The sequence below is a fragment of the Burkholderia sp. AU45251 genome, assembly GCF_030482905.1.
Taxonomy (GTDB): Bacteria; Pseudomonadota; Gammaproteobacteria; order Burkholderiales; family Burkholderiaceae; genus Burkholderia; species Burkholderia aenigmatica.
In genome coordinates, this window is sequence record NZ_JAUJQH010000014.1 from 1 (window position 1) to 111227 (window position 111227).

Here is a 111227-nt window from a genome sequence, read left to right on the forward strand (position 1 = left end):
AAACCGGGTCAAGTTTCAGAAAGCACCGGCATATGATGGACGCGCGTAAGTTATTGATAAACCTGCTGTATCTAGCTACGGCGCAGTCCAGCGAACTACCGGGCTGGAGTCATCGTGAAACAAAAAACCCCGCAGACTTGCGTCATGCGGGGTTCGTGCGGCGAACGCGGAATTTGGTGGGGCGGCGTCACTCGAATTTCGTCGGCAATCCCATATCTGGAAAGGGTGTGCCTGCTTTTCGTGGTCAAAAAACCCCCAAAACGACCCCCGCGAATGAGCGCCTGGGGGTGTTTCGCTCCAGTCCCGAACCGTTGTGCGCACGCATCACCTGGATGACCGTGCACGCCCCGTGCGATGTCGCGTCACTCGCTAAAAGCACTGCTACTCATCTCGTGGCGATGATGCATTGATCTTTCATACGATTGATTTAGCATCGCGCGATGCACTCCAGATCGAGTACCGGGCGCCGCGCCCGGCTATCGCTGCCGAGGAATTGCTGCGCTGCCGATACAGGCGCGGGTAACGCGTCCCCGGCTGACTGGGAGGGCCGTTGAGCCGAGCCTTCGCATTCTTCCAGCGCGTCACAAGCCTGATTCGCAAGCAGCTCGAGCGAATCGCCTGGTCTTCGGAAGGGGATCACTCCGTTGACGATCTCACAAGCGAAACCTGGCTGATCGTGGACGAGCTCCACGCGGATCCGGATGCAACTCCTGACCCGGACGACGAAAGCCTGCGCGACATGATTGTCGCCCGGCTGCAGCGCCAGTTCGGGAAATTCGTCAATCGGAAGGAGCGGTTCGCGCTGCGCATCGATCGAGACGATATCGACGACGATGGCGATCTTCTACCCAGTGCTGTCGGCGCGCGACTTTCAGCTCCAGAAAAATACGAGCCGCTGGTTGCGCTCGAGATGCGCGAAGACGCCGCGGTGGCAGCGCACGCGATCAGCGGCCGATTCTCCGAGGCCATCGCATACCTCCGCACATTCGAGCGTTTCGATGGTGACGCGGTGCGTGTGGCGACCTATCTGGCGATCGGAGCGCGAACGCTCAATCGACGAGTGGCGCGCGCGTCGCACATCGAGGAAACACAGCCGTCGATGTTCGATGGCATCGAGGCGATTTCAGCCGATTTCATGCCGTTGGCTGGTCGATGGGCATCACCGCCGTTGCCGCATCAGTATCGACCGACGTGCGCGGCAGCGTGGCCGCTGCAACTGCAGTTCTTCGTCGTATCGGCCAAGCTGTTCTTCTGCCGTCGTCGTCGAGTTCAGTAGCTGGGTTCAATTCCCTCTTGACGTTGCGCGACCGACGGGGATAGCCTGTATGCGCTGCTGAGACAACAGCGGCCGGGTTTGGCGACCTGACGTGTACAAGGCGCAACGAAGCCGCGCCGTCGATCGACCCGCGGCTTTTCTATTTGCGCTGCCTTTGCACGCCTTCAATGGGCGGGCCTGGGCGGGGAGACCTTAGGGTCTGCCGGTTACCTTGTACGCCGGTTCGCCAACCCTGCTCAGTGCCCGCTCACCCCGTTTGGCGACGGGACAGCGGGCCTCAACCGTACAAGGAGGCCACACCATGCGCCAAGCCCTCGCTCGTCCCGAGCAACCGCAATCCCCACTCGAAATTATCCGCGCCGCCCTGCGCGCCGCCGCGCTCGCGCCGACCTATCAGGATGCGCTCGACGCCACCGGCGACGCACTGCGCCGCCTGGCTGAAATCGTCCGCGCGGAGGTGGCGTGATGAGCGGCGAGAACTTCCTCGATTCCCGATTCCCGGTCTTCAGCGAACGTGTGTCCGATGCTGCCGCAGACGATTCGCTCGTCAGGGCCGGCCCGTTGCTGAACCACCTTGAACGCGCCTATGCGGTAGTCCATGGGCTCGAGCATATTTTCGCGATCGCGCGTGCGAATCTGGTTCAGGAAACGTCATATCGCAGTGCTGGGGAGGGTTGCGAAGTGGAGCCGCCCCTGCAGCCGACGACCGTGGAGGCGCTTCTTGCGATGGGCGCGGCCGTGTCGGGGATGCTCGTGCAGGATATCGGGGCACTGTCGGATTGGGCCGACGAATATGCGGTGCGGCCGGCACGCTCCGACACTGCGGCATAATCGTTTCACCGCGCCTAGCTCGACGGGGCGAAAACCGGGCTCCCTTACCCGGCCGGCGCGGCCCCTCTCAAGGGATTGCGTGAGGGCGCAATGAGCGACAGCAAACCGCCGGATCGGCTCGATCGCGTGGCGGCCGAGATCAATAGCCTGACCTGGTCGGGTTTCGCGCCGTGGATCGAAGCGGCACGGGGAAGCGACGCGGAGGTGGCGCGTGATCTACTGGCTGCGCTCGTCGTGCAGTTGCGCACGCTCTCGTTTCCGACGTCTCCAATTTCTGCAGAGCTGGCTCACTTCGCTGCCGACGCCTTCGCGGCGTACTTGAATGGCGAGCAGTCGACGCTCGACGCTGCTTTCGGTGTCAAGGTTGATGGGCGGCGCCGTCGCAGTTCGAATCGGACCGACCGCAATGAGCGTATCGCCATGCGCATCTTTCAGCTGCGCGAGGTCGAACCCGGCAGAACGGGCGGTGCCGTGCCCACCTGGGACGAGATATGCGACGTGATCGCGAGGGAGGAGCAGCTGGAAAAGCCGCTCGATTCGAAGGAATTGCGGCGGCTCTTCAGCGTCTACCGCGGTGAGATAGTCCAGAAAATGGCGGCGCGTTTGACAGCGCGGATGGCCTCTGACGACCGTTGAGGGGTAGTCATTTCGCGAGATGGCTACCCTTAGACCGGGAGAGTCTCGAACAGCATCATCGGCCCATGTTCAATCAACCGCGAGGTTTTGCACATGGGCGCAAACTTCCCCAATACGCCGGCGGCTGCCGGCAATCAACCCGAGCCGCTGGCTCTGCCGCTCGACGGCTTCACGCGCTGGAACGATCTGAAGCAGTTCGTGCCGTTGAGCCACGAGGCCGTGCGTCTTCGCGAGCGTGCCGGGCGATTCCCGAAGCGCGTGCAGCTCGGATCGGCGCGCTGCGTTGCGTGGCCGAATCGCGAGATCCATCGTTGGCTGGCTGATCCGGCCGGCTACCGTGCTCCCGAAAACGCGTGAGGTGCGCCATGACGGCAAACCTTGCGATCCGCACGCGCCGCGTCGGCGCTATCCAGCTGCGAAGCTGGTCGACGCGCGCCGCCATCCGCTCTGCGGCCGCGCTCGGGCGATCTGTCGATGACCACGCGCGCGAGCTGCGTATCGACGCGCTCGGGCGACTGATGTGCGCCGCCGGCACGCGCGTGCTGCGCGCTCGCTGCAGCCATCTCATGCGTCTGGAAATCAGGCACCGCAGCGCGGCGCAGATCCGGCGCATGGAGGATGCGATGGGGCTGCCAGCATGACGCGTCCATCGTTCCAGTTTTACCCAGGCGACTGGCAGGCGAACAGCAACCTGCGACGCTGCACGCACGCTGAGAAGGGCGTGTGGATCGACGTGATGTGCCTGCTGCACGACTCGGAGGAATACGGGGTCCTACGCTGGCCGCTCAAGGAGATCGCGCAGGCGATCGGCGCGCCGCTCGCGGCGCTCAGGGCCATCGTCAGCAAGGGCGTGTTGAAGGGCGCCGACAACGGGCAGTCGTGCGCCGCGTGCATCTACGTGCCGCGCTCCGGCCGTCGCGACGGCGAGCCGGTGACGCTGGTGGCCGAGCAGGATGGCCCGATCTGGTACTCGTCACGCATGGTCAAAGACGAGTATGTGCGCGCGGTTCGTGGCGAGTCGTCGCGCTTCCAGAGCGATGACGACAGTGCGGCGAAGGGTGCACCAAAGCCCCCCTTGGGTGATAGCACCAAAGCTTCACCAAAGCCCCCCTTGGGTGACGGCTCTTCATCTTCATCTTCGTCTTCGTCTTCAAAGAAACAAACACAGCGCGCTTCGCGCTTCGATGCGCACGCGCATCTCGTGTCTCTGGGTGTCGACCAGACGATCGCCGCTGACTGGCTGAAGACCCGGAAGGGCAAGAGGCTCGCACCGACGCAAACCTCGCTCGATCGGGTTGGTGCGGAAGCGGCCAAGGCCGGTCTGTCGATGGCTGCCGCCGTCAAGCTGGCCTGCGAGAACGGCTGGGGCGGCTTCAAGGCGGAGTGGCTGGCTGACTCATCGCCGCGCGCGAATGGGCGCTCCACCGACGATCCTTTCGCGTGACCGCCATGAGCCTTCGCTATCCATCCAACGGTGCCGCGCTCGCGTCGATGCGTCGAGCCGGCCGAGTGCCGGAGCTGCCGGTCCTCGTAACGCTGGCCGGGCCGCTTCGCTTCGACAACGTGACGCTCTCGGCCAGTGCCGGCCAGCCCTACGACTGGCGCCCAGTTGCCGCACTCAACGTCGAGGTATTCGCATCCGCGGACGTGCCTTGGAGCGATCTGCTGCGCGCGCTCGCCGACATCGCGGCCGCGGTACCCGACACGCTGGTGCTTGCGTTCCGCGAGGGGCCGCGCGTGCACTGCGGCGAGCGGCGCGCAGTGCCGGGCGAAGATTTCGCGCTCTTCGACTGGTTCCCGATGCCGATCGCGCCGATGTGCTGGCCGGCATCGCACACGCTGGCGCGCCGCCTGTTCGATGCCTTGGGCGACACGTTGCCGAATCCCTATGACCGCGCGTGCGAGCTCGTCGTGCAGCTCGCCGCCGAACGAAGCAGAAACGCCAAGGAGGTGGCCTGATGGCCCGAACAATTCCCGATTCGATCGACTGGGCAGCCTACGCCAGAGGCGAGGATGACGGCCGCGCGGACGTGCGCCGCGCGAGCGAGTTCATCGAGAGCCTGGTCGAGCACCTGCACAGCCCGAAGGAAGTCGCGCCCGGTACCGAGTCGCCTTGGGCCAGCGTCGGCGATTCGCTCCGCTTTCGCGAGGGCGAGGTGACGCTCTGGGGCGGCGTGAACGGCCACGGCAAGTCCGCTGTCCTCGGCGAAGTGATGCTGCACGCCATGTCAGCCGGCGACCGTGCGTGCATCGCGTCGATGGAGATGCGGCCGATCGCGACCATGGAGCGCCTGACGCGCCAGGCCGCGGCGACTGCGATGCCTGCGCCGGACTTTATCCGTGGCTTCGGACGGTGGACGAACGACCGGCTGTGGCTCTACTCCCATGTCGGCACGGTCGAGCGAGCGCGCATGCTCGCGGTCGCGCGGTACTGCCGCAAGGAGCTCGGCGTGCACCATGTCGTGATCGACAGCCTGTTGAAGTGCGGCATCGCTCCGGACGACTATGCCGGCCAGAAGACATTCGTCGACGCACTGTGCTCTCTGGCGCGAGACACGGGCGTGCACATCCACCTCGTGCACCACGCGCGCAAGGGCGAGAAGGAATCCGTCGTGCCGGACAAGTTCGACATGAAGGGCGCCGGCGAGATCACGGACTTGGTCGACAACGTGCTGATCGTGCATCGGAATAAGGACAAGGAAGCCCAGTTGCGCAGGGATGACCTGTCCGACGTGAGGCGTGCCGAGCTCGAGAACACGGGCGACACACTGCTCATTTGCGCGAAGCAGCGGCATTACGCATGGGAAGGCCGGATCAAGCTCTGGTTCGACGCTGCCAGCCTGCAGTTTCGCGATGCGCGCGCCGGCGGCGCGCGGCATCTGGACCTTCGCTCCGGTACCTGGAAGCAGGGGTGGACGCGATGACGATGAAGCGGAACATGAGCAAGCCGGATCCAGCGTTGATTGCGGGCAAAGATGAGGCATCGCAGCCCGTACCTGCCGGAGAGCCTGTGGTTCCGATTCTCAGTCCGGCCGCGGCGCTCTCACTGTTTCGATATGGAGAGGCGTCGCCGTACTGGGACGCGAACATTGACGAGATGCGACGGAAGCTGCTCGCTTCAGGCTCGGTGGGCACCGTTCCTCGCATGGAGTTCCTGGTCGATGCTGCGCGCGAGGAGATCGGCCGAGCGATGGCGGCGTGCCGGCGGCCGTGTCTGCAGTTTTCCGGCGGCAAGGACTCGCTCGCCTGCCTGTATCTGCTGCGTCCGTACTGGGGTCGGTTGACGGTCATATGGTCGAGCCGTAGCGATGCGTATCCCGAGGCGCGCGAGCTATTCGAGGACGTTCGCAGGAAGGTGCATGACGTCATTGAAGTCGGCGGCGCCGAGCAGTGGCGTGCAGCGTCGGCGAACACGTGGCCGACAGATTGTGTCCCAGCGCGCGCGACCTGGTTCGGCCGAATGGTCGAGCCGACCGATGACGGGTTCGGGCTCGTCAATCGTTACGACTGCTGCCTCGCGAATTTCTGGCAGCCGATGGCTGCCGCCGTCGCTGCGGGCGGCTTCGACCTGGTGATCCGCGGTCAGCGCGATGACGAGGCGAAGCGTGCGCCGTTCGCATCCGGGGCCTGCGACGGTGATGGGCGCGCCTACGTGTTGCCGATCCAGCATTGGACGAAGGGGGACGTGATCGCCTACCTGCAGGCCGAAGGCATTGAGATCCCGCGGCAATACGGGTACGGCATGGCATCGCTCGATTGCCTGCACTGCACGGCGTATCTGGATGAGAACGGCGGGAAGCTGCGCTACCTGCGCGATTTCCACCCGCAGGCCGCTGTCGAGTATGAGCGCCGCCTGCGGCTGATCCACGGAGAGCAAGAGCGGCACATGCGCCTGACGAAGATCGCGCTCGGTGAGCTCGACCCTCTAGAGGGCGAAGGGGAGGGGGATTGAGGGCCCGCAAGAACCCGCCGCCGTTCACCCTCGAGAACGTGCTGCGCGATCTGGTGCCCGGCCGCGTCTACTCCGCGGAGGCGATTTCCCTCAAGTTCGGGGTGCCCGCCGATGCGGTGCGGCCGGTGATGCTCGGCGCGATCGTGCTCGGCAAGGTCAGAGAGCGGCCACGGCGGCGTGGCTTCCGTGTCGGCTACTGGATCCCCGAGTGCGAGCCGCCAAGCATCGCTGGCCGCCGTATCGGGCTGCTGGCGCGCCCGCACGGCATCGGTGAGCTGACGGGCTATACCGACTCGCTCCGGCAGTTCCGCGACGTCTGCATGGCGATTCCGCGGTTTCGATCGTGACCGCTCGGCGGTCGCGCTTCGCCGCGCGCCGCCGGGAACGGGTACCCTGTCGTTCGGCAGTTTGTGATCGCATACTCGACGACAGGAGACCGCGATGAGGGTGTTTCCGCGATACGTCACCGTCCTGAAATTCTGCGAGTTGACCGGCTATACCGAAGAGGCCGTGAAGTCGAAGCGGCGCGACGGTGTCTGGCTGGCGGGCCAGCTCTGGGTCAAAGCGCCTGACGGCCGCATTCTGATGGACCTCGAAGGGTACGAGGCATGGGTGGAATCGGCGCGCGAGCCAGCGCAATCAGCCGCACCCCGCGCACAGTCGCCCCCGCCGTTGAAGGCGCCCGCGACCAGGAGCGGAGCCGCGTTGAGTCCGCTGCCGCTGGCTGTTCGCGCGAGAAAATGAGCACGCATGGAGAGTGAATTGAAACTGGAAGAGCACAGCAACCTGCTTGGGAAATTGCATGGCAATCTCAGCAGCCTGGAGGCCACGCTACGGCTCTTTCTATCGCACGACGCCCGTGCACATGCCGCACCGCATCAAGGCGACTGGAACCGTGGCATTGGTGAAGAGGTAGACGAGACTCCAATGACGGATTGGCGTTCGCTCGGGCAATTGATTGACGACTTCAATACGATCTCTGGACGCCGAGACCTAGGTGTGGTGATTGATCGCGGGATCGTTGCGATTCGAGATGCATTCGCACATGGGCGAATCATGTTGCATGAGGGTGACGCAGACATGCGATTGGTGAAGTTCTCGCGTCCCGTGAGAGGTCGCGTCAAGGTCGAGTTCAACCAGCTACTCACCGCCGACTGGCTGGGCGAGCAAATTCGGCGAGCCCGAGATGCGATGTTTTCGGTACTGAATGCGATCGAAGCGATCGGGGGAACGGTCGGCCGACAATCCGAAGGGGAGTAACGCTTACGCTGCGCCGAATCCCCCGATCACCCAACCGAGCGCCCAGACCCCGGCCGCGGGCACGCCGAAAAATAGCGCACCGGCGAGGCCAGCCGGCCCGAAAATCCATGCGGACGCGGCGAAGGCGAAGAGGATGTATCCGACGATCTTCAGCACTGCGCCGAGGCGCGTGAATCCGTTCGATGCTCTCATGTGTTGCCTCCCCGTGTGGTTTGAATAACTGCGCGTCAGCGCGATGATCGCCACTACCCGCGCGTGCGCGCGCGAGGCGCAGTTCGCGGACGTTGCTCCGGGCTCATCCCCTGCCTCGGCGCGCCGCTTCGCCCTTGCGCCGCAGGCGCCGCATCCGATCTTCCTCGGCGCGTTGCCGATAAACGACTTCCAGTTCGGGATCGCGCGCGACTTCGAGCCAGCGCACCAGGAACCAGAGGACGCCGGCGGTGATGATGCCGGCGAGATACGCCGTGACGATTTCCATGTGGCCTCCGCAGGCGCCCGTCAGCCGGCCGCCGCTCCGATCGGGATGATCTGCGCGCCGGCCTTCAGCCGGTCGAGGTAGTCCGCCCATTTCTGCATCATCTCGCGGCGCTGCTGCAGGTGAGCGGTGCGGTTGTATGCCCGTCCGAGAGGGTCTTTGACGGTGTGCGCGAGCTGGGCCTCGATGATGGGCGCGGGCACGGCGAGCACCTCGTCGAGGATCGTGCGCGCCATCGCGCGGAAGCCGTGCCCGGTCATGGTGTCGCCGTCGTAGCCGAGGCGCCGCAGCGCCGCGTTTACCGTGTTGTCGGACATCGGGCGGTCCTTCGTGCGCACGCTGGGAAACAGCAACCGCCCATTGCCGGTGAGCAACTGCAGCTCGCGCAGGATGGCGACAGCTTGCAGTGGCAGCGGAACGATATGCGCGCCGCCGGCCGCCTTGCCTTGCTTCGTGCGCTTCATCCGGTCGCTGGGGATTTCCCATGTGCTCGCGTCGAGGTCGAATTCGGCCCACTCGGCGGCACGCAGCTCGCCGGGCCGCTGGAACAGCAGCGGTGCAAGACGCAGTGCGCACGAAACGGGGAGGGTGCCTTGATAGCCGTCGATCGCGCGCAGCAGCTCGGCGACCTGTTTCGGGTCCGTGATCGCGGCCATGTGCTCCTGCTGCACCGGCGGCAGCGCACCGCGAAGGTCGGCGGTCACATCGCGCGCGGCACGGCCGGTCGCGACTGCATAGCGGCAGACCTGGCCGATGTTCGCATGGAGGCGATGAGCTGTTTCGAGCGCGCCGCGCTTCTCGACCCGACGCAGCACGTCGAGCACATCGGGCGGCGCGAGTTCGGCAATGGGTTTGCCGCCGATCCACGGGAAGGCGTCGACCTCGAGTCGGCGAAGCAGCCGCGCGCCATGGCTGGCGGACCAGCTCGGTGCGTACTTCGCATGCCACTCGCGCGCGATGGCTTCGAACGAATTCTCGGCGTTGAGGCGCTGGGTGCGCTTCTCTGCTTTCTTCGCCTCGCCGGGGTCGGTGCCTTGTACCAGCATCTCGCGCGCGGCGGCGCGCTTCTGGCGGGCCTCGACGAGCGTTACCTCGGGATAGGTGCCGAGCGCCAGGCTCTTCTCCTTGCCGCCGAATCGATACTTGAGCACCCAGCGCTTGCCGCCGGCCGGGGTCACGAGCAGATGGAGGCCACCCCCGTCGAACAGCTTTTGCTGCTTCTCCGCTGGCTTGGCGTTGCGGATCGCCACGTCGGTCAGGGCCATATGCTTTTCCGTTCGGGGGTTGCCGCCGTGGGATGGTGGGGGTTGTCGATTGGCGGAATTGCGAAACACCCCCAGGACAACCCCCGCCATAGGATTGCACTCAGTGGGGGTTGTTGGTGGAAGATTGCAACAAAAAACCCCGCGGAGCAAGGCTCGGCGGGGTCTTCGTTGCGAAACGTGGTGAACGTTTGGCGGGTATTTGGTGGAGGCGGCGGGAATCGAACCCGCGTCCAGAAGCGCTCCACGACTAGTTCTACATGTTTAGTTCAGTCATTTGATTTAACCGCAGCGACGCGGACGAACACGCTGCACTACGGCGATTCGCTAAGTTTTCGACCCTGGCGTCGCGACGCCGACAGGGCTTAACTGACGTAAATGACCTCTGGCGGTATTGCTACCGGTCTTGCGACACTAGCCCGTCAGTGAACTAGGCAGAGGACGGCGGCCCTTAGGCTGCCAGTGCGAACGTATCGTCGTTTGCAGTTACGATTTTCCCATTGATTAACGAGGTGACGGGTCCTCGACATGCCCTAGCCGCTTCACAACCCCTGTCGAAACCAGGTCGCCCCCGCGGATAAGATCAAACATTATAGCCCAACATCGCGCAGCAGTTCGCGTAGTTGCTGCGTTGTGTCGACGAGATGCTGCGCTTGCCAGTCGGATGGCGCGGCGCCGTCGCCGCAGTAGCCGTACGCGGCCGCGACCGTCGCCATGCCGGCGGCGCTGCCGGCCTGAATGTCGCGCAGGTCGTCGCCGACGTAGACGATGCGCACAGGCGCGAGCGTCAACTGGTCGGCCGCATGCAGCAGCGGGGCCGGGTGCGGCTTCGGGTGCGGCGTTGTGTCGCCCCCGACGACGCAGGCGGCGCGCGGCGCGAGACCGAGCAGGTCGACGAGCGGCGCCGTGAGCCGCATCGCCTTGTTCGTGACGATGCCCCAGCGCACGCCACGCGCGTCGAGCTCGTCGAGCACGTCGCCGATGCCCGGGAACAGCGTCGTATGCACGCACAGATCCGTCGCGTAGTTGGCCAGGAACTCGTCGCGCATCGCTTCGTAGCCGGGCGTGTGCGGATCAATGCCGAACGCGCCGCCGAGCAGGCCGCGTGCGCCGGCTGAGGCCAGCGGCCGCAGCACGTCGAGCGGTGTTTCGGGCAGGTCGCGCACGCGTTGCATCTTGTTGACGGCAGCCGCGAGATCGGGCGCCGTGTCGGCGAGCGTGCCGTCCAGGTCGAACAGCACGGCATCACAGTGCAGCAGGCGCGGTTCGTCGAGTGCAGCCCGCGCGGTCGAGAGAGGAGTCGTCATGCCGGTTGGAAGGTCACGCGCCGCGGCGGCACGCGACGAGGTAGTTGATGTCGGCGTCGTTCGACAGCGCGAAGCGCTTGCCGATCGGGTGATACGTGATGCCCTTGATCTCCACGATGTGCAGATCCGTCGCGCGTATGAAGCCGGCCAGTTCCGACGGGCGGATGAAGCGCGCGTAGTCGTGCGTGCCCTTGGGCAGCATTTGCGCGACGTACTCCGCGCCGATCACGGCGAACAGGTAGGCCTTCAAGTTGCGGTTCAGCGTCGAGAAAAACACCCAGCCACCCGGCTTCACGAGCGTCGCGCACGCGGCGACGATATCGCCGGGCGACGGTACGTGCTCGAGCATCTCCATGCACGTGACGACATCGTAGGAGCCCGGTTCGCGCGCGGCGATCGCTTCGGCGGCGATGGCCTCGTAATCGACCGTGATGCCGCTTTCGAGGCTGTGCAGGTCGGCGACGCCAAGCGCTTCAGTCGACAAGTCGATGCCTTTCACTTGTGCGCCGAGTCCGGCCATCGATTCGGACAGGATGCCGCCGCCGCAACCGATGTCGAGTGCGCGCTTGCCGGCGAGGTGCGCATGCGCATCGATCCATCCGAGCCGGACCGGGTTCAGGTCGTGCAGCGGCTTGAATTCGGCATTCGGATCCCACCACCGATGGGCGAGGTCGCTGAATTTCTGGAGTTCGTGCGGATCGGCGTTGGTCATGTCGGCAAACGGGCTACGGGAGGAGGGCGGTGCTGCGGTTCGTCAGCCCCGAGTATATAAGAAGCGGACGAGCGGCGAAGCGACGAGCGCCTGGGCGGGCGTCAAAGAAAAAGCCCCGCCGGGGCGGGGCTTTGAAGCAGTCGAAAACCGCGGCTTAGTTTGCCGGAACGGTCGTCTTCTGCACTTGCTGCGTACCAACCACTTCGACTTCCACGCGGCGATCCGGTGCGAGGCAGGCGATGAGTTGCTTGCGGTTCTTCTGGTTGCAGCCAGTCGTAACCGGGTTGCGCTTGCCCTTGCCTTCCGTGTAGATCTTGTTGGCCGGCACACCCTTGCTGACCAGGTACGACTTCACGGCTTGCGCACGGCGCAGCGACAGACGGTCGTTGTACTTGTCCGAACCGATGCGGTCCGTGTAGCCCGTTGCGACGACCACTTCCGTGTTCATGCCTTCGATCTTCGAAGCCAGTTCGTCCAGCTTTTGCTTGCCCAGCGGCTTGAGCGTTGCCTTGTCGAAGTCGAACAGTGCGTCAGCTTGATACGTGATCTTCTGGCTCGTGATTGCCGGAGCGACCGGAGCGACCGGCGGCTGCGGTGCCTGGGCGACCAGTGCGCCATCGCACTTCGCGTTGGCGGTGGCCGGCGTCCAGAACGCATCGCGCCAGCAGAGCTCGTTCGTGCCGTTCATCCACACCCATTCGCCCGTGCCGTTGACCCAGTTGTCATTGACGGCTTGACGCGACGCCGGCACCGACTGTGCCGAAGCGGATGCAGCCATAACTGCGGTAGCTGCAATGAACGCGAGCTTTGAAAGTTTATTCATATTTCTCCTCTCGAAATTGAGATTACCGCAGGTTTACTGCGAGCCTGTTGACGGTGACAAGTCATACATTGCTCGAAGTATAACATTGGTGCGGCACAAAAAACGCGGCGCCGCCTCTGTGTAGACTTCGAGCAGCGTCTAACTTTCAGTGCGTTGGCATTTTGCCATATCGTTCCCTTCCTACGAAAAAAAATCCTCCCCACCCCAAGATCGCTTCAACTTTGTGGTGCATGCGCAACACTGACCTGCCGTAACTTTCAGAGATTGTCAAGAGTGTGGCGACGAAATTGCGCCGGTGAATGCAGTTGTTTACTCGTGCGCGAAAAACAAGCGATGTTGCAATCGTCTGTGATGTCGAGTCGGGCGCGATTGCGGTGTGCAATTCCGGCCGATTCGCTGGTGCTGCGATTTTTGCTATTTATATATAGAGGGGGCGGCGAATTGGCGGCTGATGGACGCATGTTAGAATCTCGCGTTGCGTTGCGCATGCAGCGCCCACGCGAAAGGCGTTCGCCGTCTTCGCTCCGAAACGATACGGATACATGGATCAATTCGCCAAAGAGACCCTGCCCACCTCCCTAGAGGAGGAAATGCGCCGTTCGTATCTCGATTACGCGATGAGCGTGATCGTCGGACGTGCCCTCCCGGATGTCCGCGATGGCCTGAAGCCCGTGCACCGGCGCGTGTTGTTCGCGATGCACGAACTGAACAACGACTGGAACCGCGCGTACAAGAAGTCGGCGCGTATCGTCGGTGACGTGATCGGTAAGTACCACCCTCACGGCGACACCGCGGTCTACGACACGATCGTGCGGATGGCGCAGGACTTCTCGCTGCGCTACATGCTGATCGACGGGCAGGGCAACTTCGGCTCGATCGACGGCGACAATGCCGCGGCGATGCGTTACACCGAAATTCGCATGGCGAAGATCGGTCACGAGCTGCTCGCCGACATCGACAAGGAAACGGTCGATTTCGAGCCGAACTACGACGGCAACGAAATGCAGCCGTCGGTCCTGCCGTCGCGCATCCCGAACCTGCTGATCAACGGCTCGTCGGGTATCGCGGTCGGTATGGCGACCAACATTCCGCCGCACAACCTGAACGAAGTCGTCGACGCGTGCCAGCACCTGCTGGGCAACCCGGAAGCGACGATCGACGAACTCATCGAGATCATCCCGGCGCCGGATTTCCCGACGGCCGGCATCATCTACGGCGTCGCCGGCGTGCGCGATGGCTACCGCACCGGGCGAGGTCGCGTCGTGATGCGCGCGGCCACGCACTTCGAGGAGATCGACCGCGGCCAGCGGATGGCGATCATCGTCGACGAGCTGCCGTACCAGGTGAACAAGCGGTCGCTGCTCGAGCGGATCGCCGAGCTCGTCAACGAGAAGAAGCTCGAAGGCATCTCCGACATCCGCGACGAGTCCGACAAGAGCGGCATGCGTGTCGTGATCGAGCTCAAGCGCGGCGAAGTGCCGGAAGTGGTGCTGAACAACCTGTATAAGGCGACCCAGCTCCAGGACACGTTCGGCATGAACATGGTTGCGCTCGTCGACGGCCAGCCGAAGCTGCTGAACCTGAAGGAAATCCTGCAGTGCTTCCTGTCGCATCGACGCGAAGTGCTGACGCGCCGCACGATCTACGAACTGCGCAAGGCCCGTGAACGCGGCCACGTGCTCGAAGGTCTCGCGGTCGCGCTCGCGAACATCGACGAGTTCATCGCGATCATCAAGGCCGCGCCGACGCCGCCGATCGCGAAGGCGGAGTTGATGGCGAAGCCGTGGGATTCGTCGCTCGTGCGAGAGATGCTCACGCGCGCCGAGAGCGAGAACGCGGCGGCCGGCGGCCGTTCCGCGTACCGTCCGGAAGGCCTGAACCCGGCGTTCGGCATGCAGGTCGACGGGCTGTACCGCCTGTCCGACACGCAGGCCCAGGAAATCCTGCAGATGCGTCTGCAGCGCCTGACCGGCCTCGAGCAGGACAAGATCATCGGCGAGTACCGCGAAGTGATGGCGCAGATCGCCGACCTGCTGGACATCCTCGCGCGCCCCGAGCGGATCACGACGATGATCGGCGAGGAGCTGACCTCGGTGAAGGCCGAGTTCGGCGACGCGCGCCGCTCGAAGATCGAGCTGAACGCGACCGAGCTGAACACCGAAGATCTGATCACGCCGCAGGACATGGTCGTCACGATGTCGCATGCGGGCTACGTGAAGTCGCAGCCGCTGTCCGAGTACCGTGCGCAGAAGCGCGGCGGTCGCGGCAAGCAGGCGACGCAGATGAAGGAAGACGACTGGATCGAGACGCTGTTCATCGCGAACACGCACGACTACATCCTGTGTTTCTCGAACCGCGGCCGCGTGTATTGGGTCAAGGTCTATGAAGTGCCGCAGGGCTCGCGCAACTCGCGCGGCCGCCCGATCGTCAACATGTTCCCGCTGCAGGAAGGCGAGAAGATCAACGTCGTGCTGCCGGTCAAGGAATTCTCGGCCGACAAGTTCATCTTCATGGCGACGTCGCTCGGCACCGTGAAGAAGACGCCGCTCGAGGCGTTCAGCCGTCCGATGAAGAAAGGCATCATCGCGGTCGGCCTCGACGAAGGCGACTACCTGATCGGTGCGTCGATCACCGACGGCGCGCACGACGTGATGCTGTTCTCGGACTCCGGCAAGGCCGTGCGCTTCGACGAGAACGACGTGCGTCCGATGGGCCGCGAGGCGCGCGGCGTGCGCGGCATGCAGCTCGAGGACGGGCAGCAGGTCATCGCGCTGCTGGTCGCCGGCAGCGAAGAGCAGACGGTGCTCACCGCGACCGAGAACGGCTACGGCAAGCGCACGCCGATCACCGAGTACACGCGTCACGGCCGCGGCACGAAGGGTATGATCGCGATCCAGACGTCCGAGCGCAACGGCAAGGTCGTGGCCGCAACGCTCGTCGATGCCGAAGATCAGATCATGCTGATCACGACGGCCGGTGTGTTGATTCGCACCCGTGTCTCGGAGATTCGCGAGATGGGGCGTGCCACGCAAGGTGTTACACTCATCAGTCTCGATGAGGGTACCAAGCTCTCTGGCCTGCAGCAGATCGCGGAGGCCGAGGAGGGTGACGGCGAGGCCGACGAGGCGTCGGACGGCGAAGCCTGAAGAACGGATGAGACTCTAGCCGCCGCGGGCGCGAAGCGCCGCGGCCGGCGAGCAACCATTCATATTTCCAAAAGGGAGTGATGATGCAAAAGCAATTCAAGCAACTGGTTCTGCTGGCTGCACTGGTGCCGACGTTCGCGATGGCGCAAGCGCTGTCGAATTCCGCACCGGCAGCTCCGGCAGCAGCTGCGCCGATCGACGCCGACAAGAAGGCAGCGATCAAGGATCTGCTCGACGCGATCGACGCGCCGAAGCTCGTGTCGGCAATCGGCAACAGCGCCGAAATGCAGGCCAAGCAACTCGTCCCGGCGATCCTGTCGGACGCGCTGTCGGAAAACAAGACGCTGAACGACAAGCAGAAGCAGGCTGCCGTTCCGACGCTGCAAAAGAACGCGGTGCCGAAGCTGGTTGACGGCGCAGGCAAGGTGTTCGGCACGCAACAGTTCCAGAACGACGCAATGTCGGCTCAGTACGACGCCTACGCGAAGTACTACAGCACGTCGGAGATCAAGGATCTGACGACGTTCTACAAGAGCCCGACGGGCCGCAAGTTCATCCAGGTTCAGGATCAGGTCGGTCGCGACGTGGTCAATGGCCTGATGCAGAAGTACATGCCGCAAGCTATCCAGGCAACGCGCACGCAGGCTGACAAGGAAGTCGCAGCAGTCAAGCCGGGCAAGTAAAGCCGTCCGGGCACGCCCCCGGCCGTTCGGCCGGGTTTGGCGGGAGCCTGACGACAGTGCGATAATGGCCGTTTGCGCGTGAGCGCAAGCGGCCATTTCTTTTCTGGCGCGTTCTGCCGGCAGCGAGCCGGTCGCGTCCCTCCGAGGTTTTCACGATGCGCGTCTTTAATTTCTCCGCCGGCCCCGCGGCGATGCCCGAGGAAGTGCTGCGGCAAGCTGCCGACGAAATGCTCGACTGGCACGGCAGCGGCATGAGCGTGATGGAGATGAGCCACCGCGGCAAGGAATTCATGTCGATCCACGAGGCCGCGCTGACCGACCTGCGCGACCTGCTCGGCGTGCCAGCCAGCCACCGGATCCTGTTCCTGCAGGGCGGCGGTATCGCGGAAAACGCGATCGTGCCGATGAACCTGCTCGGGTCGCGCAAGACGGCCGACTTCGTCGTCACGGGTTCGTGGTCGCAGAAGTCGTTCAGCGAAGCGAAGAAATACGGTACGCCACATCTCGCCGCGACCGGCAAGACGGAAGACGGCTTCACGCGTGCGCCCGCGCGCGCCGAATGGCGGCTGTCGGACGATCCGGCCTACGTGCATCTGTGCACCAACGAGACGATCGACGGCGTCGAGACGTTCGAGATTCCCGATCTGGGCGACGTGCCGCTGGTCGCGGATGTCTCGTCGCACATCCTGTCGCGTCCGATGGACGTCGCGAAGTACGGCGTGCTGTTCGGCGGCGCGCAGAAGAACATCGGGATGGCCGGCGTGACGCTCGTGATCGTGCGCGAGGATCTGCTCGACCGCGCGCTGTCGATCTGCCCGTCCGCGTTCGAATGGAAGACCATCGCCGCGAACAACTCGCTGTACAACACGCCGCCCACCTACGCGATCTACATCGCGGGTCTGGTATTCCAGTGGTTGAAGCGGCAGGGCGGTCTCGAAGCGATCGAGGCCCGCAATATCGAGAAGGCGAAGCTGCTCTACGACACGATCGATTCGAGCAGTTTCTATCTGAACAAGGTCGAGCCGGCAGCACGTTCGCGGATGAACGTGCCGTTTTTCCTGGCCGACGAAACGCGCAATGAAGACTTCCTCGCCGGCGCAAAGGCGCGCGGGCTGCTGCAGCTGAAGGGCCACAAGTCCGTCGGCGGCATGCGGGCGTCGATCTACAACGCGGTGCCGCTCGAGGGCGTGAAAGCGCTCGTCGAGTACATGAAGGACTTCGAGCAGCGCGGCGCCTGACGGCGGCGCTGTTCAAACAGCACGGCAAAACGCATGGACGACGAACTGAATTCCCGCCTGAAACCGCTGCGCGATCGCATCGACGCGATCGATGCGCAGCTGATCTCGCTCCTGAACCAGCGCGCTGCGGTGGCGCTGGAGGTGGGCGAGGTCAAGAAGCATTTCAACGCACCGGTGTTCCGGCCGGAGCGCGAGCTGCAGGTGATCGCGCGGCTGCAGGACATGAGCGCGGGGCCGCTCGCGAGCGAGCACATCAGCGCCATCTGGCGCGAGATCATGGCTGCGAGCCGAGCGCTCGAGCAGACGATCCACGTCGCGTTCCTCGGGCCGGTCGGCACGTACAGCGAGCAGGCGATGCTCGAGTATTTCGGCCAGTCGATCGAAGGGCTGCCGTGCCCGTCGATCGACGAGGTGTTCCGTTCGGTCGAGGCCGGCGCGTCCGCGTTCGGCATCGCGCCGGTTGAGAATTCGACCGAAGGCGCCGTGTCACGCACACTCGACCTGCTGCTGCAGACGCAACTGTTGATCAGCGGCGAACTCGCGCTGCCGATCCACCACAACCTGCTGACGCAGAGCGGCACGCTCGACGGTGTGAAGCGCGTCTGCGCGCATGCGCAGGCGCTCGCGCAATGCCAGCAGTGGCTCGCGGCAAATGCGCCGCAGCTCGAGCGGCAGGCGGTGGCGAGCAACGCGGAGGCCGCGCGTCTCGCGGCGGCCGATCCGACCGTCGCGGCGATCGCGGGCGACCGCGCGGCCGCACACTACGGCTTGCAGATCGCGTTCTCGCTGATCCAGGACGATCCGCACAACCGCACGCGCTTCGTCATCATCGGCAAGCAGCCGGCCGGCCAAAGCGGTCACGACCAGACGTCGCTGATCGTGTCGGTGAAGAACGAGCCGGGCGCCGTGTTCAAGCTGCTCGAGCCGCTCGCGCGGCACGGCGTGTCGATGACGCGCTTCGAGTCGCGCCCGGCGCGCGTCGGCACGTGGGAGTACTACTTCTACATCGACATCGAAGGGCACCGGGACGATGCGGCGGTGGCGGCCGCGCTCGCGGAACTCGGCCAGAAGGCTGCGTTCCTGAAGGTACTCGGTTCGTATCCGCGCGCACGCTGATGCGCGGCGGCCCGTCGCCTGTTCGAGCAGGCGTTGCGGCCAGGCGGGCAGGGCAGGCCGGTCGGTGCTGCCGAAGGCGGGTTCGGGCGGTGTCTGGCGCAGCTTGCGCCGGATGCGAGCCCGTTGCCCGGAATCTGGAATTCCGCGTGCGGGGTGTCGCCCTGCGCGCGTAACTTGGCTCTTGTCGTGTCAGGCTTTGCATTCAACAAACTGGTCATCTTCGGCGTCGGCCTGATCGGCGGATCGCTGGCCCGCGCGCTGCGCGAGCGCGCGCCGGGCAGCGCGGGCGAGGTCGTCGGCGTGGGCCGTTCGCGTACGTCGGTCGAGCGCGCGCTCGCGCTCGGCGTGATCGACCGCGCGGCAGCGCTCGACGACGACGCGCAATTGCGCGACGCGCTGGCAGGCGCCGATCTCGTGCTGCTGGCGGCACCCGTCGCACAGACGGGCCCGTTGCTCGCGCGCATCGCGCCGTGGCTTGAGGCGGCGACGATCGTCACCGATGCGGGTAGCACCAAGTCCGATGTCGTCGCGGCCGCGCGCGAAGCGCTCGGCGCGCGCATCGCGCAGTTCGTACCGGGGCATCCGATTGCCGGTCGCGAGTCGAGCGGCGTCGAGGCCGCGTTGCCGGATCTGTATGTCGGCCGCAACGTCGTGCTGTGCCCGCTGCCGGAGAACCTGCCCGAATCCGTCGCCCGGATCGACGCGATGTGGCGCGAAACCGGCGCCGACGTGCGCACGATGAGCACCGAGCAGCACGATCGCGTGTTTGCGTCGATCAGCCATCTGCCGCACGTGCTGTCGTTCGCGCTCGTCGAGCAAATCCTCGGTGAGGCCGACGCGGAACTGAAATTCTCGTACGCGGCGGGCGGCTTCCGCGATTTCACGCGCATCGCTGCGTCGAGCCCGGAGATGTGGCGCGACGTGTGTGTCGCGAACCGCGCGGCGCTGCTCGACGAACTCGATGGCTACACGCGCGTGCTCACACGGCTGCGCGCGGCGATCGACGCCGGCGACGGCGCGGCGCTCGAAGCCGTGTTCACGCGCTCGCGTGCCGCGCGCAAGGCATGGCAGGAGCGCGGCGGTACGCCCGCTGCCGAACCGATCAAGAAATAACAGGACGATTCCCATGGACTATCTCGATCTCGGCCCATACTCCAGCGCATCGGGCACCGTGCGCCTGCCCGGCTCGAAGAGCATTTCGAACCGCGTGCTGTTGCTCGCGGCGCTTGCCGAAGGCGAAACGACGATCACCAATCTGCTCGACTCCGACGACACGCGCGTGATGCTCGACGCACTCGGCAAGCTCGGCGTGAAGCTCGCGCGCGATGGCGACACCTGTGTCGTCACGGGCACGCGCGGTGCATTCACCGCGAAGACGGCCGACCTGTTCCTCGGCAACGCGGGCACGGCCGTGCGGCCGCTGACCGCCGCGCTCGCGGTGAACGGCGGCGACTATCGCGTGCATGGCGTGCCGCGCATGCACGAGCGGCCGATCGGCGATCTCGTCGACGGCTTGCGGCAGATCGGCGCGCAGATCGACTACGAGCTGAACGAAGGCTACCCGCCGCTGCGGATCAAGCCCGCGACGGTTTCCGTCGACGCACCGATCCGCGTGCGCGGTGACGTGTCGAGCCAGTTCCTCACGGCGTTGCTGATGACGCTGCCGCTCGTGAAGGCGAAGGACGGCAAGACCGTCGTCGAGGTCGACGGCGAACTGATCTCGAAGCCGTACATCGACATCACGATCCGGTTGATGGAGCGCTTCGGCGTGACCGTCGAGCGCGACGGCTGGCAGCGCTTCGTCGTGCCGGCCGGCGTCCGCTATCGCTCGCCGGGCCGGATCATGGTCGAGGGCGACGCGTCGTCCGCGTCGTACTTCCTCGCGGCCGGCGCGCTTGGCGGCGGCCCGCTGCGCGTCGAAGGCGTGGGGCGTGCGAGCATCCAGGGCGATGTCGGCTTCGCGAATGCGCTGATGCAGATGGGCGCGAACGTGACGATGGGCGACGACTGGATCGACGTGCGCGGCATCGGCCACGACCACGGCAAGCTCGAGCCGATCGACATGGACTTCAACCTGATCCCCGATGCGGCGATGACCATCGCGGTCGCGGCGCTGTTCGCGAACGGCACGAGCACGCTGCGCAACATCGCCAGCTGGCGCGTGAAGGAAACCGACCGCATCGCCGCGATGGCGACCGAGCTGCGCAAGGTCGGTGCGATCGTCGAGGAAGGCCCCGACTATCTCGTCGTCACGCCGCCGGAAAAGCTCACGCCGAACGCGGCGATCGACACGTACGACGACCACCGGATGGCGATGTGCTTCTCGCTCGTCAGCCTGGGCGGCGTGCCTGTGCGGATCAACGACCCGAAGTGCGTCGGCAAGACGTTCCCCGACTATTTCGACCGCTTCGCCGCGCTCGCCAAAGCCTGACCTGATTGTTCCGATGAAATCGACCCGACCCTTTCACCCGACCCCTGTCATCACGATCGACGGCCCGACTGCTTCCGGCAAGGGCACCGTCGCCGCGCTCGTCGCCGCGCATCTCGGCTTCCACCTGCTCGACAGCGGCGCGCTGTACCGTCTCGCGGCGCTGGCGAGCGTGCGCTACGACATCGCGGCCGACGACATCGATGCACTCGTGAAGCTGATCGACGATCTCCACATCACGTTCCGCGAAGGCTGCGCGCAGCTCGACGGCGTCGATGTGTCGAACGACATCCGCGCCGAAGCGGTCGGCAACCGCGCATCGGCGATCGCCGTGCACGGGCCGGTGCGCACCGCGCTCGTCGCGCGCCAGCGCGCGTTTCGCAAGACGCCGGGCCTCGTTGCAGACGGGCGCGACATGGGCACCGTGATCTTCCCGGACGCCGTGCTGAAGGTGTTCCTGACGGCCAGCGCCGAGGCGCGCGCGACCAGACGGCATAAGCAATTGATGCAAAAAGGTTTTTCTGCTAATATAGATGACTTGCTCCGGGATCTTCGTGAACGTGACGCGCGCGACAGCAATCGCGCGGCCGCGCCGCTGAAGCCCGCGGCAGATGCCAAGCTGCTCGATACGTCGGCACTTTCGGTCGATGAAGCCGTCGATCAGGTGCTGCAGTGGTACCGGGCGCTCGGCCAGCCCGCCTGAGAAGGCGGGTAGCGGTAGGTGCTCCGCGCATAAGTGCGGAGCGTGTTTCGAACCCTTAACCCCGTGTGGACCTCGATCTGGCCCTTTCAGCCTGCCATTCCGGCCGGCGTGGCACAGCGATCCATGCACAATCAGATTTTTATGTCCGACCTGCAAACCTCTACCCCGAATACTGAATCTTTCGCGGCTCTGTTCGAAGAGTCGCTGACCCGCCAAGACATGCGCGCCGGCGAAGTGATTTCCGCCGAAGTCGTGCGCGTCGACCACAACTTCGTGGTCGTCAATGCAGGCCTGAAGTCCGAGGCTTACATTCCGATCGAGGAATTCCTGAACGATCAGGGCGAGGTTGAGGTGCAGTCGGGCGATTTCGTGTCCGTCGCGATCGACGCACTCGAAAACGGCTACGGCGACACGATCCTGTCGCGCGACAAGGCGAAGCGCCTTGCATCGTGGCTGTCGCTGGAAAAGGCTCTCGACAACAACGAACTCGTCACCGGCACGATCACCGGCAAGGTGAAGGGCGGCATGACCGTGATGGTCAACGGCATCCGCGCGTTCCTGCCGGGTTCGCTGGTCGACACGCGTCCGGTCAAGGACACGACCCCGTACGAAGGCAAGACGCTCGAGTTCCGCGTGATCAAGCTCGATCGCAAGCGTAACAACGTCGTGCTGTCGCGTCGTGCAGTGATCGAAGCCACCCAAGGCGAAGAGCGCGCGAAGCTGCTCGAGACGCTGAAGGAAGGCGCGATCGTCAACGGCGTGGTCAAGAACATCACCGACTACGGCGCGTTCGTCGACCTCGGCGGCATCGACGGCCTGCTGCACATCACCGACATCGCATGGCGTCGTGTGCGTCACCCGAGCGAAGTCCTGTCGGTTGGCCAGGAAGTCACCGCGAAGATCCTCAAGTTCGACCAAGAGAAGAACCGCGTCTCGCTGGGCATCAAGCAACTGGGCGACGATCCGTGGGAAGGCATCTCGCGCCGTTACCCGTCGGGCACGCGCCTGTTCGGCAAGGTCACGAACATCACCGACTACGGCGCATTCGTCGAAGTGGAATCGGGCATCGAAGGCCTCGTCCACGTGTCGGAAATGGACTGGACCAACAAGAACGTTGCTCCGTCGAAGGTTGTCCAGCTGGGCGACGAAGTCGAAGTCATGGTCCTCGAGATCGACGAAGACCGTCGTCGTATCAGCCTCGGCATGAAGCAGTGCAAGCCGAATCCGTGGGATGACTTCAGCCGCAACTTCAAGAAGGGCGACAAGATCACGGGCGCAATCAAGTCGATCACCGACTTCGGCGTGTTCATCGGTCTGCCGGGCGGCATCGACGGCCTGGTCCACCTGTCGGACCTGTCGTGGAGCGAAACCGGCGAAGAAGCTGTTCGCAAGTACAAGAAGGGCGACGAAGTCGAAGCAATCGTGCTCGGTATCGACGTCGAGAAGGAGCGCATTTCGCTCGGCATCAAGCAACTCGAAGGCGACCCGTTCAGCAACTACGTTGCAATGAACGACAAGGGTTCGATCGTCGACGGCGTCGTGAAGACGGTCGATGCGAAGGGTGCGGTCATCACGCTGACGGGCGACATCGAAGGCTACCTGCGCGCGTCGGAAATCTCGCAGGATCGCGTCGAAGATGCACGCAACGTGCTGAAGGAAGGCGACAAGGTCAACGCGATGGTGATCAACATCGATCGCAAGTCGCGCGGCATCAACCTGTCGATCAAGGCGAAGGATTCGGCTGAGCAACAGGAAGCGATCCGCGGCCTGCAGTCGGACTCCAGCTCGGCTGCGACCGGTACGACCAACCTCGGCGCGCTGCTGAAGGCGAAGCTCGACGGCCAGAACCAGTAAGCCTCACGAGGTCTGCTGAAGTATGACCAAATCCGAGTTGGTCGCGCAGCTGGCATCGCGATTTCCGCAACTTGTCCTCAAGGATGCGGATTTCGCGGTGAAAACGATGCTCGATGCGATGTCTGACGCCCTGGCGAAAGGGCATCGTATCGAAATTCGGGGTTTCGGCAGCTTTGGCCTCAACCGTCGCCCGGCGCGCGTCGGACGCAACCCGAAGTCGGGGGAGAAAGTGCAGGTGCCCGAGAAGTTCGTGCCGCACTTCAAGCCTGGCAAGGAATTGCGTGAACGCGTCGACGGCCGCGCCGGTGAACCGCTGAAGGCTGACGATCCGGACGACGAGCGTTGAGCGTCATCCGGTTTGCCCGGAACCCATCCGGCGAAGGCTGAAAAGAAAAGCGCCCCTTGCGGGCGCTTTTTTCATTTCCGGCGCGGGCGGCGTAACGGGTGAGCGCAGGATGTGCGCAGCCGCGGAAACGCTTCCTTTACAATACGGGTCGATTCGGTGCGACGAAGGGGAGTCGCGCGCCGCGGCAAACCTCAACAAAGAGAGGGCTTCATGAAGTTTATCGTCTGGCTGATCCGGGTATTGGTGTTCGTACTGCTGCTGGTGCTTGCGCTGGCCAATACGCAAACCGCGACGCTGAATTTCGTTGCCGGCTTTTCATGGCAAGCGCCGCTGATCCTGCTCGGCCTGGCGTTCTTCGCCGTGGGGCTGCTGGCCGGCTTGCTGTCCGTGCTGCCTTCGATCTTCCGCCTGCGCCTCGAGAACGGGCGCCTGAAGCGCGATCTGCGCGCGGCGCGCGAAACGCCGGCCGTCATCGACCAGCCGCCGATGCCGCCCGTCATTTAACACGGACGCCGCGCGATCATCGCGCGGTTTTCGTCTCTGCTTCGATATTTCGCATGGATCTGGATTTCTGGTGGTTGCTCGCGATTCCGGTCGCGTTCGCGCTCGGTTGGGCGGCGTCACGCTATGACCTGAAGAATCTCCTGTCGGAGAGTGCCAACCTGCCGCGATCGTATTTTCGCGGCCTGAATTTTCTGTTGAACGAACAACCCGACAAGGCGATCGACGCATTCATCGAGGTCGCCAAGCTCGACCCCGAGACGGTCGAGCTGCACTTCGCGCTCGGCAACCTGTTTCGCCGCCGCGGTGAAACCGACCGCGCGATCCGGGTGCATCAGAACCTGCTGAGCCGCACGGACCTGCCGGTCAACGAGCGCGACCACGCGTTGTACGAGCTTGGCCAGGATTTCCTGAAAGCCGGCCTGCTCGATCGTGCCGAGGAGGCGTTCCACAAGCTCGCCGACGGCGATTACGCGCTCGGCGCGCAGCGGGCGCTGCTGACGATCTACGAGATCGAGAAGGACTGGAACAAGTCGATCGATACGGCGAAGCGCATCGAGTCGATGAGCGACAGGCCGCTTGGCGTCGAAATCGCTCAGTTCCACTGCGAACTCGCGCAGGACGCGCTGCAACGCAAGAACGCGGCAGCGGCCGCCGAACAGCTGCGCCTGGCGCTGGCCGTGAACCCGCAGAACGTTCGCGCGACGGTCCTGTCCGGCGACGCGGCGGAAGCGGAGGGCAACCACGCGGCCGCGATCGAGCACTGGAAGCGCGTCGAAGCGCAGAATCCGGCGTATCTGCCGCTCGTCGCCGACAAGCTGATGAAGGCGTACGTCGCGCTCGGCAAGAACGCCGAAGGCGCCGAGCTGCTGATGGGGTATATCGATCGCTATCCGTCGAACGACCTGCTCGACATCGCGTACCAGCACATCGCGGGGTTGCGTGGCCAGGACGCGGCGCACACGCTCGCGCGCACGCAGATGGAGAAGTCGCCGAACCTGTCAGGGATGCTGCATTTGCTCGATGCGCAAATCGCGGCGGCCGACGAACCGCGTCGTAAGGAACTTGAAATGATGCGTGCGCTGATCAAGCAGCGCACGAAGAATCTGCCACGGTATACGTGCCAGAATTGTGGCTTCCGGGCACGGCTTTTCTATTGGCAGTGTCCCGGATGCAGCGGCTGGGAAACCTATGCGCCGCGCCGCGTCGAACCAGCGATGCCGGGCTGATCCCGGCACGCCGAGCCAACGCGCTGCGGTTGTCGCCGGGCTCGTCCCGGCGGCCAAGTTAGTCAATCACCGGGAAGTACCGGAACATCTATGAAAATCACCATCATCGGCACCGGCTACGTCGGTCTCGTCACGGGCGCCTGCCTGGCGGAGATCGGTCACGACGTCTTCTGTCTCGACGTCGATCCGCGCAAGATCGACATCCTGAACAACGGCGGGATGCCGATTCACGAACCGGGGCTGCTGGACATCATCGCGCGCAACCGCGCGGCCGGGCGCCTGCGCTTCTCGACCGACATCGAGGCGAGCGTCGCGCACGGCGAGATCCAGTTCATCGCGGTCGGCACGCCGCCCGACGAGGACGGTTCGGCCGACCTGCAGTACGTGCTCGAAGCCGCGCGCAACATCGGCCGCCATATGACGGGCTTCAAGGTGATCGTCGACAAGTCGACGGTGCCGGTCGGCACCGCGCAGCGCGTGCGCGGCGTGGTCGACGAGGCGCTTGCCGCCCGCGGGCTGGCGGGTAGCGTCGCGCACCGCTTCTCGGTCGTGTCGAACCCGGAGTTCCTGAAAGAGGGCGCCGCGGTCGAAGACTTCATGCGTCCGGACCGGATCATCATCGGCGTCGACGACGACGAGACGGGCACGATCGCGCGCGAGAAGATGAAGAAGCTCTATGCGCCGTTCAACCGCAACCACGAGCGCACGATCTACATGGACGTGCGTTCGGCCGAATTCGCAAAATACGCGGCGAACGCGATGCTTGCGACGCGTATCTCGTTCATGAACGAGATGTCGAATCTCGCCGACAAGGTCGGCGCCGACATCGAGGCCGTGCGCCGCGGGATCGGCTCCGATCCGCGCATCGGCTATCACTTCCTGTACGCCGGCGTCGGCTACGGCGGCTCGTGCTTCCCGAAGGACGTCCAGGCGCTGATTCGCACGGCCGGCGAGAACGGCCAGCCGCTGCGTATCCTGGAGGCCGTCGAGGCGGCCAACCATGCGCAGAAGGACGTGCTGATCGGCAAGATCGAGCAGCGCTTCGGTGCCGACCTGACCGGCCGCGAGTTCGCAGTGTGGGGTCTGGCGTTCAAGCCGAACACCGACGACATGCGCGAGGCGCCGAGCCGCCGCCTGATCGCCGCGCTGCTCGCACGCGGTGCGACCGTGCGTGCCTACGATCCGGTCGCGATCGAGGAAGCGCGGCGCGTGTTCGCGCTGGATTTCGGCAATGACGCGAGCGCGCTGGCGCGGCTGCATCTCGTCGACACGCAGGACGTCGCCGTGAAGGGCGCGGATGCGCTCGTGATCGTGACCGAGTGGAAAGAATTCCGGAGCCCCGATTTCACGCGCCTGAAGGCTGAACTGAAGGTGCCGGTGATCTTCGACGGGCGCAACCTGTACGAGCCGGACGCGATGGCCGAGCTGGGCATCGACTACTATGCGATCGGCCGGCCGTATGTCGATCCCCAGTCGTCTTCCCGTGGCTGACCGCACGATGAATACTCTCCGCGAAGTCGTTCCGGTGCCGCGTGCGCAGATCGCGCGCTCGCGCGTGCTTGTCGTCGGCGACGTGATGCTCGACCGTTATTGGTTCGGCAACGTCGATCGCATTTCGCCTGAAGCGCCGGTGCCGGTCGTGCATGTGCAGCGTCAGGAAGAGCGGCTCGGCGGTGCGGCCAACGTCGCGCGCAACGCCGTGACGCTCGGCGGCCAGGCCGGCTTGCTGTGCGTCGTCGGTTGCGACGAGCCCGGTGAGCGGATCGTCGAGCTGCTCGCCAGCAGCGGCGTGACGCCGCATCTCGAGCGCGACCCGGCGTTGCCGACCACGATCAAGCTGCGCGTGCTCGCGCGCCAGCAGCAACTGCTGCGCGTCGACTTCGAGGCGATGCCGACGCACGAGGTGCTGCTCGCAGGTCTCGCGCGCTTCGATTCGCTGCTGCCGCAGCACGACGTCGTGCTGATGTCGGATTACGCGAAAGGCGGCCTGACGCACGTCACGACGATGATCGAGAAGGCACGTGCGGCCGGCAAGTCCGTCCTCGTCGATCCGAAGGGCGACGACTGGGCACGCTATCGCGGCGCGTCGCTGATCACGCCGAATCGCGCGGAATTGCGCGAAGTGGTCGGGCAGTGGAAATCGGAAGACGATCTGCGCGCGCGCGTCGCGAAGCTGCGCGCGGAACTCGACATCGACGCGCTGCTGCTCACGCGTTCGGAAGAGGGCATGACGCTCTTTTCCACCACCGGCGAACTGCACGCCCCGGCGCTCGCGCGCGAGGTGTTCGACGTGTCGGGCGCGGGCGATACCGTGATCGCGACGGTCGCGACGATGCTCGGCGCAGGCGTGCCGCTCGTCGACGCTGTCGTGCTCGCGAATCGCGCGGCAGGCATCGTGGTCGGCAAGCTCGGCACGGCCACGGTGGACTACGACGAACTGTTTCACTGAGCGCATGCGGTGGCGCGACAAGCGCGCCCCACGCATCGCTCGCACTTTTCAGGCAGGACGATCATGACCCTCATCGTCACCGGCGCAGCCGGTTTTATCGGCGCGAACATCGTCAACGCGCTCAACGCGCGCGGCGAGACGCGCATCATCGCCGTCGACAACCTGACGCGCGCGGACAAGTTCCGGAATCTCGTCGATTGCGAGATCGACGACTATCTGGACAAGACGGAATTCGTCGAGCGTTTCGCTCGCGGCGATTTCGGCAAGGTACGCGCGGTGTTTCACGAAGGCGCCTGTTCGGACACGATGGAAACTGACGGCCGCTACATGATGGACAACAACTTCCGCTACAGCCGCGCGGTGCTCGACACCTGCCTCGCACAGGGCACGCAGTTCCTGTATGCGTCGTCGGCGGCGATCTACGGCGGCTCGACGCGTTTCGTCGAGGAGCGTGACGTCGAGGCGCCGCTGAACGTCTACGGCTATTCGAAGTTCCTGTTCGACCAGGTGATCCGTCGCGTGCTGCCGAGCGCGAAGAGCCAGATCGCCGGTTTCCGCTATTTCAACGTGTACGGCCCGCGCGAGACGCACAAGGGGCGCATGGCGTCGGTTGCGTTCCACAACTTCAACCAGTTCCGCGCGGAAGGCAAGGTGAAGCTGTTCGGCGAGTACAACGGTTATGCGCCGGGCGAGCAGACGCGCGACTTCGTGTCGGTCGAGGACGTGACGAAGGTGAACCTGTTCTTCTTCGATCATCCGGAGAAGTCGGGCATCTTCAACCTCGGCACCGGCCGCGCGCAGCCGTTCAACGATATCGCGTCGTCGGTCGTGAATACGTTGCGCGCGCTCGACAACCTGCCGCCGCTGACGCTCGCGCAGCAGGTCGAACAGGGGCTGATCGAATACGTGCCGTTCCCCGATGCGTTGCGCGGCAAGTACCAGTGCTTCACGCAGGCCGACCAGACGAAGCTGCGCACGGCCGGTTACGACGCGCCGTTCCTGACCGTGCAGGAAGGTGTCGACCGCTACGTGCGTTGGCTATCCGGCCAGGTTTAAGCGGAAGCGTTGCATCGATAGACTGGGTCTCACGGTCGGCAGCCGCCGGCCGTATTCATCGGAGATCCAGCACATGATCAGGAAATGGTTGGTCGCAGCGGCAATGCTCGGTACGATCGCGTCGGCTTGGGCGGCCGTCGATGTCAACACCGCGAACGAGGATGGGCTCGTCGGCATCAAGGGCATCGGCCCGGCACGGGCAAAGGCGATTCTCGATGAACGCGGCGCACGCGGTCCGTTCAGGAATGCGGACGATCTCGCATCACGCGTGAAAGGCATGGGCGGCCATACCGTCGAGCGGCTTCAGCAGGAAGGCCTGACGATAGGGGCGGCCAGCACCGGTGCCGCGCTGCCGGCCGCGGGCAAGCCGGCGGCCGGCAAGCCCGCGGCTGCGCCCGCCCGCACCGCGCAGAAGTAACACGTCGCGCGAAGTCGACAACGAGCTCCTTCAGTCGCCGTCGTTGCGACGGCTTCCCGCGGCATGCCGCGGGTTTTTTGCGTGGGCACGGTGTACGCGGCGGCCACGCGTCGCGCGGCAGGCGTATTCCATCGTCGCAATGGGGTTGCCGGCGCGGGCAGCGGCGCTGGTGGTTTACAATCGATTGATTGATCGGCCTCGTACTCACGGTATATCCATGGCTTACAAAACTATCGAAGACACGATCGGCAATACGCCGCTCGTCCAACTGGTCCGCTTGCCGGACGACGAGATTCGCGCGCGCAACAACGTGGTGCTCGCGAAGCTCGAAGGCAACAATCCGGCCGGCTCCGTGAAGGATCGTCCGGCACTGTCGATGATCAGCAAGGCCGAGGCGCGCGGGCGCATCAAGCCGGGCGATACGCTGATCGAGGCGACGAGCGGCAACACGGGTATCGCACTCGCGATGGCTGCGGCGATCCGCGGCTACAAGATGGTGCTGATCATGCCGGAGGACCTGTCGGTCGAGCGCCGCCAGAGCATGGCCGCCTACGGTGCCGAAATCATCCTGACGCCGGTGAAGGGCGGGATGGAGCTGGCACGTGATCTCGCGGACCAGATGCAGCGCGAAGGCAAGGGCGTGATCCTCGACCAGTTCGCGAACCCCGACAATCCGATCGCGCACTACGAAGCGACGGGCCCGGAAATCTGGCGCGATACCGAAGGGCGCATCACGCACTTCGTGTCGGCCATGGGCACGACGGGCACGATCATGGGCACGTCGCGCTATCTGAAGGAACAGAATCCGGCGATCGAGATCGTCGGGGCGCAGCCGGAAGACGGTTCGCGCATTCCGGGCATCCGCAAGTGGCCGGAAGCGTACATGCCGACCATTTTCGATCGCAGCCGCGTCGACCGCGTCGAGAACGTGAGCCAGGCCGCGGCGGAAACGATGGCGCGCCGGCTCGCGTCGGTCGAAGGCATCTTCGCGGGCATTTCGTCCGGTGGCGCATGCGAAGTCGCGATGCGCATCGCGCGTCAGGTCGAGAATGCGACGATCGTGTTCATCGTCTGCGATCGCGGCGACCGCTACCTGTCCACGGGCGTGTTTCCCGCCTGACCGCGGGCAAGCGTGCGCAGGGCACGTGCAATAAAAAAGCGCCGCTTGTGCGGCGCTTTTTCTTTGGGCAGGCGGTGCTTACTGCGACTGCGTTTCGGTGGCGCTCGGCTGAAGTGCGCCGCTCGCTTCCATCTGTGCCTTCACGGCCTCGCCAAGCTGGTACACGGTGAGCGCGTAGAAAAAGCTGCGGTTGTAGCGCGTCAGCACGTAGAAGTTCTTGAGCCCGAGCATGTACTCGGTCGCACGGCCCGGCGACGGCAGGTCGACGACCGTCACGGGCGTACCGGCTTCGGTCGTGATGTTGACCGTCGGCTCGTTCAGCGTCATGCCCGCGCGCAGCAGTTGCGACAGCGCCCAGTGCGGTTCGGGCTGGCCGTCGGCGGCGGCCTGTGCGATCCCCAGGCTGCCCGTATCGGGCGTGATCTGCCAGACCACCGGGCGATCGGTTTCCCAGCCGTGCTGCTTCAGGTAGTTCGCGACGCTGCCGATCGCATCGACAGGACTGCTGCGCAGGTCGACATGGCCCGTGCCGTCGAAGTCGACCGCATATTCGCGGATGCTGCTCGGCAGGAACTGCGGAATACCGATCGCGCCCGTATACGAGCCGAGCACGGTGGTCGGGTCGAGCTGGTTGTCGCGCGTCCAGACCAGGAAATCCTCGAGGTTCTTGCGGAACGTCGCCTGGCGGCTGTCGCGGTTCGGCGTGTCCGGATAGTCGAACGTGAGCGTCGTCAGCGCGTCGAGCACACGGAAATTGCCCATGTAGCGGCCGTAGATCGTCTCGACGCCGATGATGCCGACGATCACCTCGGGCGGCACGCCGAATTGCTCGGACGCGCGCTGCAGCGTTGCCTGGTTCGCCTTCCAGAATTTCACGCCCGCATTGATGCGGATCGGCTCGATGAAGCGCGAGCGATAGACGCGCCAGTTCTTGACCGTCGGCGACGGGGCTGGCCTCACGAGCTTGACGGCCGTCGCCGAATAGCTGATGCGCGAGAACAGCGCGTGCAGGCTGGTGGAGTCGAAGCCGTTGCGGCTCACCATCTCGTCGATGAACGCGTCGACCTTCGCGTTGTTCGCGTAACGCTGCGGAACGATTTCCTCTTCGAAGGTCTGGCCTTGCTGCGGCTGGGCCTGTGCGACGAGCTTGCCCGCGGACTTCGCGGGTTGCGTCTGCGCGCCGGCGGGCGCGGCGCCGAGGGCCGCGACCACGGCGGCCGCAACGAGCGGGACGCGAACACGGAACAGCGCGGAGAGAAGGGCGGCAGGCTTGCTGGAATTCATGTCGAAGCGGGCGGACAGGGCGATTGGGTTCGGCGCAGTATACCCGACGGATCCGGCGCGCCGGGGCGTGGCGGGCCCCCGTTGTGGTAAGTTAGCGGCGAATTCGCGGCAGACGATGGACATCATTGATGGAGACCTGCGGCGCATCGTGCGCCGCGGATGACAGCTTATGGCAACCGCTTTCTATACGCACCCCGACTGCATGCTGCACGAGATGGGGGAATGGCATCCGGAATGTCCGGCCCGCCTGTCGGCGATCCAGGATCAGCTGATCGCGAGCCGCATCGACGACCTGATCGTGCACGAAACCGCACCGTTCGCGAGCGAGGTGGCGCTGGGCCGGGTGCATACGCAGGCGCACATCGACTACATCCGGAGCATGACGCCGGTCGATGGCTACGTCGAGGTCGATCCCGATACGCTGATGAACCGCGATACGTGGCGCGCTGCGCTGCGCGCGGCTGGCGCGGCGATCGCGGCGACCGACGCGGTGATCGAAGGCCGCTATGCCAATGCGTTCTGCGGCGTGCGTCCGCCCGGCCACCATGCGGAGCCTGCGCGTGCGATGGGTTTCTGCTTCTTCAACAACGTCGCGATTGCCGCGCGGCATGCGCTCGACGTACACGGTCTCGAGCGTGTTGCGATCATCGATTTCGACGTGCATCACGGCAACGGTACCGAGGCCGCATTCGCGAACGACGAGCGGGTGCTGATGTGCAGCTTCTTCCAGCATCCGCTGTACCCGTTCTCGGGCGTCGATCACCAGGCGCCGAACATGGTCAACCTGCCGATGCCCGCGCGCAGCAACGGGATGGCGATCCGCGAGGCCGTCGACATGTTCTGGCTGCCGCGCCTCGATGCGTTCAAGCCGCAGATGCTGTTCGTGTCGGCGGGTTTCGATGCGCATCGCGAGGATGACATCGGCAACCTCGGCCTCGTCGAAGCCGACTTCGAATGGCTGACCGCGCAGATCGTCGACGTGGCGCGCCGGCATGCACAGGGCCGCATCGTGAGTTGCCTCGAAGGCGGCTACAACCTGTCCGCGCTCGGGCGCAGCGTCGTCGCTCACCTGCGCGTGCTGGCCGGCATCTGATGATCGATCGACCGGCCGGGCGCGCTCAGCGCGCCGGCACGCGCGCGTGAATCCACGCGATCAGCGCGTCGATCACGCGGTCGCGTTCGAGATCATTCATCGTTTCGTGAAAGCCGCCTTCGTATAGCGTCAGCGTCCGATCGGGCGAGCCGACGCGCGCACCGAACGCGCGGCTGCCGTCGGGCTCGGTCAGCTTGTCCTCGGTGCCGTGATAGACGAGCACCGGAACGCGCAGCCCACCGCGGCCGCTTTCGATGCGCGCCATCGCGTCGAGAATTTCCGCGCCGGTGCGCGCGGGTACCGCGCCGTGATGCACGAGCGGATCGGCGCGGTTGGCCGCGACGATGGCCGGGTCGCGCGACAGCAGCGCTGCATCGATCTTGATCGCGGGGAAGGTCGGCCAGACGCGGCTGATGACGCGGCTCACCGCGAGCATCCAGCGTGGCACGTCGCGCCCCGGCGCGAGCGCCGGGCTCGACAGCACGAGGCCCGTCAGTGCTTGACCGCGTGCCGGCGCGCGTTCGATCGCGTACAGCGCCGCGACCGCGCCGCCCATGCTGTGCCCCATCAGGAACAGCGGCGAATTGCCGCGCGCGGCTTCAGCGACCAGCGCATCCGCGTCGTTCAGGTAGCCGTCGAAGCGCTCGACCCACGCGCGCTTGCCGGGCGACTGGCCGTGCCCGCGCAGATCGATCGCGAGCACGTCGATGCCGGCCGTGTTCAACCGACTGGCGAGCGCGGCATAGCGGCCCGCGTGTTCGGCAAGGCCGTGCACGAGCGCGATCGTCGCGCGGGGCGGCGTGGTGCCGTCGCCGGCCGGCCAGCGGTACGACGCCAGTTCGAGCCCGTCAGCGGTACGCAGCCGGCCCATGGTCGGCGCGGGCGACGCCGAAGGCGCCGGTCCGGCGGTGGCGGGTGCGGCGGCCGGCGTGGTGGTGGCGGTCATCTGGCGTGTCCCCTGTTCGTTGGCATGTGTTCCGGGATCATAGTCGCGGCATTCCTGCGGCGGGCCAGCGGCGCTCCTCTAATTTCGTGTAGTTATGAAAAGATCGAAATCGATTATTAAGGGGAATGAGGGGTTTGCGGTAAAATCGACGGTTATTCCAGATGCATCGGCGGCCGACTGGCGGGCCAACTCGCCGGCCGGCCGCCGTTTTGTTTACATGATCGAATTACGCAATCTTTCGCAGCGATTTCCCGGGCCGGGCGGCTGGGTCGAGGCGCTGCGCAACATCAACCTGACGATCCCGCAGGGCGAGGTGTTCGGCATCATCGGCCGAAGCGGCGCAGGCAAGAGCACGCTCGTGCGCACCATCAACCTGCTCACGCGGCCGACCGAAGGCAATGTCGTCGTCGGCGGGCGCGATCTCACGCTGCTGCCGGCTGGCGCACTGCGCGAGGCGCGCCGCGAGATCGGCATGATTTTCCAGCACTTCAACCTGCTGTCATCGCGCACGGTGTTCGACAACGTCGCACTGCCGCTCGAGTTGGCCGGCGCAAGCCGTGCCGAGATCGAGGCCGCCGTGCTGCCGCTGCTCGACCTCGTCGGGCTGTCCGCGCAGAAGGATCGCTATCCGTCGCAGATCAGCGGCGGGCAGAAGCAGCGCGTCGGTATCGCACGCGCGCTCGCGAGCCAGCCGAAGGTGCTGCTGTCGGACGAAGCGACGTCCGCGCTCGATCCCGAGACCACGCGCTCGATCCTCGACCTGCTGAAGCGCATCAACCGTGAGCTTGGCCTGACGATCGTGCTGATCACGCACCAGATGGAAGTGATCAAGCAGGTGTGCGATCGCGTCGCGGTGCTCGATGCGGGGCGCGTGGTCGAGGAAGGCCGTGTGATCGACGTGTTCCTGCAGCCGCATCACGAAGTGACGCGCGCGCTGATTGGCGACGTGATCGCACAGGAGCTGCCGCCCGCGCTGAAGGCGCGTGTGGCCGAGCGGCTGAAGACGGGCAGCGGGCATCTGCTGCGGCTCGCGTTCACGGGCTCGGGGGTCGACCAGCCGATCCTGTCGGAGACGATCCGCCGGTACGAGCTCGATTTCAACATCCTGCACGGCCAGATCGACGAGATCCAGGGGCAGGCATTCGGTTCGCTCGCGGTGCTCGCGGGCGGCGAGCCGGGCAAGGTCGGGCAGGCACTCGCGTTTCTGCGCGAGCAAGGTGTGGTGGTAGAGGAGCTTTCGTATGTTGAGTGAGATGTTCGATATGTTCGTGCAGTCGTTCTGGGAGACGCTGATCATGGTCGGCATCTCCGGGGTGGTTGGCGCGCTCGTCGGCCTGCCGCTCGGCGTGCTGCTCTACCTGACCGACCGTCAGGGCGTGCTGCAGAACCTCGCTGTGAATCGTGTGCTCGGCGGCATCGTGAATGCCGTCCGCTCGACGCCGTTCATCATCCTGCTGGTCGCGGTGATTCCGTTTACGCGGCTCATCACGGGTTCGTCGATCGGCACGGCCGCGGCGGTCGTGCCGCTGACGCTCGCGGCCGCGCCGTTCGTCGCGCGTCTCGTCGAGACGGCGTTGCGCGAAGTCGACCGCGGGCTGATCGAGGCTGCGCAATCGATGGGCGCGACCACGTCGCAGATCGTCTTCAAGGTGCTGCTGCCCGAATCGCTGCCGGGCGTCGTCGCGGGCCTGACGATCACGTTCGTGTCGCTGGTCGGCTATTCGGCGATGGCGGGCGCGATCGGTGGCGGCGGCCTCGGCGATCTCGGGATCCGCTACGGCTACCAGCGCTATCTGCCCGAAGTGATGTGGACGGTGGTCGCGATCCTGATCGTGTTCGTGCAGATCGTGCAGTCGTTCGGCGACTGGCTCGTCCGCCGGCTGAGCCACAAGTAAAACAAGACCGATTGGTCAGGAGACACTCGATGCAACGACGCTTCATGCTGAAATTCGCGGTGGCACTGGGCGCGGCCGCGCTGTTCGCGGGCGCGCACGCACAGGCCGAAACCATCAAGGTGGGGGTGACGGGCGGGCCGCACGCGCAGATCATGGAAGCGGTGAAGAAGGTCGCCGCGAAGAGCGGCCTCGAGATCCGCATCGTCGAATTCTCCGATTACGTGCAGCCGAACGCCGCGCTTGCGTCGGGCGACCTCGATGCGAACAGCTACCAGCACGATCCGTATCTGCAGGCGCAGGTGAAGGACCGCGGCTACAAGCTGATCAAGGTCGCGGATACCGTCACGTTCCCGATGGGCATCTATTCGAAGCGTGTGAAATCGCTGGCCGAACTGAAGCCGGGCGCGCGTATCGCGGTCCCGAACGATCCGACCAACGGCGGCCGTGCGCTGCTGTTGCTGCAAAAGCAGGGCCTGCTGAAGCTGCGCGCGGACGCGGGGCTGAAGGCGACGCCGCTCGATATCGTCGACAATCCGCGCAAGCTGAAGATCGTCGAACTCGATGCGGCGCAGATTCCGCGCTCGCTCGGCGACGTCGACGCGGCCGCGATCAACACCAACTACGCGATGGAAGCGGGGTTGAAACCGAAACAGGACGCGATCGCGATCGAAGGGCCGAACGGCCCGTACGCGAACATCCTGGCGATCCGCGAGGCGGACCGGAACAAGCCGTGGGTCGCGAAACTGGTCGCGGCCTATCATTCGGCCGATGTGAAGCAGTTCATCGAAGGCAAGTTCGGCGGAGCGGTCATTGCCGCCTGGTAACGGGCGAAGCAACGGGCGCCCGGCGAGATTAGAGTCGATGATCGAAAACCCGGGCTTTGCGTCCGGGTTTTTTCTCTTTTAAAATAGAACGACCGTTCGCTATCATTGGCGCGTCGCCAAGAAGCGGTATCCTCGACAACCACGAAGGTTGGGTCCGCTTGGCCGCGCAGTCATGAGGCCTCGCTATAGAATGGCCTCTGGTCGTATTCGTAACTTTGGAGCGTGTGCATGAAAATCCTGGTGCCAGTGAAAAGAGTGGTCGATTACAACGTGAAGGTCCGCGTGAAGTCGGACAACACGGGTGTCGACATTGCGAACGTGAAGATGTCGATGAACCCGTTCGACGAAATCGCGGTTGAAGAAGCGGTGCGCCTGAAGGAAGCGGGCGTGGCGACCGAAGTGATCGCCGTGTCGGTGGGCGTCGCGCAAGCGCAGGAAACGCTGCGTACGGCGCTGGCGATCGGCGCGGATCGCGCGATCCTGGTCGAGTCGACCGACAGCGTCGAGCCGCTGGCCGTCGCGAAGATCCTGAAGGCGCTGGTCGACAAGGAGCAGCCGCAACTGGTGATCCTCGGCAAGCAGGCGATCGACGACGATTCGAACCAGACGGGCCAGATGCTGGCTGCGCTGGCAAGCCTGCCGCAAGCGACGTTTGCGTCGAAGGTCACGGTGGCCGACGGTAAGGCAACGGTCGCACGCGAAGTCGACGGCGGCGCGGAAACGCTGTCGCTGACGCTGCCGGCGGTGATCACCACCGACCTGCGCCTGAACGAGCCGCGCTACGTGACGCTGCCGAACATCATGAAGGCGAAGAAGAAGCCGCTGGAAACCGTGAAGCCGGAAGACCTGGGCGTGGACGTTGCGCCGCGTCTGAAGACGCTGAAGGTGGTCGAGCCGCCGAAGCGCGCAGCCGGCGTGAAGGTGCCGGACGTGAAGACGCTGGTCGAGAAGCTGAAGACCGAAGCCAAGGTGCTGTAAGAGGGAGCGGAAAGAAATGACGATTCTGGTGATTGCAGAACACGACAACGCGTCGATCAAGGCCGCGACGCTGAACACGGTGGCGGCGGCAGCGAAGATTGGCGGCGACATCCACGTGCTGGTCGCGGGACACAACGCGCAAGCGGCAGCGGATGCAGCAGCGAAGATCGCAGGTGTGTCGAAGGTACTCCTGGCCGACGCGCCGCAACTCGAAGCGGGCCTCGCGGAAAACGTCGAAGCGACGGCGCTGAACATCGCGAAGGACTACTCGCACATCCTCGCGCCGGCGACGGCCTACGGCAAGAACATTGCGCCGCGTATCGCCGCGAAGCTGGACGTCGCGCAGATCTCGGACATCACGGCGGTCGATTCGGCCGACACGTTCGAGCGCCCGATCTACGCGGGTAACGCGATCGCGACGGTGCAGTCGAGCGACCCGATCAAGGTGATCACGGTGCGCGCGACGGGTTTCGATCCGGTGGCAGCGGAAGGCGGCAGCGCGACGGTCGAGAAGATCGAAGCGGCAGCCGACGCTGGCAAGTCGCAATTCGTGAGCCGTGAAGTGACGAAGCTGGACCGTCCGGAACTGACGAGCGCGAAGATCATCGTGTCGGGCGGCCGTGGCCTGGGCAGCGGCGAGAACTACACGAAGGTGCTGGAGCCGCTGGCAGACAAGCTGTCGGCAGCCCTGGGCGCATCGCGCGCGGCAGTCGACGCGGGCTACGTGCCGAACGACTACCAGGTCGGCCAGACCGGCAAGATCGTCGCACCGCAGCTGTACATCGCGGTCGGCATCTCGGGTGCGATCCAGCATCTGGCCGGCATGAAGGATTCGAAGGTGATCGTCGCGATCAACAAGGATCCGGAAGCACCGATCTTCAGCGTGGCCGACTACGGCCTCGTCGGCGATCTGTTCGCGCTCGTGCCGGAGCTCGTGGCCGAGCTCGGCTGACGCAGTGTGATGCTTCGGTAAGCACACGAGAAGAGGGGCGCGACGAGCGCCCCTTTTTTTCGCCATCGACAGAAGAGAGAGGCGACGCACCATGAGCTATCACGCCCCCGTCAAGGACATGCTGTTGTCGGCACGAAGGGCAGCGAGGGCGTGCTCGTGTTGACGGAAGATCAGTTCTGATCGGCTGACGGTTCGATGAAATGAAAAAGGCGCTCCCAGGGGCGCCTTTTTTTCGATGCCGGCTAGCCCGCATGGCTGCGGGCGGCGTCGGCTTAGGCGTATGCCGGGCGCGTCTGGCCGGCCACGTCCTTCAGGTAGCGATGCACCGACAGGTCGTCGGCCTGGATCGCGGGCATCTTGCCCGAGATCAGGTCTGCGAGCAGCTGGCCCGAGCCGCACGACATCGTCCAGCCGAGCGTGCCGTGGCCGGTGTTCAGGAACAGGTTCGACACCGGCGTGCGGCCGACGATCGGCGTGCCGTCCGGCGTCATCGGGCGCAGGCCCGTCCAGAACGTTGCCTTCGACGTGTCGCCGCCACCCGGGAACAGGTCGTTCACGCACATCTCGAGCGTTTCGCGGCGCGCGGCGCGCAGATTTTTGTCGAAGCCGACGATTTCCGCCATGCCGCCGACGCGGATGCGCTGGTCGAAACGCGTGATCGCGATCTTGTAGGTCTCGTCGAGCACGGTCGACACGGGCGCGGCTGCTGCGTTGACGATCGGCGCGGTGATCGAATAGCCCTTCAGCGGATAGACGGGGATCTTCATCAGGTTCGAGATGAAGCTGGTCGAGTACGACCCGAGCGCGACGACGTACGCGTCCGCGCGCACCGTCTCGCTGCCGCACTGCACGCCGGCGATCTTGCCGCCCGCGATCGCGAGCGCATCGATCGGCGTGTTGTAGCGGAACTTCACGCCGAGCGATTCCGCGAGCGCTGCGAGGCGCGTCGTGAACAGCTGGCAGTCGCCCGTTTCGTCACCCGGCAGGCGCAGGCCGCCCGTCAGCTTGTGCGAGACGGCGGCGAGTGCCGGTTCGGCTTGCTTCAGATCGGCCGGCGACAACAGTTCGAACGGCACGTTCGCTTCCTGCAGGACGGCGATGTCCTTCGCCGCGCCGTCGAGTTGCTGCTGCGTGCGGAACAGCTGCAGCGTGCCGCCCGTGCGGCCTTCGTACTGGATGCCGGTATCGGCGCGCAGTGCCTGCAGGCAGTCGCGGCTGTATTCGGCGAGGCGGACCATGCGGCCCTTGTTGACTGCATAGCGCTCGGCCGTGCAGTTGCGCAGCATCTGGTACATCCATTGGAGCTGGAAGCGCGTGCCGTCGAGGCGGATTGCGAGCGGCGCGTGCTTTTCGAACATCCACTTGACGGCCTTCAGCGGCACGCCGGGCGCGGCCCACGGCGCGGCATAGCCAGGGGAGATCTGGCCTGCGTTCGCGAAGCTCGTCTCGAGTGCCGGGCCGGCCTCCCGGTCGATCACCGTGACTTCATGACCGGCGCGCGCGAGGTAATACGCGCTTGCCACGCCCACCACACCGCTGCCCAGAATGACGACTCGCATAGCTGCTCCAGATGGAAGGGACCAGATCGAGGCCGGGCGCACCTGCGTCTCCGTGTAACCTCTAGCTGATCTAGTTTTTTGCGCTATGGTATTGTCGAATGTGTAGGTTTTGTTATCGTATTTTTCAGGTTTTCAGCATAAACAAATGAGAACGCAACGTCAGCCAGTACGCTCGCTCGACAAGCTCGACCGGCGCATCCTGAAACTGCTCCAGGACGACGGCCGGATGGCGATGAAAGACCTCGCGGAACAGGTCGGACTGACCGTCACGCCGTGCATCGAGCGTGTGCGACGCATGGAGCGCGACGGCGTGATCACCGGCTATCACGCCCGTGTCGATCCGCACCAGCTCGATGCCGCGCTGCTGGTGTTCGTCGAGATCACGCTCGGCCACAAGGGCGGCAACATGTTCGAACAATTCCGCCGGGAAGTGATGAAGATCGACGAGGTGCTGGAATGCCATCTCGTGTCCGGCGACTTCGACTACCTGATCAAGGCACGGATCGGCGAGATGGCCGACTACCGGAAGCTGCTCGGCGACATCCTGCTGCAGTTGCCCGGCGCCGTGCAGTCGAAGAGCTATGTCGTGATGGAAGAAATCAAGGAGACGCTGACGATCGCGGTGGGCGACTGACGCGCCTGCCGCAGGCCGTCGAGCCCTTTATCCCACCCTTGGCATGCTGCGCCCAATACTGTATAAATGTACAGTATTGGGCGCAGGTAAATGAGTGGGCACATGGACGATCGATCCGACAACGAATTTCCGGTAGCGCCGCCCGTGCCCCGCAAGGGGCGCGGCGCGGTCGACAACCTGCAGGGGCGATACGAGATCGCGCAGCGCGAAGCGGTCGATGACGGCTGGACGCACGAGTCGGACGATACCGATTTTCCCGCGCCGTTGCGCACGCAGGTATTCGAGGAGCGCGCGAAGAGCATCCTGACGCACAACCAGTCGCCCGACATCCCATTCAGCGTATCGCTCAATCCATATCGCGGCTGCGAGCACGGCTGCATCTACTGCTTCGCGCGGCCGACGCACAGTTATCTCGGCCTGTCGCCGGGGCTCGATTTCGAAAGCCGTATCTATGCGAAGGTCAATGCGGCCGAACTGCTCGAGCGCGAGATTTCGCGCAAGCGCTACGTGCCGGAGCCGATCGCGCTCGGCGTCAACACCGACGCCTATCAGCCGGTCGAGCGCGACCTGCGCATCACGCGCAGCGTGATCCAGGTGATGCACGATCGCGGGTTGCCGTTCGCTGCGATCACGAAGTCGTCGCTGATCGAGCGCGATCTCGACCTGCTCGCGCCGATGGCCGAACGCGGGCAGGTGATGGCGGCGGTCACGATCACGACGCTCGATGCCGATCTCGCGCGCACGCTCGAGCCGCGCGCCGCGACGCCGGCGCGACGGTTACGTACGATCCGTGCGCTGAGCGAGGCGGGCGTGCCGGTCGGCGTGAGCATTGCCCCGATGATTCCGTTCGTCACCGAGCCCGACATGGAGCGCGTGCTCGAGGCGTGCGCGGAAGCCGGCGCAACGTATGCGAGCTACATCATCCTGAGGCTGCCGTGGGAAGTCGCGCCGCTGTTCAAGAACTGGCTTGCCGCGCATTTTCCCGACCGTGCGGAGCGCGTGATGAACCGCGTGCGCGACATGCGCGGCGGGAAAGACTACGACTCGGATTTCTCGAAACGGATGAAGGGCGAGGGGATCTGGGCCGACCTGCTGCGGCAGCGCTTCCGCCAGGCCGTCAAGCGGCTCGGGCTGAACGAGCGCACGAACGGCATTCTCGATCTGTCGCAGTTTCGCGGTGCGCCGGTTGCCGCGGCGCCGGTGCCGCACGTTGCGGTTCGTTCGGCCGGCACGCGGTCGAACCAGTCGCGCGACGACATGCAATTGAACCTGTTCTGACCGGCGCGCCAAGCCGACGCGGGGTGCCGGTGGAGCGCGTTCGTTGCGCTTACTGCGAAATCTGCTTGGCCGCTTCGACCTGCGACTCGAAATACGTCTGGAACGACAGCGCGAGGGCGGTCATCAGCAGGAACGCGCCAATCAGCAGCGAGAAGATCACCACGAAGATCACGGTCCATCCCGACTTGCTGTGCTTGCCCGTCTCCGCGTTGAATTGCGCGTCCCATTTTTCGTCGGGGCGCAGCCCATAGACGAGCGCGGCGAGGAACGCCGCCAGCAGCGAGATTGCGCCGGGTACCGCGAGCCACCAGCCGAGGCTGGCGCTGCGCTGGGTCGCGGCGAGCAAGAGGAAGCCCGGAATGCCGACGATCGTCGCGAGCAGGTGCGCCCAGCCGTATACGTCGCGAAAGCCATATAGATAGAAGCGGTGCGCGCCGAGCGAGCCGAACAGGAACGCGAGGGCGGCGGTGAGCGTCTTGGAGCGAAAGCGGCGGGACGATGCGGTGCTGCTGGACATGGATGGCGGCGTATTGTCGTTGGCATGGGCGGCCGGCGGGCCGGCGCGGGCGCGCGGCCCGGCACGCATTCTACGATGCCCGGTCGGGCCCGGTCACCCCTGTCCTGCGTCAAGGTGCCGCATAGGTCACGCGGTAGATTGCGCCCGCATAGTCGTCGCTGACGAGCAGCGAGCCGTCCGGCAGCGGCAGCACGTCGGCCGGGCGTCCCCATACCGTGCCGTCGGACCGCAGCCAGCCCGTGACGAACGGGGTCTGGCGCGCCTGGCTGCCGTCCGCCGAGACGACGACGCGCATCACGCGGTAGCCAACCTTCGCGCTGCGATTCCACGAGCCGTGTTCGGCGATGAACACGTTATTGCGATACGACGCTGGAAACATCGGCCCCGTATAGAAGCGCATACCGAGTGCCGCGACGTGCGCACCGAGTTTCAATACGGGCGGCACATAGCGGCGGCATACGTCGGCGCTGCCGAATTCGGGGTCGGGCGTGTCGCCGCCATGACAGTATGGGAAGCCGAAGTCGAGGCCGGCCCGCGGGGCGCGGTTCAGCTTGTCGTCGGGCACGTCGTCGCCCATCATGTCGCGCCCGTTGTCGGTAAACCACAGCTCGCCCGAATCGGGGTGCCACGCAAAGCCGACCGTATTGCGTACGCCGCGGGCGACGACCTCGCTCCCGCTGCCGTCCGTCTTCATGCGTGCGATGATCGCGTAGCGGCTGCGATCGGCGAGACAGACGTTGCACGGTGCGCCGGTTGGCACGTACAGCTTGCCGTCGGGCCCGAACGCGATGAATTTCCAGCCGTGATGGTGCTCGGACGGCAGCGCGTCGGTGACGACGGTGGGGGCGGGTGGTGCGGCGAGCCGGTCGTCGATATGATCGAGACGCAGGATGCGCGATACGGCGGATATATAGAGTGCGCCGCCACGGTAGGCGACGCCGACGGGCATGTCGAGCCCGGACGCGATCACGTAGCGGGCGCTGATCCGGCCCTCGTGCATCACGAACGCATGCACGCGGCCTTCCCGCGTGCCGACATACAGGATGCCGCGCGGCGACCATGCCATTTCGCGGGCGGTCGGTACCGCGTCGGTCAGCACTTCTATGTGGAAGCCGGGCGGGACGACGAGTTGGTCCACCGGCAACGGCGCGGCAAACGCCAGTGCGGACGCGAGGCAGGCAAGGCCGGCAAGCAGCGCCGCGAAACGGTGCTGCGCGCGGCGCGTCGAGGCGGCGCGAAGGGGCGGCATGACGGTGTGGAACGTCCCGGACACGACGATTGTATGCCCGGCGGACAGGCCTCCCACGGATTTTTTACGCGTAAGTGTTTGTTGTACCTCTGATTTCCGGCTATAATCGCGTGTTTCAGTAGTTTCGAACCCGGTTTTCCCGAAGGACATCATATGGTTATCATCCGTCTGGCTCGTGGCGGCTCGAAGAAGCGCCCGTTCTACAACATCGTTGCTACCGATTCGCGTAACCGTCGTGACGGCCGCTTCATCGAGCGCGTCGGCTTCTACAACCCGGTCGCTACGAAGGGCGAATCGCTGCGTATCGCTCAGGATCGCCTGACGTACTGGCAAGGCGTTGGCGCACAACTGTCGCCGACCGTTCAGCGTCTCGTGAAGGAAGCGCAAAAGGCGCAACCGGCTGCCTAACGTGGCACGGTGTGCCGGTCGTGCCGGCTGTAAGGAGCATTGATGGCGGGTCACGATTCCGGTAATGCAAGGCGCGGGCGTGCGTCGTTTGGCGCATTCGTCCGCAAGCCGGTCGAGCGCGACGCTGTCGCGAACGCCGGTCAGGCTGCCGAGCAGGGCAGTCTCGAAGTGGCACAAGCCTGGCCCGACGATGCCGTCGAGGTCGGGGCGGTGGTCGACGCCTATGGCCTGAAGGGTTGGGTCAAGGTGGCGACGCATGCCGACGCCGGTCGCGGCGGCGATGCGCTGCTCAACGCGCGCCGCTGGTGGCTGGAACGCGGTGCGGAGCGGCTTTCCGTCCGCATCATGCAGTCGAAGACGCACAGCGACACCGTCGTTGCGCAACCCGCGGGCGTCTGCGACCGCGATGCCGCGCTGGCTATGCGTGGCTTTCGCGTGTTCGTGCGCCGGGAAGATTTCCCGGCATTGGCCGCGGACGAATTCTATTGGGTCGACCTGATCGGTCTCGACGTCGTCAACGAGCAATCGGTGGCACTCGGGAAGGTGAGCGGGATGATCGACAATGGCGTGCATTCGATCATGCGTGTCGAATATCCGGCGACCGGCAAAGACGGTCAGCCGACCACCGATGAGCGGTTGATTCCGTTCGTCGGCGTATACGTCAAAACGGTGGATCAGGCGGCGCGTCGCATCGTCGTCGACTGGGAAGCCGATTACTGAAATGAACCAGGTTACCGAGAGCGCGGTGCAGTTCGACGTCGTCACGCTCTTCCCCGAGATGTTTCGTGCACTGACCGACTGGGGGATCACCAGCCGGGCCGTCAAGCAAGGGCGCTTCGGGCTGCGCACCTGGAACCCGCGTGATTTCACGACGGACAACTACCGCACGGTCGACGATCGTCCGTACGGCGGTGGTCCGGGCATGGTGATGCTGGCCAGGCCGCTCGAAGCTGCGATCGATGCCGCGAAAGCGGCGCAGGCAGAACAGGGCATCGCGAGCACGCGTGTCGTGATGATGTCGCCGCAAGGGGCACCGCTCACGCACGATCGCGCGGTGCGGATGGCGCAGGAACCCGGTGTCGTCGTGCTGTGCGGCCGCTATGAAGCGATCGACCAGCGCCTGCTCGATCGTTGCGTCGACGAGGAAATCAGCCTCGGCGATTTCGTGCTGTCCGGCGGGGAATTGCCGGCGATGGCGATGATGGATGCCGTCGTGCGGTTGCTGCCCGGCGTGCTGAACGATTCACTGTCGGCCGTGCAGGACAGTTTTGCCGATGGCCTGCTCGATTGTCCGCATTACACGCGCCCCGAGGAATACGACGGCGTGCGTGTACCGGACGTGCTGCTCGGCGGGCATCATGCCGAGATCGAGCGGTGGCGGCGTCAGGAAGCATTGAGGAATACGCTGCGGAAGCGGCCGGACCTGATCGTCCGGGCGCGCCGCGAAAAGTTGTTGAGCCGGGCCGACGAGGCATGGCTTGCGAACCTCGCACGCGAAGCGAAAAACGCCTCCTGAGGCGGCTGCGCGAGCGGGAATTGGCGGTGCCGCGCATGCGTGTGCGGCGCCTGATGTGAATCCATCCTCTATCGGGGCCAGGCCTGGAAGCAGGCGGGTGCCAACGCCGACACGATGGCATAAGGAGTCAGTAATGAATCTGATCGCAAAACTTGAGCAGGAAGAAATCGAGCGCGCGCTCGCCGGCAAGACGATCCCCGACTTCGCCCCGGGCGATACGGTGATCGTGAACGTGAACGTGGTTGAAGGTAACCGCAAGCGCGTTCAGGCTTACGAAGGCGTCGTGATCGCGATTCGCAGCCGTGGTCTGAACTCGAACTTCATCGTCCGCAAGATCTCGTCGGGCGAAGGCGTCGAGCGTACGTTCCAGACGTACTCGCCGCTGCTGGCAAGCATCGTCGTGAAGCGTCGCGGTGATGTGCGTCGTGCGAAGCTGTACTACCTGCGCGAGCGTTCGGGCAAGTCGGCTCGTATCAAGGAAAAGCTGGTGTCGAAGGATCGCGCCGCAGCAGCTTCCCAAGAGTAAGAGCTGTAAGGAAAAAGCACCCACCCGGGTGCTTTTTTCATTCTGGCGCGACAATATGCTCGATACGACACGACCCCGAGAGCCCCATTGAATCGCCGCCCCATCATCGATCCCGAAGTCCTGCCGGTCGAAGGCACCGGTGCCGGCCTGCCGGCCATTGATTCCCGTCTGATGACGCCATCCGGCCTGCGTGACCGTTTCGCGCGCACGCTCGAATGGAGCGTCGAGCCCGACGAGGCGAGGCTGCAGGAGGGCGTCGATCCACGCAGCGCGGCCGTTCTCGTGCCGCTCGTCGTCCGCGAGTCCGGCCTTACCATGCTGCTGACCCAGCGCGCCGACCACCTGAACGACCACGCCGGACAGATCAGCTTCCCCGGCGGTCGTCGCGAACCGTTCGATCGCGATGCAACTGCCACCGCGTTGCGCGAGGCGAAGGAAGAGATCGGGCTGGCAGACGAGCGTGTCGAGATCCTCGGCGCGCTGCCCGACTACCTGACCGGCACGGGCTTCTGCGTGGCGCCGGTGGTCGGCCTCGTGCATCCACCGTTCACCGTGCAGGCCGACACGTTCGAAGTGGCCGAGATTTTCGAGGTGCCGCTCGCGTTCCTGATGAATCCCGCGAACCATCAGGTCCGTGTGTTCCGCTGGGAAGGCGGCGAGCGTCGTTTTTTTGCGATGCCCTATCCAAATGGCGAACCCGGCGGGCATTACTTCATCTGGGGCGCAACTGCCGGCATGTTGCGCAATCTGTACCGCTTCTTGGCCGCCGGCTGATGCCGCGCGCCGGCTGGCGCGCGCGGCCGGCAGCCGGGCGACCGCGCCGGCAATCATGCCAGGCTGACGCTGTGCTATCGTTATGCAAAAAATGACATAACTCCGAAGACGGCACACGCATGACTTTCTTCTCGGTTCTCCTCGCTCTCATCATCGAACAGGTCCGCGCGTTGTCGCCGAACAATCCGGTGTTCGCGCTGTTCCAGTTTCACGCGGAAACCGTCGCGCATGGTCTCGACGCAGGCAAGCAGAAGCATGGCATCCTCGCATGGCTCGCGGTCGTGCTGCCGTGGGTGCTGATCGTCGCGCTGATCTATTTCCTGCTGTACAAGGTGAGCTTCGTGCTCGCATTCATCTGGAACGTCGTCGTCGTGTACTTCACGCTCGGCTTCCGCCAGTTCAGCCACTACTTCACCGATATCCACCTCGCGCTCAACAACGACGACGTGCCGCGTGCGCGCGAAATCCTGCACGAGTGGACCGGCATCGACACGGTCGACATGCCGGTCGGCGAAATCGTCCGCCATACGCTGATTCATGCGGTCGTCGCGTCCCATCGCCACGTGTTCGGCGTGTTCTTCTGGTATGTGCTGCCGATCGGCCCGGCCGGTGCCGTGCTGTACCGGATCTCCGAATACCTCGCGCGCAGCTGGTCGACGCCGGGCGACGACCGCACGGCGGCCTTCTCGACGTTCGCGCAACGTGCGTTCTTCGTGATCGACTGGATTCCCGCGCGATTGACCGCGCTCGGCTTCGCGATCGTCGGCAATTTCGAGGACGCGATCTACGCGTGGCGCAACCACACGCGCCAGTGGCCCGATCCGAACGACGGCGTCCTGCTGGCCGCCGGCAGCGGAGCGCTCGGCGCACGCCTCGCGGGCCCGCTCGCGGAACCGTCGAGCCTCGATGCGCTGGCGGTCGGCGACAGCGGCCCGTTGACGGTCGGTGACGATTGCACGCCGCGTACGCTGCAATCCGCGGTTGGCCTTGTCTGGCGCGCAGTGATCCTGTGGATGATTCTGCTGCTGATGCTGACACTCGCCGTCTGGGTGTCGTGACGGGGCAGTGCGGTACCCGATGAAAGGCAAAAGGCCGGCTGATGCCGGCCTTTTTGCTGTGGGTCAGTCGTCGCGCGGGTCGCGTACGGCGCCGCATTGCCAGCATGCGGTGAACTGGGCTTCGAGCGCCTCGCCGCACTGCCGGCAGCGCCACGGCGCGGCATCGGCCGACGGACCGTGCGACGCGGCATCGAGGAGCCGGCGCGCGAGCGCGTCGTCGCGTTCGTCGTCGAGCCACAGCTCGGGCGTGCATGCGTCGGCGGGCAGGCCGCCGAGCGCGCCGGTCGCGTAGCAGTTATGCAGCTCGCAACCGATGCCGGCCACCTGAAGCACGTTGGCCCAATGCTGCGCCGTCGCGAGATCGGGTGCCTTGAAACGCATCGCGGCTCCTGTCGATGAAAGCCGGCCCGCATGGCACCGGCTGGCCGCCGCGCGCGTGCCGCGCGATCAGCGGACGATCTGGCTCGCCTCGTGCACGAGCTGCGCATAGAGCGCATGCCGCGACGGTGCGATGCGGCCGTCGGCGACGGCTTCGAGAATCGCGCAGCCGGGTTCGTGCAGGTGATGACAATTATAGAAACGGCAGTCGGCGAGCAGTGGCCGGAACTCCGGAAAGGCGCGCTCGAGACGGCCTTCCGTCAGATGGTAGAGACCGAATTCCTGGAAGCCCGGCGAATCGATCAGCGCGCCGCCGCCCTCCAATGGGTAGAGGCGCGTGAACGTCGTCGTGTGACGGCCGCTGTTGAGCGCGGCCGAAATCTCGCGCGTGGCGGCTTCGGCATCGGGAACGAGCAGGTTCACGAGCGTCGACTTGCCCATCCCGGACTGGCCGAGCAGGATCGTCGAATGCCCGGCGAGGTGCGGCATCAGCTGCGCGCGCGCGTCGTCGGGCGCGCCTTTCACCGACAGCTCGAGCACGTCGTAGCCGAGCGCGCGGTAGGGCGCGAGGCGCTCGCGCGCGACCGGCAGCGCGGCTTCGACGTCGATCTTGTTCAGCACGACGAGCGGCTTCAGCTGGTTCGCGTCGGCCGCGATCAGCGCGCGGCCGAGCAGGTCCTCGCTGAAATAGGGCTCGGTCGCGAGCACGATCAGCAACTGGTCGAGGTTGGCCGCGAACAGCTTCGACTTGAACTGGTCGGAGCGGTACAGCAGGTTGCGCCGTTCGCCGATCTCGACGATCACGCCCTGGTCGGCCGATGCGAGTTCGTACACGACGCGGTCGCCGACCGCGATATCGCTCTTCTTGCCGCGCGGGAAGCACTGCAGCATCGGGCCGCCGTCGTCGGGCGCGACGATGTAGTGGCGCCCGTGCGCCGCGATCACGCGGCCTTCGACCCGTTGCGCGTTCGACGCGCGCGGGGTCGGCTTGCGGGAAGTCGGGCGGCTCATGCGTGTTGCAGCAGGCGGTCGATCCGCTGCGACGCAGGCGGATGCGAGTAGTAGAAGGCCGTGTAGACGGGGTCGGGCGTCAACGTCGACGCGTTGTCCTCATAGAGCTTCACGAGTGCGCTGACGAGGTCCTGCGCGTCGGTCTGGCTGGCCGCGAAGGCATCGGCCTCGAATTCGTGCTTGCGCGACGTGAGGCTGCCGAACGGCGTCGCGAAGAACAGGAACACGGGAATCGCGAGGAAGAACAGCACGAGCGCGGCGCCCGCGTTGCTCGTGTCGAGCGACGGCGTGACGCCGAGCCCCGTGTAGAACCACGTGCGTTGCGCGAGCCAGCCGAGCAGCGCGAGCAGCACGAGGCTCAGCACGAACGACACGAGCATCCGCTTCATCACGTGGCGGCGCTTGAAATGGCCGAGTTCGTGTGCGAGCACGGCCTCGATTTCCTGGCCGGACAGGCGCGCGAGCAGCGTGTCGAAGAACACGATCCGCTTCGACGCGCCGAAGCCCGTGAAGTACGCGTTGCCGTGCGCGGAGCGGCGGCTGCCGTCCATCACGAACAGCCCCTTGGCCGCAAAGCCGCAGCGCTTCATCAGCGACTCGATGCGTGCGCGGAGCGCGTCGTCCTTCAGCGGCTCGAACTTGTTGAAGATCGGTGCGATGAAGGTCGGGTAGATCAGCAGCACGAGCATCTGGAACGCGACCCAGACGATCCAGGTCCACAGCCACCACAGGCTGCCGGCCTGGTTCATCAGCCACAGCACGACGAACAGCAGCGGCAGGCCGAGCGTGGCGCCGAGCAGCGAGTTTTTCAGCATGTCGGTGAAGAACAGCCGCTTCGTCATCCGGTTGAAGCCGAAGCGCTGTTCGATCCCGAACTGGCGGTAATACTCGAACGGGACGTCGATGACGCCCGTGATCGCGAGCACCGCAGCGACGAGCGCGACCTGCTGCCCGTAGCCGCGGCCGAGCCAGCCGGTGAGCAGCGTGTCGAGCGCGCCGACGCCGCCGAGCAGCGTGAGACCGATCAGCACGGCCGCGCTGACGACGATCTCGAGCATCGTCAGCCGGGTGCGCTCGACCGTGTAATCGGCCGCGCGCTGGTGGGCGGTCAGCGGGATGGTTGCGCTGAACTGCGCGGGCACGCCATTGCGGTGCGCCGCGACGAAGCGGATCTGCCGCGACGCGAGCCACAGCTTGGTGACGACCATCGCGAGCACGGCGAGCGCGAACAGCAGGGTGAACGAAAAGGGTGACATCGAAGGGGCCAAAGGGTTCTATGCGAGAATTATATGTTCTTGCGGACCGGGCCCGCTGTTGCGATGCCGGCCGCTCGGGCGGCGCCGCGCGCCGTCCGCCATTTTCCAGGATGACTCATGACCGATACCGCCGCTTCCACCAGCCAGCCCGCGCTCGTGCGCAACGAGTTGAATCTCGTCTGGCTCGACATGGAGATGACGGGCCTCGACCCGGATAACGACCGCATCATCGAGATCGCGGTCGTCGTGACCAATTCCACGCTCGACATCGCCGTCGAAGGCCCCGTGTTCGCGATCCACCAGAGCGACGAAACGCTCGCGAAGATGGACGACTGGAACAAGTCGACGCACGGCCGCTCGGGCCTGATCGATCGCGTGCGCGCGTCGACCGTGACCGAGGCGGAAGCCGCTGCGCAGTTGCAGGCATTCCTCGCGCAGTACGTATCGCCCGGCAAGTCGCCGATGTGCGGCAACTCGATCTGCCAGGACCGCCGCTTCATGGCGCGCTGGATGCCCGAATTCGAGCGGTTCTTCCACTACCGCAACCTCGACGTCAGCACGCTCAAGGAGCTGTGCCGTCGCTGGCAGCCCGCGATCTACAAGGGCTTCCAGAAGCGTGCGATGCACACGGCGCTCGCGGACATCCACGAGTCGATCGACGAGCTGAAGTATTACCGCGAGCATTTCCTGATTCCGGCCGCGTCGGCTTCGGCAGGCGAGTCCGCGCCGGCTGCCTGAGCAGGCCGGCACGCGCTCAGCGCGGTGCGCGTTGAGCGCTTTTCGGCCGGAACGCCGCGACCACCGCGGTGTCGGTCTCGATGTACGGGCCGCCGATCAGGTCGATGCAGTAGGGCACCGCGGCGAAGATGCCGGGCACGGTCGACTTGCCGTCGGCATCGCGCAGCCCTTCGAGCGTTTCCCGGATCGATTTCGGCTGGCCGGGCAGGTTGATGATCAGCGCCGCATGGTCGGCCGTCTCGCGGATCACCGCGACCTGCCGCGACAGGATCGCGGTCGGCACGAAATTCAGGCTGATCTGCCGCATCTGTTCGCCGAATCCCGGCATTTCCTTCGTCGCCACCGCCAGCGTGGCCTCGGGCGTCACGTCGCGGCGCGCGGGGCCCGTGCCGCCCGTCGTCAGCACGAGGTCGCACCCGGCGACGTCGACGAGCTCGGCGAGCGTGGCGGAGATCGTGGGCGCATCGTCCTGGATCAGGCGCGTTTCGGCGCGCCACGGCGACACCAGCGCGCCGGCGAGCCACTCCTGCAGTGCGGGAATGCCTTTGTCCTCGTAGACACCCGTGCTCGCGCGGTCGCTGATCGACACGAGGCCGACGACGAGCTCGTCCGGGTGGTTACGCTTCGTCGTCGTCATGGTCGTCTCCGGCGTCGTCCGCCGCTTCGTCGTCCGCATTGGACGTGCCGCCAGCGGTCTTGATCCACTGGAACAGCTCGCGGAAATAGCGCGGCGGCTTGCCTTGCTGCGCTTCCTTGCGTGCGTTGCGGATCAGCGTGCGGCCTTCCTGGATATCGGCTTCCGGGTGCTGGCGCAGGAATTCGGTCAGCGCGTCGTCGTTCGCGAGCAACTGTTCGCGCGTGCGTTCGATCCAGTGCAGGCGGGCCGTCGCGGCCTTGTTCACGCCGCGTTGCGCGTCGAGCGCGGTGCGCAGCGCGGCCGTCTCGTCTTCGGTCAGCGAGCGCATCACGCGGCCGACGTACTGGAGCTGGCGGCGCTTGCCTTCGTGATCGGTGATCCGGCGGGCCTCACGAACGGCGTCCGCGAGACTTTCGGGCATCGGCATGCGTTTCAGCGCGTCTTTCGGCAGATCGACAAGGGCCTGGCCGAGCACCTGCAACTCGTGCATCTCGCGCTTCAACTGGGATTTGCTGGGACGATCGTAGCCATTGTCGTCGTCTTCGACGGCATGCTCGATCGGCTGGATTCGGGTTTTGCGTGTCATGGACGGCATTGTATCGCGCCGCGGACACCCCAAGCTTGTCGGTGTCCGGCCCCGGACCTTGCTATGATCGCGGGATACGCAACATTTTGAACATGCGGGCGCCCGCCCGCCACCGGATATCACGACGATGGCAGCCAATCTCGACGTACAAGCGCGCTATTTCCCGCACACGCAGGACCAGCTCAAAGAAATCGCCTCGGACATCCTTCGCCATGCGAAGGCGCTCGGCGCGACGGACGCCGCGACCGAAATCTCCGAGGGCGACGGCCTGTCGGTGTCGGTGCGCCGCGGCGAAGTCGAAACGATCGAGCACAACCGCGACAAGATGGTCGGCGTGACCGTGTTCATCGGCAAGAAGCGCGGCAATGCGAGCACGTCGGATTTTTCGCCGGGCGCGATCAAGGATACCGTCGCCGCCGCCTACAACATCGCGCGCTTCACGGCCGAAGACGAGGCGGCCGGTCTCGCCGAGGCCGAGCTGCTCGAAACCGACCCGCGCGACCTCGATCTGTACCACCCGTGGGCGCTGACGGCCGACGAGGCCGTCGAGCTTGCCCGCCGCGCGGAAGACGCCGCATTCGCGGTCAGCCCGCAGATCCGCAATTCGGAAGGCGCGAGCGTGTCGGCCCAGCATTCGCAGTTCGTGCTCGCGACGTCGCGCGGCTTCCTGTCCGGCTACCCGTATTCGCGCCACTACATCGCCTGCGCGCCGATCGCGGGCAGCGGCCGTCATATGCAGCGCGACGACTGGTATTCGTCGAAGCGCAGCGCGAGCGATCTCGCGGCGCCCGAAGCGGTGGGCCGTTACGCGGCCGAGCGTGCGCTTGCGCGAATGGGTGCGCGCCGTCTCGACACCCGCAAGGTGCCCGTGCTGTTCGAAGCACCGCTCGCGGCCGGCCTGCTCGGCGCGTTCGTGCAGGCGGTGAGCGGCGGCGCGCTGTACCGCAAGACGTCGTTCCTCGTCGACAGCCTCGGCAAGCCGGTGTTCGCACCGCACATCCAGGTCGTCGAGGATCCGCACGTGCCGCGCGCGATGGGCAGCGCACCGTTCGACGAGGAAGGCGTGCGCACGCGTGCGCGCAGCGTCGTCAAGGACGGTGTCGTCGAAGGCTACTTCCTGTCGACCTATTCGGCGCGCAAGCTCGGTACGCAGACCACCGGTAATGCAGGCGGCTCGCACAACCTCGCGCTGCGCAGCTCGAACACGCAGGCGGGCGACGATTTCGACGCAATGCTGAAGAAGCTCGGCACCGGCCTGTTGCTGACCGAACTGATGGGGCAGGGCGTGAACTACGTGACGGGCGACTATTCGCGCGGCGCGGCGGGCTTCTGGGTCGAGAACGGCGTGATCCAGTATCCGGTCGAGGAAATCACGGTCGCGAGCACGCTGCAGGAAATGTTCCGCCATATCGTCGCGATCGGCGCCGATTCGATCGTGCGCGGCACGAAGGAAACGGGCTCGGTGCTGATCGAGCAGATGACGATCGCCGGGCAGTAAGCGGCGCGCGGCATTGGCCGCCATCAAACGAAAAAGCCCGACCGGCGTGAGCCGGTCGGGCTTTTTTCATTGTGCGCGACGCGTCAGCCGCGCTTGCGCGCGTAGACGACGAACGCATAGCCGAACGTGTTCGGCGCGGCCGCCTGGTGCGCATCGCGCGACACTTCCTGCCAGTGCGCGGCGTCCGGCGCCGGGAACGACGCGTCACCGTCGAAGTCGGCATCGATCTCGGTGACGACCAGCTTGTCGGCGAGGGCGAGGCCTTCCGTGTAGAGTTGCGCGCCGCCGATCAGGAACGCTTCGGGCACCCCGTCGCGTGCGGCGAGCGCGAGCGCGTCGGCGAGCGACGTGACCGTATCGCAGCCGTCGAAGCGGCGCGTCGCGTCGCGCGTGACGACGATATTGCGGCGGCCCGGCAGCGGCCGGCCGATCGACTCGTGGGTCTTGCGGCCCATCACGATCGGTGCGCCCATCGTCGTGCGCTTGAAGAAGGCGAGATCCTCGGGAAGTTTCCAGGGCAACTGGTTGTCGCGGCCGATGATGCCGTTGCGGGCACGCGCGACGATCAGGGTCAACGTCGTCATGAAGGTCGGGGAGAGGAAAACCGGAATGGCGCCGATTCTACCGGAACGGCGGCGGGTGCCGGTTCCGGACGCGCGCGTCCGTCTTTCTGCGCTGCGCGCCGCGACGCTCGAAGCAATGCGTCGCGGCGATGGAATGAATAAAAAGAGTGCCCGCCGGGGGACGGAGCACAAAACCGTTTCGTGTTGCGAGATCGATGACGCGGGCATCTGACCGATGCGGTCAGGTCTGCTCAGATCAATATGTCATCCTTATCAAATGGATCGGCCGATGCATCACTGACGCGTCGTGTCTTGCGTGGTGCCTTCCATCGCGTGCTGCACGTCGCCCGGCTGCGGTACCGGGAGCGGCATCGGTAACAGGGGCGGCGGCGGGATCTCGTCCCACAGCGTCACGAAAGTCCTGCCGGCCGGCAGCGGTTGCGGTGACGACACGGTCACGATGCCGAACCCGTTGACGGGCTGCATGTCCGGCGCGTTTGCCGCAAGCAGCATGGCGCGATCCGGATTCGTGCTTTCGTCTGCGCGGACGGGCGTGGGCGGGCCGGCTGCCGCGACCGCAATGGCCATCGGCACGAAAGAAAGTAACAGATGTTTTCGCATGGTCGCTGTCTCCGACGGTTTTCATATTCAGCGAAATGCATGCCATCGCGCCGGGACCATTGTCGAGACTGCGATTCGTGCGCAAGCGTTGCGAATTGTGTCGAAAAACGGCTGAAAATGTTTCAGGCCTGAAACGAGGGGGCTCGGGAATACTGCGGATTCAATCGATACGCTTCAAGGACGAAAATCGCCGCATGTGTTGATGGCAGAGCGTATCGCTGCGCGGGGGCTATGTGCAGACGATTGACATGCATCGACCTCCTGAGCGATTCGGCCGCATCGCCCACCGCGCTGAAATCGGATTGTCGTATTCAGTGCCTATAACCAAGCTGTCTGGATCACAAAATAACTGGACGCGAGATAAGCGCCATCATGCGAGGCTTTGTCGTCGCCGCGCATCGGCATGGCGAATCGAGCCACCTTTGGCTGACCCGATTCGATCCTTTTCGCACGTGACGTGGCGTGCACGGCAATCGTTAGACGGTTGATGAACGGGGTGAGCATATGGGAGCCGATCAGCGGCACGTGATCTACTATTCGCGCGAACCGAACGACGCGTTGCGCGGCCATTTCGACGAATGCGGTTGGCGTGTCGATCTCGCGGAGACCGTGCGAGATGTACGGCGCGTCGTGCAGCATGGTGTCGCAACGGCCGGGCTGCTCGATTTTTCGCCGGGCTTCAAACCCTCGGACCTGCGCGAACTCGAATCCTGTCTGAGCATTCAGCACATCGGCTGGATCGCGGCGACGCGCCGCGGCCAGTTGCAGGACGCTACGCTGCGTCATCTCATTCGCGATTACTGTTTCGACTACGTGACGATGCCGTACGAGACGTCGCGGATCGTCGAGACCGTCGGTCATGCGCACGGCATGGTCGCGCTGACCGAACCCGTCGCGCCGCCCGTCGGCACCGGACGCAGCGAAGGCGAAATGGTGGGGACCTGCGATGCGATGCTCGGGCTCTTCAGGACGATTCGCCGCGTCGCGGCCACCGACGCGCCGGTGTTCATCTCGGGCGAATCGGGTACGGGCAAGGAGCTGACGGCGGTCGCGATTCACGAGCGTTCGTCGCGCGCGCAGGCGTCGTTCATCGCGATCAATTGCGGTGCGATTCCGTCGACGCTGCTGCAGGCCGAGTTGTTCGGCTATGAGCGCGGCGCGTTCACCGGCGCGAACCAGCGCAAGATCGGCCGCGTCGAGGCCGCCAACGGCGGCACGCTGTTTCTCGACGAGATCGGCGACCTGCCGCTCGAAAGCCAGGCCAGCCTGCTGCGCTTCCTGCAGGAAGGCAAGATCGAGCGGTTGGGGGCCCACGTGTCGGTGCCCGTCGATGTGCGCGTGATCTGCGCGACGCACGTGGACATGGAAGCGGCGCTGCGCGAAGGGCGGTTCCGCGAGGATCTGTACCATCGCCTGTGCGTGCTGAAGATCGAAGAGCCACCATTGCGTGCGCGCGGCAAGGACATCGAGGTGCTCGCGCGGCACATGCTCGAGCGTTTCAAGGGCGACGCGCATCGTCGCCTGCGCGGCTTTTCCCCTGACGCGGTCGCGTCGCTGTACGGCTATTCATGGCCGGGCAACGTGCGCGAGCTGATCAATCGCGTGCGCCGCGCGATCGTCATGTCGGAGGGCCGGATGATCACCGCGGCCGATCTCGAGCTGAACGACTTCGCGACGCTCGCGCCCGTGTCGCTGCTGGAGGCGCGTGAGGCGGCCGAGCGGCAGGCGATCGAGCAGGCGCTGTTGCGTCATCGGGGCCGTTTCGCGGATGCGGCGCGCGAACTCGGCGTGTCGCGCGTCACGCTCTACCGGCTGATGTGCGCGCACGGCATGCGCGATCGCGGCGACACGCTGGCAGGGTTTTCGGCGCCGTTGCCGGAGCTTCCTCACCACGCTTGCTAAAATTGGCGGGTACGGCCGCCCTCGCGGCCGAAGGAACCCGCATGAAACAGTATCTCGATCTCGTTCGTACCATTCTCGATACCGGCACCTGGCAGGAGAACCGCACGGGGATCCGCACCATCAGCATGCCGGGCGCGATGCTGCGTTTCGACCTGCAGCAAGGCTTCCCGGCCGTGACGACCAAGAAGCTGGCGTTCAAGTCCGCGATCGGCGAGCTGGTCGGCTTCCTGCGCGCGTCGCGCAGCGCGGCCGATTTCCGCGCGCTTGGCTGCAAGGTGTGGGACGCGAACGCGAACGAGAACGCGCAGTGGCTCGCGAACCCGTATCGCCAGGGCGTCGACGATCTTGGCGACGTGTACGGCGTGCAATGGCGCCAGTGGCCGGGCTACAAGGTGCTCGACGCGGGCGCCGACGCGCAGATCGCCGATGCGACGCGCCGCGGCTTCCGGATCGTCACGCGTTTCGAAGAAGACGGCGCGCCGAAGGTGCTGCTGTACAAGGCGATCGACCAGCTGCGCCAGTGCCTGGACACGATCATGGAGAACCCGTCCGACCGGCGCATCCTGTTTCACGCGTGGAATCCGGCCGTGCTCGACGAGATCGCGCTGCCCGCGTGCCATCTGCTGTACCAGTTCCTGCCGAATGCGACGACGCGCGAGATCTCGCTCTGCCTGTACATCCGCAGCAACGACGTCGGCCTCGGTACGCCGTTCAACCTGACGGAAGGGGCCGCGCTGCTGTCGCTCGTCGGCCGGCTGACGGGCTACACGCCGCGCTGGTTCACGTACTTCATCGGCGACGCGCACATCTACGAGAACCAGCTCGACATGCTGCAGCGCCAGCTCACGCGCGAGCCTTACGACAGCCCGCGGCTCGAGATCGCCGAGCGTGTGCCGGAATACGCGAAGACGGGCGTCTACGCGCCCGAGTGGCTGGAGCAGATCGAGCCGTCCGATTTCTCGCTCGTCGGCTATCGACACCATGAGCCGCTGACCGCGCCGATGGCGGTCTGATCGCGCGACCCGGGCCGTGCGGATGCATCGATCCGCGCCCGACAGAAACAAGGCCCGACCGGCTGATGCCGGTCGGGCCTTTTTGTTTCACGTTTGCGGCACTTACTGGCGATGCCGCTCTTCGTGACCGCCTTGCGGCGGCGGGTTGCTCGGGCGCGGCGCCTCGACGTGCGGGGCCGGTTGCGGCCGCGGTTCCATGCGCGGTGCGGGCATCGACGGACGCGGTTCCATGCGTGGTGCCGGTTGCGGCCGCGGCTCCATACGCGGCGCGGGTTGCGGCCGTGGATCCATGCGTGGCGCCTGCGGTTGCGGGCGCGGCATGTCATGCACGGCGGGGGCCGGCGGCCGGTACTCGTTCACGCGTGGCGGGGCGACTTCGCGGTGCGGCGCCGGTTGCGCGAATTCGGGGCGCGGTTGCGGCGCAGGTGCCGCCCGTTCCGGTTGCGGTTGCCCATGCTGGGCCGGCGTCTGGAAATCGGGGCGCGGACGCGGCTGCGGAATCTGCGCTGTATTGTCGAGCCGCGGTTGCGGCAGTGCGCGCGGCGCTTCGTTGCGGCCGCCGGGCTGCGCGTCCTGCGGCGTCGGCACGCCCTCCGGACGCGGGACCGCAGCGCTGCGCACGGGCGGCAGCGCATTCTGTCCCGCCGCATGCAGCGCGGTGGGCGGAGCGGGGCGCTGACGCTCCATCGGCGTGTGCGGCTGCATCCACGCGGGCGACGGCGCCTCGGCTGCGTGCGCATTGCCGATGCCCGACGGACCGTTGTTCGCCACCGGTGGATGCGGGACGCCGTTGCCCGGCTCGAAGGCCTGATGCGGCATCGGGTTGCCGGGTGCCTGCGGCATGCCGCCGTTGGCGAAACGCGGTGCGTTGGGCGTTTCGCCGTTCGCCGGCCGCGCGGCATTCGGCATGCCCGGCATCGGTGCTCCCTGCATCGGAGCCCCCGGCCGCCCGGCCTGCGCGGCGGCCGGCTGGCCTTCGCGAGACGCGTGAGCCGGCTGCACGACGGGGCCGTGCGGATTCACGAGCTGCACGTTGTGCATCGCCCATGCGCCGTCGCCCGGCTTGCCCGGTACGCGGACCGGGCGCGCCGTATAGTCGGCCGGCACGTTCGTCTTCACGACAGGCGCACCGGCGCCTGGCACGCGCCCGCCTTGCTGCGCGAGGTGCGCCGCGGCCTGGTCGCGATACGCGGCCGGCACGGCAGGATTGCGCGTCGCGACGTACGGGTGCTGCGCGATCGCCGCCGGCGGACGGTAGCTCGCATTGCGCAGCCCGCCGGTGAAGCTCTGGCGTACCGGTGCAATGCCGGGCGTACCCGGCGTGACGTGCGCATTGCGCCATTGCTGCGGATCGACGTGCTGCGAGAAGTGCGCGACCGGCTGGCCGTGCACGAACGCAGACGCCGGTACGGCCGTGATTGCGTGCGGCGCGCGGAAGTTCACGTACGTCTTGTTGATGTTGGTGATATTCGTGATGTTCGTCACGTTCACAGTCTTGTTCACGTTGACGTTGTTCACCACGATGTTGCGGTTCACGCGGTCGTAGTAGTGCGGGCTCCAGCCGCCCCAGCCCGGATGCCACGGTTCGCCCGGGCCGAGCGCGAACCACGCGCAGCCGGCTGCGGCGACGCCGCCCACCGTGAGCGCGACGCTCCAGTCGGGGCCGCCGCCACCGCCCACGAACGCGACGAGTGCCGGCGCATAGACCGGCGGCTGGCTGACGACCAGCGGGCCCGGTACCCAGGCCCAGCTATCGTCCACGTATGCCCAGCGGCCGTAGTGATACGGCGCGAAGCCCCACGGCGCGTCGTCGACCCAGGTCCAGCCCCACGGTGCCTGCCAGATCCAGTGGCCGTCGTGATACGGCGCCCAGTCGGCCGGCGTGTCGTTCGGCACCCATACCTGGCCGTAGTTCGGGGTTTCGCGCCACGTGCCGTTCGCGTCGAGATCCTGGTAGCCGGGAATGTCGCGGGATACATAGCGGGCCGACACCGAGCGCTCCTCGGCCGCATCGCGGCTGGCGGCCCACTGGTCGAGCGGGTCGGGACCCGGGGCAGCGGATTGCTGCGCGACCTGCAGGTCGGTGCCCGTGAACACGACCTGCTGCCCCGGTGACAGCGGGTACTGGCCGTTGCTGCCGTAGGCGGTCGCACTGCCGCTACGCAACGTGACCGTCGTGCTCGCGCCGTTCGGTGCGACGTCGACGCGATAGTCGCCGGGGCCCGTGATGCCGAGCGCGAGGTTCGGCGTGTCGATTTCGTACGATCCACCGGCCGGCAGATCGCGCACGTGGGTCGATACGGTGCCGAGTCCCACTTTCAGCTGGGTCGTCGAGTCGTCAAGGTTCAGCACCGACAGGCTCGTCGACTCGCCGAGCCGCACTGCGGTCGAGCCGATGTGCAGTTCCGAGCGCGCACCGGCATCGTTCCAGAGCTGGTCGCCGGTCGTCAGCGGCCGGTTCACGGCGGCATACGACCATGTATCGGTGCCGGCCGGTTCGGTCGTCACGGCGCCCGACAGGTAATTGAGCCGCGCGACACGGCTGGGCGGATCGCCGCCCGGTTGCCGTGCCGCAGCCGAATAGGGCGGGGCGTCGGCCGATTGCGCGAATGCGGGGGGCAGTGCCGCAAGCGCAACGAACGCGAGCAGCGTGCAGCGGGCGGTTCGCTTGAGCGTGAACAGGGTGGCCATGGTGAGCGTCTTCGTCATTATCGCGGCGCGTCGATTCGTGCCGTTGAGTTCACAATATCCGCTTGGCCTGTTTCAATGCTCGGTGTTTTGTAAGTTGAATGGCACGCGATGTAACAAAACCTGTCGACCGCGCGCCGTTGTCGTGCAGACGCAATGCAGGCGTCAAGCGGACGTAAGCCACCCGTCGAAAACCTGCTGTCCGGGCACCGTGACGCGCAGCACGCGCGGTCGTGCGGCGCGCTCGATCCAGCCGTGCGCGCAGAAGCTCTCGAGCAGCGCTGCACCGAGTGCACCGCCGAGATGCGAGCGACGCTCGCTCCAGTCGAGGCAGCCGCACGCGAAGCGGCGCCGGCGCGTGCGCTGCTGCGCGACGTCGATGCCCCATTGTGCAAGCGCCTGGGTGCCGAGTTCGGTGGCCTCGATCGCGTCGCCGTCGGCAAGCAGCCAGCCGCGCGCAGTGAGCCCGTCGAAGATGCGCACTGCGAGTTCGCCTGCCATGTGGTCGTAGCAGGTGCGCGCATAGCGCAGCTCGGCCGGGACCGTGCGGGACGGCGACGGAACCGGGCGATGCGGCGCGGCCGCGCGGGCAACGTTCGCAAGCGCCTCGAGCGAGGCCGCGATATCGGCCGATGCGATCCGGTAGTAGCGGTGCCGGCCGCGCACGTCGAGCGCGAGCAGGCCGCCTTCGGTCAAGCGTGCGAGGTGGGCGCTTGCGGCGGACGGCGACAGCCCCGCGATCATCGTCAATTCGCCCGCCGGTCGTGCGCTGCCGTCCATCAGCACCCACAACATCGCGGCGCGCCCGGGGTCGGCGATCAGTGAGCCGATGCGGCTCAGGCCCGGAAAGTGGTGGTCGTCTTGGTCGGTCATCGTCGTGTCTCGTCAGGCGGGATGATCTTCAGTGTAGTGGGCGCGCGCATTCGATGTTTCGCTGTTGGCTGAAATGTCGGATGCGGCGGCGCCGGCGTCGTCGATGCGGCGAACCGGGCTGCGGCCGCTTGCGGCGCGCGCGTAGAATGGCCGAAAGCGGCGGCAGCGGGCTGCCGCATGTGACACGACGCAACGATGAAGACGATTTTCTGTTTGCTGGCGGCCGCGCTCGTCTGTGCGGCCTGTGCGCAGGGCGGTGGCGCGACCGGCGAGCGCGGCGGCAGCATCGAGATGTACGGCACGATCGATCAGGGCATCACGGTGCGCCGCTGACCGGTGCCGGTGCCGTGTGCGCCGGGCACCGCCCCGGCGGCCGCGCCACGCGGGGCGCTCCGCGACGCGTTGCCGCAGCGCAACGTATAATGGCCCGATTACAGCGCCCCTGCCGCCTGGAGCCAACAAGATGTCCCAACCGTCCCCCGTACCGGCCGCCCTCGACCGCACCGAAACCGTCTTCCGCTTCCTCGCCGAGCCGTCGTCCGTGAACTTCGGCGGCAAGGTGCATGGCGGCGCGCTGATGAAGTGGATCGACGAGGTCGCGTATGCGTGCGCGGCCGTCTGGTCGAGCCGCTATTGCGTGACGGTCAGCGTCGGCAACATCCGATTCCAGCGTCCGATCATGGTCGGCAATCTGGTCGAGCTGAAGGCGCGCGTCGTTGCGACGGGCCGTACCAGCATGCATATCCATGTGTCCGTGCATGCCGGCGATCCGAAGGGTGGCATGCTGCGCCAGACGACCGATTGCCTGGTCGTGTTCGTCGCGGTCGACGAGAACGGCAACCCGGTGCCGGTGCCGCCGTTCGTGCCCGAGACCGACGAGCAGAAGGTGCTCGCGAAATATGCGGCCGACGTGCGGGCCGCGCTCGACAAGATCGTCGAGATGAAGCCGGAAGAAGTCGCGAAGGGCGCGGTCTGACCGCTGCGGGCGCCGCGCATCGCGCCGCGCCCGTCGTCCTGCCTCTTCCGGCCGTTACTGCGACCCGATCATCTGCTCGGGACGTACCCACGCATCGAATTCCGCCTCGGTCAGGTAGCCGAGCGCGAGCGCGGCCGCCTTCAGCGTCGTGCCTTCCTTGTGCGCCTTCTTGGCGATCTGCGCGGACTTGTCGTAGCCGATGTGCGGATTGAGCGCCGTCACGAGCATCAGCGATTCGTTCAGCAGCAGGTCGATCCGCGAGCGGTTCGGCTCGATGCCCACCGCGCAGTGGTCGTTGAAGCTCTGCGCGCCGTCGGCGAGCAGCCGCACCGACTGCAGCACGTTGTGCGCGATCATCGGCCGGAATACGTTCAGCTCGAAGTTGCCGCTCGCGCCGCCGACGTTCACCGCGACGTCGTTGCCGAACACCTGGCAGCACAGCATCGTCACGGCTTCCGACTGCGTCGGGTTCACCTTGCCCGGCATGATCGAACTGCCCGGCTCATTCTCCGGAATCGACAGCTCGCCGAGCCCGCAGCGCGGCCCGCTCGCGAGCCAGCGGACGTCGTTCGCGATCTTCATCAGGCCGGCTGCCACCGTCTTCAGCGCGCCGTGCGCGAACACCAGCGCGTCGGCGGCCGCCATCACCTCGAATTTGCTCGGTGCGGTCACGAACGGCAGTTTCGCGAGCCGGCCGATTTCATCGGCGACGCGCACCGCGAACTCCGGATGCGCGTTCAGCCCCGTGCCGACCGCGGTGCCGCCGAGCGCGAGTTCGTACAGGTGCGGCAACGCCGATTCGACGTGACGGATGCCCTGGTCGAGCTGCGCGACGTAGCCGGAAAACTCCTGGCCGAGCGTGAGTGGCGTCGCGTCCTGCAGGTGCGTGCGGCCGATCTTCACGATGTCGGCGAACGCCTTCGACTTCGCGTCGAGCGTCGTGCGCAGCGTGCGCAGCGCCGGCAGCAGGTGGTTGACGATCGCATACGCGGCCGCGACGTGCATCGCGGTCGGGAACACGTCGTTCGACGACTGGCCGCGGTTCACGTCATCGTTCGGATGAACCTTGCGCGCTTCGCCGCGCTCGCCGCCCAGCAGTTCGCTCGCGCGATTCGCGATCACCTCGTTGAGGTTCATGTTGGTCTGCGTGCCGGAGCCCGTCTGCCACACGGCGAGCGGGAATTCGCGCGGATGCTTGCCGGCGATGATCTCGTCGGCCGCGTCGATGATCGCGCGCGCCTTGTCGTCGGCCAGCACGCCGAGCGACTGGTTCACGGCCGCCGCGGCGCGCTTGACGATCGCGAGCGCGTGGATCAGCTCGGGCGACTGCTTCTCGGTCGAGATCCGGAAATTCTGCAGCGAGCGCTCGGTCTGTGCGCCCCAGAGCCGGTCGGCCGGCACGGCGATCTCGCCGAACGTATCGCGTTCCATCCGAACTGCTTCGTTCATGATCCACTCCTCCAGGAAAGGGGAAAGGCCGCGCGCGCTCGCGCGGCATCAGACGTAATCAGACGTATCGTGAGGCAGTCGCGCCGCTCGCGCGGCGTCTTGAGATCTTCAACCGACAAGCATAGCGCCGGCTCGGATTTCGCGTCGTGTCGCGCTCAGTGCGGCGACGTAACCAGCGACGCGCTCTTCAGATGAAAGCGCCACGCCATCAGCACGGCCACGCTGGCGAGGCCGGCCGCGAGGCCCCACCAGAGGCCACGGGCACCGAGGCCCACGTGGAACGCGAACCAGTAACCGGTCGGAAAACCGATGCCCCAATAGCCGAGGGTCGCCGCGAGCATCGGGATGCGCGTGTCCTTCAGGCCGCGCAGCGCACCCGATGCGACGGTCTGCGCGCCGTCGACGATCTGGAATACCGCTGCGATGCCGAGCAGCGACGCGGCGAGCGACACCGTGGCCGCGTTGGCCGGATCGCCGAGGTTCAGGTACAGGCCGACGATCGCGTGCGGTGCGACGATCAGCACGATGCCCGACAGCGTCATGAACGCGACACCGAGGCCGAGCGCGACGAAGCCCGCATGGCGCGCGGCGACGGGTGCCCCTGCGCCGACCCAGTAGCCGACCCGCACGTTGGCGGCCTGGCCGATCGCGAGCGGCACCATGAACGCCACCGACGCGACGTTCAGCGCGATCTGGTGTGCGGCAAGCGCCGTCGCGCCGAGTACGCCGATCGTCAGGCCGGTGGCGAGGAACAGTGTCGATTCGACCCCGTACGTGATCGCGACCGGCCAGCCGATGCCGATCAGTTCGCCCATCATCGGCAGCTTCGGGCGCGCGGCGGTCACGAAGTGACGGAAGCGCTGCCGGCCGTGCAGCAGCCAGATCAGTGCGAGCGCGGTGAGCCAGATCGTGATGGTCGTCGCAACGGCCGAGCCGAGGAAGCCGAGCCGCGGCAGCCCGAACGCACCGTGGATCAGCCCGTAGTTGAGCACGCCGTTGACGCCGACCCCGCCGATCGACACCCACAGCAGCCGGCGTGCGGCGCCGATCGCGGGCAGGAAGGCGCGCATCAGCCCGACGCCGATCAGGCTGCCGAGCGCGGCGAAGCGCAGGATGCCCGTGTATTCGCCGACGTGATGCGCGAGCAAGGGGGGCTCGTGGAACATCAGCAGGATCGGTTCGGACAGCGACAGCGCGATGATGGCCGGGATCGCGAGCAACACGGACAGCGCGAAGCCGGTCCAGTAGATGTGCGGGACGCGTTCGTCGGCCTTGGCGCCGCGCGCATGCGCGACGCTGACGCTGACCGACGACAGCACGCCTTGCAGCACGGTCACGATGACGAAGAAGAAGTTCGCGCCGAGCCCGCCCGCTGCGAGCGAATCGGGGCCGAGCGAGCCGAGCAGTACCGTGTCGGTGACGCTCATCGCCATCTGCGAGAGCTGCGCGATCGCGAGCGGCGCGGCGAGGCGCGCGGTATCGGCGGCATGACTGGACAGGGACGGCGGCGCGGCGGCCGTCCGTGTAAGACCGGAATGCGACATGGAATGGGCGCTCGCGCGGGTGCGGGCCCGCGCTATATGTATTTATTTTGAGAGACAGCTAGCTTACGGCTTAATTCGAACTGTGTCGAACGCGCGCACCGATGGCCATGTCGCAGGCAGGGGAACGCTAGGCTTCGCGCACGGCAATGCGCGTGTCGCCGAGCAGGACGACCTGGCCCGCGCGGATCTTGCAGGTCTTGCGCAGCTCGACCGCGCCGTCGACTTTCACCGCGCCGGACGCGACGATCAGTTTCGCGGTGCCGCCGCTGTCTGCGAGGCCGGTGATCTTGAGAAGGTTGTGCAGCTCGACGTATTCGCCGGTCAGCGTGAAATCCAGATTGGGCATGACGAAGAAGGTGCGCGATGCGCGGGAGGAATCGCCCCGCATCATACGGCACCGCGGGCCGGCACGCGAGCGCGGTCGGCTGCCGCATGCAGTTGTTAGGGAATGTGAGCCATTCGTCAGCAAATGAAACGGTGGGTAACAGTCTGAGAGATTCGAGAACCGGCCATGCGCGCCGCGGGTCTTTTGTCGTACCTGCTGCGTGTTGCGGCGGGGGCGCCACGGACCGCATCGCTGCGGTTCGGGCTCACAACTTCCTGAGGAGAATTGCCATGTCCAAGATTCGTACGATGCTGATCGGTGCCGCGCTGACGGCGTTCGCCACTTCGGCCGCATTTGCCCAGACGGGCACGGCGGCGCAGGGCGCAGCCGGTGCCGGCATGCAGGCGCAGACGCCGGCAGCGGGTGTCGGTGCAGGTGTGCAGGGTGGTGCGGGCGCGAACGCGTCGGGCAATGCTGTCGGCGGTGCAACCGATGCGGTCGGCGCGGCAGCCGACGGCGCGAAGGATACGGCGTCGTCGGCCGTCCATTCGGCCAAGAAGCACGCGAAGCATGCCGCGAAATCGGCCAAGGGCCATGCCGGCTCGGCCAAAGCGAAGACCGGTGAAGCGGCCGAAGGTGGAGCAGCGGTCGGCGCGGAGGGCGGTGCATCGGCCCAGGGCACTACGCAGTAAGCGGTGCCCGATGCCGCGTGACGCTCGTCCCGGACGGCGCGTCGCGACGGCGGCCGTCCGGCGGCCCGGTGCGCGTTGCGCGAACCGGGCCGTTTTCATGTGTTGATGTGATGGGGCGCGCCGCTACGGCCGGCGTTGGCTTTGCCCTTGTCCCTGTCCTTGCGCCGGCCGCACGGCCGCCGGGGTGAATACGCTGCGCAGCCACGCGGCGAGCCGTGCGAACACGTCGTACGGTTCCTCGATGAAGATCTCCGGCTTAAGCAGCCGCAGGTATTCCATGATCTGCTGCGCTTCCTGCTTCTGGAACGAGCCATGCGAGAGCCCGAGCCGCAGCAGCCCGCGCAGCTCGCCGAGCTTGTCGCGCGCGGTGCTGCCGACGCTCATCTCGCACGCGAGCTTGGCCTCGTAGACCCGTTGTCGCAGCGATTCCGCGAGCCGCCATGCAGGCGTCTGCATCAGTTCCTCGAGCGTCTGGATATCTTGCGCCGCCCCCTTGATCTGCGACGCGAGCGGGTCGACCAGCGACGGGTCGCCCTGCGCTTCGGCGACGATCGCTTTCGCCCAGTCGCGGCACGCCTTCGCGAGTTCGTCGGGGGTCCATTCGGAGCGGAATGCGAAGCCGAAGCCGAATTCGCCGGCCTGCTGCATCAAGATTGCGACGACGTCCGGAAATTCCTTGTCGAGCGTGCGTTTTGCCCACGCGTACTGGCCGCCCTGCAGCATCCGCTGCACCGCGTGCTCGGTCAGCGGCACCATGTTGTCGAGCAGTTTGGCGCGCAGGAAATCCTCGAACGACGGCGTCGCGAACTGCGGGTCGAGTTTCAGCGACACGCGGACGAACGCGTCGTAGTCCTTGCGCAGGGACTCGAGTGTGTCGTCCTTGAGGGAAAGGGTGATCTGGCCCATGAATCGTCTCGATGGCGGCCCGCGCAAGCCGGCGGCCGGCACGGCGCACCGGAGCGGGCGCAGCGTCGACTGACCGGTGCGCGCCGAGGCCGGTGGCGGGTCTTCATTCCCTATATCGGCGTGCCGGACGAAAACTTGAGCGTGCTTGACCGAGCGTGTACTCAGGCGGGCAGCCAGTGGGGCAGCACGACCCCTTGCCAGAGAAAGAACACCGCGAGCCCCGCCGCGATCGTCACGAGCGGGCGGCGGGTGGCTGCCGACACGAGCACGGCGGCCAGCGCGCCGACGAGCTGCGGATTGCGCCAGGTCAGCTCGGCCGTACCGCCGTGCGGCGAGACGGTCATCGGCACGATGATCGCGGTCAGCACGGTGACGGGTACGAAGCCGAGCGCGGTCCGCACGAGCGGCGGGAAGGTCAGCCGTTCGCCGAACAGGAACAGCGTCGAGCGGATTGCGTACGTGATGACCGCCATCCCGAGAATCAGCAGCGCGTAGCTCACGATGCGGCCTCCGTGCGCGAGCCGGCGCGCGTGCGTTCGTGCAGCAGCGTGAGCGCGACGCCGATCGCGACGCCGGCGGCAACCGCGCCGAGCAGCCCGAGCTTGTACGGCCAGCCCTGCCAGAAGTACGCCAGCGTGCCGGCCGTCACGGCCGCCGCGAAATAGCGCAGCGTGCCGAGCTGCGGGACGACGATCGCGATGAAGGTCGCCGCCATCGCGAAATCGAGGCCGAGCGACTGCAGGCCCGGGAACGCGGCGCCGAAGCCGATGCCCGCGAGCGTCCAGACCTGCCAGTTCAGGTACATCGCGAGCCCCGAGCCGAAGAAGTAGTGGGGGCCGATTGCACCAGGAGGGAAGTGCCGGTAGTGCGCATAGGCGACCGCAAACACCTCGTCGGTCATCAGTGCGCCGAGCGTCGCGCGCCAGCGCAGCGGCAGGTGCGCGACATAGGGCGCGAGCGTCGCGCTGTACAGCAGGTGACGCAGGTTCACGATCAGCGTGGTCGCGAGCACGACGACGAAGCTCGCGCTGCCCGCGATCAGGCCGAGCGCGATGAACTGCGCGGAGCCCGCGAACACGGCGAGCGACATCAGCGCGCCATGCCACGGGGCGAGCGGGCCGCCGCCAACGAGCGTGCCGAAAATCACGCCGAACGGGGCGGCGCCAATCATCATCGGGATCGTGTCGCGTGCGCCGTCGAGCCATTCGTTGAGCGGGCGGCGGGCAGGCGATGCGGGTGTCGGGTTCAAAGGGTGCTCCTCCATGAATTGGAGGATAGCGGGCAGGTGACCGGCCGGCTTGTATGTTCTTGCGCTCGCGGGATCGGGCCGGTGCCTGCCCGCTTGCCGGCGCCGCCCGCATCGCGGTGGCGGGCCGTGCGCCGCCGTGTGTCAGCTCGCCTGCCAGCGCCCGGGCGGCACGCCGAACATGCGTTTGAAATGTCGGGTGAAGTGGCTTTGGTCGACGAAACCGCTGGCTGCCGCGACATCGGCGACGGGTACGCCCGCGCGCAGCGGCGCCAGCGCGCGCTGCAAGCGCAACTGGTTGCGCCAGGCATGCGGCGGCATGCCGGTCGTGCGGGTGAACAGGCGCGCCGCGTGGAACGGTGACAGGCCGGCCGCGTGCGCGACTTCGTCGAGCGACACCGTGCACATGAGATCGGCGGCGAGCCGCTCGCGCATCGCGTCGACGCGCGGCTCGTCCGCCGCGAGCGGCGCCGGTCGCGGCAGGGCATCGGCATGGCGCACGATCAGCGTCGACAACGCATCGAGCATCGCCGTCTCGGCAGCGAGCGGATCGTAGATGCGCGGTGCGCCGGTCGCCGGATCATGAGCCGGCTGCCCATGCACCTGCAAGGGCAGGGCGCGCTCGCTGCCGGCCTCCATCATCCGGTGCGCCAGCGTGAGCCGGGCCGCAAGATCGGCGTCGCGAATCACGTCAGGCGCAAACCACGGCGCGTCCTGCGGGCGGCCGGCAATTGCACTGGTGAGTTCGCGGATGAATTCGACCGGCATGTAGCTGACGCGATAGCACCAGCCCTCGTCGGCCGCGCGCGAACCCGTATGCACCTCGCCGGGATTGATCACGGGCACGGAGCCGGTTTCGGCGACATAGCCGCTGCCGCGATAGGTGAAGCGTTCCGCGCCTTCGAGAATCACGGGGATCGTGTACGCGTCGTGCCAGTGCGGTGCGAACGTGTGGTCGCGATAGGTGGCCGTGACGAGATCCGCATCCGGCAGCAGCGGCGTGCGCCAGTAGCGTGCTGAGTCGGGAAGGCGGGTGGCGGACATGATCGGGCGCGGAAGCGGTCGAATCGACAGTGTATCGCTCGCGCGCCCGGCAGGCGTGCGCTTTACTTGACCGGAATCGTCGTGCCGGCCGGCATCGGCACCGCGGTGACGGCGTTCTTCGGGCTGCCGCTGACGATGCGGTCGCTGTAGGTCAGGTAGACGATCGTGTTGCGCTTGGCATCGACCACGCGCACGACATGCAGGGTCTTGAAGATGAACGACATGCGCTCGCTGAACACGTCGGTCTGCTGCTTGAGCGGCTCCTTGAAGCTGATCGGGCCGACCTGCCGGCATGCGATCGACGCTTCGCTCGGATCCTCGGCGACGCCGAGCGTGCCCTTGATCCCGCCGGTGCGGGCGCGCGACACGTAGCAGGTCACGCCGTTCACGACCGGATCGTCATACGCCTCGACGACCACGCGATCGGAGCCGGTGACGCGGAAATGGGTGTTGACGCTGCCGACTTCCTCCGCGTGCGCGAGCGGTGCCGCGGCGAACGCGGAAAGCAGGAGGGCGAAGGGGGCTGAGCGGAGGAGGCGATGCTTCATCGACGGAACCGGATGCGAATGCGGGACAGAGACTCTAGCATGCGCACGACCGGGCGATGAAAGGCGAAAGGCGGGCCGGAAAAACAAAAGGCCCGTCGAATGACGGGCCTTTCGCTATTTGGCTCCCCGACCTGGGCTCGAACCAGGGACCTACGGATTAACAGTCCGGCGCTCTACCGACTGAGCTATCGGGGAATAAATCGGTACATCTGCATGCGTGTTTGTCTACCAGCAAAAAGCCCGTCCACTTTCAACGGGCCTTTGCGTTTTTGGCTCCCCGACCTGGGCTCGAACCAGGGACCTACGGATTAACAGTCCGGCGCTCTACCGACTGAGCTATCGGGGAACAAACAACAACAGCAGAGAAACGAGATTGTATGGAGTGTTGGCTAACCTGTCAATACTTTTGGGCGATGAGGCGCAAAGTTTTTTGCAGGATCGCCGTGCGATCAGCGCTCGAGCAGGTGCAGCTTGTCCTGCACGTCCTTCCACTCGTCCGCGTCGGCCGGTGCCGGCTTGGTCTTCGTGATCGACGGCCAGTCCTTCGCCAGCTCGGCGTTCAGCGCGGTGAACTGCTGCTGGTCGCCCGGAACGTCTTCTTCGGCATAGATCGCATTGGTCGGGCACTCGGCGACGCACACGGCGCAGTCGATGCACTCGTCCGGATCGATGGCGAGAAAGTTGGGACCTTCACGGAAGCAATCCACCGGGCACACATCCACGCAGTCCGTGTATTTGCACTTGATGCAGCCTTCGGTCACAACGTGAGTCATTAAAACGCTCCTGCTTGGCGGTATATATGGGGTGGCGTTTGCGCCAAAACCGGCATTGTAACTGAAGCGCAAAACCCGCATGGCGTGGTCGGCTATCCGGCTTATATCGTTTCGTGATTAGTTTATGGGGGCCGCCCAGGGGCTCGCCGAAGGGACGCCCCCGCCGGGCCGCATGTACCGCACGCCGGTGCGGCCGGAGCAGGGCGGCAGGCGGTTTCACGATGGTCGGGCCCGCATTCGGGTAACATGGCCGACAGACCGGGCGGCGCGCGGTGCGCCGGGGCCCTGTCACGATATTGGCGGTGCCGTAATCATGATCATCACTTCGCTGCTCGACACGGATCTCTACAAGTTCACGATGATGCAGGTCGTTCTGCATCACTTCCCCGCTGCAAGCGTCGAATACCGTTTCCGGTGCCGCACGCCCGGCGTCGATCTCGTGCCGTACATCGACGAGATTCGCGACGAGGTGCGCGGCCTGTGCGCGCTGCGTTTTTCCGACGTCGAACTCGACTACCTGCGGCGGATGCGCTTCATCAAGAGCGATTTCGTCGATTTCCTCGCGCTGTTCCACCTGAACGAGAAGTACATCTCGATCTCGCCGTCGCCGAAGGGCAACGGCGAGATCGACATCGCGATCACGGGGCCGTGGCTGCACACGATCCTGTTCGAGATCCCGGTGCTCGCGATCGTCAACGAAGTGTATTTCCGCAACACGCAGCGCGAGCCCGACTATCGCGAAGGCCGCGAGCGGTTGTGCGAGAAAATCAAGCTGCTCGGTGCGAAGCCGGAATTCGCCGACTGCAAGATCGCCGACTACGGTACGCGCCGGCGCTTCTCGAAGGTCTGGCACGAGGAAGTCGCGCTCACGCTGCGCGACGGCCTGGGCCCACAGTTCGCGGGCACGAGCAACGTGCTTTACGCGATGAAGCACGGCATCACGCCGCTCGGCACGATGGCGCACGAGTACCTGCAGGCATGCCAGGCGCTCGGCCCGCGGCTGCGCGATTCGCAGATCTACGGCTTCGAGATGTGGGCGAAGGAATACCGCGGCGACCTCGGGATCGCGCTGTCGGACGTCTACGGGATGGATGCGTTCCTGAACGACTTCGACATGTACTTCTGCAAGCTGTTCGACGGCGCGCGACACGATTCGGGCGATCCGTTCGAATGGGGCGAGCGGATGCTGCGCCATTACGAGTCGAACCGTTGCGACCCGCGTACCAAGGTGCTCGTGTTCTCCGACGCGCTCGATATCCCGAAGGTCATGCAGTTGTACGAACGGTTCCGCGGCCGCTGCAAGCTCGCGTTCGGCGTCGGCACGAACCTCACCAACGATCTCGGCTACGTGCCGCTGCAGATCGTGATCAAGATGGTCCGCTGCAACGGCCAGCCGGTCGCGAAGCTGTCGGATTCGCCGGGCAAGAGCATGTGCGACGACAAGGCGTATCTCGCGTACCTGCGCCAGGTGTTCGGCATCGCGCAGCCGGTCGAGGAGGACGCGTCGAAGTAAGCGTCGGCCGAACGGCCAAAACTGCGTTGGGGCGAGGTCGGCCGGTATAATCCGACGGTATCGCCCGCCAACGTCACGAGGACCGTTCATGGACACTTCCGCTGCCCGTCGCCAGATCCTCGCGCGCATTCGCGCGGCGCAGGGGCGTGCGGCCGAACCCGATGCGGCCGAGCGCGACGGCGTTGCCGACTATCTCTCCCGTCATCCGGAGGGCCCGCGCCCGCCGGCGCCGGCCGATCTCGTCGCTGCATTCGTCGACGAAGCGGCCCGTCTGTCGACGACGGTCGACGAAGTCGCGACGCTTGTCGATGTCCCTGCCGCCGCGGCACGTTACCTTTCCGCTCACGGCCTGCCGATGCAGGCCGTCGCGTGGCGCACGCTGGCCGATTTCGACTGGGCGGGCGCAGGTCTGTCGGTCGAATGCCGCAAGCCGCGCGACGGCGATCTGGTCGGCCTCACCGGCTGCTTTTGCGCGACCGCCGAAACCGGCTCGCTGGTGCTGTTGTCCGGCCCCGATACCTATGCGTCGGCCGGCCTGCTGCCGGAAACTCACATCGCGATCGTTCCCGCGTCGCGGATCGTCGCCGGTCACGAAGACGCGTTTGCGCTGATCCGCTCGGAGCGCGGCGAATTGCCGCGCGCGGTCAATTTCGTGTCGGGTCCGTCGCGCACGGGCGATATCGAGCAGACCATCGTACTGGGCGCGCACGGCCCGTACCGCGTTCACGTGATCGTCGTACGGGGCGCATGACGCGCCCGCCGCATCCACTACCACTCGAACAAGGAAGTTCTGCATGAAACGACATGCCGCCTGGGCGGGCATGGCGTCGGGGATCGCGCTTGGCGCCGTTCCCGCGCTTGCATCGGCCGCAACGCTCGACGGTGCCACGCTGTCTGCTCTCTGGGGCATCCCGTTCGCCGGGATCCTGCTCTCCATCGCACTGTTCCCGCTCGTCGCCCCGGTGTTCTGGCATCACCACTTCGGCAAGATTGCGGCCGGGTGGGCGATCGTGTTCCTGATCCCGTTCGCGTTCGCGTTCGGCGCGGGCACCGCGTTCGGCACGCTCGTGCACGCGCTGCTCGAGGAATACATTCCGTTCATCGTGTTGCTCACCGCGCTCTATACGGTCGCGGGCGGCATCTGCGTGAACGGCAACCTGCACGGCACGCCGAAACTGAACACCGCGATCCTCGCGCTCGGCACGCTGCTCGCGAGCGTCATGGGCACGACCGGCGCCGCGATGCTGCTGATCCGGCCACTGCTGCGCGCCAACGACAACCGCAAGCATGTCGTGCATGTCGTGATCTTCTTCATCTTCCTCGTCGCGAACGCAGGCGGCTCGCTGTCGCCGCTCGGCGATCCGCCGCTGTTCCTCGGTTTCCTGAATGGTGTGAGCTTCTTCTGGACGACCACGCACCTCGCGCTGCCGATGCTGTTCATCTGCGCGGTGCTGCTGACGCTGTTCTTCGCGCTCGATACGTACTTCTACCGGAAGGGCGGCGAGGAACGGCCGGCCGTGCTCGACCCAACACCCGACAGCGACAGGCTGTCGATCGACGGCAAGATCAATTTCGTGCTGCTCGCGGCCGTGATCGGCCTAGTGCTGATGAGCGGCATCTGGAAGCCGGGCATCATGTTCGACGTATGGGGCACGCACGTCGCGCTGCAGAACCTCGTGCGCGACGTCGCGCTCGTGGGCGTGACGCTTGCGTCGCTCGCGCTGACGCCGCGCTCCGCGCGCGAGGGCAACGCGTTCAACTGGGCGCCGATCGAGGAAGTCGCGAAGCTGTTCGCGGGGATCTTCGTGACGATCGCGCCGGTGATCGTGATCCTGCGCGCCGGTGCCGACGGCGCGTTCGCACAGATCGTCCATCTCGTAACGGGGCCGGACGGCAAGCCGATCGACGCGATGTACTTCTGGGCGACGGGCATCCTGTCGTCGTTCCTCGACAACGCACCGACCTATCTCGTGTTCTTCAACCTCGCGGGCGGCGATGCCCAGTCGCTGATGACGGCCGGCGCGTCGACGCTCGCCGCGATTTCCGCGGGCGCGGTGTTCATGGGCGCGAACAGCTATATCGGCAACGCACCCAACTTCATGGTGAAGGCGATCGCCGAATCGCGCGGCGTGAAGATGCCGAGCTTCTTCGCGTATCTCGGCTGGGCGCTGGTCGTGCTGATACCGGTATTCCTGCTGACGTCGTGGCTCTTCTTCACGGCGTAAGCTGACGATTTTCAACCTAGAGCGGGCGGTCCCGGCGGCGCACGGCGCGCAGCGATCCGTCCGCAGCATGCGGAGATGGCGATGCAGAAGATCCTGGTCGCGCGTCCGATCTTTCCGGACGTGATCGAGCGGCTCAAACAGTATTTCGACGTCGACTGGAACAACGGCGACGCACTCGCTCCCGACGCGCTCGCCGCGCGTCTGGCCGACAAGGACGGCGCGCTGACGGCCGGTGACCCGATCGGCGCGGCCGAGCTCGCGGCGGCGTCGCGCCTGCGCGTCGTGGCGAACATGGCGGTCGGCTACAACAATTTCGACATGGCCGCGTTCAACGCGGCCAACGTGCTCGGCACGAACACGCCCGACGTGCTGAACGAGTCGACCGCCGATTTCGGCTGGGCGCTGATGATGGCCGCGGCACGCCGGATCGCCGAATCCGAGCACTGGCTGCGGGCCGGCCACTGGCAGAAGTGGGCGTACGACGGTTTCCTCGGCAGCGACATCTACGGCTCGACGCTCGGCGTCATCGGGATGGGGCGCATCGGCCAGGCGCTCGCGCGCCGCGCGCGCGGCTTCGGGATGCAGGTGATCTATCACAACCGGTCGCGGGTCGCGCCCGAGATCGAGGCCGAGCTGAATGCCGAATACGTGTCGAAGGACGCGCTGCTCGCCCGCGCCGATCACGTCGTACTCGTGCTGCCGTACACGAAGGAGAACCATCATACGATCGGCGCGGCCGAGCTCGCGAAGATGAAGCCCTCCGCGACGCTGACCAACATCGCGCGCGGCGGGATCGTCGACGACGCGGCGCTGGCCGTCGCGCTGCGCGACGGGACGATCGCCGCGGCCGGCCTCGACGTGTACGAAGGCGAGCCGACGGTCCATCCGGCACTGCTCGAGGTGCCGAACGTCGTGCTGACGCCGCATATCGCGAGCGCGACCGAGAAAACGCGCCGCGCGATGGCGAACCTCGCCGCCGACAACCTGATCGCCGCGCTGGGCGAGGGGCCCCGCGCGGGGCAGCCGCCGAATCCGATCAACCCTGACGTGATCGGGAAGCCGCGCGCATGACGATGACGTTGTTGCTTGCGGCGGTCGTCGTGCTGGCCGTCGCGCTTGCCGTGGCGATCGTCGCGCTCGTGCGTGGCGGTGGCCACCACGACGATGCGGCGGTACTGGGCGACCAGATCGAGGACGCCGCGCATGCGCAGGCGCGCGCGGTCGAGCGGCTCGAACGCGAATTGCGCGGCGAGATCGTCGAGAACGCGCGCGGCTCGCGCACCGAGCTGGCCGGCAGCTTCGCGCAGCTGCAGCAGACGCTCGCTGCCCAACTGACGAGCGTGGCGACCGTGCAGAACAACCAGATCGAGGGCTTCGCGCAGCAGCTCGGCAAGCTGGTCGCCGGCAATGCGCAGCAGTTCGACGCAATGCGCGAGAGCGTGCAGCGCCAGGCGCAGCAGGCGCGCGAGGAGCAGACGGGCGCGCTCCGGCTGTTCGGCGACACGTTGAACCGGCAGCTCACGCAACTGACCGAGGCGAACGACCGCCGGATCGGCGAAGTGCGTGCGACGCTCGAGCAGCGGCTGAAGGAAATCGAGACCAACAACGCGGCGAAGCTCGAGGAGATGCGCCGCACCGTCGACGAGAAACTGCACGCGACGCTCGAGCAGCGGCTCGGCGAATCGTTCAAGCTCGTGTCGGACCGGCTCGAGCAGGTGCATCGCGGGCTGGGCGAGATGCAGACGCTCGCTGCGGGCGTCGGCGATTTGAAGAAAGTGCTGACCAATGTGAAGACGCGCGGCACCTGGGGCGAAGTGCAGCTCGAGGCGCTGCTCGAACAGATGCTGACGCCCGAGCAGTACGCGAAGAACGTCGCGACGGTGCCGAAGAGCAGCGAGCGCGTCGAGTTCGCGATCCGGCTGCCGGGGCGCGATGCCGGCACGCGCGACGCGCCGCCCGTGTGGCTGCCGATCGACGCGAAATTCCCGCGCGAAGACTACGAGCGGTTGATCGATGCGCAGGAGCGCGCCGATGCGGTGGCGGTCGAGGAAGCGGCCCGCGCGCTCGAAGCGCGCGTGCGGCAGGAGGCGCGCACGATCGCCGAGAAGTACGTCGCGCCGCCGCACACGACGGATTTCGCGTTGCTGTTCCTGCCGACTGAAGGGCTCTATGCGGAGATCCTGCGTCGCCCGGGGCTGACCGACCTGCTGCAGCGCGACTATCGCGTGACGGTCGCCGGCCCGACGACGCTCACCGCCTTGCTGAACAGCCTGCAGATGGGCTTCCGTACGCTCGCGATCGAGCAACGGTCGAGCGAGGTGTGGCAGGTGCTCGGCGCGGTGAAGACGGAGTTCGGCAAGTTCGGCGACGTGCTCGCGCGCACGAAGTCGCAGCTCGAAACGGTCACGCGCTCGATCGAGGCCGCCGAGCAGCGCACGCGCGTGATGAACCGGAAGCTGAAGCAGGTCGAGGCGCTGCCGGGCGACACGGCGGCCGGGTTGCTTGGCGCGGAAGGTGTCGACGGCGCCGATGCGGACGACGCATGACGCACACGGCCGACATCGGCCTGAAAGCAAAAACGGGCGCCGCGGCGCCCGTTTTCTTTTGCAGCGCTTGCCGGCATGGCCGGCGAGCGGTCAATGCCCGGCGAGCGTATCCAGCGCGTCGCCCGTGACGCGCACGATGCGCCAGTCGGGCAGCACGGTTGCGCCCATCTTTTCGTAGAAATCGATCGCAGGCTGGTTCCAGTCGAGAACCGACCATTCGAAGCGCGCACACCGGCGTTCGACGGCCAATGCCGCGAGGTGACGCAGCATCGCGGTGCCGAGGCCCGTGCCGCGTTGCGATGGCTGCACGTACAGATCCTCGAGATAGAGGCCGCGACGGCCGAGGAACGTCGAATAATTGTGGAAGAACAGCGCATACGCGACGATCGCGCCGTCGCGTTCGGCCACGCGTGCCTCGGCAGCAGGGTGCGCGCCGAACAGCGCGTCGGCGAGATCGGCCTCGGTCGCGACGAACAGGTGCGTGAGCTTCTCGAACTCGGCCAGTTCGCGCATCAGCGCGAGGATCGCGCCGACGTCGCGCGCTTGGGCCGCGCGGATCAGCGGTGTGCCGCTCACGCTTCCTCCGGCGGATCGGACAGCACGATCTCGATGCCGCCGAAGCGCGATGCGACCCAGTTGTACGCGTGGCACGCGATCCACAGCAGCACGAAGCCGAGGATGGCGTTCAGCAGCAGCGCGCTCAGGATCGTGCTCAGTTCGACCATCCCGTAGCGGATGTATGCGACGAGAATGCCGAGCAGCACGATCGGCACGCTGAACGTCAGGTACACGAGGATCAGCGCCTTTGCGGTCTGCCCCGCGGCGATCGACGAAATTTGTTTCTTCATGTGCGGATTGCCCCGTAGAGAGTTACCGATAGTGGAATTCAGATCAGGCCGTCGAGCGGCAGGATGTCGACCGGGGTGCCCGCGTCGACTGCCGCGGTATCGTGGCCCAGGACGATGAAACAGTTGGCGGCCGAGAGGCCGCTCAGAGACGCGGAACTCTGCGAGCCCGCCGGTGCGACGTGCCAGCGGCCGTCGGCGGTGCGTGTCGCGATGCCGCGCAGGTAGTCGGTGCGGCCCGCGCGCGACTTCAGCGCATGCGTGCTGAGTGCCGTATGCATTGCCGGCGGCTGGGCCTGCGCGCCGGCCAGCGTCAGCAGCGCGGGGCGTACGATCGCGTAGAACGTCACGGCTGACGCGACCGGATTGCCGGGCAGCCCGAAAAACAGCGCGCGACCGGCGCCATCGGCCGCGCGTGCGAGCGTGCCGCACGCGAGCGGCCGGCCGGGACGCAGCGCGAGGCTGGCGAACGTCACGTCGCCGAGCCGTGCCATGACGTCGCGCGTGAAGTCGGCTTCGCCGACCGATACGCCGCCCGACGTGATGACCGCGTCGGCCTGCGCGGCCACGGCGTCGCGCAATGCGGCTTCGAGCGCGACCGGGTCGTCGCGGACGATCCCGAGATCGACCGCGTCGACGTGCAGCCTTTCGAGCATCGCGATCAGCATCCCGCGATTGCTGTCGTACAGTGCGCCGGGGCCGAGCGGCTCGCCGGGCTCGCGCAGTTCGTCACCGGTGGAGAACACGGCGACGCGCACGCGCCGGCGCACCGTGACTTGGGTGATACCGAACGACGCGAGCAGGCCGAGATCGGACGGCCGCAGGATGCGGCCCGCGGCGAGCGCGCAGGCGCCGCGCGCGAGATCCTCGCCGGCCTTGCGGCAGTTCGCGCCGCGCGCGATGTCGTGCGCGGCGAAGTGGATCGTGTCGCCGTCGACGCGCACGCGTTCCTGCGGAACCACGGTGTCGCAGCCGGCCGGCATCGGCGCGCCCGTCATGATGCGCACGCAGGATCCGGCCGCCACGGCGCCGTCGAACGGATGGCCGGCGAGCGCGGTGCCGGCGACCGTCAACGCGACGTCCGCTTGCGGTGACGCGTGCGGGCCGGCGCTACCGTCGAACGCATAGCCGTCCATCGCCGAGTTGTCGTACGCGGGAATGTCGAACGGCGCGTTCACGTCGGCCGCGAGCACGCGGTCGAGCGCATCGCGCAGCGTGACCGTGTCGCACGCGTCGACGGGCACCGCGAAGCGGCACGCGAGCGCCTGCGCGTCGGCGAGCGACAGCGGGGCATCGGAATCGGGTGCGGTTCGGGAGATGGGCGAGGATTGCGTGATCATCAGTCGGACTGCGCCGCAAGGCGTATCGGGTTCGTGGCCGGTGGCGCGAGGAGGGCGCCTGGACGCGGGTTTCGCGTGCGGCGGGCGCCGGGCGGGAATCGCATGGGTGCCGTCAGCGGCGGGCCAGCGCGGCGAGTTCCTGCCAGGAGTTGGCATTGTAAAACGCACGCTCGTCGTGAAACTCGACTTCGACCGTCTTGTGGCGTGCGTACCACGCACGTACCTTGCGATCGCCGGCCGCGAGCCGGGCGGCGAGATCGTCGGCCAGCGATGTGCGCAGCAGCGCGAACGTCGGCTGCGGCGAGCGTGCCTGTTGCGCGTCGACGGTTACCGCCATGGCGATGTCGGCCTGCTGCGCATCGAGCGCCGCCTGCAGCCGTGCGACGAGGTCGGCGGGCAGATAGGGCGTATCGCATGGTGAGCACGCGACGAGCGGCGCGCGTGCCGCCCGCATGCCGGCGAGCAGGCCCGCGAGCGGGCCGGGGAAGTCGGGCGTTGCGTCCGCGACGATGCGCGCGTCGAACGGCGCACCGAGCTCGGCATAGCGATCGGCGTGACGATTCGCGCTGATCAGCGTCTCGTCGACCTGCGGTGAGAGCCGGCGCAGCACGTGCAGCGCGAGCGGCGTGCCGTCGAGCAGCTGCAGGCCCTTGTCGACGCCGTCCATGCGCGTGGCGCGCCCGCCTGCGAGCAGCAGGCCGGCGATCGTAGGAGAGGCGGAAGCGGGCATCGTGAGAAGGCGGGAAGGGCAGCGCGCGTCAGCCGCCGATATACGACATTTCGACCCGCTTGCCCGCGCCGTCGGGCAACGCGTCGGCAGACGCGCTGCCGCGCAGTTGCGAATAGCGGTCGGTGCGGGCCTGCCAGATCCGGGCGATCGCAGTCGCGATCTCGGCGTCGCTCGCGCCGCCGCGCACAAGCGCGCGCAGGTCATGGCCCGTCGACGCGAACAGGCACAGGTACAGCTTGCCTTCGGTCGACAGCCGCGCGCGCGTGCAGTCACCGCAGAAGGCCTGCGTGACGCTCGAAATCACGCCGATCTCGCCGCTGCCGTCCGCATAGCCCCAGCGCTGGGCGGTTTCTGCCGCCGTATGCGGCTCGAGCGGCACGAGCGGGACGTGTTCGGCGATCCGTGCGATGACGTCCGCCGATGGCAGCACTTCGGTCATGTTCCAGCCGTTCGACGTGCCCACGTCCATGTATTCGATGAAGCGCAGGATCACGCCGGTGCCGCGGAAACGCTCGGCCATCGGCAGGATCTCGCTGTCGTTGGTGCCGCGCTTCACGACCATGTTGACCTTGACCGGCGCGAGGCCCGCGGCCTGGGCGGCGAAGATGCCGTCGAGCACGTCGGCGCTCGCGAACTCGGCATCGTTCATGCGCTTGAACAACGTATCGTCGAGCGCGTCGAGGCTGACCGTCACGCGCGTGAGCCCGGCGTCCTTCAGCGCGCGCGCCTTGCGCGCGAGCAGCGAACCGTTGGTCGTGAGCGTCAGGTCGAGCGGGCGGCCGTCATGCGTGGTCAGGCGTGCGAGGCGCTCGATCAGGAATTCGAGATTCTTGCGCAGCAGCGGCTCGCCACCCGTGATGCGGATTTTTTCGACCCCGTGTGCGACAAAGAGTCGCGCCACGCGCTCGATTTCCTCGTGCGTGAGCAGCGCGCTGTGCGGCAGGAACGGGTAGTCCTTGTCGAAGACCGCGCGCGGCATGCAGTACACGCAGCGGAAGTTGCAGCGATCCGTCACCGAAATGCGCAGATCGCGCAGCGGCCTGGCGAACGTGTCGGCCAGCGTGCCGTCCGGGGCGTGCGGGATGCCGGAGACGTCCGGCATCCCGCTGACGTCGGCGAGAGGAATGATGCGTCGGGACATGTTGAAAGAAGTGCGAACCAGACCTCTATTTTAGCCGCAAGCGGCGGGTCGGTCCGGTGGGCGGAAACCCGCAGCGCGGACGTGAAAAAGCCCGCCGGAGGCGGGCTTTTTCTGGTCGGACGATGCGTCGATCAGTGATGCGTCGTTTCGACCTGCTGCATCGGGGCCGTATCGGCCGGCGGCAGCGCCTTGCGTTCGCGTGGCACGCGTGCCGGACGCGGGAGTTGCGACGCGGCTTCCTGCGCGGCGGCGAACTTGCCGGCGTCCGTGTTCACCCAGACGAGACCGGCCTGCTCCAGCACGGCATCCAGGCTCGCCGAAGCGGGCGCGGCTGCCGGTTGTGCAGGCGCCGGTGCCGGTGCGGCGACGGCCTCGACCGGCGCTGCTTCGACATGGGCCGGCTCGACAGCCACCGGAGCGGCTTCGGTCGTCACGGCCGGTGCGGCCTGCTCGACGGGTGCCGGCTGCGGCGCCTCGACAGCGACAGGCGCTGCCGGCACTTCGAACGCGTCGGTCGGCGAAACCGCGACCGGAGCCGGACCGGCTTCCGTATCGACGGCCGGTGCAACCGGTGCCGGTTCTGCAGCGTGGGCGACAACCGCTGCTTCGACCGGCTCAGCTTCGACGTGTACCGGTGCCGGCTGCGGCTCGACACCGGCCGGTGCTACCGGTTCGGCATGGTGCTCGACCACGGCTTCGACGACAACGGCGCTTGCCGCGGCGGCTGCCACGACGACTGCCGGTGCGGCCGTGTGGGCCGGTTCGGCAGCAGCCGGGGCTTCCTGCGTCTCGGCTTGCACGGTGGTTTCGCCCTCTGCGCCTTGCTCGGCGTGGTCGACGACTGCGCCGTCTTCCTCACGTTCGCGACGACCGCCGCGGCGGCCGCGACGGCGACGACGGCGTTCCTCGCCATCACGCGCGCCGGCTTCCGCATCGGCTGCCAGATCGGCGCCGGGCAGTGCTTCTGCGACGGCCTCGTCGGTTTCCGGTTCCGGATGGGTTTCGCCACGGTTGACGGTTTCGAGCGTAGCCGCATGCTGGGTCGGCTTGCGACGCTCGCCGCGCTCGCGACGTTCCTGGCGCTCGCCACGACCGGCTGCTTCGACGCCTTCCGGCTGCTCGGCACGCTCACGCGGTTCGCGCGGTTCGCGGTTTTCACGCGGTTCGCGCGGCTCACGGCTTTCGCGCGGTTCGCGGCCTTCGCGCGGGCCACGGCCCTCGCGACCTTCGCGACCCTCACGGCCTTCGCGGTTCTCGCGACCTTCACGCGGTTCACGACCCTCGCGCGGTTCGCGGTTCTCGCGCGGCTCGCGCGCTTCACGCGGTTCGCGTGCTTCCTTGCCTTCGCGTTCCTGGCGTTGCGGCTGGCCACGGCCCGCTGCAGCCTGGTCTCGGCCGCCTTGCGCCTGCTGGGCACCGCCGCGACGGTTGCGGTTGCGATCGCCACCGCGTTCGCCGCGTTGCTCGGACTTCTGTTCGCCGCGAGCCGGACGGGCTGCCTGCTCCTTGACCGGTGCCGGAGCAACCGGTGCGGGCGCGGGCGCCGGCGACACGCCGAACAGGCCCTTCAGCCAGCCGATGAAGCCGGTGCTTGCCGGCGCGACAGGCGCGGGCGCGGGTGCGGCAACGGGTTCGACCGGGCGCTGCGGGGCCGGGCTCGGGGCCGGACGCTCGGGCGTGATGCCCTTGACCGCGGCTTCCTGCTTCGGCTTCACTTCCGCCGTGCGCTTGCTGTAGCCGGTTTCCGACTCGAGTTCGCGGGCGGCTTCCTCGGCCATCTTCCAGGACGCGCGCGGATCGTCGAGACGTGCGTCGTCGTGGCGCAGGCGTTCGAGCTTGTAGTGCGGCGTATCGAGGTGCTTGTTCGGGATCAGCACGATGCCGACCTTGAAGCGCGACTCGATCTTGTTGATTTCCTGACGCTTTTCGTTGAGCAGGAAGGCAGTCACCTCGACCGGCACCTGGCAGTGGATCGCCGCGGTGTTTTCCTTCATCGCTTCTTCCTGAATGATCCGCAGGACCTGCAGCGCGGACGATTCGGTATCGCGGATGTGACCGGTGCCGTTACAACGCGGGCAGGTCACGTGGCTGCCTTCCGACAGGGCCGGACGCAGGCGCTGGCGCGACAGTTCCATCAGGCCGAAACGGGAGATCTTGCCCATCTGGACGCGCGCGCGGTCATGCTTGAGCGCGTCTTTCAGGCGTTGCTCGACTTCGCGCTGGCTCTTCGCCGATTCCATGTCGATGAAATCGATCACGATCAGGCCGCCGAGGTCGCGCAGGCGGAGCTGGCGGGCGACTTCGTCGGCCGCTTCGAGGTTCGTGCGGGTGGCCGTTTCCTCGATGTCCGCGCCCTTGGTCGCGCGCGCCGAGTTCACGTCGATCGCGACGAGCGCTTCGGTGTGGTCGATCACGATCGCGCCGCCCGACGGCAGCGGCACCGTGCGCGAGTACGCGGTCTCGATCTGGTGCTCGATCTGGAAGCGGGAGAAGAGGGGCACGTCGTCGTGGTAGCGCTTCACCTTCGCGACGTTGTCCGGCATCACGATGTCCATGAATGCGCGGGCCTGATCGTGGATCTCGTTCGTATCGATCAGGATTTCGCCGATATCCGGCTGGAAATAGTCCCGGATCGCGCGGATCACGAGGCTCGATTCCAGATAGATCAGCATCGGCTGGCCGGGGTTGCCGCTTTGCGACGCCGCTTCGATCGCGCGCCACAGTTGCAGCAGGTAGTTCAGGTCCCACTGCAGTTCCTCGGCGCTGCGGCCGATGCCCGCGGTACGGGCGATCATGCTCATGCCGTCCGGGATCTGCAGTTGCGCCATCGTCTCGCGCAGTTCCTGACGCTCGTCGCCTTCGATCCGGCGCGACACGCCGCCGCCGCGCGGGTTGTTCGGCATCAGCACCAGGTAGCGGCCGGCGAGCGAGATGAACGTGGTGAGGGCTGCGCCCTTGTTGCCGCGCTCTTCCTTCTCGACCTGGACGATCAGCTCCTGGCCTTCGCGCAGGGCATCCTGAATGCGCGCGGAGCGCATGTCGATGCCTTCCTTGAAGTACTGGCGGGCGACTTCCTTGAACGGCAGGAAGCCGTGGCGGTCTTCGCCGTAGTTGACGAAGCACGCTTCGAGCGACGGCTCGATACGGGTGATGACACCTTTGTAGATATTGCCTTTGCGCTGTTCGCGCCCGGCTGTCTCGATGTCGATGTCGATGAGCTTCTGCCCATCGACGATGGCGACGCGCAGCTCCTCCTGCTGCGTCGCATTGAACAGCATGCGTTTCATGAACGACTCCAGGCGGCTCTGCTGGCGGTGCCTCGCGGTTGTCAGTCGCGAGGGCGGGAACGACGGCAGGCCGCGCCTTGTTGTGTTGTCACAAGCACGCTGGAGCGGGAACGATGGCGGGGAGAATTGCCTGAAGAGGCGCTTGGGCCCGAAAGACGGGGCCGGCGGCCGTAGGGCACCTGCGAATACGGCTTCAAAGCACGGCGTTCACACACCGCACGCTGCAAAAGCGCGCTAAGCCTGAGTCCGGGCATTGCCACGGGCGCGCGCAATGGGTCGCGCGCGCCGACGGGCGGCAGATGCTGCGGCTTGGGCCGCAGCGGGGAGTATCGAATCCAGCCCGACTTTCCCGCTTGGGGTGTACTTCCCTGGTTTGACGTCGCCAAGTCCCGCACGCTTCGCGGAACCAAATCGGGCGCAACGCCGTAATTTTCGCAACCGGCAGCTTGCGGACGCACTTCGCGCCGTCTGGCTGCCGATCGAATTCTTTTCAACCAACTTTCCGTTACCGCGGCGCCTTGCCGACCGAATCCGCCTGTGGGCGCGATCCTTGCCGGCGAGCGGTGCCGTGCGTGCAACTTGCTGCATCTCTTTGATTAGGGGCGAGCAGCAGACCCCCGGCGCAAGTAAAATAACGGTTTGCGCTTGCGCCTTGCCCGCTCAGTCCAGGCCGGCCGGTGAGGCCGCCCGCAACGTCAGGCTGGGCAAAATTATATTCAGTATGAACGAGTTAGGCAAAATATCCCAGAATTCGGTCGCAAGCGGCCAGGTATCGATGCTCGAGATCGATGAAAGCTCGGCCGGTCAGCGTATCGACAACTTCCTGTTGCGCGTCTGTAAAGGCGTGCCGAAAAGCCATATTTACCGGATCCTGCGCAGCGGCGAAGTGCGCGTGAATAAGGGTCGGGTCGATGCGCAGTACCGGCTCGCGTTCGGCGACATCGTCCGCGTACCGCCGGTGCGGGTGGCCGCGGCCGACCTTGCGCGTGCCGAGGCGACCATCGTGCCGCCCGCGCACTTCGAGGTGCTGTTCGAGGACGACGCGATGCTCGTCATCAACAAGCCGGCCGGGGTCGCGGTACACGGCGGTAGCGGTGTCGCGTTCGGCGTGATCGAGCAGATGCGCCAGGCACGCCCGCGCGCAAAATTCCTCGAACTGGTGCACCGGCTCGACCGCGAAACGTCCGGCGTCCTGATGCTTGCGAAGAAGCGCACGGCGCTGGTGGGCCTGCACGAGCAGATTCGCGAGAACAGGATGGACAAGCGCTACTTCGCGTGCGTCCACGGTGAATGGCAGTCGGACTGGGGCCGCCGCCGCGCGGTGAAGGCACCGCTGTTCAAGTATTCGACCCCGGAAGGGGAGCGCCGCGTGCGCGTGCAGGACGACGGACTGCCATCGCACACGGTGTTCAACCTCGTCGACCTTTGGCCCGAGTACGCGCTGCTCGAAGCGGAACTCAAAACGGGTCGGACCCATCAGATCCGTGTGCACCTCGCGCATCTCGGCCTGCCGATCGCCGGCGACGCCAAGTATGGCGATTTCGCACTGAACAAGGCGCTGGCGCGCGCGAATGCGCAGCCGTCGTTGAAACGGATGTTCCTGCATGCGTACCGGCTGCGGCTCGCTCACCCGCTGACCGGCGAGGCGCTGCAGTTCGACGCGCCGCTGCCGGACGAATGCCGGCGCTTCCTCGACCAACTCAGCGCACTGCGCGATAACGCCTGAACCGCATGGCTCGACAGCAATTTGACCTGATCGTCTTCGACTGGGACGGCACGCTGATGGATTCGACTGCGCATATCGCGCACAGCATCCAGGCGGCATGCCGCGATCTCGGCCTGCCCACGCCGTCCGACGAGGCGTCGCGCTACGTGATCGGCCTCGGCCTGCGCGATGCGCTGCAGATTACGGCTCCGACCCTCGATCCGTCCGACTATTCGCGGCTCGCTGAGCGCTACCGCTATCACTATCTGCTCGACGACCAGCGCATCGAGCTGTTCGCCGGCGTGCGCGAGTTGCTCGCCGAGTTGCGCGACACGGGCTATCTGCTCGCCGTTGCAACCGGCAAGGGTCGGGTCGGGTTGAACCGCGTGCTCGATCAGTCGAAGCTGACGAGCCTGTTCGACGCGACGCGCTGCGCGGACGAGACCTTCTCGAAACCCCATCCGGCGATGCTGCATGAGCTGTCCCGGGAATTGGGGCAGGACCTGTCGCGCACCGTGATGATCGGCGACACGACGCACGACCTGCAGATGGCCGCGAGTGCCGGGGCGGCCGGCGTCGGCGTCGCGTACGGCGCGCATACGGCCGATGCGCTGGCTGCGCTCGCGCCGCGCTTCGTCGCACCGGACGTCGGCGCGCTGGCTGCGTGGCTGCGGGAGCACGCATGAGCGCGGCGCCGGATGCCGTGCGCGTGTGCGCTTCGGATGCCCTGGCTGATGGTGGCGCGGGCGTGCGCGTCGACGCGACGCTGCGCGGCGAGCAGGCCGTCGTGTTCTTCGTGCGTTACGAGGGGCAGGCATACGGTTACCTGAATCGCTGCGCGCATGTGCCGATGGAGCTCGACTGGGCCGAAGGGCAGTTCTTCGAATCGTCGGGTCTCTACCTGATGTGCGCGACGCATGGCGCGATCTACGAGCCGAACACCGGCAAGTGCGTCGGCGGCCCGTGCCGCGGCGGCCGCCTGCGGCCGGTCGAGGTCGACGAGCGCGACACGTCCGATGGGCGTGCGGTATTCTGGGTGCCCGACGCCGACCTGCGTCCCGCCGTTTCCGCCACGACCGACTAACGACAATACTGCATGGCCGACCAACCGAATTCCCCGGATTCCTCCTCCCGTCCCGACAGCCGTGAACCGAACTGGGAGCGTGCGGCGCTCGAGCGGATCGCGCTCGCGGCGGTCAAGGAGCAGCGCGCGGCGCGGCGCTGGAAGATCTTCTTCCGCTTCGCGTTCCTCGCCGTGTTCGTGCTGTTCGCGTTCGCGTTGATCGATTTCTCGAGCGATTCGAAGTTTTCTTCGAGCGGGCGGCATACGGCGCTCGTGACGATCGACGGCGAGATCGCGGCCGGGGTCAACGCGAATGCCGACGACATCAACACGGCGCTCGACGCCGCGTTCGACGACGACGGCACCGCCGGTGTCGTGCTGCGGATCAACAGCCCGGGCGGCAGCCCGGTGCAGGCCGGGATGGTCTACGACGAGATTCGCCGGCTGCGCGCGAAGTATCCGGACAAGCCGCTGTACGTCGTCGTGACCGACATGTGCGCATCGGGCGGCTATTACATTGCGTCGGCGGCCGACAAGATCTTCGTCGACAAGGCGAGCATCGTCGGGTCGATTGGCGTGCTGATGGACGGGTTCGGCTTTACTGGCCTGATGGGCAAGCTCGGCGTCGAGCGACGCCTGCATACGTCGGGCGAAAACAAGGGCTTCTACGACCCGTTCTCGCCGGAGACGCCGAAGATGGACGCGCATGCGCAGGCATTGCTCGACCAGGTGCACGCGCAGTTCATCAAGGCTGTGAAGGATGGCCGCGGCAAGCGGCTGCATGAGACGCCCGACATGTTCTCGGGCCTGTTCTGGACCGGCGAGAAGAGTGTCGAGCTCGGGCTGGCCGACGGCTACGGCACGACCGACACGGTCGCGCGCGACGTGCTGAAGGCGCCCGATCTCGTTGACTATACGGTGAAGGAAAGCCTGACGAACCGTGTCGCGCGCAAGTTCGGCGCGGCCGTTGGCGGCGCCGCGATGAAGGCGCTGACGGCGGGTGGTGCGTCGGTCAGCTTGCGCTGACTGAAAGCGGGCGGGCCGCAAGGGCCCGCCAGTCGCTTGGCGGTTCGTCTGCTAAGGCTTCAGTTCGCCAGCAGCAGGAAGATCGCAGGGCGCTTGTGCAGATTCGGCGCAGGCGCCTTTTTCCAGTCCGCTACGGTGCGGCTCGCGATCGTCTCGGTCGCGAGGGTCAGGTCGGCCGCGACGCAGATCTGCGTCGACGGCGCGCAGGTCGCGACGAGCGTGTCGAGCATCGCGTGATTCCGGTACGGCGTTTCGATGAAGATCTGCGTCTGGCGCGCCTTGCGTGACAGTTGCTCGAGTTCGCGCAGGCGTTTCGCGCGCGCGGCCGCGTCGACCGGCAGGTAGCCGTTGAACGCGAAGCTCTGGCCGTTCAGGCCCGATGCCATCAGCGCGAGCAGAATCGAACTCGGCCCGACGAGCGGCACGACCTTCACGCCGCGCTCATGCGCGCGGCGCACCAGCAGCGCACCGGGGTCGGCGACGGCCGGGCAGCCGGCCTCCGACACGAGGCCGGCGTCCGCACCGGCCAGAATGGGCGCGAGCAGCCGGTCGATGGCGCCGGCCGGCGTATTGACGTTGAGTTCGCTGATCTCGATTTCCTGGATCGGGCGCGTCGTGCCGATCTTCTTCAGAAACGCGCGCGTCGTTTTCGCGTTCTCGCCGATGTAATAGCCGAGCGTGCCGGCGCGCGCCTGGACGGCTGCGGGCAGCACGGCGGCGAGCATCGATTCGTCGCCTTCGCCGAGCGTGTTCGGGACGAGGTAAAGCGTGCCGGCGGTCATGCGCGGTCTCCACGGATGGTTGCAAACAACGGGTATTCGGCGGCGCGCAGCATGCGCGTGAGCGCGATCAGCGGCAGGCCGACGAGCGCGGTCGGGTCGTTCGAGTCGATCGCGTCGAGCAGCGCGATGCCGAGCCCTTCGGACTTCGCGCTGCCGGCGACGTCGTACGGCGTTTCCGCGCGCAGGTACGCGTCGAGTTCGGCCTCAGGCAGCGTGCGGAAGCGCACGCGCGTGACGATGTCCTCGACCTGCGCTTCGCCCGTCCGGCTGTCGTACAGGCAGAGCGCGCTGTGGAATTCGACTTCGCGGCCCTGCATCGACACGAGTTGCGCGAGCGCGCGCTCATGCGTGCCGGGCTTGCCGATCTGGAGCCCGTCGAAGGTCGCGACCTGGTCCGACCCGATCACGAGCACGCCGTCCGGCGCGTCGATCGTCGCAGCGACGGCGCGTGCTTTCGCGCCGGCGAGGCGCAGGGCGGTCGCGGCCGGCGTTTCGCCGTCGTGCGGGGTTTCGTCGAGGTCGGGCGACACGACGTCGAAGGGGATGCCGAGGCGCTCGAGGAGCGCGCGGCGGTAGCGTGAACTGGAGGCAAGAATCAGCCGCGGCGGGCGGCAAACGGTATCCGGCATGGTCGGTTGGATCGGTGAGTCGTCGGGTGTTGCGCAGCGTTGCGCGGACGCAAGCTTAAGTGATTGACCGCAAAAGGTAAAACAGGTATGCTTTCCCGCTTTTCGTCGGCAGGCTTCCGTTGTGGTGGCGCCTGCCGGGTCTTCGGAAGTAAAGTACGTCATCTGCGGATGAGCCGTACGCGAGCGGTACCAAGCCGGATCCGCAAGTCAGCCTGTAGGCAGGAGCGCACATGAACACTTCTTCTGGCAAACCTGCTGCGGCGCTTGATCCGCACGCGATCGACCTGTTCGAATTCGCCCGCAGCGGGCGGCAGGCAGCGGGCGCGGTACGCCTCTCGCAACTGCCGCGCATGTTAAACGAAGTGCCCGCGGACGCGCCAGATCGCGATACGGTCTTCACATGGCAGGCGGAAGGGTTCACCCAGAAGGAGTTGCAGGACGACGGCGCCGATGGGCAGCAGCCGTATCTGCGCCTTGCGGTGCACGGCCATGCGTGGCTCACGTGCCAGCGCTGCATGACCCCGTACGACCAGACGTTCGGCGTCGACATGACGTACCGGGTCGTCGCGACCGAAGAAGAAGCTGAAGAATTTCCGCTCGACGACGATGAAGCCGATGTGATCGTGGGCTCACGCCAGTTCGATCTCGTCGACTTGATCGAAGAGGAATTGCTGCTTTCGTTGCCGCTCGTGCCCAAGCACGAGGTTTGCCCGGCAGTTCACGAAAGCCTCGTGTCGGGTGCGAGCGGTCCTGCGGAAGAGGCGGACGAAGAGTCCGACGAAGCCGGGGACGAAGGCAAACGGCCGAATCCGTTCGCAGCGCTGGAAGCGCTGAAGAAGGGCGGTGACGGCACCAAGAAACACTAAGCAGTTGTGGCGCGGGAAGGCGTAAAGGCTTTGGGCCAGGGTAGTTAAGCGCCGGATCGGGCTGTGTTAGAATCCGGAAAATTATTTAGGAGTTAGTCATGGCAGTCCAGCAAAACAAGAAGTCGCCGTCGAAGCGCGGCATGCATCGTTCGCACGATTTCCTGACGGCGGCGCCGCTGGCAGTCGAGCCGAGCACGGGTGAAGTGCATCTGCGTCACCACGTCAGCCCGAACGGCTACTATCGCGGCAAGAAAGTCGTCAAGACGAAGAACGACTAAGCGTCAAGTCACGCGTTGCGCGCTACGCTTGCCGTTCGCGTGACAACTGGTTCGCTTGACACTTTCCTGGCTCGACAAAAAGGCGGCATTCATCTGCCGCTTTTTTGTGCCTGAAATTCGTCGCATTCCATGACCGTAAAGCTCACAATCGATTGCATGGGAGGCGACCACGGCCCGTCCGTGACCGTTCCCGCGGCAGTCAAGTTCGTCCGCGCGCATCCCGATGCGCACCTGATGCTCGTCGGCATCGAAAGCGCGATCCGCGCTCAGCTGAAGAAGCTGAAAGCCCTCGACGATCCCGCGCTGACCATCGTTCCCGCCACCGAAGTCGTGGCGATGGACGACCCTGTCGAAGTGGCGCTGCGCAAGAAGAAGGATTCTTCGATGCGCGTCGCGCTCAACCGCGTCAAGGAAGGCGAGGCGCAGGCCTGTATCTCCGCCGGCAATACCGGCGCGCTGATGGCCGTTTCCCGTTACGTGCTCAAGACGCTGCCCGGCATCGAGCGGCCCGCGATCGCGTCCGCACTGCCGAACCCGACCGGCTACACGATGATGCTGGACCTCGGCGCGAACGTCGACTGCGAGCCGCAGCACCTGCTGCAGTTCGCGGAGATGGGGCACGCGCTCGTGGCCGCGCTCGAGGGCAAGGAACGCCCGACGATCGGCCTGCTGAACATCGGCGAAGAGGTGATCAAGGGCAACGAGACGATCAAGCGCGCAGGTGAACTGCTGCGCGCCAGCACGCTCAATTTCCGCGGCAACGTCGAAGGCAACGACATCTACAAGGGCACGGTAGACGTGATCGTGTGCGACGGCTTCGTCGGCAACGTCGCGCTGAAGACGTCCGAGGGGCTCGCGCAGATGCTGGCAGACATCATCCGCGAGGAGTTCGGCCGTTCGCTGATGTCGAAGCTGATGGCGCTGCTCGCCGCGCCTGTCCTGCTACGTTTCAAGAAGCGCGTCGACCACCGCCAGTACAACGGCGCGGCGCTGCTGGGGCTGAAGAGCCTCGTGATCAAGAGCCACGGTTCGGCCGACGCCTACGCGTTTGAGTGGGCGCTCAAACGCGGGTATGATGCCGTCAAAAATGGCGTGCTGGAGCGCCTCGCGCGCGCGATGGCGGATAATTCAGTGTCGCTCGGCGAAGGCGAACACGACGCGGGCGGCGCGGGCCATGCAAGCCCCGCCGCAGGCCATCACGCCGAACCTTCCGCTGCGCAATCCTCTAAAGCATAAATGGCCCAATCGACTCTCTATTCCCGCGTGCTCGGCACGGGCAGCTACCTGCCGCCTGACCGCGTCACGAACCAGCAGTTGACCGATCGTCTCGCGAAGGAAGGTATTGAGACGAGCGATGAATGGATCGTTGCGCGCACGGGCATCCATGCGCGCCATTTCGCCGCACCGGACGTGACGACCAGCGACCTCGCGTTCGAGGCGTCGCGTCGCGCGATCGAAGCCGCCGGCATCGATCCGCAGTCGATCGACCTGATCATCGTCGCGACTTCGACCCCCGATTTCGTGTTCCCGAGCACCGCGTGCCTGCTGCAGAACAAGCTCGGCATCAAGAACGGCGGCGCGGCATTCGACGTGCAGGCCGTGTGTTCGGGCTTCGCGTACGCGATGGCGACGGCCGACAGCTTCATCCGCAGCGGCCAGCACCGCACCGCGCTCGTGATCGGCGCGGAGACGTTCTCGCGCATTCTCGACTTCAAGGACCGCACGACCTGCGTGCTGTTCGGCGACGGCGCGGGCGCGGTGATCCTGTCCGCGTCGGAAGAGCCGGGCGTGCTCGGCAGCGCACTGCACGCGGACGGCAGCTATTCGCACATCCTCTGCACGCCGGGCAACGTCAACCGTGGCGTGATCGAAGGCAGCGCGTTCCTGTACATGGACGGGCAGGCCGTGTTCAAGCTCGCGGTCAACGTGCTCGAGAAGGTCGCGATCGAGGCGCTCGCGAAGGCGAATCTCGCGCCCGAGCAGATCGACTGGCTGATTCCGCACCAGGCCAACATTCGCATCATGACCAGCACCTGCCGCAAGCTCGGCTTGCCGCAGGAGCGCATGGTCGTGACGGTCGACCAGCACGGCAACACGTCGGCCGCGTCGATCCCGCTGGCGCTCGACACCGCGGTGCGCGACGGTCGCATCCAGCGTGGCCAGCACGTGCTGATCGAAGGCGTCGGCGGCGGCTTCACCTGGGGCGCGTCGGTCTTCCGCTACTGATCCGCAGCGCGCGACTGCTGCGCGCGGATCCCATCGGCGCGCCATTCGTGCGCGCCGTCCGAATCGACTCAATTGGGGACGATATGAAATTTGCATTCGTATTTCCGGGGCAGGGCTCGCAGGCGGTCGGCATGCTCAACGCATTCGCCGATCTGGCCATCGTGCGCGAGACGCTCCAGGAAGCGTCCGATGCACTCAATCAGGATCTCGGCAAGCTGATCGCCGAAGGCCCGGCCGAAGAGCTGAATCTCACCGCCAACACGCAGCCCGTGATGCTGACCGCAGCCTATGCGTGCTATCGCGCGTGGCAACAGGCAGGCGGCCCGGCGCCGTCGATCGTCGCCGGCCACAGCCTCGGTGAATACACGGCGCTTGTCGCAGCCGGCGCGCTCGCGTTCAAGGACGCGGTGCCGCTCGTGCGTTTCCGCGCGCAGGCCATGCAGACGGCCGTGCCGGTGGGCCAGGGCGGCATGGCCGCGATCCTGGGTCTCGACGACGACACGGTGCGCGCGGTCTGCGCCGAAGCAGCGGAAGCTGGCGTTGTCGAAGCCGTGAACTTCAATGCGCCCGCGCAGGTCGTTATCGCAGGCAACAAGGCCGCGGTCGAAAAGGCCTGCGAGATCGCGAAGGCGAAGGGCGCAAAGCGCGCACTGCCGCTGCCGGTATCGGCGCCGTTCCATTCGTCGCTGCTCAAGCCGGCGTCGGACCAGCTGCGCGACTATCTTGCGAACGTCGACGTCAAGGCGCCGCAGATTCCGGTCGTCAACAACATCGACGTCGCCGTGGTCAGCGATCCGGCTGCGATCAAGGACGCGCTGGTGCGCCAGGCCGCGGGCCCGGTGCGCTGGGTCGAGTGCGTGCAGCACATCGCCGGCACCGGCGTCACGCACGTGATCGAATGCGGTCCGGGCAAGGTACTCGCCGGCCTGACGAAGCGCATCGACGGCAACCTGACGGGTGCGTCGGTGTTCGATCCGGCGTCGCTCGACGAAGCGCTCAAGCTGGTGACCGCCTGACGCGGCGCCTTTTCTCAAGAGACGGATATTCGATTCATGGACAAGACTCTCGATAAACAGGTTGCGATCGTCACCGGCGCGTCGCGCGGCATCGGCCGTTCGATCGCGCTCGAACTCGCGCGCCTGGGCGCGACGGTGATCGGCACGGCGACGAGCGAATCGGGCGCTGCTGCGATCACCGCGGCGTTCGCGGAAGCGGGCGTCACGGGGCGCGGCGCGGTGCTGAACGTCAACGACGCGGCAGCCGCCGAGGCGCTGATCGACGCGACCGTGAAGGAATTCGGCGCGCTGAACGTGCTCGTCAACAACGCGGGCATCACGCAGGACCAGCTCGCGATGCGCATGAAGGACGAGGACTGGGACGCGGTGATCGACACCAACCTGAAGTCGGTGTTCCGCCTGTCGCGTGCAGTGCTGCGCCCGATGATGAAGGCGCGTGGCGGCCGCATCATCAACATCACGTCGGTGGTCGGCTCGGCCGGTAACCCGGGTCAGGTCAACTACGCGGCTGCAAAGGCCGGCGTCGCGGGCATGACGCGTGCGCTCGCGCGCGAAATCGGCAGCCGCGGCATCACCGTGAACTGCGTGGCGCCGGGCTTCATCGATACCGACATGACGAAGACGCTGCCGGAAGAACAGCAGGCCGCGCTCAAGACCCAGATTCCGCTCGGCCGCCTCGGCAGCCCGGAAGACATCGCCCATGCCGTCGCGTTCCTCGCATCGCCGCAGGCCGGTTACATCACCGGTACGACGCTGCACGTGAACGGCGGCATGTACATGTCGTAACGGTTTTCGTTTACCATCCGCGCCGTATCCCGTTTTTCAGGCGGATCGGCGCTTGATCGACCATCAAGCCAACGCGCGTTTTGGCGTCAGCAAACCTGATAAAATGCGCGCACTTGTAAATCTGAACTTTCCCTCGGAGGGGTAATGGATAACATCGAACAACGTGTCAAGAAGATCGTCGCTGAACAACTGGGCGTCGCGGAAGCCGAGATCAAGAACGAAGCTTCGTTCGTGAACGACCTGGGCGCCGACTCGCTCGACACGGTCGAACTGGTGATGGCTCTGGAAGACGAGTTCGGCATGGAAATCCCGGACGAAGAAGCAGAGAAGATCACGACCGTTCAGCAAGCGATCGACTACGCTCGCGCAAACGTCAAGGCGTAATAGGCGCCTTTCGCGCTTGTCCGCCTCGTCGCCGCGATCTTCGCGATTGACGCGCCATCCTGCCGGCTTCGCGCCGGACGGGCTAACAGCCACAGGGCTCGCAGGGCTGATTCCTGTGGCCACTGTGGCTTTTGTTTTTGTCATCCAATAATGGAAAAGAGGTTACCGTGAGCCGCCGTCGTGTTGTTGTTACAGGCCTGGGGCTGATTTCGCCTGTTGGCAATAATGTTGCCGACGGCTGGGCCAATCTCGTCGCCGGCAAGTCCGGTATTGCCACCGTCACGAAGTTCGATCCGTCGAACCTCGCCGTCCATTTCGCGGGCGAAGTGAAGGGTTTCAACGCCGAGGAGTACATCCCGGCGAAGGATGCCCGCAGCATGGATACGTTCATTCATTACGGCATCGCAGCCGGCGTCCAGGCGTTCCGGGACAGCGGCCTCGAAGTGAACGAAGCCAATGCGGAACGCATCGGCGTGCTGGTCGGTTCCGGCATCGGCGGCCTGCCGATGATCGAAGACACGCACCAGACCTACGTCGATCGAGGCGCGCGCCGGATTTCGCCGTTCTTCGTGCCGGGTTCGATCATCAACATGATCTCGGGCCACCTGAGCATCATGTTCGGCCTGAAGGGCCCGAACCTCGCGGCCGTGACAGCCTGCACGACCGGTCTGCACAGCATCGGCCTCGCCGCGCGCCTGATCCAGGCCGGCGACGCCGACGTGATGGTCGCGGGCGGCGCCGAATCGACGGTGTCGCCGCTGGGCATCGGCGGCTTCGCTGCCGCGCGTGCGCTGTCGACCCGCAACGACGATCCCGCTACTGCGTCCCGTCCGTGGGACAAGGACCGCGACGGCTTCGTGCTGGGCGAGGGCTCGGGCGTGATGGTGCTCGAAGAGTACGAATCGGCGAAGGCGCGTGGCGCGAAGATCTATGCGGAAGTCGTGGGCTTCGGCATGACGGGCGACGCGTACCACATGACCGCACCGAACATGGACGGCCCGCGCCGTTGCATGGTCGCGGCACTGCGCGACGCCGGCCTGAACGCGGATGAGGTCCAGTACCTGAACGCGCACGGCACGTCGACGCCGCTGGGCGACAAGAACGAGTCCGACGCGGTGAAGGCGGCCTTCGGCGAGCATGCGTACAAGCTCGTCGTGAACTCGACGAAGTCGATGACGGGCCACCTGCTGGGCGGCGCGGGCGGCCTCGAATCGGTGTTCACGGTGCTGGCGCTGCACAACAACGTGTCGCCGCCGACCATCAACATCTTCAACCAGGACCCGGAGTGCGATCTCGATTACTGCGCGAACACCGCGCGTGACATGAAGATCGACGTCGCCGTGAAGAACAACTTCGGCTTCGGCGGTACCAACGGCACGCTGGTGTTCAAGCGCGTCTGACGCTGCAATCGCTTGACGAGTCCATTCGATGCTCCGGCCGGGCGCCCGCAACGCTTTGCGTTGCGGGCCTCGGCCGTGTCGTATCTCGTGCTGGCCGCGTTCGTCGCGTCGGCTGCCGCGTCGGTCTACCTGTTCTGGGCACCGCGCGCGGGCGCTGCCGCCGGCGCATGCGTGTCGGCCGCGACGGCAGCGCTGCTGGCCGTGTGCGCCGCGCGGGCCTGTGCCCGCCGGCTGCCGGCCGAGCTGAGGATCGACGCATTCGGGGAAATTGCGGCGTTTGGCCGCACCGGGCGCCTGCTGGCCCGCGGCCGCGTGACGGGCCATGCGCACTGGAGCAGCCTGTTGCTGGTGCTGTCGGTCGGGCAGGGTGCCCGGCGGGCCCGGCCGCTGCTGATTCCAGCCGATGCGCTCGACGCCGTATCGTTCAGCGCGCTTTCCGTGCTGGCGAGAACGGCGGGCGCGGCGGGGCGGGCGTGACGGCGGCGCGGTTACGGACCGTAACCAGCGGCCGGCGCGGGAACGCTACAATATTGCTCCGCGTTGCATCCCTAGTTAACGGATTTGTCAGGTGAGTGAAAAAGAAATCGATCAGGCTCTGGTCGAGCGCGTACAGAAGGGCGACAAGGCAGCGTTCGAACTCCTGGTCTCCAAATACCACCGCAAGATCATTCGGCTGATCTCGCGCCTCGTGCGGGATCCCGCCGAGGTCGAGGATGTGGCCCAGGACGCGTTCATCAAGGCGTATCGTGCGCTGCCGCAATTTCGCGGCGAATCGGCGTTCTATACGTGGTTGTACCGAATTGCCGTCAACACGGCGAAGAACTACCTTGCGACGCAAGGCCGCCGGGCACCGACCTCGACCGAGGCCGATGCGGAGGAAGCGGAAACTTTCTCCGACGCAGACCAACTAAGGGATATCAACACGCCTGAGTCGATGTTGATGAGCAAGCAGATTGCCGAGACGGTCAACGCTGCCATGGCTCTGCTGCCCGAAGAACTGCGCCAGGCAATTACGCTGCGCGAGATCGAGGGCCTGAGCTACGAAGAGATCGCGGAAATGATGGGCTGTCCGATCGGGACGGTCCGGTCGCGGATCTTCCGTGCACGCGAGGCAATCGCTGCCAAATTGCGTCCGCTGCTCGATACGCCCGAAGGCAAGCGCTGGTAAGCGCGACAGGCGGAGCGACGCGGGTCGGGGTCTAGTTACGGATAGAGTCGTGAAGTCACGACGGGGTGTGCAAGATGGGGAGCATCATGGGGTCGGTCAATACGCAGTCGCAAGCGTCCTCGCGCGGCGAGCGCCTTTCCGCGCTGGTCGACGGCGAAATGTTCGATGGCCCGGACAACGGGCAGTTTCTGGCTGAGCTCAACCGCGCGGATCGCGCTGCGTGGGCCCATTACCACCTGATCGGCGATGCGCTGCGCTCGGACGAACTGGCGCTGTCGCCCGCGCTGAGCGTTGCGTTCACCGCGCGCATGTCGGCTGCGCTGGAAAGCGAGCCGCACCTGCTCGCACCGGCGGCCGCGCCCGTCGCGCGCAAGCTGCTGTCGCTGCGCCGGCGCGTCGTGCCCGCGTTCGCGGTCGCCGCTGCCGCGGCCACGCTGACGTGGATCGTCGTCCCGCAAATGCAGACGGCCGGTGCCCCGGGCGCCGTCCAGGTCGCATCGGCCGGTGCGCCGCAAGGCGGCAACCTGCAGCGCGTGACGGTTGCGCAGGCATCGGCCCAGCCGGGGCTGCAGGACGTCAACATCATTCGCGACGCCAGCCTCGACCAATACCTTGAAGCGCATCAGCAATTCGCGCAGCAGCCCGTCGTCACGGGTTCGATGCCGCTGATCCGCGCTGCCGTGACCACCACGCCAGGCCAATAAACCCGATGCGGACATTGCAGTTGAATCACGCCATCTCCGGATGGAAGCGGCTGCCGGCCCTCCTGCTTTGCGCAGCCGCCCTGTTGTCCGTTCAATCCCTTCCTGCCAGCGCCCAGCAACCGGACGACCCCGTCGCGACCCGCAAGGGTGCCGCGGACTGGCTCGACCGCGTCCAGCAGGCGGCGCAGCAGCAGAGCTACGAAGGCACGTTCGTCTACCAGCGCGGCGGGTATGTGCAGTCGTCGCGCATCGCGCACGTCGCGTCCCGCGACGGCGAGTTCGAACGCATCGAGACGCTCGACGGCAAGCCGCGCAAGCTGCTGCGCCATAACGACGAGCTGTACACGTTCGTGCCCGAGCGCAAGCTGTGCGTGGTCGAGCGCCGTCAGACGCGCGACTCGTTCCCCGCGCTGCTCGGCGCGAGCGGCGAGCACGTGATGTCCGTCTACGACGCGAAGTCGCTCGGCAAGGATCGCGTGGCGGGGATCGACGCGCAGGTCGTCGAGCTCGTGCCGAAGGATGCGTACCGCTTCACGTACAAGCTGTGGGCCGATGCGCGCACCGGGCTGCTGCTGCGTTCGCAGACGCTCGATGCGAACGATCACGTGCTCGAGCAGATCGCGTTCTCGCAATTGCAGGCGGGCGGCGCAAGCGGCGACAAGGCCGCGATCGCGGCCGGCATGCGCAATCTGAACGGCTGGACGGTCGTGCGTCCGCCGGTCGCGACAGTCGACATGGAAGCGCAGGGCTGGCAGCTCGCACCGAGCGTGGCCGGTTTCCAGAAGATTCGTGAAGTGCGCCGGCCGATGGCTGCGCGCGACGCGGGCGAGCCGCCGATCCCGGTCGATCAGGCCGTCTTCACCGACGGTCTCGCGACGATCTCGGTCTTCATCGAGCCGGCCGAAAAGAATACACGCAAGGAAGGCGCGGGCAGCACCGGTGCAACGAACGTTCTCGTGAAGCGCCGCGGCGACTACTGGATCACCGTGCTCGGCGAAGTGCCGCCGGCTACGTTGCAGCAGTTCGCGTCTGCCATAGAATACAAGGCTTCCAAGTAACGCTACGGCTTCCGACATGATGAAACCCACGCTGCGCAAATGGCTCGCGGCCGCGGCGCTGTCTGCCTGCCTGCCGCTCGTGCCGCATACCGCGTTCGCGGTGACGGCTCCCGCTGCCAGCCTGCCCGACTTCGCCGACCTGGTCGAAAAGGTCGGGCCGGCCGTCGTGAACATCCGGACCACAGCCAACGTGCCGACGAGCGGCCCGCGCGGGATGCTCCCGCCGGGCTTCGACAACGGCGACATGTCGGAATTCTTCCGGCGCTTCTTCGGCATTCCGCTGCCGCAGGCGCCCGGCAACGGTAGCGGCAATGGCGGCGGCAACCCGAAGAACGCGCCGGCGCCGGACAATCCGCCCGACACCGAGCAGAATCGTGGCGTCGGCTCGGGCTTCATCGTGTCGGCCGACGGTTACGTGATGACCAATGCGCACGTCGTCGACGATGCGGACACCATCTACGTGACGCTGACCGACAAGCGCGAATTCAAGGCGAAGCTGATCGGCGTCGACGATCGCACGGATGTCGCGGTCGTCAAGATCCAGGCGTCGAACCTGCCGGTCGTCGCGATCGGCGATTCGAACAAGGTGCGTGTCGGCGAGTGGGTCGTCGCGATCGGTTCGCCGTTCGGTCTCGACAACACCGTGACGGCCGGCATCGTCAGCTCGAAGAGCCGCAATACGGGCGACTACCTGCCGTTCATCCAGACCGACGTCGCCGTGAACCCCGGCAACTCGGGCGGCCCGCTGATCAACATGCAGGGCGAGGTGATCGGCATCAACTCGCAGATCTACAGCCGTACCGGCGGCTTCATGGGCATCTCGTTCGCGATTCCGATCGACGAGGCGATGCGCGTGGCCGACCAGCTTAAGGCGACGGGCAAGGTCACGCGCGGCCGGATCGCGGTCGCGATCGGCGAAGTGACGAAGGACGTGGCCGATTCGATCGGGCTGCCGAAGGCCGAAGGTGCACTCGTCAGCAGCGTCGAGCCGGGCGGTCCGGCCGACAAGGCGGGCATCCAGCCGGGCGACATCATCCTGAAGTTCAATGGTCGTTCGGTCGACACGGCGTCGGATCTGCCGCGCATGGTCGGCGACACGAAACCCGGCACGAAGGCGACGGTCAGCGTATGGCGCAAGGGTCAGGCACGCGATCTGCCGATCACGATCGCGGAGACGCCGGCCGAATCGACGGCGAAGGCCGAGCAGCGCAAGAACGCGCCGCAGAAGCCGCGCCAGACCAATTCGCTCGGCCTGACGGTCAGTGACCTGACGGCGGAGCAGCTGAAGACGCTGAAGTTGAAGAGCGGCGTGCAGATCGACGGCGTCGACGGCCCGGCCGCCCGTGCGGGCCTGCAGCGCGGCGACATCGTGCTGCGTGTCGGCGACACCGACATCACGAACGCGAAGCAGTTCGCCGACGTGACCGCGCAGCTCGATCCGCAGAAGGCGGTCGCGGTGCTCGTGCGGCGCGGCGACAACACGCAGTTCGTGCCGGTTCGGCCGCGCCAGAAGTAACGCGCCGATGTTCACGCTCTACGGCCGCGGCTGGTGCCACCTGTGCGACGACATGCGCGACGCACTGGCGCCGGTGGCGGCCGAATTCGGCGTCGCGGTCGATTACATCGACATCGACGCCGATGCGGCGCTCGTCGCCCGCTACGACGAGGACGTGCCGGTGCTGCTGCTGGATGGGGCAGAAGTGTGTCGTCACCGGTTCGACGCCGCGAAGGTGCGCGACGCGCTTGCGGCCCGGCGCCGAGCCTGACCTGCCGCCAGCGGGCGTCGTTTCGCACGGGGCTTGACCCGACGGGCACCCCCCTCGGCGGGCCACCGCGCGGCGCGGCGTCCGAAATCCCGCCCGGCGAAGGCCTTTTCGGCTAAAATAAGCCGTTTTTTCACCGACTTACAAGGCGTGCTCCGCGGTCGTCGAGCGCGCCTTTTTCGCTTGATCGGCACTGAATGGATCATATTCGCAATTTCTCGATCATCGCGCACATCGACCATGGCAAGTCGACGCTCGCGGATCGCATCATCCAGGTATGCGGCGGCCTCGCCGACCGTGAAATGGAAGCGCAGGTGCTCGACTCGATGGATATCGAGCGCGAGCGCGGCATCACGATCAAGGCACAGACAGCCGCGTTGTCCTATCGCGCGCGCGACGGCAAGGTCTACAACCTGAACCTGATCGACACGCCGGGGCACGTCGACTTCTCGTACGAAGTCAGCCGTTCGCTGTCCGCGTGCGAAGGCGCGCTGCTGGTCGTCGATGCGAGCCAGGGCGTCGAGGCGCAGACGGTCGCGAACTGCTATACGGCGATCGAGCTCGGCGTCGAGGTCGTCCCGGTGCTGAACAAGATCGACTTGCCGGCCGCGAACCCCGAGAACGCGATCGAGGAGATCGAGGACGTGATCGGCATCGACGCGACCGACGCGACGCGCTGCAGCGCGAAGACGGGTCTCGGCGTCGAGGACGTGCTCGAGTCGCTGATCGCGAAGGTGCCGCCGCCGAAGGGCGATCCGGCCGCGCCGCTGCAGGCGCTCATCATCGATTCGTGGTTCGACAACTACGTCGGCGTCGTGATGCTCGTGCGTATCGTCAACGGCACGCTGCGTCCGAAGGACAAGATCAAGATGATGGCGACCGGCGCGCAGTATCCGGTCGAGCACGTCGGCGTGTTCACGCCGAAGTCGCGCAATCTCGAATCGCTGTCGGCAGGGCAGGTGGGCTTCATCATCGCCGGCATCAAGGAGCTGACGGCCGCGAAGGTCGGCGACACCGTCACGCATGTGGCCAAGGCCGCTACCGAGCCGCTGCCGGGCTTCAAGGAAGTGAAGCCGCAGGTGTTCGCGGGGCTGTATCCGGTCGAGGCGAACCAGTACGACGCGCTGCGCGAGTCGCTCGAGAAGCTGAAGCTGAACGACGCATCGCTGCAGTACGAGCCGGAAGTGTCGCAGGCACTCGGGTTCGGTTTCCGCTGCGGCTTCCTCGGGTTGCTGCACATGGAAATCGTGCAGGAGCGGCTCGAGCGCGAGTTCGACATGGATCTCATCACGACCGCACCGACGGTCGTCTACGAGGTCGTGCAGAGCGACGGCTCGACGATCAAGGTCGAGAACCCGGCGAAGATGCCGGAGCCCGGTCGTATCGTGGAAGTCCGCGAGCCGATCGTCACCGTGAACCTGTACATGCCGCAGGATTACGTGGGCTCGGTGATCACGCTGTGCGAGCAGAAGCGCGGCTCGCAGATCAACATGCAGTATCACGGCCGCCAGGTGCAGCTCACGTACGAGATCCCGATGGCCGAGATCGTGCTCGACTTCTTCGATCGCCTGAAGTCGGTGTCGCGCGGCTATGCGTCGATGGACTACGAGTTCAAGGAATACCGTTCGTCGGACGTCGTGAAGGTCGACATGCTGATCAACGGCGACAAGGTCGATGCGCTGTCGGTCATCGTGCACCGTTCGCAGTCGCAGTACCGCGGTCGTGAAGTCGCCGCGAAGATGCGCGAGATCATCCCGCGCCAGATGTACGACGTGGCGATCCAGGCCGCGATCGGCGCGCACATCGTCGCGCGCGAGAACATCAAGGCGCTGCGCAAGAACGTGCTCGCGAAGTGCTACGGCGGCGACATCACGCGAAAGAAGAAGTTGCTCGAAAAGCAGAAGGAAGGCAAGAAGCGGATGAAGCAGGTGGGTTCGGTCGAGATCCCGCAGGAAGCGTTCCTTGCAATCTTGCGCGTCGAAGACAAATAACAGGACTGATCCTTTTATGAATTTTGCGCTGATTCTTTTTGTGCTCGTCGTCTTGACGGGCGTAGCGTGGGTGCTGGACAAACTGGTGTTCCTGCCGCGGCGACGCAAGGCGGCCGACTCGGCGATCGAGGAGTTCGATCGCCAGCAGTCGCGCATCGACAAGCGTTTCGCGGATGAAAATGCCGTGCAGACGCGTTCGAAGCTGCGCGACGAGAAGCTGCGTCAGCCGTGGTGGCTGGAGTACACGGCGAGCTTCTTCCCGGTGATCCTGGCGGTGTTCGTCGTGCGTTCGTTCGTCGTCGAGCCGTTCAAGATTCCGTCGGGCTCGATGGTGCCGACGCTGCTCGTCGGCGATTTCATCCTCGTCAACAAGTTCGAATACGGGCTGCGCCTGCCGGTCACGAACACGAAGATCACGCAGGGCAGCCCGCTGTCGCGCGGCGACGTCGTCGTGTTCCGTTATCCGAAGGACGAGTCGGTCGACTACATCAAGCGCGTGATCGGCCTGCCGGGCGATACCGTCGCGTATCAGGACAAGCAGCTCACGATCAATGGCCAGCCGGTGCCCGAAGCGCCGCTGCCCGATTTCTTCGACGACGAGCGCCAGAATTACGCGAAGCAGTTCGAGGAAACGATCGGCAACAAGAAGAACGCGATCCTCAACAACCCGGCCGTGCCGCCGTTCGTGATGGGCGCATACGATTATCCGTTTCGCGACAACTGCACGTACAACAGCCGCGGTGTGATTTGCAAGGTGCCGCCCGGTCACTACTTCATGATGGGCGACAACCGCGACAACAGTGCGGACAGCCGCTACTGGGGTTTCGTGCCGGACCAGAACATCGTCGGCCGCGCGTTCTTCATCTGGATGAACTTCAGCGACCTGAAGCGCATCGGTTCCTTCAACTGATCGCATTCGACTCACTCGCACTACGCGATGCACAGGCCGCGTCGCGTAGTGCCGAACTACTTTAAGAACCGGCGGTAACACCGCCTCGTCACGCCTTTTCGTGTCCGGCCGTGCCGTTTCGGCCCGACCGGCGCCCGCGTTATACTCCTGCACATGCCCCTATCCCAGTTGGAAAGCCGGCTGCGCTACGAATTTCGCAATGCGGAATTGTTGCGCCAGGCTTTGACCCATCGTAGTCACAGTGCCACGCACAACGAACGGCTCGAGTTTCTCGGCGATTCCGTTCTGAATTGCGCGGTGGCCGCCCTTTTGTTCCAGCGTTTCAGCAAGTTGGACGAAGGCGATCTGTCGCGCGTACGCGCCAACCTCGTCAAACAGCAGTCGCTGTACGAAATTGCTCAGGCCCTGAATATCTCGGACGGGCTGCGGCTAGGCGAGGGCGAGCTGCGCAGCGGCGGGTTCCGCCGCCCGTCGATCCTCGCGGACGCGTTCGAAGCCATCATCGGGGCCGTATTCCTCGATGGCGGCTTCGAAGCCGCCCAAGGGGTCATCAAACGCCTCTATATCCCGATTCTCGACCACATCGATCCGCGCACACTCGGCAAGGACGCGAAGACGCTGCTGCAGGAATACCTGCAGGGGCACAAGATCGCACTGCCGACTTACACGGTGGTCGCGACGCATGGTGCGGCGCACAATCAGCAATTCGAAGTCGAATGCACGGTGCCGAAGCTCGACGTGAAGGTGTCGGGCTCCGGTGCGAGCCGGCGCGCGGCCGAGCAGGCTGCCGCGAAGAAGGCGCTCGATGAAGTGATGGCGGCTGCGCCGATGCTGGCCACCAAGCCGAAGCGCTCGAAAAACGCGCGCGGGTCGAAGCATGTCGAACCCGAAATCGTGCCGGGCGTGAAGGGCGTGCAGGAAGCGCTCGATCTGCGCTCGCCGGAGCGGAAGGAACGCGCGGCGGCGCGCGAGGCGAGGGCAGCCGGTGTGGCGCCCGCGGCATCCACGGCGACCGGTACCGAGCCGGCCGCGGCGCCGATGGCCGCGATTCGCGCGGTGCATGTCGACGCGGCAGCGGAGAAGGGCGAGCGGGCGGCGAAGCCGGCGGCCGACAAGGTTGCCGACAAGCCGGCCGAGCGAACCGACAAGGCTGCGGAGAAGCCCGCGGAAGCCGTACCCGCTGCACGTGCAGCCGACAAGCCGGCGGGCCAGGTGGCCGATCCGGCGGCGGCGTCCGCCGACAAGACTTCCGCCGGTACCGACCCCGCTTCGCGCGCGGCTGTGCGCACACGCGACGCCGCGGCGCCGGATTCCGAGACGCCGCCGGGCGGCGCGAGCCTCGCTGCCACACAGGCGCGCGTGGCCGATGCCGACCACTGAATTGCCCATCGATCGTGCCGCGCGCCGCGCGGCCGTTTCCGAACCTGTCTCCCAAACGATATGAACACTCCCGCTCCTACCGGTTTCCGTTGCGGCATGATCGCGATCGTGGGCCGCCCGAACGTCGGCAAGTCGACGTTGATGAACGCACTCGTCGGCCAGAAGATCAGCATCACGTCGCGCAAGGCGCAGACGACCCGCCACCGCATCACCGGCATCAATACGTTCGACGACGCGCAATTCGTGTTCGTCGACACGCCGGGCTTCCAGACCCGCCACAGCACCGCGCTGAACCGTTCGCTGAACCGCGCGGTCACGTCGACGCTCACGTCGGTCGACGTGATCCTGTTCGTGATCGAGGCCGGCCGCTTCGGGCCCGACGACCAGAAGGTGCTCGACCTGATTCCGCCCGGCATGCCGACGCTGCTGATCGCGAACAAGATCGACCGCGTGACCGACAAGGCGACGCTGTTCCCGTTCATGCAGCAGATGAGCGGGCTGCGCGAATTCACCGAGCTCGTGCCGCTGTCGGCGCAGCGCCCGGAAGACATCAAGCGCCTGCTGGACACGATCAAGCCGTACCTGCCGGAAGGCGAGCCGATCTACGGCGAGGACGAACTCACCGACCGCAGCTCGCGCTTCCTCGCAGCTGAAATCCTGCGCGAGAAGGTGTTCCGCTGGACCGGCGACGAACTGCCGTACACGAGCACCGTGCTGATCGACAAGTTCGAGGAAGAAGGGCGCCTGAAGCGCATCTTCGCGACGATCCTCGTCGAGCGCGATTCGCACAAGGCGATGGTGATCGGCAAGAAGGGCGAGAAGCTCAAGCAGATCAGCACCGAGGCACGGATGGACATGGAGAAGCTGTTCGACGGCCCCGTGTACCTCGAGACCTTCGTGAAGGTGAAGAGCGGCTGGGCCGACAACGAGGCAGGGCTGCGCGCCTATGGGTACGAATGACGCGCTGACGTCGACCGAAGACGCGGTGACGGCCGGCGCGAACGACGCGCCGCTGCCGGCACCGCCCGAACCGCCGCGCAAGGCGCGGCGCGCGACGTCTCGCACGTCCGATTTCCGCGTCGCCGAGCAGCCGGCGTTCGTGCTGCACAGTTACCCGTATCGGGAAACGAGCCTGATCATCGACGTGCTGACGCGTGATCATGGCCGGCTCGCGCTCGTCGCGAAGGGCGCGAAGCGCCCGCACTCCGCGTTGCGCGGCGTCCTGCAGACCTTCCAGCCGCTGCTGCTGTCCTGGTCGGGCAAATCCGAGGTGCGCACGCTGACGGGCGCCGAGTGGGTCGGCGGGATGCTGCCGCTCGGCGGCGACGGGCTGCTGTGCGGCTTCTACGCGAACGAGCTGCTCGTGAAATTCTGCGCGCGCGAAGATCCCCAGCCGCCGCTCTTCAATCACTACGTGCTGACCCTCACGCGCCTCGCCCACGGCGAGCCCGCGGTGCAGGTGCTGCGCTCGTTCGAGCGCGTGCTGTTGCGCGAGACCGGCTACGCGATGGCGCTGAACCGCACGGTCGCGCGCCGCGCGGTCGAGCCCGACCGCCGCTACGTGTTCGATCCCGAGCGCGGCGTGCGTAATGCGGACGACGAAGTCCCATCGCACTGGCCGGTGATTTCCGGACAGACGTTGCTCGATATGGAGCAGGACGATTACCATCGAGCCCAGACGGTTGCGCAAAGCAAGACGCTGATGCGCTTCCTGCTGAACACCTATCTCGGCGGTACGCCGCTTGCCACGCGTCAGATCCTGATCGACCTGCAAAACCTATGAGCTTCTTCCTGACAACGCCCACCGCCATCGACCTCGGCGTGAACATCGACCACGTCGCGACGCTGCGCAATGCGCGCGGCACGACCTATCCCGATCCGATCCGCGCGGCGCTGGCCGCGGAAGAAGCCGGTGCGGATGCGATCACGCTGCACCTGCGCGAGGATCGCCGCCACATCGTCGACGCGGATGTGCGCAAGCTGCGCCCGCTACTGAAGACGCGCATGAATCTCGAATGCGCGGTGACGGCCGAGATGCTCGATATCGCATGCGAAGTGCGCCCGCACGACGCGTGCCTCGTGCCCGAGAAGCGCGAGGAACTGACGACCGAAGGCGGTCTCGATGTCGCCGGCCATTTCGAGGCCGTGCGGGCGGCATGCAAGCAGCTTGCCGATGTGGGCGTGCGCGTGTCGCTGTTCATCGACCCGGACGAGACGCAGATCCGTGCCGCGCACGAAGCGGGCGCGCCGGTGATCGAGCTGCATACGGGCCGTTACGCCGAAGCGCACGACGAAGCCGAGCAGCAGCGCGAATACGAGCGCATCGTCGCGGGTGTACAGGCCGGCGCGCAGCTCGGCCTGAAGGTCAATGCCGGTCACGGGCTGCATTACACGAACGTGCAGCAGATCGCCGCGATCGACGGCATCGTCGAACTGAACATCGGCCACGCGATCGTCGCGCACGCGATTTTCGCGGGCTGGGACAACGCGGTGCGCGAAATGAAGGCGATCATGGTCGCCGCGCGCGTTGCCGCGCTGCATGGCGGCGCGCGCTGAAGATGACATGCCGCCGCGCGTCGCGCGTCATGCCTGACCCGGCCCGCCCGGGTCGCACTGGCGCGTACTGACATGGCGATCTACGGCATCGGTACCGACATCGCCCAGGTGAGCCGCATCGCAGCCGTGCTCGAACGCACGGGCGGCCGGTTTGCCGAGAAGGTGCTGGGCCCCGACGAACTGCGCGTGTTCCATGCGCGCCGCGCCCGCTCCGAGGCGCGCGGCATCGCGTTCCTCGCGACGCGCTTTTCCGCGAAGGAAGCATTCTCGAAGGCGATCGGGCTCGGCATGCACTGGCCGATGACGTGGCGTGCGCTGCAGACCCTCAACCATCCGAGCGGCGAGCCGTACGTGGTCGCGTCGGGCGAGCTGGCCGACTGGCTGGCCGCCCGTGGCATCACGGCGCGCGTGACGGTCAGCGACGAACGCGACTACGCGGTGTCGTTCGTGATCGCCGAGACGGATGCGGCGCCTGCACCTGTTTCCCGAACCTCCTCCTGACGGAATTCCCGATTCAATGAAAACGACTCCCGGCCCGGTCATGCTCGACGTCGTCGGCACGGCCCTGTCGCGCGACGATGCGCGGCGCCTCGCGCATCCGAATACCGGCGGCGTGATCCTGTTCGCGCGGCACTTCCAGAACCGTGCGCAACTGACCGCGCTGACCGACTCGATCCGCGCGGTGCGCGAAGACATCCTGATCGCCGTCGATCACGAAGGCGGGCGCGTGCAGCGGTTCCGCACCGATGGCTTCACGGTGCTGCCCGCAATGCGTCGCCTCGGCGAGCTGTGGGATCGCGACGTGCTGCTCGCGGCGAAGGTCGCCACGGCCGTCGGCTACATCCTGGCTGCCGAACTGCGTGCTTGCGGGATCGACATGAGCTTCACGCCCGTGCTCGACCTCGACTACGGGCACTCGAAAGTGATCGGCGATCGCGCGTTCCATCGCGATGCGCGCGTCGTCACGCTGCTCGCGAAGAGCCTGAACCATGGGCTGTCGCTCGCCGGGATGGCGAACTGCGGCAAGCATTTCCCGGGGCACGGCTTCGCGGAGGCCGACTCGCACGTCGCGCTGCCGACCGACGACCGCACGCTCGACGCGATCCTCAAGCAGGACGTCGCGCCGTACGACTGGCTCGGCCTGTCGTTGTCCGCGGTGATTCCCGCGCATGTGATCTACACGCAGGTCGACAAGCGCCCGGCCGGTTTCTCGCGCGTGTGGTTGCAGGACATCCTGCGCGGGCGGCTCGGCTTCACGGGAGCGATCTTCAGCGACGACCTGTCGATGGAAGCCGCGCGCGAAGGCGGCACGCTCACGCAGGCGGCCGACGCCGCGCTCGCGGCCGGTTGCGACATGGTGCTCGTCTGCAATCAGCCGGACGCGGCCGAGGTCGTGCTGAACGGACTGAAAGCGCGGGCAACGGACGAGTCGGTGCGACGCATCAAGCGGATGCGCGCGCGCGGCAAGGCGCTCAAGTGGGACAAGCTGATCGCGCAGCCCGAGTATCTGCAGGCGCAGGCGCTGTTGAGCAGCGCACTGGCCTGAGCGGGGAGGAGATGGCGCGGTGCGCGCCATTCCGGTCACCGAAACAGAAAGCCGCGCAATCGCGCGGCTTTTTTATGGACTACTGCCGGCGTGAACCAGGCAGCTTCGGGATTCAGGCCAGTCGGTGACGTGAATTAACACGCAACTAACGGTCGGCTCCTGTCAGCGCCTGTCTGCATCGCCGCCCGCTCAGTTCACCTTCATCCGCTGCAGCTTGTTGTACAGCGTCTTCGGGCTGATGCCGAGCAGCGTTGCCGCGCGGTGGCGCGTGCCGCCGACTGCATCGAGCGTCGCGCGGATCAACAGATCCTCGACGTCGGACAGCGGCGTGCCGACCTTGATCTGTACGCTGCTGCCGTTCAGCGCGGCGCCGGCCGAGAAGCTCGGTTCGCCCGCGCGCAGCGTCTCGATGAAATCGCCCGATGCGTCGTACGCGAAGCGCACGCGTTCCTGCAGCTCGCGCACGTTGCCCGGCCATTCGTAGGACAGGCATTCGCGCACGAAGCCCGGCGCTGCGCGCTTGTCGGTCGTGCTGCGGCCGGTTGCGCGCGCTTCGCGGTTCAGTTCGTCGATCAGCGCGTCCGCGATCGCGAGCGCGTCGCCGTCGCGCTCGCGCAGCGGCGGCATCGTGATCGACGCCGCATCGAGGCGCAGCCACAGATCCTCGCGCAGCGTGCCGTTCGCGACTGCTTCGCGCGCCGGGCGGCGCGTGGTCGCGATCAGCCGGAAATCGCTCGTGATCGAGCTGGTGCCGCCGATCCGCATGAAGTTCTGCGAATCGAGC

At 66.1% G+C, this 111227-nt stretch carries 121 protein-coding genes, 2 tRNA genes and 1 other RNA gene (1 of these 124 running past the window's edge); 83 read left to right on the forward strand and 41 right to left on the reverse strand.

The features are described 5' to 3' along the window. The 14 genes from QZM67_RS24420 to QZM67_RS24485 form a co-directional block, all read left to right on the forward strand. Positions 1–410: hypothetical protein (locus tag QZM67_RS24420; RefSeq protein WP_301807230.1), on the forward strand; the 410-nt coding region annotated here is incomplete at its 5' end. Between the two features lie 140 nt (positions 411–550). Next, on the forward strand, positions 551–1276 hold the full coding sequence (locus QZM67_RS24425; protein WP_301807232.1) for a hypothetical protein: 726 nt from the start codon (positions 551–553) through the stop codon (positions 1274–1276). A 301-nt stretch (positions 1277–1577) separates the two neighbouring features. Continuing rightward, complete coding sequence (locus QZM67_RS24430; RefSeq protein WP_301807234.1) at positions 1578–1742, forward strand: hypothetical protein; 165 nt, start codon at positions 1578–1580, stop codon at positions 1740–1742. Beyond that, positions 1742–2107, forward strand: a complete 366-nt coding sequence (locus tag QZM67_RS24435; protein WP_060174709.1) for a hypothetical protein — start codon at positions 1742–1744, stop codon at positions 2105–2107. Before QZM67_RS24430 ends, QZM67_RS24435 begins: the two co-directional genes overlap by 1 nt. A 90-nt stretch (positions 2108–2197) precedes the next feature. Beyond that, the gene (locus QZM67_RS24440; protein WP_301807236.1) at positions 2198–2743 is read left to right on the forward strand and encodes a hypothetical protein; all 546 of its coding nucleotides are present in this window, start codon (positions 2198–2200) and stop codon (positions 2741–2743) included. Between the two features lie 93 nt (positions 2744–2836). Then, positions 2837–3100, forward strand: coding sequence for an AlpA family transcriptional regulator (locus QZM67_RS24445; protein WP_301807239.1), 264 nt, complete (start codon positions 2837–2839; stop codon positions 3098–3100). Between the two features lie 8 nt (positions 3101–3108). After that, positions 3109–3384 (forward strand): hypothetical protein, encoded by a 276-nt coding sequence (locus tag QZM67_RS24450; protein WP_301807241.1) that lies wholly within the window; start codon positions 3109–3111, stop codon positions 3382–3384. After that, on the forward strand, positions 3381–4187 hold the full coding sequence (locus QZM67_RS24455; protein WP_301807244.1) for a hypothetical protein: 807 nt from the start codon (positions 3381–3383) through the stop codon (positions 4185–4187). The genes QZM67_RS24450 and QZM67_RS24455 overlap by 4 nt, the downstream gene beginning before the upstream one ends. A gap of 5 nt (positions 4188–4192) precedes the next feature. After that, positions 4193–4702, forward strand: a complete 510-nt coding sequence (locus QZM67_RS24460) for a histidine ammonia-lyase (protein WP_301807457.1) — start codon at positions 4193–4195, stop codon at positions 4700–4702. Further along, positions 4702–5667 carry an AAA family ATPase gene (locus QZM67_RS24465; RefSeq protein ID WP_301807459.1) on the forward strand — a complete coding sequence of 322 codons (966 nt, stop codon included), beginning with the start codon at positions 4702–4704 and terminating at the stop codon, positions 5665–5667. The genes QZM67_RS24460 and QZM67_RS24465 overlap by 1 nt, the downstream gene beginning before the upstream one ends. A gap of 14 nt (positions 5668–5681) precedes the next feature. Continuing rightward, positions 5682–6695, forward strand: coding sequence for a phosphoadenosine phosphosulfate reductase family protein (locus tag QZM67_RS24470; protein WP_301807248.1), 1014 nt, complete (start codon positions 5682–5684; stop codon positions 6693–6695). Continuing rightward, the gene (locus tag QZM67_RS24475; RefSeq protein WP_301807251.1) at positions 6692–7042 is read left to right on the forward strand and encodes a hypothetical protein; all 351 of its coding nucleotides are present in this window, start codon (positions 6692–6694) and stop codon (positions 7040–7042) included. The genes QZM67_RS24470 and QZM67_RS24475 overlap by 4 nt, the downstream gene beginning before the upstream one ends. 94 nt (positions 7043–7136) lie before the next feature. Then, on the forward strand, positions 7137–7439 hold the full coding sequence (locus tag QZM67_RS24480) for a hypothetical protein (RefSeq protein ID WP_015601852.1): 303 nt from the start codon (positions 7137–7139) through the stop codon (positions 7437–7439). Positions 7440–7457: 18 nt separating this feature from the next. Then, the gene (locus QZM67_RS24485) at positions 7458–7955 is read left to right on the forward strand and encodes a hypothetical protein (protein ID WP_301807258.1); all 498 of its coding nucleotides are present in this window, start codon (positions 7458–7460) and stop codon (positions 7953–7955) included. Between the two features lie 3 nt (positions 7956–7958). Here QZM67_RS24485 and QZM67_RS24490 read toward each other — a convergent pair whose 3' ends face one another. The 7 genes from QZM67_RS24490 to ompA all read right to left on the reverse strand — a co-directional run bounded on the left by QZM67_RS24490 (position 7959) and on the right by ompA (position 12534). Then, positions 7959–8201, reverse strand: coding sequence for a hypothetical protein (locus QZM67_RS24490; RefSeq protein ID WP_301807260.1), 243 nt, complete (start codon positions 8199–8201; stop codon positions 7959–7961). Positions 8202–8250: 49 nt separating this feature from the next. After that, complete coding sequence (locus tag QZM67_RS24495; protein ID WP_301807263.1) at positions 8251–8433, reverse strand: hypothetical protein; 183 nt, start codon at positions 8431–8433, stop codon at positions 8251–8253. Positions 8434–8453: 20 nt separating this feature from the next. Next, positions 8454–9695 (reverse strand): integrase arm-type DNA-binding domain-containing protein, encoded by a 1242-nt coding sequence (locus QZM67_RS24500; RefSeq protein ID WP_301807266.1) that lies wholly within the window; start codon positions 9693–9695, stop codon positions 8454–8456. A 200-nt stretch (positions 9696–9895) separates the two neighbouring features. Next, positions 9896–10265, reverse strand: a transfer-messenger RNA (tmRNA) gene (gene ssrA, locus QZM67_RS24505). A 17-nt stretch (positions 10266–10282) separates the two neighbouring features. Beyond that, positions 10283–10999: a phosphoglycolate phosphatase gene (gene gph, locus QZM67_RS24510; RefSeq protein ID WP_301807268.1), complete on the reverse strand. Its 717-nt coding sequence runs from the start codon at positions 10997–10999 to the stop codon at positions 10283–10285. Positions 11000–11012: 13 nt separating this feature from the next. After that, positions 11013–11711, reverse strand: coding sequence for a bifunctional 2-polyprenyl-6-hydroxyphenol methylase/3-demethylubiquinol 3-O-methyltransferase UbiG (gene ubiG / locus QZM67_RS24515; RefSeq protein ID WP_175023118.1), 699 nt, complete (start codon positions 11709–11711; stop codon positions 11013–11015). 154 nt (positions 11712–11865) lie between these two features. Continuing rightward, positions 11866–12534, reverse strand: coding sequence for an outer membrane protein OmpA (ompA, locus tag QZM67_RS24520; protein WP_006476579.1), 669 nt, complete (start codon positions 12532–12534; stop codon positions 11866–11868). A 542-nt stretch (positions 12535–13076) separates the two neighbouring features. Here ompA and gyrA point away from each other — a divergent pair. The 16 genes from gyrA to cysM all read left to right on the forward strand — a co-directional run bounded on the left by gyrA (position 13077) and on the right by cysM (position 30821). Continuing rightward, entirely contained in the window at positions 13077–15680 is a 2604-nt protein-coding gene (gene gyrA / locus QZM67_RS24525) for a DNA gyrase subunit A (RefSeq protein ID WP_089450129.1), read from the forward strand. Between the two features lie 83 nt (positions 15681–15763). Continuing rightward, positions 15764–16363 (forward strand): DUF2059 domain-containing protein, encoded by a 600-nt coding sequence (locus tag QZM67_RS24530; RefSeq protein ID WP_011351329.1) that lies wholly within the window; start codon positions 15764–15766, stop codon positions 16361–16363. A gap of 155 nt (positions 16364–16518) precedes the next feature. Continuing rightward, a complete protein-coding gene (serC, locus tag QZM67_RS24535; RefSeq protein WP_301807272.1) occupies positions 16519–17601 on the forward strand; it encodes a 3-phosphoserine/phosphohydroxythreonine transaminase in 1083 nt (360 codons plus the stop codon). Positions 17602–17634: 33 nt separating this feature from the next. Continuing rightward, a complete protein-coding gene (gene pheA, locus QZM67_RS24540) occupies positions 17635–18717 on the forward strand; it encodes a prephenate dehydratase (protein ID WP_043181854.1) in 1083 nt (360 codons plus the stop codon). 186 nt (positions 18718–18903) lie between these two features. Then, the gene (locus QZM67_RS24545; RefSeq protein WP_175023120.1) at positions 18904–19830 is read left to right on the forward strand and encodes a prephenate dehydrogenase/arogenate dehydrogenase family protein; all 927 of its coding nucleotides are present in this window, start codon (positions 18904–18906) and stop codon (positions 19828–19830) included. Positions 19831–19843: 13 nt separating this feature from the next. Next, the gene (aroA, locus tag QZM67_RS24550; RefSeq protein ID WP_043181857.1) at positions 19844–21148 is read left to right on the forward strand and encodes a 3-phosphoshikimate 1-carboxyvinyltransferase; all 1305 of its coding nucleotides are present in this window, start codon (positions 19844–19846) and stop codon (positions 21146–21148) included. Between the two features lie 13 nt (positions 21149–21161). Then, a complete protein-coding gene (gene cmk, locus QZM67_RS24555; RefSeq protein WP_043181860.1) occupies positions 21162–21848 on the forward strand; it encodes a (d)CMP kinase in 687 nt (228 codons plus the stop codon). Between the two features lie 123 nt (positions 21849–21971). Continuing rightward, positions 21972–23702, forward strand: a complete 1731-nt coding sequence (gene rpsA / locus QZM67_RS24560; protein ID WP_307871539.1) for a 30S ribosomal protein S1 — start codon at positions 21972–21974, stop codon at positions 23700–23702. Positions 23703–23724: 22 nt separating this feature from the next. Next, on the forward strand, positions 23725–24048 hold the full coding sequence (locus tag QZM67_RS24565) for an integration host factor subunit beta (RefSeq protein ID WP_006486894.1): 324 nt from the start codon (positions 23725–23727) through the stop codon (positions 24046–24048). A gap of 210 nt (positions 24049–24258) precedes the next feature. Beyond that, positions 24259–24552, forward strand: coding sequence for a lipopolysaccharide assembly LapA domain-containing protein (locus QZM67_RS24570; RefSeq protein ID WP_175023124.1), 294 nt, complete (start codon positions 24259–24261; stop codon positions 24550–24552). A gap of 53 nt (positions 24553–24605) precedes the next feature. Then, positions 24606–25778, forward strand: coding sequence for a lipopolysaccharide assembly protein LapB (lapB, locus tag QZM67_RS24575; RefSeq protein ID WP_301807278.1), 1173 nt, complete (start codon positions 24606–24608; stop codon positions 25776–25778). Between the two features lie 90 nt (positions 25779–25868). After that, positions 25869–27269 carry a UDP-glucose/GDP-mannose dehydrogenase family protein gene (locus tag QZM67_RS24580; RefSeq protein ID WP_175023126.1) on the forward strand — a complete coding sequence of 467 codons (1401 nt, stop codon included), beginning with the start codon at positions 25869–25871 and terminating at the stop codon, positions 27267–27269. A gap of 7 nt (positions 27270–27276) precedes the next feature. Continuing rightward, entirely contained in the window at positions 27277–28227 is a 951-nt protein-coding gene (rfaE1, locus tag QZM67_RS24585; RefSeq protein ID WP_175023128.1) for a D-glycero-beta-D-manno-heptose-7-phosphate kinase, read from the forward strand. Positions 28228–28290: 63 nt separating this feature from the next. Further along, positions 28291–29283 carry an ADP-glyceromanno-heptose 6-epimerase gene (rfaD, locus tag QZM67_RS24590; protein WP_043181867.1) on the forward strand — a complete coding sequence of 331 codons (993 nt, stop codon included), beginning with the start codon at positions 28291–28293 and terminating at the stop codon, positions 29281–29283. 73 nt (positions 29284–29356) lie between these two features. After that, positions 29357–29701: a helix-hairpin-helix domain-containing protein gene (locus tag QZM67_RS24595; RefSeq protein WP_301807283.1), complete on the forward strand. Its 345-nt coding sequence runs from the start codon at positions 29357–29359 to the stop codon at positions 29699–29701. Between the two features lie 217 nt (positions 29702–29918). Then, positions 29919–30821 carry a cysteine synthase CysM gene (gene cysM, locus QZM67_RS24600; protein WP_301807284.1) on the forward strand — a complete coding sequence of 301 codons (903 nt, stop codon included), beginning with the start codon at positions 29919–29921 and terminating at the stop codon, positions 30819–30821. 78 nt (positions 30822–30899) lie between these two features. On the opposite strand, the gene mltB is transcribed toward cysM, so the two are convergent. After that, positions 30900–32231 (reverse strand): lytic murein transglycosylase B, encoded by a 1332-nt coding sequence (gene mltB / locus QZM67_RS24605; protein WP_301807286.1) that lies wholly within the window; start codon positions 32229–32231, stop codon positions 30900–30902. A 43-nt stretch (positions 32232–32274) separates the two neighbouring features. On the opposite strand from mltB, the gene QZM67_RS24610 reads away from it, so the two are divergent. Next, positions 32275–33198: a histone deacetylase family protein gene (locus QZM67_RS24610; RefSeq protein ID WP_043181873.1), complete on the forward strand. Its 924-nt coding sequence runs from the start codon at positions 32275–32277 to the stop codon at positions 33196–33198. 25 nt (positions 33199–33223) lie between these two features. On the opposite strand, the gene QZM67_RS24615 is transcribed toward QZM67_RS24610, so the two are convergent. Beyond that, entirely contained in the window at positions 33224–34144 is a 921-nt protein-coding gene (locus tag QZM67_RS24615; RefSeq protein WP_301807288.1) for an alpha/beta hydrolase, read from the reverse strand. A 217-nt stretch (positions 34145–34361) separates the two neighbouring features. On the opposite strand from QZM67_RS24615, the gene QZM67_RS24620 reads away from it, so the two are divergent. The 5 genes from QZM67_RS24620 (at position 34362) to QZM67_RS24640 (ending at position 38793) form a co-directional block, all read left to right on the forward strand. Then, positions 34362–35396 carry a methionine ABC transporter ATP-binding protein gene (locus QZM67_RS24620; protein ID WP_089439505.1) on the forward strand — a complete coding sequence of 345 codons (1035 nt, stop codon included), beginning with the start codon at positions 34362–34364 and terminating at the stop codon, positions 35394–35396. Then, on the forward strand, positions 35386–36039 hold the full coding sequence (locus tag QZM67_RS24625) for a methionine ABC transporter permease (RefSeq protein ID WP_301807296.1): 654 nt from the start codon (positions 35386–35388) through the stop codon (positions 36037–36039). The genes QZM67_RS24620 and QZM67_RS24625 overlap by 11 nt, the downstream gene beginning before the upstream one ends. A 29-nt stretch (positions 36040–36068) precedes the next feature. Then, positions 36069–36863, forward strand: a complete 795-nt coding sequence (locus QZM67_RS24630) for a MetQ/NlpA family ABC transporter substrate-binding protein (RefSeq protein WP_043181879.1) — start codon at positions 36069–36071, stop codon at positions 36861–36863. 228 nt (positions 36864–37091) lie between these two features. Further along, entirely contained in the window at positions 37092–37841 is a 750-nt protein-coding gene (locus tag QZM67_RS24635) for an electron transfer flavoprotein subunit beta/FixA family protein (protein WP_301807298.1), read from the forward strand. 16 nt (positions 37842–37857) lie between these two features. Next, positions 37858–38793, forward strand: coding sequence for an electron transfer flavoprotein subunit alpha/FixB family protein (locus QZM67_RS24640; RefSeq protein WP_301807300.1), 936 nt, complete (start codon positions 37858–37860; stop codon positions 38791–38793). Positions 38794–39065: 272 nt separating this feature from the next. On the opposite strand, the gene QZM67_RS24645 is transcribed toward QZM67_RS24640, so the two are convergent. Next, complete coding sequence (locus QZM67_RS24645) at positions 39066–40352, reverse strand: D-amino acid dehydrogenase (protein WP_043181884.1); 1287 nt, start codon at positions 40350–40352, stop codon at positions 39066–39068. A gap of 145 nt (positions 40353–40497) precedes the next feature. Between QZM67_RS24645 and QZM67_RS24650 the strand changes: the two genes are divergently transcribed. Next, complete coding sequence (locus tag QZM67_RS24650) at positions 40498–40986, forward strand: Lrp/AsnC ligand binding domain-containing protein (RefSeq protein WP_011351353.1); 489 nt, start codon at positions 40498–40500, stop codon at positions 40984–40986. Positions 40987–41076: 90 nt separating this feature from the next. Further along, positions 41077–42264, forward strand: a complete 1188-nt coding sequence (locus QZM67_RS24655) for a PA0069 family radical SAM protein (protein WP_301807302.1) — start codon at positions 41077–41079, stop codon at positions 42262–42264. Positions 42265–42313: 49 nt separating this feature from the next. Here QZM67_RS24655 and QZM67_RS24660 read toward each other — a convergent pair whose 3' ends face one another. Continuing rightward, positions 42314–42781, reverse strand: coding sequence for an NINE protein (locus tag QZM67_RS24660; RefSeq protein WP_089450672.1), 468 nt, complete (start codon positions 42779–42781; stop codon positions 42314–42316). A 109-nt stretch (positions 42782–42890) separates the two neighbouring features. Further along, on the reverse strand, positions 42891–44030 hold the full coding sequence (locus QZM67_RS24665; protein WP_301807304.1) for a sorbosone dehydrogenase family protein: 1140 nt from the start codon (positions 44028–44030) through the stop codon (positions 42891–42893). Between the two features lie 153 nt (positions 44031–44183). On the opposite strand from QZM67_RS24665, the gene rpsP reads away from it, so the two are divergent. From rpsP to QZM67_RS24695, 6 genes are all read left to right on the forward strand, one after another. Next, entirely contained in the window at positions 44184–44438 is a 255-nt protein-coding gene (gene rpsP / locus QZM67_RS24670) for a 30S ribosomal protein S16 (RefSeq protein WP_006476550.1), read from the forward strand. A gap of 42 nt (positions 44439–44480) precedes the next feature. After that, complete coding sequence (gene rimM / locus QZM67_RS24675) at positions 44481–45158, forward strand: ribosome maturation factor RimM (protein WP_301807306.1); 678 nt, start codon at positions 44481–44483, stop codon at positions 45156–45158. Between the two features lies 1 nt (position 45159). Continuing rightward, positions 45160–45954, forward strand: a complete 795-nt coding sequence (trmD, locus tag QZM67_RS24680; protein ID WP_043181891.1) for a tRNA (guanosine(37)-N1)-methyltransferase TrmD — start codon at positions 45160–45162, stop codon at positions 45952–45954. Between the two features lie 133 nt (positions 45955–46087). Continuing rightward, positions 46088–46480, forward strand: a complete 393-nt coding sequence (rplS, locus tag QZM67_RS24685; protein WP_089450137.1) for a 50S ribosomal protein L19 — start codon at positions 46088–46090, stop codon at positions 46478–46480. 87 nt (positions 46481–46567) lie between these two features. Continuing rightward, positions 46568–47254, forward strand: coding sequence for a CoA pyrophosphatase (locus QZM67_RS24690; RefSeq protein WP_175023142.1), 687 nt, complete (start codon positions 46568–46570; stop codon positions 47252–47254). A gap of 119 nt (positions 47255–47373) precedes the next feature. Next, positions 47374–48312, forward strand: coding sequence for a CobD/CbiB family protein (locus tag QZM67_RS24695; protein WP_043181898.1), 939 nt, complete (start codon positions 47374–47376; stop codon positions 48310–48312). A gap of 63 nt (positions 48313–48375) precedes the next feature. Here the strand turns inward: QZM67_RS24695 and QZM67_RS24700 are convergent, their stop codons facing one another. The 3 genes from QZM67_RS24700 to QZM67_RS24710 all read right to left on the reverse strand — a co-directional run bounded on the left by QZM67_RS24700 (position 48376) and on the right by QZM67_RS24710 (position 50957). Further along, on the reverse strand, positions 48376–48693 hold the full coding sequence (locus QZM67_RS24700; RefSeq protein WP_301807307.1) for a DUF2007 domain-containing protein: 318 nt from the start codon (positions 48691–48693) through the stop codon (positions 48376–48378). A 66-nt stretch (positions 48694–48759) separates the two neighbouring features. Continuing rightward, positions 48760–49701 carry a ribosome small subunit-dependent GTPase A gene (gene rsgA / locus QZM67_RS24705; RefSeq protein ID WP_175023144.1) on the reverse strand — a complete coding sequence of 314 codons (942 nt, stop codon included), beginning with the start codon at positions 49699–49701 and terminating at the stop codon, positions 48760–48762. After that, complete coding sequence (locus tag QZM67_RS24710) at positions 49698–50957, reverse strand: M48 family metallopeptidase (RefSeq protein WP_301807310.1); 1260 nt, start codon at positions 50955–50957, stop codon at positions 49698–49700. The genes rsgA and QZM67_RS24710 overlap by 4 nt, the downstream gene beginning before the upstream one ends. A 117-nt stretch (positions 50958–51074) precedes the next feature. Here QZM67_RS24710 and orn point away from each other — a divergent pair, with 117 nt between their 5' ends. Beyond that, positions 51075–51695 carry an oligoribonuclease gene (gene orn / locus QZM67_RS24715; RefSeq protein ID WP_031399981.1) on the forward strand — a complete coding sequence of 207 codons (621 nt, stop codon included), beginning with the start codon at positions 51075–51077 and terminating at the stop codon, positions 51693–51695. 16 nt (positions 51696–51711) lie between these two features. Here the strand turns inward: orn and mog are convergent, their stop codons facing one another. Together mog and yjgA are read right to left on the reverse strand one after the other, a co-directional pair. Beyond that, complete coding sequence (mog, locus tag QZM67_RS24720; RefSeq protein WP_051889796.1) at positions 51712–52332, reverse strand: molybdopterin adenylyltransferase; 621 nt, start codon at positions 52330–52332, stop codon at positions 51712–51714. After that, on the reverse strand, positions 52313–52918 hold the full coding sequence (gene yjgA, locus QZM67_RS24725; RefSeq protein WP_301807318.1) for a ribosome biogenesis factor YjgA: 606 nt from the start codon (positions 52916–52918) through the stop codon (positions 52313–52315). The genes mog and yjgA overlap by 20 nt, the downstream gene beginning before the upstream one ends. Before the next feature lie 127 nt (positions 52919–53045). On the opposite strand from yjgA, the gene pmbA reads away from it, so the two are divergent. Further along, a complete protein-coding gene (gene pmbA / locus QZM67_RS24730; RefSeq protein WP_301807320.1) occupies positions 53046–54416 on the forward strand; it encodes a metalloprotease PmbA in 1371 nt (456 codons plus the stop codon). A gap of 83 nt (positions 54417–54499) precedes the next feature. On the opposite strand, the gene QZM67_RS24735 is transcribed toward pmbA, so the two are convergent. Next, positions 54500–55000, reverse strand: a complete 501-nt coding sequence (locus QZM67_RS24735) for a dihydrofolate reductase (protein WP_043181911.1) — start codon at positions 54998–55000, stop codon at positions 54500–54502. Between the two features lie 25 nt (positions 55001–55025). Between QZM67_RS24735 and QZM67_RS24740 the strand changes: the two genes are divergently transcribed. Beyond that, the gene (locus QZM67_RS24740; protein ID WP_301807324.1) at positions 55026–55211 is read left to right on the forward strand and encodes a hypothetical protein; all 186 of its coding nucleotides are present in this window, start codon (positions 55026–55028) and stop codon (positions 55209–55211) included. Between the two features lie 62 nt (positions 55212–55273). Here the strand turns inward: QZM67_RS24740 and QZM67_RS24745 are convergent, their stop codons facing one another. Further along, positions 55274–55600: a hypothetical protein gene (locus QZM67_RS24745; RefSeq protein WP_301807326.1), complete on the reverse strand. Its 327-nt coding sequence runs from the start codon at positions 55598–55600 to the stop codon at positions 55274–55276. Positions 55601–56104: 504 nt separating this feature from the next. Between QZM67_RS24745 and QZM67_RS24750 the strand changes: the two genes are divergently transcribed. Together QZM67_RS24750 and QZM67_RS24755 are read left to right on the forward strand one after the other, a co-directional pair. Then, positions 56105–57502 carry a sigma-54 dependent transcriptional regulator gene (locus QZM67_RS24750; protein WP_175023150.1) on the forward strand — a complete coding sequence of 466 codons (1398 nt, stop codon included), beginning with the start codon at positions 56105–56107 and terminating at the stop codon, positions 57500–57502. Positions 57503–57543: 41 nt separating this feature from the next. Continuing rightward, the gene (locus QZM67_RS24755; protein WP_301807329.1) at positions 57544–58515 is read left to right on the forward strand and encodes a thymidylate synthase; all 972 of its coding nucleotides are present in this window, start codon (positions 57544–57546) and stop codon (positions 58513–58515) included. 102 nt (positions 58516–58617) lie between these two features. On the opposite strand, the gene QZM67_RS24760 is transcribed toward QZM67_RS24755, so the two are convergent. Both QZM67_RS24760 and QZM67_RS24765 read right to left on the reverse strand, forming a co-directional pair. Next, positions 58618–61206 (reverse strand): DUF6600 domain-containing protein, encoded by a 2589-nt coding sequence (locus tag QZM67_RS24760; RefSeq protein WP_301807331.1) that lies wholly within the window; start codon positions 61204–61206, stop codon positions 58618–58620. A 162-nt stretch (positions 61207–61368) separates the two neighbouring features. Further along, positions 61369–62076, reverse strand: a complete 708-nt coding sequence (locus tag QZM67_RS24765) for a helix-turn-helix transcriptional regulator (RefSeq protein ID WP_175023154.1) — start codon at positions 62074–62076, stop codon at positions 61369–61371. Between the two features lie 195 nt (positions 62077–62271). Here QZM67_RS24765 and QZM67_RS24770 point away from each other — a divergent pair, with 195 nt between their 5' ends. Continuing rightward, positions 62272–62409: a hypothetical protein gene (locus QZM67_RS24770; protein ID WP_175023156.1), complete on the forward strand. Its 138-nt coding sequence runs from the start codon at positions 62272–62274 to the stop codon at positions 62407–62409. Between the two features lie 130 nt (positions 62410–62539). Next, complete coding sequence (locus tag QZM67_RS24775; RefSeq protein ID WP_039370920.1) at positions 62540–63052, forward strand: acyl-CoA thioesterase; 513 nt, start codon at positions 62540–62542, stop codon at positions 63050–63052. A 54-nt stretch (positions 63053–63106) separates the two neighbouring features. Here QZM67_RS24775 and fumC read toward each other — a convergent pair whose 3' ends face one another. From fumC to QZM67_RS24790, 3 genes are all read right to left on the reverse strand, one after another. Beyond that, positions 63107–64501 (reverse strand): class II fumarate hydratase, encoded by a 1395-nt coding sequence (gene fumC / locus QZM67_RS24780; RefSeq protein ID WP_043181919.1) that lies wholly within the window; start codon positions 64499–64501, stop codon positions 63107–63109. 155 nt (positions 64502–64656) lie between these two features. Then, on the reverse strand, positions 64657–66045 hold the full coding sequence (gene norM, locus QZM67_RS24785) for a multidrug efflux MATE transporter NorM (RefSeq protein ID WP_043181920.1): 1389 nt from the start codon (positions 66043–66045) through the stop codon (positions 64657–64659). Between the two features lie 127 nt (positions 66046–66172). After that, positions 66173–66391: an RNA-binding S4 domain-containing protein gene (locus QZM67_RS24790; protein ID WP_006486208.1), complete on the reverse strand. Its 219-nt coding sequence runs from the start codon at positions 66389–66391 to the stop codon at positions 66173–66175. A gap of 269 nt (positions 66392–66660) precedes the next feature. Between QZM67_RS24790 and QZM67_RS24795 the strand changes: the two genes are divergently transcribed. Then, positions 66661–67062, forward strand: a complete 402-nt coding sequence (locus QZM67_RS24795) for a hypothetical protein (RefSeq protein ID WP_043181923.1) — start codon at positions 66661–66663, stop codon at positions 67060–67062. Positions 67063–67185: 123 nt separating this feature from the next. Here QZM67_RS24795 and QZM67_RS24800 read toward each other — a convergent pair whose 3' ends face one another. The 8 genes from QZM67_RS24800 to fdxA all read right to left on the reverse strand — a co-directional run bounded on the left by QZM67_RS24800 (position 67186) and on the right by fdxA (position 71579). Then, positions 67186–67968, reverse strand: a complete 783-nt coding sequence (locus tag QZM67_RS24800; RefSeq protein WP_175023158.1) for a DUF4088 family protein — start codon at positions 67966–67968, stop codon at positions 67186–67188. A gap of 161 nt (positions 67969–68129) precedes the next feature. Next, positions 68130–68468, reverse strand: a complete 339-nt coding sequence (locus QZM67_RS24805) for an AzlD domain-containing protein (protein WP_043181927.1) — start codon at positions 68466–68468, stop codon at positions 68130–68132. Beyond that, positions 68465–69232 (reverse strand): AzlC family ABC transporter permease, encoded by a 768-nt coding sequence (locus tag QZM67_RS24810; protein WP_122944819.1) that lies wholly within the window; start codon positions 69230–69232, stop codon positions 68465–68467. Before QZM67_RS24810 ends, QZM67_RS24805 begins: the two co-directional genes overlap by 4 nt. Positions 69233–69358: 126 nt before the next feature. Further along, positions 69359–70258 (reverse strand): AraC family transcriptional regulator, encoded by a 900-nt coding sequence (locus tag QZM67_RS24815; RefSeq protein WP_301807342.1) that lies wholly within the window; start codon positions 70256–70258, stop codon positions 69359–69361. 62 nt (positions 70259–70320) lie between these two features. Next, the gene (locus QZM67_RS24820; protein ID WP_011351383.1) at positions 70321–70806 is read right to left on the reverse strand and encodes a CreA family protein; all 486 of its coding nucleotides are present in this window, start codon (positions 70804–70806) and stop codon (positions 70321–70323) included. A gap of 119 nt (positions 70807–70925) precedes the next feature. Continuing rightward, a tRNA-Asn gene (locus QZM67_RS24825) sits at positions 70926–71001 on the reverse strand. A gap of 75 nt (positions 71002–71076) precedes the next feature. Next, a tRNA-Asn gene (locus QZM67_RS24830) sits at positions 71077–71152 on the reverse strand. A gap of 103 nt (positions 71153–71255) precedes the next feature. Further along, a complete protein-coding gene (fdxA, locus tag QZM67_RS24835; RefSeq protein ID WP_011351384.1) occupies positions 71256–71579 on the reverse strand; it encodes a ferredoxin FdxA in 324 nt (107 codons plus the stop codon). A 313-nt stretch (positions 71580–71892) separates the two neighbouring features. Here fdxA and pncB point away from each other — a divergent pair, with 313 nt between their 5' ends. The 5 genes from pncB to rmuC all read left to right on the forward strand — a co-directional run bounded on the left by pncB (position 71893) and on the right by rmuC (position 77863). Then, a complete protein-coding gene (gene pncB, locus QZM67_RS24840; RefSeq protein ID WP_301807345.1) occupies positions 71893–73092 on the forward strand; it encodes a nicotinate phosphoribosyltransferase in 1200 nt (399 codons plus the stop codon). An 88-nt stretch (positions 73093–73180) separates the two neighbouring features. Further along, the gene (locus tag QZM67_RS24845) at positions 73181–73843 is read left to right on the forward strand and encodes a lactate utilization protein C (protein ID WP_301807349.1); all 663 of its coding nucleotides are present in this window, start codon (positions 73181–73183) and stop codon (positions 73841–73843) included. A 43-nt stretch (positions 73844–73886) separates the two neighbouring features. Then, entirely contained in the window at positions 73887–75317 is a 1431-nt protein-coding gene (locus QZM67_RS24850; RefSeq protein WP_301807351.1) for a sodium:proton antiporter, read from the forward strand. An 81-nt stretch (positions 75318–75398) separates the two neighbouring features. Then, positions 75399–76388 (forward strand): D-glycerate dehydrogenase, encoded by a 990-nt coding sequence (locus QZM67_RS24855; protein WP_301807354.1) that lies wholly within the window; start codon positions 75399–75401, stop codon positions 76386–76388. Beyond that, the gene (gene rmuC / locus QZM67_RS24860) at positions 76385–77863 is read left to right on the forward strand and encodes a DNA recombination protein RmuC (protein ID WP_175023169.1); all 1479 of its coding nucleotides are present in this window, start codon (positions 76385–76387) and stop codon (positions 77861–77863) included. Before QZM67_RS24855 ends, rmuC begins: the two co-directional genes overlap by 4 nt. Positions 77864–77953: 90 nt before the next feature. Here rmuC and QZM67_RS24865 read toward each other — a convergent pair whose 3' ends face one another. The 6 genes from QZM67_RS24865 to QZM67_RS24890 all read right to left on the reverse strand — a co-directional run bounded on the left by QZM67_RS24865 (position 77954) and on the right by QZM67_RS24890 (position 85206). Further along, positions 77954–78439 (reverse strand): GNAT family N-acetyltransferase, encoded by a 486-nt coding sequence (locus tag QZM67_RS24865; protein WP_043181945.1) that lies wholly within the window; start codon positions 78437–78439, stop codon positions 77954–77956. Then, positions 78436–78711: a hypothetical protein gene (locus QZM67_RS24870; RefSeq protein ID WP_006476519.1), complete on the reverse strand. Its 276-nt coding sequence runs from the start codon at positions 78709–78711 to the stop codon at positions 78436–78438. The genes QZM67_RS24865 and QZM67_RS24870 overlap by 4 nt, the downstream gene beginning before the upstream one ends. Before the next feature lie 38 nt (positions 78712–78749). Beyond that, the gene (glp, locus tag QZM67_RS24875; RefSeq protein WP_301807360.1) at positions 78750–80048 is read right to left on the reverse strand and encodes a gephyrin-like molybdotransferase Glp; all 1299 of its coding nucleotides are present in this window, start codon (positions 80046–80048) and stop codon (positions 78750–78752) included. A 112-nt stretch (positions 80049–80160) separates the two neighbouring features. Next, the gene (mobA, locus tag QZM67_RS24880; RefSeq protein WP_089450148.1) at positions 80161–80778 is read right to left on the reverse strand and encodes a molybdenum cofactor guanylyltransferase MobA; all 618 of its coding nucleotides are present in this window, start codon (positions 80776–80778) and stop codon (positions 80161–80163) included. Positions 80779–80806: 28 nt separating this feature from the next. Continuing rightward, a complete protein-coding gene (moaA, locus tag QZM67_RS24885; protein ID WP_175023172.1) occupies positions 80807–81919 on the reverse strand; it encodes a GTP 3',8-cyclase MoaA in 1113 nt (370 codons plus the stop codon). 131 nt (positions 81920–82050) lie between these two features. Further along, on the reverse strand, positions 82051–85206 hold the full coding sequence (locus QZM67_RS24890) for an Rne/Rng family ribonuclease (RefSeq protein ID WP_301807364.1): 3156 nt from the start codon (positions 85204–85206) through the stop codon (positions 82051–82053). A gap of 721 nt (positions 85207–85927) precedes the next feature. Between QZM67_RS24890 and QZM67_RS24895 the strand changes: the two genes are divergently transcribed. The 4 genes from QZM67_RS24895 to QZM67_RS24910 are packed head-to-tail and all read left to right on the forward strand — an operon-like array spanning position 85928 to position 89000. Beyond that, positions 85928–86932 carry an RluA family pseudouridine synthase gene (locus tag QZM67_RS24895; RefSeq protein WP_175023198.1) on the forward strand — a complete coding sequence of 335 codons (1005 nt, stop codon included), beginning with the start codon at positions 85928–85930 and terminating at the stop codon, positions 86930–86932. Positions 86933–86937: 5 nt separating this feature from the next. Continuing rightward, positions 86938–87597 carry an HAD-IA family hydrolase gene (locus QZM67_RS24900; RefSeq protein WP_043181953.1) on the forward strand — a complete coding sequence of 220 codons (660 nt, stop codon included), beginning with the start codon at positions 86938–86940 and terminating at the stop codon, positions 87595–87597. Continuing rightward, complete coding sequence (locus QZM67_RS24905; protein ID WP_301807367.1) at positions 87594–87995, forward strand: Rieske 2Fe-2S domain-containing protein; 402 nt, start codon at positions 87594–87596, stop codon at positions 87993–87995. The genes QZM67_RS24900 and QZM67_RS24905 overlap by 4 nt, the downstream gene beginning before the upstream one ends. A gap of 12 nt (positions 87996–88007) precedes the next feature. Beyond that, positions 88008–89000: a S49 family peptidase gene (locus tag QZM67_RS24910; RefSeq protein ID WP_043181957.1), complete on the forward strand. Its 993-nt coding sequence runs from the start codon at positions 88008–88010 to the stop codon at positions 88998–89000. Positions 89001–89059: 59 nt separating this feature from the next. On the opposite strand, the gene QZM67_RS24915 is transcribed toward QZM67_RS24910, so the two are convergent. Both QZM67_RS24915 and QZM67_RS24920 read right to left on the reverse strand, forming a co-directional pair. Then, entirely contained in the window at positions 89060–89782 is a 723-nt protein-coding gene (locus QZM67_RS24915; RefSeq protein ID WP_043181959.1) for an SAM-dependent methyltransferase, read from the reverse strand. Next, positions 89779–90411, reverse strand: coding sequence for a Maf-like protein (locus tag QZM67_RS24920; RefSeq protein ID WP_175023178.1), 633 nt, complete (start codon positions 90409–90411; stop codon positions 89779–89781). The genes QZM67_RS24915 and QZM67_RS24920 overlap by 4 nt, the downstream gene beginning before the upstream one ends. Before the next feature lie 230 nt (positions 90412–90641). Here QZM67_RS24920 and QZM67_RS24925 point away from each other — a divergent pair, with 230 nt between their 5' ends. The 22 genes from QZM67_RS24925 to nagZ all read left to right on the forward strand — a co-directional run bounded on the left by QZM67_RS24925 (position 90642) and on the right by nagZ (position 110443). Beyond that, on the forward strand, positions 90642–91277 hold the full coding sequence (locus QZM67_RS24925) for a DUF177 domain-containing protein (RefSeq protein WP_175023180.1): 636 nt from the start codon (positions 90642–90644) through the stop codon (positions 91275–91277). A gap of 98 nt (positions 91278–91375) precedes the next feature. Beyond that, a complete protein-coding gene (rpmF, locus tag QZM67_RS24930; RefSeq protein WP_006051932.1) occupies positions 91376–91555 on the forward strand; it encodes a 50S ribosomal protein L32 in 180 nt (59 codons plus the stop codon). A 129-nt stretch (positions 91556–91684) separates the two neighbouring features. After that, positions 91685–92791, forward strand: a complete 1107-nt coding sequence (gene plsX, locus QZM67_RS24935; RefSeq protein WP_175023182.1) for a phosphate acyltransferase PlsX — start codon at positions 91685–91687, stop codon at positions 92789–92791. Next, entirely contained in the window at positions 92792–93781 is a 990-nt protein-coding gene (locus QZM67_RS24940; protein WP_043181967.1) for a beta-ketoacyl-ACP synthase III, read from the forward strand. Between the two features lie 83 nt (positions 93782–93864). After that, positions 93865–94797 (forward strand): ACP S-malonyltransferase, encoded by a 933-nt coding sequence (gene fabD / locus QZM67_RS24945; RefSeq protein WP_301807374.1) that lies wholly within the window; start codon positions 93865–93867, stop codon positions 94795–94797. A 36-nt stretch (positions 94798–94833) separates the two neighbouring features. After that, a complete protein-coding gene (gene fabG, locus QZM67_RS24950) occupies positions 94834–95583 on the forward strand; it encodes a 3-oxoacyl-ACP reductase FabG (protein WP_006476504.1) in 750 nt (249 codons plus the stop codon). Positions 95584–95727: 144 nt separating this feature from the next. Further along, positions 95728–95967: an acyl carrier protein gene (acpP, locus tag QZM67_RS24955; protein WP_004197638.1), complete on the forward strand. Its 240-nt coding sequence runs from the start codon at positions 95728–95730 to the stop codon at positions 95965–95967. A gap of 167 nt (positions 95968–96134) precedes the next feature. Continuing rightward, a complete protein-coding gene (gene fabF, locus QZM67_RS24960; RefSeq protein ID WP_301807378.1) occupies positions 96135–97367 on the forward strand; it encodes a beta-ketoacyl-ACP synthase II in 1233 nt (410 codons plus the stop codon). A gap of 12 nt (positions 97368–97379) precedes the next feature. Continuing rightward, positions 97380–97844, forward strand: a complete 465-nt coding sequence (locus QZM67_RS24965) for a hypothetical protein (RefSeq protein ID WP_301807381.1) — start codon at positions 97380–97382, stop codon at positions 97842–97844. Between the two features lie 91 nt (positions 97845–97935). Beyond that, entirely contained in the window at positions 97936–98535 is a 600-nt protein-coding gene (gene rpoE, locus QZM67_RS24970) for an RNA polymerase sigma factor RpoE (protein WP_006490873.1), read from the forward strand. Between the two features lie 86 nt (positions 98536–98621). After that, positions 98622–99239, forward strand: coding sequence for a sigma-E factor negative regulatory protein (locus QZM67_RS24975; RefSeq protein ID WP_089450677.1), 618 nt, complete (start codon positions 98622–98624; stop codon positions 99237–99239). Between the two features lie 5 nt (positions 99240–99244). Then, positions 99245–100297: a MucB/RseB C-terminal domain-containing protein gene (locus tag QZM67_RS24980; RefSeq protein ID WP_175046571.1), complete on the forward strand. Its 1053-nt coding sequence runs from the start codon at positions 99245–99247 to the stop codon at positions 100295–100297. A 16-nt stretch (positions 100298–100313) separates the two neighbouring features. Next, positions 100314–101813, forward strand: a complete 1500-nt coding sequence (locus QZM67_RS24985; RefSeq protein WP_043181986.1) for a DegQ family serine endoprotease — start codon at positions 100314–100316, stop codon at positions 101811–101813. A gap of 7 nt (positions 101814–101820) precedes the next feature. Next, positions 101821–102063, forward strand: a complete 243-nt coding sequence (locus QZM67_RS24990; RefSeq protein ID WP_175023188.1) for a glutaredoxin family protein — start codon at positions 101821–101823, stop codon at positions 102061–102063. 194 nt (positions 102064–102257) lie between these two features. After that, the gene (gene lepA, locus QZM67_RS24995) at positions 102258–104051 is read left to right on the forward strand and encodes a translation elongation factor 4 (RefSeq protein WP_043181988.1); all 1794 of its coding nucleotides are present in this window, start codon (positions 102258–102260) and stop codon (positions 104049–104051) included. 16 nt (positions 104052–104067) lie between these two features. Further along, entirely contained in the window at positions 104068–104961 is an 894-nt protein-coding gene (gene lepB / locus QZM67_RS25000; protein ID WP_043181990.1) for a signal peptidase I, read from the forward strand. 153 nt (positions 104962–105114) lie between these two features. Continuing rightward, complete coding sequence (rnc, locus tag QZM67_RS25005) at positions 105115–106341, forward strand: ribonuclease III (RefSeq protein WP_301807398.1); 1227 nt, start codon at positions 105115–105117, stop codon at positions 106339–106341. A 60-nt stretch (positions 106342–106401) separates the two neighbouring features. Continuing rightward, positions 106402–107301, forward strand: coding sequence for a GTPase Era (gene era, locus QZM67_RS25010; RefSeq protein ID WP_089450159.1), 900 nt, complete (start codon positions 106402–106404; stop codon positions 107299–107301). Next, on the forward strand, positions 107288–108124 hold the full coding sequence (recO, locus tag QZM67_RS25015; protein WP_043181996.1) for a DNA repair protein RecO: 837 nt from the start codon (positions 107288–107290) through the stop codon (positions 108122–108124). The genes era and recO overlap by 14 nt, the downstream gene beginning before the upstream one ends. Then, on the forward strand, positions 108121–108897 hold the full coding sequence (gene pdxJ, locus QZM67_RS25020) for a pyridoxine 5'-phosphate synthase (RefSeq protein WP_031400031.1): 777 nt from the start codon (positions 108121–108123) through the stop codon (positions 108895–108897). The genes recO and pdxJ overlap by 4 nt, the downstream gene beginning before the upstream one ends. 72 nt (positions 108898–108969) lie before the next feature. Continuing rightward, complete coding sequence (acpS, locus tag QZM67_RS25025; RefSeq protein ID WP_122944847.1) at positions 108970–109398, forward strand: holo-ACP synthase; 429 nt, start codon at positions 108970–108972, stop codon at positions 109396–109398. 16 nt (positions 109399–109414) lie between these two features. After that, the gene (nagZ, locus tag QZM67_RS25030) at positions 109415–110443 is read left to right on the forward strand and encodes a beta-N-acetylhexosaminidase (RefSeq protein WP_043182001.1); all 1029 of its coding nucleotides are present in this window, start codon (positions 109415–109417) and stop codon (positions 110441–110443) included. A gap of 189 nt (positions 110444–110632) precedes the next feature. Here the strand turns inward: nagZ and QZM67_RS25035 are convergent, their stop codons facing one another. Continuing rightward, a protein-coding gene (locus QZM67_RS25035) for a sigma-54 dependent transcriptional regulator (protein WP_301807405.1) crosses the window boundary here: on the reverse strand, positions 110633–111227 show its final stretch. Its footprint extends 791 nt past the window's final position; 595 of the gene's 1386 nt are visible here — the last part of the coding sequence; the start codon falls outside the window, past its right edge — the gene reads right to left on this strand; its stop codon occupies positions 110633–110635.

Coding starts and splice junctions, on each gene's coding strand:
- QZM67_RS24430 (WP_301807234.1), top strand. CDS start 1,578: ATGCGCCAAGCCCTCGCTCGTCCCGAGCAACCGCAATCCCCACTCGAA.
- QZM67_RS24435 (WP_060174709.1), top strand. CDS start 1,742: ATGAGCGGCGAGAACTTCCTCGATTCCCGATTCCCGGTCTTCAGCGAA.
- QZM67_RS24440 (WP_301807236.1), top strand. CDS start 2,198: ATGAGCGACAGCAAACCGCCGGATCGGCTCGATCGCGTGGCGGCCGAG.
- QZM67_RS24445 (WP_301807239.1), top strand. CDS start 2,837: ATGGGCGCAAACTTCCCCAATACGCCGGCGGCTGCCGGCAATCAACCC.
- QZM67_RS24450 (WP_301807241.1), top strand. CDS start 3,109: ATGACGGCAAACCTTGCGATCCGCACGCGCCGCGTCGGCGCTATCCAG.
- QZM67_RS24455 (WP_301807244.1), top strand. CDS start 3,381: ATGACGCGTCCATCGTTCCAGTTTTACCCAGGCGACTGGCAGGCGAAC.
- QZM67_RS24460 (WP_301807457.1), top strand. CDS start 4,193: ATGAGCCTTCGCTATCCATCCAACGGTGCCGCGCTCGCGTCGATGCGT.
- QZM67_RS24465 (WP_301807459.1), top strand. CDS start 4,702: ATGGCCCGAACAATTCCCGATTCGATCGACTGGGCAGCCTACGCCAGA.
- QZM67_RS24470 (WP_301807248.1), top strand. CDS start 5,682: ATGAGCAAGCCGGATCCAGCGTTGATTGCGGGCAAAGATGAGGCATCG.
- QZM67_RS24480 (WP_015601852.1), top strand. CDS start 7,137: ATGAGGGTGTTTCCGCGATACGTCACCGTCCTGAAATTCTGCGAGTTG.
- QZM67_RS24495 (WP_301807263.1), bottom strand. CDS start 8,433: ATGGAAATCGTCACGGCGTATCTCGCCGGCATCATCACCGCCGGCGTC.
- QZM67_RS24500 (WP_301807266.1), bottom strand. CDS start 9,695: ATGGCCCTGACCGACGTGGCGATCCGCAACGCCAAGCCAGCGGAGAAG.
- gph (WP_301807268.1), bottom strand. CDS start 10,999: ATGACGACTCCTCTCTCGACCGCGCGGGCTGCACTCGACGAACCGCGC.
- ubiG (WP_175023118.1), bottom strand. CDS start 11,711: ATGACCAACGCCGATCCGCACGAACTCCAGAAATTCAGCGACCTCGCC.
- ompA (WP_006476579.1), bottom strand. CDS start 12,534: ATGAATAAACTTTCAAAGCTCGCGTTCATTGCAGCTACCGCAGTTATG.
- gyrA (WP_089450129.1), top strand. CDS start 13,077: ATGGATCAATTCGCCAAAGAGACCCTGCCCACCTCCCTAGAGGAGGAA.
- QZM67_RS24530 (WP_011351329.1), top strand. CDS start 15,764: ATGCAAAAGCAATTCAAGCAACTGGTTCTGCTGGCTGCACTGGTGCCG.
- serC (WP_301807272.1), top strand. CDS start 16,519: ATGCGCGTCTTTAATTTCTCCGCCGGCCCCGCGGCGATGCCCGAGGAA.
- pheA (WP_043181854.1), top strand. CDS start 17,635: ATGGACGACGAACTGAATTCCCGCCTGAAACCGCTGCGCGATCGCATC.
- aroA (WP_043181857.1), top strand. CDS start 19,844: ATGGACTATCTCGATCTCGGCCCATACTCCAGCGCATCGGGCACCGTG.
- cmk (WP_043181860.1), top strand. CDS start 21,162: ATGAAATCGACCCGACCCTTTCACCCGACCCCTGTCATCACGATCGAC.
- rpsA (WP_307871539.1), top strand. CDS start 21,972: ATGCACAATCAGATTTTTATGTCCGACCTGCAAACCTCTACCCCGAAT.
- QZM67_RS24565 (WP_006486894.1), top strand. CDS start 23,725: ATGACCAAATCCGAGTTGGTCGCGCAGCTGGCATCGCGATTTCCGCAA.
- QZM67_RS24570 (WP_175023124.1), top strand. CDS start 24,259: ATGAAGTTTATCGTCTGGCTGATCCGGGTATTGGTGTTCGTACTGCTG.
- lapB (WP_301807278.1), top strand. CDS start 24,606: ATGGATCTGGATTTCTGGTGGTTGCTCGCGATTCCGGTCGCGTTCGCG.
- QZM67_RS24580 (WP_175023126.1), top strand. CDS start 25,869: ATGAAAATCACCATCATCGGCACCGGCTACGTCGGTCTCGTCACGGGC.
- rfaE1 (WP_175023128.1), top strand. CDS start 27,277: ATGAATACTCTCCGCGAAGTCGTTCCGGTGCCGCGTGCGCAGATCGCG.
- rfaD (WP_043181867.1), top strand. CDS start 28,291: ATGACCCTCATCGTCACCGGCGCAGCCGGTTTTATCGGCGCGAACATC.
- QZM67_RS24595 (WP_301807283.1), top strand. CDS start 29,357: ATGATCAGGAAATGGTTGGTCGCAGCGGCAATGCTCGGTACGATCGCG.
- cysM (WP_301807284.1), top strand. CDS start 29,919: ATGGCTTACAAAACTATCGAAGACACGATCGGCAATACGCCGCTCGTC.
- mltB (WP_301807286.1), bottom strand. CDS start 32,231: ATGATGTCCATCGTCTGCCGCGAATTCGCCGCTAACTTACCACAACGG.
- QZM67_RS24610 (WP_043181873.1), top strand. CDS start 32,275: ATGGCAACCGCTTTCTATACGCACCCCGACTGCATGCTGCACGAGATG.
- QZM67_RS24615 (WP_301807288.1), bottom strand. CDS start 34,144: ATGACCGCCACCACCACGCCGGCCGCCGCACCCGCCACCGCCGGACCG.
- QZM67_RS24620 (WP_089439505.1), top strand. CDS start 34,362: ATGATCGAATTACGCAATCTTTCGCAGCGATTTCCCGGGCCGGGCGGC.
- QZM67_RS24625 (WP_301807296.1), top strand. CDS start 35,386: ATGTTGAGTGAGATGTTCGATATGTTCGTGCAGTCGTTCTGGGAGACG.
- QZM67_RS24630 (WP_043181879.1), top strand. CDS start 36,069: ATGCAACGACGCTTCATGCTGAAATTCGCGGTGGCACTGGGCGCGGCC.
- QZM67_RS24635 (WP_301807298.1), top strand. CDS start 37,092: ATGAAAATCCTGGTGCCAGTGAAAAGAGTGGTCGATTACAACGTGAAG.
- QZM67_RS24640 (WP_301807300.1), top strand. CDS start 37,858: ATGACGATTCTGGTGATTGCAGAACACGACAACGCGTCGATCAAGGCC.
- QZM67_RS24645 (WP_043181884.1), bottom strand. CDS start 40,352: ATGCGAGTCGTCATTCTGGGCAGCGGTGTGGTGGGCGTGGCAAGCGCG.
- QZM67_RS24650 (WP_011351353.1), top strand. CDS start 40,498: ATGAGAACGCAACGTCAGCCAGTACGCTCGCTCGACAAGCTCGACCGG.
- QZM67_RS24655 (WP_301807302.1), top strand. CDS start 41,077: ATGAGTGGGCACATGGACGATCGATCCGACAACGAATTTCCGGTAGCG.
- QZM67_RS24660 (WP_089450672.1), bottom strand. CDS start 42,781: ATGTCCAGCAGCACCGCATCGTCCCGCCGCTTTCGCTCCAAGACGCTC.
- QZM67_RS24665 (WP_301807304.1), bottom strand. CDS start 44,030: ATGCCGCCCCTTCGCGCCGCCTCGACGCGCCGCGCGCAGCACCGTTTC.
- rpsP (WP_006476550.1), top strand. CDS start 44,184: ATGGTTATCATCCGTCTGGCTCGTGGCGGCTCGAAGAAGCGCCCGTTC.
- rimM (WP_301807306.1), top strand. CDS start 44,481: ATGGCGGGTCACGATTCCGGTAATGCAAGGCGCGGGCGTGCGTCGTTT.
- trmD (WP_043181891.1), top strand. CDS start 45,160: ATGAACCAGGTTACCGAGAGCGCGGTGCAGTTCGACGTCGTCACGCTC.
- rplS (WP_089450137.1), top strand. CDS start 46,088: ATGAATCTGATCGCAAAACTTGAGCAGGAAGAAATCGAGCGCGCGCTC.
- QZM67_RS24695 (WP_043181898.1), top strand. CDS start 47,374: ATGACTTTCTTCTCGGTTCTCCTCGCTCTCATCATCGAACAGGTCCGC.
- QZM67_RS24700 (WP_301807307.1), bottom strand. CDS start 48,693: ATGCGTTTCAAGGCACCCGATCTCGCGACGGCGCAGCATTGGGCCAAC.
- rsgA (WP_175023144.1), bottom strand. CDS start 49,701: ATGAGCCGCCCGACTTCCCGCAAGCCGACCCCGCGCGCGTCGAACGCG.
- QZM67_RS24710 (WP_301807310.1), bottom strand. CDS start 50,957: ATGTCACCCTTTTCGTTCACCCTGCTGTTCGCGCTCGCCGTGCTCGCG.
- orn (WP_031399981.1), top strand. CDS start 51,075: ATGACCGATACCGCCGCTTCCACCAGCCAGCCCGCGCTCGTGCGCAAC.
- mog (WP_051889796.1), bottom strand. CDS start 52,332: ATGACGACGACGAAGCGTAACCACCCGGACGAGCTCGTCGTCGGCCTC.
- yjgA (WP_301807318.1), bottom strand. CDS start 52,918: ATGACACGCAAAACCCGAATCCAGCCGATCGAGCATGCCGTCGAAGAC.
- pmbA (WP_301807320.1), top strand. CDS start 53,046: ATGGCAGCCAATCTCGACGTACAAGCGCGCTATTTCCCGCACACGCAG.
- QZM67_RS24735 (WP_043181911.1), bottom strand. CDS start 55,000: ATGACGACGTTGACCCTGATCGTCGCGCGTGCCCGCAACGGCATCATC.
- QZM67_RS24740 (WP_301807324.1), top strand. CDS start 55,026: ATGGCGCCGATTCTACCGGAACGGCGGCGGGTGCCGGTTCCGGACGCG.
- QZM67_RS24745 (WP_301807326.1), bottom strand. CDS start 55,600: ATGCGAAAACATCTGTTACTTTCTTTCGTGCCGATGGCCATTGCGGTC.
- QZM67_RS24750 (WP_175023150.1), top strand. CDS start 56,105: ATGGGAGCCGATCAGCGGCACGTGATCTACTATTCGCGCGAACCGAAC.
- QZM67_RS24755 (WP_301807329.1), top strand. CDS start 57,544: ATGAAACAGTATCTCGATCTCGTTCGTACCATTCTCGATACCGGCACC.
- QZM67_RS24760 (WP_301807331.1), bottom strand. CDS start 61,206: ATGGCCACCCTGTTCACGCTCAAGCGAACCGCCCGCTGCACGCTGCTC.
- QZM67_RS24765 (WP_175023154.1), bottom strand. CDS start 62,076: ATGACCGACCAAGACGACCACCACTTTCCGGGCCTGAGCCGCATCGGC.
- QZM67_RS24770 (WP_175023156.1), top strand. CDS start 62,272: ATGAAGACGATTTTCTGTTTGCTGGCGGCCGCGCTCGTCTGTGCGGCC.
- QZM67_RS24775 (WP_039370920.1), top strand. CDS start 62,540: ATGTCCCAACCGTCCCCCGTACCGGCCGCCCTCGACCGCACCGAAACC.
- fumC (WP_043181919.1), bottom strand. CDS start 64,501: ATGAACGAAGCAGTTCGGATGGAACGCGATACGTTCGGCGAGATCGCC.
- norM (WP_043181920.1), bottom strand. CDS start 66,045: ATGTCGCATTCCGGTCTTACACGGACGGCCGCCGCGCCGCCGTCCCTG.
- QZM67_RS24790 (WP_006486208.1), bottom strand. CDS start 66,391: ATGCCCAATCTGGATTTCACGCTGACCGGCGAATACGTCGAGCTGCAC.
- QZM67_RS24795 (WP_043181923.1), top strand. CDS start 66,661: ATGTCCAAGATTCGTACGATGCTGATCGGTGCCGCGCTGACGGCGTTC.
- QZM67_RS24800 (WP_175023158.1), bottom strand. CDS start 67,968: ATGGGCCAGATCACCCTTTCCCTCAAGGACGACACACTCGAGTCCCTG.
- QZM67_RS24810 (WP_122944819.1), bottom strand. CDS start 69,232: ATGGAGGAGCACCCTTTGAACCCGACACCCGCATCGCCTGCCCGCCGC.
- QZM67_RS24815 (WP_301807342.1), bottom strand. CDS start 70,258: ATGTCCGCCACCCGCCTTCCCGACTCAGCACGCTACTGGCGCACGCCG.
- QZM67_RS24820 (WP_011351383.1), bottom strand. CDS start 70,806: ATGAAGCATCGCCTCCTCCGCTCAGCCCCCTTCGCCCTCCTGCTTTCC.
- fdxA (WP_011351384.1), bottom strand. CDS start 71,579: ATGACTCACGTTGTGACCGAAGGCTGCATCAAGTGCAAATACACGGAC.
- pncB (WP_301807345.1), top strand. CDS start 71,893: ATGATCATCACTTCGCTGCTCGACACGGATCTCTACAAGTTCACGATG.
- QZM67_RS24845 (WP_301807349.1), top strand. CDS start 73,181: ATGGACACTTCCGCTGCCCGTCGCCAGATCCTCGCGCGCATTCGCGCG.
- QZM67_RS24850 (WP_301807351.1), top strand. CDS start 73,887: ATGAAACGACATGCCGCCTGGGCGGGCATGGCGTCGGGGATCGCGCTT.
- QZM67_RS24855 (WP_301807354.1), top strand. CDS start 75,399: ATGCAGAAGATCCTGGTCGCGCGTCCGATCTTTCCGGACGTGATCGAG.
- rmuC (WP_175023169.1), top strand. CDS start 76,385: ATGACGATGACGTTGTTGCTTGCGGCGGTCGTCGTGCTGGCCGTCGCG.
- QZM67_RS24870 (WP_006476519.1), bottom strand. CDS start 78,711: ATGAAGAAACAAATTTCGTCGATCGCCGCGGGGCAGACCGCAAAGGCG.
- glp (WP_301807360.1), bottom strand. CDS start 80,048: ATGATCACGCAATCCTCGCCCATCTCCCGAACCGCACCCGATTCCGAT.
- mobA (WP_089450148.1), bottom strand. CDS start 80,778: ATGCCCGCTTCCGCCTCTCCTACGATCGCCGGCCTGCTGCTCGCAGGC.
- moaA (WP_175023172.1), bottom strand. CDS start 81,919: ATGTCCCGACGCATCATTCCTCTCGCCGACGTCAGCGGGATGCCGGAC.
- QZM67_RS24890 (WP_301807364.1), bottom strand. CDS start 85,206: ATGAAACGCATGCTGTTCAATGCGACGCAGCAGGAGGAGCTGCGCGTC.
- QZM67_RS24895 (WP_175023198.1), top strand. CDS start 85,928: ATGAACGAGTTAGGCAAAATATCCCAGAATTCGGTCGCAAGCGGCCAG.
- QZM67_RS24900 (WP_043181953.1), top strand. CDS start 86,938: ATGGCTCGACAGCAATTTGACCTGATCGTCTTCGACTGGGACGGCACG.
- QZM67_RS24905 (WP_301807367.1), top strand. CDS start 87,594: ATGAGCGCGGCGCCGGATGCCGTGCGCGTGTGCGCTTCGGATGCCCTG.
- QZM67_RS24910 (WP_043181957.1), top strand. CDS start 88,008: ATGGCCGACCAACCGAATTCCCCGGATTCCTCCTCCCGTCCCGACAGC.
- QZM67_RS24915 (WP_043181959.1), bottom strand. CDS start 89,782: ATGACCGCCGGCACGCTTTACCTCGTCCCGAACACGCTCGGCGAAGGC.
- QZM67_RS24920 (WP_175023178.1), bottom strand. CDS start 90,411: ATGCCGGATACCGTTTGCCGCCCGCCGCGGCTGATTCTTGCCTCCAGT.
- QZM67_RS24925 (WP_175023180.1), top strand. CDS start 90,642: ATGAACACTTCTTCTGGCAAACCTGCTGCGGCGCTTGATCCGCACGCG.
- rpmF (WP_006051932.1), top strand. CDS start 91,376: ATGGCAGTCCAGCAAAACAAGAAGTCGCCGTCGAAGCGCGGCATGCAT.
- plsX (WP_175023182.1), top strand. CDS start 91,685: ATGACCGTAAAGCTCACAATCGATTGCATGGGAGGCGACCACGGCCCG.
- QZM67_RS24940 (WP_043181967.1), top strand. CDS start 92,792: ATGGCCCAATCGACTCTCTATTCCCGCGTGCTCGGCACGGGCAGCTAC.
- fabD (WP_301807374.1), top strand. CDS start 93,865: ATGAAATTTGCATTCGTATTTCCGGGGCAGGGCTCGCAGGCGGTCGGC.
- fabG (WP_006476504.1), top strand. CDS start 94,834: ATGGACAAGACTCTCGATAAACAGGTTGCGATCGTCACCGGCGCGTCG.
- acpP (WP_004197638.1), top strand. CDS start 95,728: ATGGATAACATCGAACAACGTGTCAAGAAGATCGTCGCTGAACAACTG.
- QZM67_RS24975 (WP_089450677.1), top strand. CDS start 98,622: ATGGGGTCGGTCAATACGCAGTCGCAAGCGTCCTCGCGCGGCGAGCGC.
- QZM67_RS24980 (WP_175046571.1), top strand. CDS start 99,245: ATGCGGACATTGCAGTTGAATCACGCCATCTCCGGATGGAAGCGGCTG.
- QZM67_RS24985 (WP_043181986.1), top strand. CDS start 100,314: ATGATGAAACCCACGCTGCGCAAATGGCTCGCGGCCGCGGCGCTGTCT.
- QZM67_RS24990 (WP_175023188.1), top strand. CDS start 101,821: ATGTTCACGCTCTACGGCCGCGGCTGGTGCCACCTGTGCGACGACATG.
- lepA (WP_043181988.1), top strand. CDS start 102,258: ATGGATCATATTCGCAATTTCTCGATCATCGCGCACATCGACCATGGC.
- lepB (WP_043181990.1), top strand. CDS start 104,068: ATGAATTTTGCGCTGATTCTTTTTGTGCTCGTCGTCTTGACGGGCGTA.
- rnc (WP_301807398.1), top strand. CDS start 105,115: ATGCCCCTATCCCAGTTGGAAAGCCGGCTGCGCTACGAATTTCGCAAT.
- era (WP_089450159.1), top strand. CDS start 106,402: ATGAACACTCCCGCTCCTACCGGTTTCCGTTGCGGCATGATCGCGATC.
- recO (WP_043181996.1), top strand. CDS start 107,288: ATGGGTACGAATGACGCGCTGACGTCGACCGAAGACGCGGTGACGGCC.
- pdxJ (WP_031400031.1), top strand. CDS start 108,121: ATGAGCTTCTTCCTGACAACGCCCACCGCCATCGACCTCGGCGTGAAC.
- acpS (WP_122944847.1), top strand. CDS start 108,970: ATGGCGATCTACGGCATCGGTACCGACATCGCCCAGGTGAGCCGCATC.
- nagZ (WP_043182001.1), top strand. CDS start 109,415: ATGAAAACGACTCCCGGCCCGGTCATGCTCGACGTCGTCGGCACGGCC.